The organism is Nitrospirota bacterium, from assembly GCA_030645475.1.
Classification (GTDB): Bacteria; Nitrospirota; Nitrospiria; order Nitrospirales; family Nitrospiraceae; genus Palsa-1315.
On the sequence record JAUSMA010000016.1, the window covers coordinates 1 to 115,343 of the forward strand.

Annotated in this window: 105 protein-coding genes and 1 tRNA gene (1 of these 106 running past the window's edge); 69 read left to right on the forward strand and 37 right to left on the reverse strand. The window is 58.3% G+C overall.

Going from position 1 to position 115,343, the window contains the following annotated elements:
* Positions 1-298 (forward strand): hypothetical protein (locus tag Q7U76_04240; GenBank protein MDO8355579.1); only part of this gene is annotated, 298 nt, incomplete at its 5' end.
* Positions 299-553: 255 nt separating this feature from the next.
* On the forward strand, positions 554-739 hold the full coding sequence (locus tag Q7U76_04245) for a hypothetical protein (GenBank protein ID MDO8355580.1): 186 nt from the start codon (positions 554-556) through the stop codon (positions 737-739).
* 10 nt (positions 740-749) lie between these two features.
* Here Q7U76_04245 and Q7U76_04250 read toward each other — a convergent pair whose 3' ends face one another.
* The 6 genes from Q7U76_04250 to Q7U76_04275 all read right to left on the reverse strand — a co-directional run bounded on the left by Q7U76_04250 (position 750) and on the right by Q7U76_04275 (position 5,836).
* Positions 750-1,898 carry a DNA polymerase IV gene (locus Q7U76_04250; GenBank protein MDO8355581.1) on the reverse strand — a complete coding sequence of 383 codons (1,149 nt, stop codon included), beginning with the start codon at positions 1,896-1,898 and terminating at the stop codon, positions 750-752.
* A 256-nt stretch (positions 1,899-2,154) separates the two neighbouring features.
* On the reverse strand, positions 2,155-2,757 hold the full coding sequence (locus tag Q7U76_04255; GenBank protein ID MDO8355582.1) for a SprT-like domain-containing protein: 603 nt from the start codon (positions 2,755-2,757) through the stop codon (positions 2,155-2,157).
* 58 nt (positions 2,758-2,815) lie between these two features.
* A complete protein-coding gene (locus tag Q7U76_04260) occupies positions 2,816-3,808 on the reverse strand; it encodes a hypothetical protein (GenBank protein ID MDO8355583.1) in 993 nt (330 codons plus the stop codon).
* Positions 3,792-4,370 (reverse strand): SIS domain-containing protein, encoded by a 579-nt coding sequence (locus Q7U76_04265; GenBank protein MDO8355584.1) that lies wholly within the window; start codon positions 4,368-4,370, stop codon positions 3,792-3,794. Before Q7U76_04265 ends, Q7U76_04260 begins: the two co-directional genes overlap by 17 nt.
* Before the next feature lie 55 nt (positions 4,371-4,425).
* Positions 4,426-5,364: a stomatin-like protein gene (locus Q7U76_04270; GenBank protein MDO8355585.1), complete on the reverse strand. Its 939-nt coding sequence runs from the start codon at positions 5,362-5,364 to the stop codon at positions 4,426-4,428.
* A gap of 37 nt (positions 5,365-5,401) precedes the next feature.
* Positions 5,402-5,836: an NfeD family protein gene (locus tag Q7U76_04275; protein MDO8355586.1), complete on the reverse strand. Its 435-nt coding sequence runs from the start codon at positions 5,834-5,836 to the stop codon at positions 5,402-5,404.
* A 271-nt stretch (positions 5,837-6,107) separates the two neighbouring features.
* On the opposite strand from Q7U76_04275, the gene Q7U76_04280 reads away from it, so the two are divergent.
* Both Q7U76_04280 and Q7U76_04285 read left to right on the forward strand, forming a co-directional pair.
* A complete protein-coding gene (locus Q7U76_04280) occupies positions 6,108-7,364 on the forward strand; it encodes a TIGR02710 family CRISPR-associated CARF protein (GenBank protein MDO8355587.1) in 1,257 nt (418 codons plus the stop codon).
* Positions 7,365-7,859: 495 nt separating this feature from the next.
* Positions 7,860-8,258 carry a YbgC/FadM family acyl-CoA thioesterase gene (locus Q7U76_04285; GenBank protein MDO8355588.1) on the forward strand — a complete coding sequence of 133 codons (399 nt, stop codon included), beginning with the start codon at positions 7,860-7,862 and terminating at the stop codon, positions 8,256-8,258.
* Positions 8,259-8,615: 357 nt separating this feature from the next.
* Here the strand turns inward: Q7U76_04285 and Q7U76_04290 are convergent, their stop codons facing one another.
* Both Q7U76_04290 and Q7U76_04295 read right to left on the reverse strand, forming a co-directional pair.
* A complete protein-coding gene (locus tag Q7U76_04290; GenBank protein ID MDO8355589.1) occupies positions 8,616-9,410 on the reverse strand; it encodes a hypothetical protein in 795 nt (264 codons plus the stop codon).
* Between the two features lie 134 nt (positions 9,411-9,544).
* Positions 9,545-10,195 (reverse strand): thermonuclease family protein, encoded by a 651-nt coding sequence (locus Q7U76_04295; GenBank protein MDO8355590.1) that lies wholly within the window; start codon positions 10,193-10,195, stop codon positions 9,545-9,547.
* A 134-nt stretch (positions 10,196-10,329) separates the two neighbouring features.
* Here Q7U76_04295 and Q7U76_04300 point away from each other — a divergent pair, with 134 nt between their 5' ends.
* Entirely contained in the window at positions 10,330-10,563 is a 234-nt protein-coding gene (locus tag Q7U76_04300; GenBank protein ID MDO8355591.1) for a hypothetical protein, read from the forward strand.
* 309 nt (positions 10,564-10,872) lie between these two features.
* Here the strand turns inward: Q7U76_04300 and hemL are convergent, their stop codons facing one another.
* The 3 genes from hemL to Q7U76_04315 all read right to left on the reverse strand — a co-directional run bounded on the left by hemL (position 10,873) and on the right by Q7U76_04315 (position 13,873).
* Positions 10,873-12,156 carry a glutamate-1-semialdehyde 2,1-aminomutase gene (hemL, locus tag Q7U76_04305; GenBank protein ID MDO8355592.1) on the reverse strand — a complete coding sequence of 428 codons (1,284 nt, stop codon included), beginning with the start codon at positions 12,154-12,156 and terminating at the stop codon, positions 10,873-10,875.
* A 743-nt stretch (positions 12,157-12,899) separates the two neighbouring features.
* The gene (locus tag Q7U76_04310; protein MDO8355593.1) at positions 12,900-13,415 is read right to left on the reverse strand and encodes a barstar family protein; all 516 of its coding nucleotides are present in this window, start codon (positions 13,413-13,415) and stop codon (positions 12,900-12,902) included.
* The gene (locus Q7U76_04315; protein ID MDO8355594.1) at positions 13,412-13,873 is read right to left on the reverse strand and encodes a ribonuclease domain-containing protein; all 462 of its coding nucleotides are present in this window, start codon (positions 13,871-13,873) and stop codon (positions 13,412-13,414) included. Before Q7U76_04315 ends, Q7U76_04310 begins: the two co-directional genes overlap by 4 nt.
* A gap of 403 nt (positions 13,874-14,276) precedes the next feature.
* Here Q7U76_04315 and Q7U76_04320 point away from each other — a divergent pair, with 403 nt between their 5' ends.
* From Q7U76_04320 to smbP, 20 genes are all read left to right on the forward strand, one after another.
* Positions 14,277-16,601 carry a 6-phosphofructokinase gene (locus Q7U76_04320; protein MDO8355595.1) on the forward strand — a complete coding sequence of 775 codons (2,325 nt, stop codon included), beginning with the start codon at positions 14,277-14,279 and terminating at the stop codon, positions 16,599-16,601.
* A gap of 163 nt (positions 16,602-16,764) precedes the next feature.
* The gene (gene pyk / locus Q7U76_04325) at positions 16,765-18,216 is read left to right on the forward strand and encodes a pyruvate kinase (GenBank protein ID MDO8355596.1); all 1,452 of its coding nucleotides are present in this window, start codon (positions 16,765-16,767) and stop codon (positions 18,214-18,216) included.
* 66 nt (positions 18,217-18,282) lie between these two features.
* The gene (locus Q7U76_04330) at positions 18,283-18,843 is read left to right on the forward strand and encodes a hypothetical protein (protein MDO8355597.1); all 561 of its coding nucleotides are present in this window, start codon (positions 18,283-18,285) and stop codon (positions 18,841-18,843) included.
* Positions 18,840-19,490, forward strand: a complete 651-nt coding sequence (locus Q7U76_04335) for an HAD-IA family hydrolase (GenBank protein MDO8355598.1) — start codon at positions 18,840-18,842, stop codon at positions 19,488-19,490. Before Q7U76_04330 ends, Q7U76_04335 begins: the two co-directional genes overlap by 4 nt.
* Positions 19,487-21,052 (forward strand): pitrilysin family protein, encoded by a 1,566-nt coding sequence (locus Q7U76_04340; protein ID MDO8355599.1) that lies wholly within the window; start codon positions 19,487-19,489, stop codon positions 21,050-21,052. The genes Q7U76_04335 and Q7U76_04340 overlap by 4 nt, the downstream gene beginning before the upstream one ends.
* A 14-nt stretch (positions 21,053-21,066) precedes the next feature.
* Positions 21,067-22,524 (forward strand): pitrilysin family protein, encoded by a 1,458-nt coding sequence (locus Q7U76_04345; protein ID MDO8355600.1) that lies wholly within the window; start codon positions 21,067-21,069, stop codon positions 22,522-22,524.
* A gap of 307 nt (positions 22,525-22,831) precedes the next feature.
* Positions 22,832-23,629, forward strand: a complete 798-nt coding sequence (locus Q7U76_04350) for a hypothetical protein (protein ID MDO8355601.1) — start codon at positions 22,832-22,834, stop codon at positions 23,627-23,629.
* Between the two features lie 57 nt (positions 23,630-23,686).
* Complete coding sequence (locus Q7U76_04355; GenBank protein MDO8355602.1) at positions 23,687-24,529, forward strand: MBL fold metallo-hydrolase; 843 nt, start codon at positions 23,687-23,689, stop codon at positions 24,527-24,529.
* A gap of 213 nt (positions 24,530-24,742) precedes the next feature.
* The gene (locus Q7U76_04360; protein ID MDO8355603.1) at positions 24,743-25,717 is read left to right on the forward strand and encodes a site-2 protease family protein; all 975 of its coding nucleotides are present in this window, start codon (positions 24,743-24,745) and stop codon (positions 25,715-25,717) included.
* A gap of 219 nt (positions 25,718-25,936) precedes the next feature.
* Positions 25,937-27,054 (forward strand): IS3 family transposase gene (locus Q7U76_04365; GenBank protein MDO8355604.1). Its coding sequence is split into 2 segments (ribosomal slippage): positions 25,937-26,189 and positions 26,189-27,054, totalling 1,119 coding nucleotides; the frame shifts between segments, so codons are not numbered across the junction.
* Positions 27,055-27,133: 79 nt separating this feature from the next.
* Complete coding sequence (locus Q7U76_04370) at positions 27,134-27,877, forward strand: zinc ribbon domain-containing protein (GenBank protein MDO8355605.1); 744 nt, start codon at positions 27,134-27,136, stop codon at positions 27,875-27,877.
* 58 nt (positions 27,878-27,935) lie between these two features.
* The gene (locus Q7U76_04375) at positions 27,936-28,415 is read left to right on the forward strand and encodes a DUF1566 domain-containing protein (protein ID MDO8355606.1); all 480 of its coding nucleotides are present in this window, start codon (positions 27,936-27,938) and stop codon (positions 28,413-28,415) included.
* Positions 28,416-28,619: 204 nt separating this feature from the next.
* Positions 28,620-30,650, forward strand: coding sequence for a cache domain-containing protein (locus tag Q7U76_04380; protein MDO8355607.1), 2,031 nt, complete (start codon positions 28,620-28,622; stop codon positions 30,648-30,650).
* Positions 30,629-32,044 (forward strand): sigma-54 dependent transcriptional regulator, encoded by a 1,416-nt coding sequence (locus Q7U76_04385; GenBank protein ID MDO8355608.1) that lies wholly within the window; start codon positions 30,629-30,631, stop codon positions 32,042-32,044. The genes Q7U76_04380 and Q7U76_04385 overlap by 22 nt, the downstream gene beginning before the upstream one ends.
* A 175-nt stretch (positions 32,045-32,219) precedes the next feature.
* Entirely contained in the window at positions 32,220-33,434 is a 1,215-nt protein-coding gene (locus Q7U76_04390) for a sigma-54 dependent transcriptional regulator (GenBank protein MDO8355609.1), read from the forward strand.
* A 527-nt stretch (positions 33,435-33,961) separates the two neighbouring features.
* Positions 33,962-38,713, forward strand: coding sequence for a multicopper oxidase domain-containing protein (locus Q7U76_04395; GenBank protein MDO8355610.1), 4,752 nt, complete (start codon positions 33,962-33,964; stop codon positions 38,711-38,713).
* 130 nt (positions 38,714-38,843) lie between these two features.
* On the forward strand, positions 38,844-39,440 hold the full coding sequence (locus Q7U76_04400) for a hypothetical protein (GenBank protein ID MDO8355611.1): 597 nt from the start codon (positions 38,844-38,846) through the stop codon (positions 39,438-39,440).
* Positions 39,441-39,469: 29 nt separating this feature from the next.
* Positions 39,470-40,243: a carboxypeptidase regulatory-like domain-containing protein gene (locus Q7U76_04405; protein ID MDO8355612.1), complete on the forward strand. Its 774-nt coding sequence runs from the start codon at positions 39,470-39,472 to the stop codon at positions 40,241-40,243.
* Between the two features lie 10 nt (positions 40,244-40,253).
* Complete coding sequence (locus Q7U76_04410) at positions 40,254-40,760, forward strand: hypothetical protein (protein MDO8355613.1); 507 nt, start codon at positions 40,254-40,256, stop codon at positions 40,758-40,760.
* Positions 40,761-40,789: 29 nt separating this feature from the next.
* The gene (gene smbP / locus Q7U76_04415; protein ID MDO8355614.1) at positions 40,790-41,167 is read left to right on the forward strand and encodes a small metal-binding protein SmbP; all 378 of its coding nucleotides are present in this window, start codon (positions 40,790-40,792) and stop codon (positions 41,165-41,167) included.
* 155 nt (positions 41,168-41,322) lie between these two features.
* Here smbP and Q7U76_04420 read toward each other — a convergent pair whose 3' ends face one another.
* Together Q7U76_04420 and Q7U76_04425 are read right to left on the reverse strand one after the other, a co-directional pair.
* Positions 41,323-41,943: a hypothetical protein gene (locus Q7U76_04420; GenBank protein ID MDO8355615.1), complete on the reverse strand. Its 621-nt coding sequence runs from the start codon at positions 41,941-41,943 to the stop codon at positions 41,323-41,325.
* A 43-nt stretch (positions 41,944-41,986) separates the two neighbouring features.
* The gene (locus Q7U76_04425) at positions 41,987-42,904 is read right to left on the reverse strand and encodes an SUMF1/EgtB/PvdO family nonheme iron enzyme (protein ID MDO8355616.1); all 918 of its coding nucleotides are present in this window, start codon (positions 42,902-42,904) and stop codon (positions 41,987-41,989) included.
* Positions 42,905-43,444: 540 nt separating this feature from the next.
* Between Q7U76_04425 and Q7U76_04430 the strand changes: the two genes are divergently transcribed.
* The 4 genes from Q7U76_04430 (at position 43,445) to Q7U76_04445 (ending at position 50,041) form a co-directional block, all read left to right on the forward strand.
* Positions 43,445-48,163: a multicopper oxidase domain-containing protein gene (locus tag Q7U76_04430; protein MDO8355617.1), complete on the forward strand. Its 4,719-nt coding sequence runs from the start codon at positions 43,445-43,447 to the stop codon at positions 48,161-48,163.
* A 128-nt stretch (positions 48,164-48,291) separates the two neighbouring features.
* Positions 48,292-49,068: a carboxypeptidase-like regulatory domain-containing protein gene (locus tag Q7U76_04435; protein MDO8355618.1), complete on the forward strand. Its 777-nt coding sequence runs from the start codon at positions 48,292-48,294 to the stop codon at positions 49,066-49,068.
* A gap of 3 nt (positions 49,069-49,071) precedes the next feature.
* Positions 49,072-49,578 (forward strand): hypothetical protein, encoded by a 507-nt coding sequence (locus Q7U76_04440; protein MDO8355619.1) that lies wholly within the window; start codon positions 49,072-49,074, stop codon positions 49,576-49,578.
* Position 49,579: 1 nt separating this feature from the next.
* Positions 49,580-50,041, forward strand: a complete 462-nt coding sequence (locus tag Q7U76_04445; protein MDO8355620.1) for a hypothetical protein — start codon at positions 49,580-49,582, stop codon at positions 50,039-50,041.
* An 87-nt stretch (positions 50,042-50,128) separates the two neighbouring features.
* Here the strand turns inward: Q7U76_04445 and Q7U76_04450 are convergent, their stop codons facing one another.
* The 3 genes from Q7U76_04450 to Q7U76_04460 are packed head-to-tail and all read right to left on the reverse strand — an operon-like array spanning position 50,129 to position 52,244.
* On the reverse strand, positions 50,129-50,830 hold the full coding sequence (locus Q7U76_04450) for a hypothetical protein (GenBank protein ID MDO8355621.1): 702 nt from the start codon (positions 50,828-50,830) through the stop codon (positions 50,129-50,131).
* Positions 50,827-51,756: an NAD(P)-dependent oxidoreductase gene (locus tag Q7U76_04455; GenBank protein ID MDO8355622.1), complete on the reverse strand. Its 930-nt coding sequence runs from the start codon at positions 51,754-51,756 to the stop codon at positions 50,827-50,829. Before Q7U76_04455 ends, Q7U76_04450 begins: the two co-directional genes overlap by 4 nt.
* On the reverse strand, positions 51,753-52,244 hold the full coding sequence (locus Q7U76_04460) for a hypothetical protein (protein ID MDO8355623.1): 492 nt from the start codon (positions 52,242-52,244) through the stop codon (positions 51,753-51,755). Before Q7U76_04460 ends, Q7U76_04455 begins: the two co-directional genes overlap by 4 nt.
* Positions 52,245-52,361: 117 nt before the next feature.
* Here Q7U76_04460 and Q7U76_04465 point away from each other — a divergent pair, with 117 nt between their 5' ends.
* Both Q7U76_04465 and Q7U76_04470 read left to right on the forward strand, forming a co-directional pair.
* Positions 52,362-53,732, forward strand: a complete 1,371-nt coding sequence (locus Q7U76_04465) for a M20/M25/M40 family metallo-hydrolase (GenBank protein MDO8355624.1) — start codon at positions 52,362-52,364, stop codon at positions 53,730-53,732.
* A gap of 716 nt (positions 53,733-54,448) precedes the next feature.
* The gene (locus Q7U76_04470; GenBank protein ID MDO8355625.1) at positions 54,449-55,165 is read left to right on the forward strand and encodes a hypothetical protein; all 717 of its coding nucleotides are present in this window, start codon (positions 54,449-54,451) and stop codon (positions 55,163-55,165) included.
* Between the two features lie 36 nt (positions 55,166-55,201).
* On the opposite strand, the gene aat is transcribed toward Q7U76_04470, so the two are convergent.
* The 7 genes from aat to der all read right to left on the reverse strand — a co-directional run bounded on the left by aat (position 55,202) and on the right by der (position 62,102).
* Complete coding sequence (gene aat, locus Q7U76_04475; GenBank protein MDO8355626.1) at positions 55,202-55,897, reverse strand: leucyl/phenylalanyl-tRNA--protein transferase; 696 nt, start codon at positions 55,895-55,897, stop codon at positions 55,202-55,204.
* Between the two features lie 242 nt (positions 55,898-56,139).
* Positions 56,140-57,855, reverse strand: a complete 1,716-nt coding sequence (locus tag Q7U76_04480) for a hypothetical protein (GenBank protein ID MDO8355627.1) — start codon at positions 57,853-57,855, stop codon at positions 56,140-56,142.
* 124 nt (positions 57,856-57,979) lie between these two features.
* Positions 57,980-58,285, reverse strand: a complete 306-nt coding sequence (locus tag Q7U76_04485; GenBank protein MDO8355628.1) for a zf-HC2 domain-containing protein — start codon at positions 58,283-58,285, stop codon at positions 57,980-57,982.
* Complete coding sequence (locus tag Q7U76_04490; protein ID MDO8355629.1) at positions 58,282-58,902, reverse strand: RNA polymerase sigma factor; 621 nt, start codon at positions 58,900-58,902, stop codon at positions 58,282-58,284. Before Q7U76_04490 ends, Q7U76_04485 begins: the two co-directional genes overlap by 4 nt.
* 179 nt (positions 58,903-59,081) lie before the next feature.
* Positions 59,082-59,915: a hypothetical protein gene (locus tag Q7U76_04495; protein MDO8355630.1), complete on the reverse strand. Its 834-nt coding sequence runs from the start codon at positions 59,913-59,915 to the stop codon at positions 59,082-59,084.
* A 107-nt stretch (positions 59,916-60,022) separates the two neighbouring features.
* A complete protein-coding gene (locus tag Q7U76_04500) occupies positions 60,023-60,544 on the reverse strand; it encodes a hypothetical protein (protein ID MDO8355631.1) in 522 nt (173 codons plus the stop codon).
* A gap of 157 nt (positions 60,545-60,701) precedes the next feature.
* A complete protein-coding gene (gene der, locus Q7U76_04505) occupies positions 60,702-62,102 on the reverse strand; it encodes a ribosome biogenesis GTPase Der (protein MDO8355632.1) in 1,401 nt (466 codons plus the stop codon).
* Between the two features lie 71 nt (positions 62,103-62,173).
* Between der and Q7U76_04510 the strand changes: the two genes are divergently transcribed.
* Positions 62,174-62,869: an HAD hydrolase-like protein gene (locus tag Q7U76_04510; GenBank protein ID MDO8355633.1), complete on the forward strand. Its 696-nt coding sequence runs from the start codon at positions 62,174-62,176 to the stop codon at positions 62,867-62,869.
* Here the strand turns inward: Q7U76_04510 and Q7U76_04515 are convergent.
* Positions 62,864-63,487: a class I SAM-dependent methyltransferase gene (locus tag Q7U76_04515; protein MDO8355634.1), complete on the reverse strand. Its 624-nt coding sequence runs from the start codon at positions 63,485-63,487 to the stop codon at positions 62,864-62,866. The two genes, Q7U76_04510 and Q7U76_04515, sit on opposite strands and share 6 nt — an antisense overlap.
* A gap of 195 nt (positions 63,488-63,682) precedes the next feature.
* On the opposite strand from Q7U76_04515, the gene leuS reads away from it, so the two are divergent.
* Genes leuS through holA form a run of 3 tightly spaced genes read left to right on the forward strand, consistent with a single transcriptional unit; the run spans position 63,683 to position 67,942 of the window.
* A complete protein-coding gene (gene leuS / locus Q7U76_04520; protein ID MDO8355635.1) occupies positions 63,683-66,118 on the forward strand; it encodes a leucine--tRNA ligase in 2,436 nt (811 codons plus the stop codon).
* A gap of 55 nt (positions 66,119-66,173) precedes the next feature.
* On the forward strand, positions 66,174-66,812 hold the full coding sequence (gene lptE / locus Q7U76_04525; protein MDO8355636.1) for an LPS assembly lipoprotein LptE: 639 nt from the start codon (positions 66,174-66,176) through the stop codon (positions 66,810-66,812).
* 14 nt (positions 66,813-66,826) lie between these two features.
* Positions 66,827-67,942 carry a DNA polymerase III subunit delta gene (gene holA, locus Q7U76_04530; GenBank protein ID MDO8355637.1) on the forward strand — a complete coding sequence of 372 codons (1,116 nt, stop codon included), beginning with the start codon at positions 66,827-66,829 and terminating at the stop codon, positions 67,940-67,942.
* Here the strand turns inward: holA and rpsT are convergent.
* Positions 67,914-68,192 carry a 30S ribosomal protein S20 gene (gene rpsT / locus Q7U76_04535; protein MDO8355638.1) on the reverse strand — a complete coding sequence of 93 codons (279 nt, stop codon included), beginning with the start codon at positions 68,190-68,192 and terminating at the stop codon, positions 67,914-67,916. The genes holA and rpsT overlap by 29 nt on opposite strands.
* 82 nt (positions 68,193-68,274) lie before the next feature.
* On the opposite strand from rpsT, the gene pyrF reads away from it, so the two are divergent.
* Both pyrF and Q7U76_04545 read left to right on the forward strand, forming a co-directional pair.
* Complete coding sequence (gene pyrF, locus Q7U76_04540; GenBank protein ID MDO8355639.1) at positions 68,275-68,994, forward strand: orotidine-5'-phosphate decarboxylase; 720 nt, start codon at positions 68,275-68,277, stop codon at positions 68,992-68,994.
* 67 nt (positions 68,995-69,061) lie between these two features.
* Positions 69,062-69,138 (forward strand) — tRNA-His (locus tag Q7U76_04545).
* 155 nt (positions 69,139-69,293) lie between these two features.
* On the opposite strand, the gene Q7U76_04550 is transcribed toward Q7U76_04545, so the two are convergent.
* Positions 69,294-70,892: a secretin N-terminal domain-containing protein gene (locus tag Q7U76_04550; protein ID MDO8355640.1), complete on the reverse strand. Its 1,599-nt coding sequence runs from the start codon at positions 70,890-70,892 to the stop codon at positions 69,294-69,296.
* A gap of 486 nt (positions 70,893-71,378) precedes the next feature.
* On the opposite strand from Q7U76_04550, the gene Q7U76_04555 reads away from it, so the two are divergent.
* The 19 genes from Q7U76_04555 to Q7U76_04645 all read left to right on the forward strand — a co-directional run bounded on the left by Q7U76_04555 (position 71,379) and on the right by Q7U76_04645 (position 92,506).
* On the forward strand, positions 71,379-75,653 hold the full coding sequence (locus tag Q7U76_04555) for a hypothetical protein (GenBank protein MDO8355641.1): 4,275 nt from the start codon (positions 71,379-71,381) through the stop codon (positions 75,651-75,653).
* Positions 75,654-75,808: 155 nt separating this feature from the next.
* A complete protein-coding gene (locus Q7U76_04560; protein MDO8355642.1) occupies positions 75,809-76,492 on the forward strand; it encodes a TIGR00266 family protein in 684 nt (227 codons plus the stop codon).
* A gap of 165 nt (positions 76,493-76,657) precedes the next feature.
* Positions 76,658-77,800: a M48 family metallopeptidase gene (locus tag Q7U76_04565; protein MDO8355643.1), complete on the forward strand. Its 1,143-nt coding sequence runs from the start codon at positions 76,658-76,660 to the stop codon at positions 77,798-77,800.
* Positions 77,801-77,996: 196 nt separating this feature from the next.
* A complete protein-coding gene (locus tag Q7U76_04570; protein ID MDO8355644.1) occupies positions 77,997-78,338 on the forward strand; it encodes a TRL domain-containing protein in 342 nt (113 codons plus the stop codon).
* A gap of 172 nt (positions 78,339-78,510) precedes the next feature.
* On the forward strand, positions 78,511-79,182 hold the full coding sequence (locus Q7U76_04575; protein ID MDO8355645.1) for an outer membrane beta-barrel protein: 672 nt from the start codon (positions 78,511-78,513) through the stop codon (positions 79,180-79,182).
* A 234-nt stretch (positions 79,183-79,416) separates the two neighbouring features.
* On the forward strand, positions 79,417-79,935 hold the full coding sequence (locus tag Q7U76_04580; GenBank protein ID MDO8355646.1) for a DUF3015 family protein: 519 nt from the start codon (positions 79,417-79,419) through the stop codon (positions 79,933-79,935).
* Positions 79,935-81,899, forward strand: a complete 1,965-nt coding sequence (locus tag Q7U76_04585) for a DUF4105 domain-containing protein (protein MDO8355647.1) — start codon at positions 79,935-79,937, stop codon at positions 81,897-81,899. Before Q7U76_04580 ends, Q7U76_04585 begins: the two co-directional genes overlap by 1 nt.
* Before the next feature lie 74 nt (positions 81,900-81,973).
* Positions 81,974-82,765 carry a class I SAM-dependent methyltransferase gene (locus tag Q7U76_04590; GenBank protein MDO8355648.1) on the forward strand — a complete coding sequence of 264 codons (792 nt, stop codon included), beginning with the start codon at positions 81,974-81,976 and terminating at the stop codon, positions 82,763-82,765.
* Positions 82,766-82,772: 7 nt separating this feature from the next.
* Entirely contained in the window at positions 82,773-83,045 is a 273-nt protein-coding gene (locus Q7U76_04595; GenBank protein MDO8355649.1) for a phosphopantetheine-binding protein, read from the forward strand.
* Positions 83,046-83,059: 14 nt separating this feature from the next.
* Positions 83,060-84,406 carry an AMP-binding protein gene (locus Q7U76_04600; protein MDO8355650.1) on the forward strand — a complete coding sequence of 449 codons (1,347 nt, stop codon included), beginning with the start codon at positions 83,060-83,062 and terminating at the stop codon, positions 84,404-84,406.
* Entirely contained in the window at positions 84,396-84,722 is a 327-nt protein-coding gene (locus Q7U76_04605; protein ID MDO8355651.1) for a hypothetical protein, read from the forward strand. The genes Q7U76_04600 and Q7U76_04605 overlap by 11 nt, the downstream gene beginning before the upstream one ends.
* The gene (locus Q7U76_04610; protein MDO8355652.1) at positions 84,719-85,615 is read left to right on the forward strand and encodes a lipid A biosynthesis acyltransferase; all 897 of its coding nucleotides are present in this window, start codon (positions 84,719-84,721) and stop codon (positions 85,613-85,615) included. Before Q7U76_04605 ends, Q7U76_04610 begins: the two co-directional genes overlap by 4 nt.
* A complete protein-coding gene (locus Q7U76_04615) occupies positions 85,590-86,225 on the forward strand; it encodes a LolA-related protein (protein MDO8355653.1) in 636 nt (211 codons plus the stop codon). Before Q7U76_04610 ends, Q7U76_04615 begins: the two co-directional genes overlap by 26 nt.
* Positions 86,222-88,543, forward strand: coding sequence for an MMPL family transporter (locus Q7U76_04620; protein MDO8355654.1), 2,322 nt, complete (start codon positions 86,222-86,224; stop codon positions 88,541-88,543). Before Q7U76_04615 ends, Q7U76_04620 begins: the two co-directional genes overlap by 4 nt.
* Positions 88,533-89,747: a beta-ketoacyl-[acyl-carrier-protein] synthase family protein gene (locus Q7U76_04625; protein MDO8355655.1), complete on the forward strand. Its 1,215-nt coding sequence runs from the start codon at positions 88,533-88,535 to the stop codon at positions 89,745-89,747. Before Q7U76_04620 ends, Q7U76_04625 begins: the two co-directional genes overlap by 11 nt.
* A complete protein-coding gene (locus Q7U76_04630) occupies positions 89,747-90,547 on the forward strand; it encodes a beta-ketoacyl synthase chain length factor (protein MDO8355656.1) in 801 nt (266 codons plus the stop codon). Before Q7U76_04625 ends, Q7U76_04630 begins: the two co-directional genes overlap by 1 nt.
* Complete coding sequence (locus Q7U76_04635; GenBank protein ID MDO8355657.1) at positions 90,535-90,978, forward strand: 3-hydroxylacyl-ACP dehydratase; 444 nt, start codon at positions 90,535-90,537, stop codon at positions 90,976-90,978. The genes Q7U76_04630 and Q7U76_04635 overlap by 13 nt, the downstream gene beginning before the upstream one ends.
* Entirely contained in the window at positions 90,978-91,700 is a 723-nt protein-coding gene (fabG, locus tag Q7U76_04640; protein ID MDO8355658.1) for a 3-oxoacyl-ACP reductase FabG, read from the forward strand. The genes Q7U76_04635 and fabG overlap by 1 nt, the downstream gene beginning before the upstream one ends.
* Positions 91,697-92,506 (forward strand): glycosyltransferase family 2 protein, encoded by an 810-nt coding sequence (locus tag Q7U76_04645; GenBank protein ID MDO8355659.1) that lies wholly within the window; start codon positions 91,697-91,699, stop codon positions 92,504-92,506. Before fabG ends, Q7U76_04645 begins: the two co-directional genes overlap by 4 nt.
* A gap of 72 nt (positions 92,507-92,578) precedes the next feature.
* On the opposite strand, the gene Q7U76_04650 is transcribed toward Q7U76_04645, so the two are convergent.
* From Q7U76_04650 to Q7U76_04665, 4 genes are all read right to left on the reverse strand, one after another.
* Positions 92,579-92,989: a hypothetical protein gene (locus Q7U76_04650; GenBank protein MDO8355660.1), complete on the reverse strand. Its 411-nt coding sequence runs from the start codon at positions 92,987-92,989 to the stop codon at positions 92,579-92,581.
* Positions 92,986-93,945, reverse strand: coding sequence for a polysaccharide deacetylase family protein (locus Q7U76_04655; protein ID MDO8355661.1), 960 nt, complete (start codon positions 93,943-93,945; stop codon positions 92,986-92,988). The genes Q7U76_04650 and Q7U76_04655 overlap by 4 nt, the downstream gene beginning before the upstream one ends.
* 76 nt (positions 93,946-94,021) lie before the next feature.
* Positions 94,022-95,068 (reverse strand): hypothetical protein, encoded by a 1,047-nt coding sequence (locus tag Q7U76_04660; GenBank protein ID MDO8355662.1) that lies wholly within the window; start codon positions 95,066-95,068, stop codon positions 94,022-94,024.
* A 25-nt stretch (positions 95,069-95,093) separates the two neighbouring features.
* Complete coding sequence (locus Q7U76_04665) at positions 95,094-96,449, reverse strand: NAD(P)/FAD-dependent oxidoreductase (protein ID MDO8355663.1); 1,356 nt, start codon at positions 96,447-96,449, stop codon at positions 95,094-95,096.
* Positions 96,450-96,635: 186 nt separating this feature from the next.
* Between Q7U76_04665 and Q7U76_04670 the strand changes: the two genes are divergently transcribed.
* From Q7U76_04670 to Q7U76_04685, 4 genes are all read left to right on the forward strand, one after another.
* Positions 96,636-97,373, forward strand: a complete 738-nt coding sequence (locus Q7U76_04670; protein ID MDO8355664.1) for an outer membrane beta-barrel protein — start codon at positions 96,636-96,638, stop codon at positions 97,371-97,373.
* Between the two features lie 33 nt (positions 97,374-97,406).
* A complete protein-coding gene (locus Q7U76_04675; GenBank protein MDO8355665.1) occupies positions 97,407-97,850 on the forward strand; it encodes a hypothetical protein in 444 nt (147 codons plus the stop codon).
* Between the two features lie 11 nt (positions 97,851-97,861).
* Positions 97,862-98,167 carry an alpha/beta hydrolase gene (locus tag Q7U76_04680; GenBank protein MDO8355666.1) on the forward strand — a complete coding sequence of 102 codons (306 nt, stop codon included), beginning with the start codon at positions 97,862-97,864 and terminating at the stop codon, positions 98,165-98,167.
* A 234-nt stretch (positions 98,168-98,401) separates the two neighbouring features.
* Positions 98,402-99,277 carry a VacJ family lipoprotein gene (locus tag Q7U76_04685; GenBank protein MDO8355667.1) on the forward strand — a complete coding sequence of 292 codons (876 nt, stop codon included), beginning with the start codon at positions 98,402-98,404 and terminating at the stop codon, positions 99,275-99,277.
* 98 nt (positions 99,278-99,375) lie between these two features.
* Here Q7U76_04685 and Q7U76_04690 read toward each other — a convergent pair whose 3' ends face one another.
* Positions 99,376-100,566: a glycine C-acetyltransferase gene (locus Q7U76_04690; protein ID MDO8355668.1), complete on the reverse strand. Its 1,191-nt coding sequence runs from the start codon at positions 100,564-100,566 to the stop codon at positions 99,376-99,378.
* Between the two features lie 86 nt (positions 100,567-100,652).
* Positions 100,653-101,687 (reverse strand): L-threonine 3-dehydrogenase, encoded by a 1,035-nt coding sequence (tdh, locus tag Q7U76_04695; protein MDO8355669.1) that lies wholly within the window; start codon positions 101,685-101,687, stop codon positions 100,653-100,655.
* Between the two features lie 91 nt (positions 101,688-101,778).
* On the opposite strand from tdh, the gene Q7U76_04700 reads away from it, so the two are divergent.
* The 5 genes from Q7U76_04700 to Q7U76_04720 all read left to right on the forward strand — a co-directional run bounded on the left by Q7U76_04700 (position 101,779) and on the right by Q7U76_04720 (position 106,303).
* Positions 101,779-102,774, forward strand: coding sequence for an energy transducer TonB (locus Q7U76_04700; GenBank protein MDO8355670.1), 996 nt, complete (start codon positions 101,779-101,781; stop codon positions 102,772-102,774).
* 61 nt (positions 102,775-102,835) lie between these two features.
* Positions 102,836-103,447 (forward strand): YceI family protein, encoded by a 612-nt coding sequence (locus Q7U76_04705; protein MDO8355671.1) that lies wholly within the window; start codon positions 102,836-102,838, stop codon positions 103,445-103,447.
* Between the two features lie 268 nt (positions 103,448-103,715).
* Positions 103,716-104,717: a zinc-dependent alcohol dehydrogenase family protein gene (locus tag Q7U76_04710; protein MDO8355672.1), complete on the forward strand. Its 1,002-nt coding sequence runs from the start codon at positions 103,716-103,718 to the stop codon at positions 104,715-104,717.
* A gap of 45 nt (positions 104,718-104,762) precedes the next feature.
* A complete protein-coding gene (locus Q7U76_04715) occupies positions 104,763-105,356 on the forward strand; it encodes a hypothetical protein (protein ID MDO8355673.1) in 594 nt (197 codons plus the stop codon).
* A 20-nt stretch (positions 105,357-105,376) separates the two neighbouring features.
* Complete coding sequence (locus tag Q7U76_04720) at positions 105,377-106,303, forward strand: SUMF1/EgtB/PvdO family nonheme iron enzyme (GenBank protein MDO8355674.1); 927 nt, start codon at positions 105,377-105,379, stop codon at positions 106,301-106,303.
* A gap of 1 nt (position 106,304) precedes the next feature.
* On the opposite strand, the gene Q7U76_04725 is transcribed toward Q7U76_04720, so the two are convergent.
* Together Q7U76_04725 and Q7U76_04730 are read right to left on the reverse strand one after the other, a co-directional pair.
* Complete coding sequence (locus Q7U76_04725) at positions 106,305-107,147, reverse strand: uroporphyrinogen-III synthase (protein MDO8355675.1); 843 nt, start codon at positions 107,145-107,147, stop codon at positions 106,305-106,307.
* Positions 107,148-107,155: 8 nt separating this feature from the next.
* Positions 107,156-108,001 (reverse strand): SUMF1/EgtB/PvdO family nonheme iron enzyme, encoded by an 846-nt coding sequence (locus Q7U76_04730; GenBank protein ID MDO8355676.1) that lies wholly within the window; start codon positions 107,999-108,001, stop codon positions 107,156-107,158.
* Positions 108,002-108,159: 158 nt separating this feature from the next.
* Between Q7U76_04730 and Q7U76_04735 the strand changes: the two genes are divergently transcribed.
* The 3 genes from Q7U76_04735 to Q7U76_04745 all read left to right on the forward strand — a co-directional run bounded on the left by Q7U76_04735 (position 108,160) and on the right by Q7U76_04745 (position 111,363).
* Positions 108,160-108,603 (forward strand): VOC family protein, encoded by a 444-nt coding sequence (locus Q7U76_04735; GenBank protein ID MDO8355677.1) that lies wholly within the window; start codon positions 108,160-108,162, stop codon positions 108,601-108,603.
* A gap of 73 nt (positions 108,604-108,676) precedes the next feature.
* Positions 108,677-110,314 carry an MBL fold metallo-hydrolase gene (locus Q7U76_04740; protein MDO8355678.1) on the forward strand — a complete coding sequence of 546 codons (1,638 nt, stop codon included), beginning with the start codon at positions 108,677-108,679 and terminating at the stop codon, positions 110,312-110,314.
* 17 nt (positions 110,315-110,331) lie between these two features.
* Positions 110,332-111,363: an NAD-dependent epimerase gene (locus tag Q7U76_04745; protein MDO8355679.1), complete on the forward strand. Its 1,032-nt coding sequence runs from the start codon at positions 110,332-110,334 to the stop codon at positions 111,361-111,363.
* A 58-nt stretch (positions 111,364-111,421) separates the two neighbouring features.
* On the opposite strand, the gene Q7U76_04750 is transcribed toward Q7U76_04745, so the two are convergent.
* Positions 111,422-111,994 (reverse strand): hypothetical protein, encoded by a 573-nt coding sequence (locus Q7U76_04750; protein ID MDO8355680.1) that lies wholly within the window; start codon positions 111,992-111,994, stop codon positions 111,422-111,424.
* Between the two features lie 137 nt (positions 111,995-112,131).
* Positions 112,132-112,860, reverse strand: a complete 729-nt coding sequence (locus tag Q7U76_04755; protein ID MDO8355681.1) for an HAD family phosphatase — start codon at positions 112,858-112,860, stop codon at positions 112,132-112,134.
* A 164-nt stretch (positions 112,861-113,024) separates the two neighbouring features.
* Here Q7U76_04755 and Q7U76_04760 point away from each other — a divergent pair, with 164 nt between their 5' ends.
* The gene (locus Q7U76_04760) at positions 113,025-115,031 is read left to right on the forward strand and encodes a cation:proton antiporter (protein ID MDO8355682.1); all 2,007 of its coding nucleotides are present in this window, start codon (positions 113,025-113,027) and stop codon (positions 115,029-115,031) included.
* A gap of 4 nt (positions 115,032-115,035) precedes the next feature.
* Here the strand turns inward: Q7U76_04760 and Q7U76_04765 are convergent, their stop codons facing one another.
* On the reverse strand, positions 115,036-115,343 hold the final stretch of the coding sequence (locus Q7U76_04765) for a S16 family serine protease (protein ID MDO8355683.1). The gene runs 337 nt beyond the window's last position; 308 of the gene's 645 nt are visible here — the last part of the coding sequence; its start codon lies beyond the right edge, outside the window — the gene reads right to left on this strand; it ends in the stop codon at positions 115,036-115,038.

Here is a 115,343-nt window from a genome sequence, read left to right on the forward strand (position 1 = left end):
ACAGGATTTTCTCCGCAAGATGACCGAGATGAATCGAGATGGGACCCTGGCGATCACCATCTACCATTCGTTGCAGAAGGAAGTTCTCGCGCTGACGCGATTCGCCTGGCGCTGCCGGCAATGCGGCAGACTGTACCAACGACAACGACGGACGATTCAGCCGCGGCGGCACCATTGCGGTATCTGCCGCGGAGCGCTACAAGAATTGCGGTCGGTAGGTCAGACCCAGCTCGAGACACCGCCACCAACACCAGCCCCCACTCTGTTGCAGCGGATTCAATTATCGTTTAGGTTCTAAGCAGGATGCTGAAACAATTCGCCAGCATCGTTCTCGCATCGTTCAGACCCTCAACGTACCCTGCGGGTACGCCTCGGCCCTTCACTCGCTACGGCCTTGCTGGACGAACTGTTTGAGCATCCTGCATGCTGTTGTCATGAATATTTTTCGGTGACTGTTAGAGCTGTGGGTGCGAGATTTACCTATGCCCTTGTCTGCCAAGGGCAGAATTGACTAGACTGCTGGCCTATTAGAAGACGTGAAAGGACGAGAACCATGGCAGACAGTCAGGATGAGCGAAACGGGAAAGCCTATAGCCTCTATACCTCCATCAGGCGATACTTTGAACCGCTCCGGCAACATTGGGATAAGCTGTCGGCTGAGGAGCAGGGGGTGGTGATTCAGGAAGTGGAAGCCTTCTTGAACTCGGTTCGTCCGTCCGACAATCAACGTCCAAGCTGAGCCTTCCCGGTTACTCTTCCGGAATCCCGCCCAGTCGAACCATACGACTGCCATATCGTTCGATCAGTCCATCTAGAGCTTCGATCGCCTGAGTTTGGCGTTGTGTAAAGAGCGAGTCTGTCGCTGGTACGAGGCCGGACAGCGACAAGCCCACCAATCGATAGCGGGTCTGCGGTCTGGCCAGGCTCTGGAGTGCAGACTGGACGGCCGTCCACATGGCAGGATCGTAGTTGAGCGGATGCCCAAATTGCTGCTGTCGCGTGGTGATTTGGAACGTGGCATCTTTGAGTTTGACGGTGAACGATCCCGCCGCCAGTCCTTGCACGCGCAGGTCGTGCGCCAAGGTCCCGAGAAAACTTTTGATCGTCAGTTCCAGGAAGGCCAGATCGCTGGTGTCCTGTTCGAACGTCGTTTCATGCCCGAGGCTTTTGGAGGCTCGATCGACTACCACCGGGTCGCGATCGATTCCTTGTGCCACTTCCTGCCACGCGAGAAGGCGGGTGCCCCATTGTTGTCGAAGAAACGGCTCATGTTGTGGATCGAGCAGGTCGCCGACGCAGTGGATGCCGAGCCCATTCAACATGACCGCAGACTTCGGTCCGATGCCCGGCAGGTCGCGCACCGGACGCGCCGCCAGAAACGCCGCTTCCGTTCCCGGCTCGATCACCGCCAGTCCGTCCGGCTTATGGGCATCCGCAGCCACCTTGGCCACAGTCTTTCCGGTGGCAAGCGCCACCGTGCAACGGAGCCCCGTGGCGTCGAAGATCGCGTCCTTCACACATTGGCCCAGGCTGGACGGATCTGGATAGAGCGACTGCATGTCCGTCGTTTCCGCGTAAAACTCATCGATGCTCGTCCATTCGGTGACGGGGAGCAGGCGGTTGATGACGGCCTGCATCTGTTCATGCAGCCGTTGATAGAGCGGCCGATCCGGGGGGACAAGAATGAGGTCTGGGCAGAGGCGCCGTGCTTCGCCGGTCGGCATGGCCGAGCGGACGCCGAACGAACGGGCGGCATAACTGGCGGCGGCGATGATGCCTCGCGGAGAGGATCCACCGACGGCGACTGGTTTGCCCGCAAGACTTGGGTCTGCCAGGACGGCGGCTGAGGCGAACATGGCATCCACGTCTCCGAAGAGAATCTGACGAGACCAGCGCATGGATCATCTCCGGTACGTCGTTCGTGAAGCGTCGTTCGTCTCTCGTCCGAAGAAAAGAGCGTATAGCCTATAGCGTATGGCTAGGAGTCAGAGCTGGAGCTGCCGAAACCAATGATCAACTTCTCTTCCAACAGACGGTGATTTTTCCGAGCCATCAGCTATAAGCCATACGCTATCAGCTCCGTCCTCACACGAGATACGTTTCACGAGGAACGCTTCACGGTCTTTGTGTTGGCGAATTGTTTGAGCATCCTGCTTAGAACCTAAACGATAGTTGAATCCGCTGCAACAGAGTGAGAGTGGGGGCTGGTGTTGGCGGCGGTGCCTCAATCTGGGTCTGACCTACTGGCCGCAATTCTTGTAGCGCTCCGCGGCAGATACCGCAATGGTGCCGCCGCGGTTGAATCGACCGTCGTTGTCGTTGGTATAGCCTGCCGCATTGCCGGCAGCGCCAGGCGAATCGCGTCAGCGCGAGAACTTCCTTCTGCAACGAATGGTAGATGGTGATCGCCAGAGCCCCATCCCTGTTCATCTCGGTCATCTTGCGGAGAAAATCCTGTCGATGATTTGGCCGCCGCTTGAGGATGTCGAACTGCCATTGATGAATCATTTCGTGCGCGAGTGTATTCACGATCTCCTGCTCCCCATACTCGGTTGCCTGGACGACCTGGTGGAGCAAGGGAAGCGAGAGGCGAATCTCACGCTTGGTTGGCGGGCGAAGACCCTCCTGATCCAGCCGTGGTTTCGGCCCTCGACGACTCACGAACATACCGACCGAGGAGGTCAATCGGCGGCTCCAGACGAGATCGATCGGAGGGAGCAGACCTTCGAAATAGCGGCCGTTCAGTTCGACCCACATCCGGGTCAGCTGCTGTGAGGTTACTGGAGGGGCTTGGCGTGGGGCCATAGGACGGGGGTTACCCCAATTCTTCGTGCACGGCCGCGGCGAGCAACGGCACCATGATTTCGTGGTGGCCGATGAGGGAGTAACCCTTCCCGCCCTTCTGGGTCGGTCGCCGTACCACGTTGGTAAGCGGGCGGTAGTGAGCGAGGAAGTCCATGTTCACGGTCGTAATGTTGGTCAGATCATGGCCCAAATTGCGTCCCAGCGACACCGCCTTGAGGAAGACTTCCGGCAAAATGACGGCAGAGCCGATATTGAGGTAGACGCCGCCCTCCATGCCAGACACGACGGCAGCAAGCCGGCGAAAGTCCAGGAGCGACGTTGCGCCAATGGCGGCTCCGTCCGCGGAAGGATGCATATGGATGATGTCGGTCCCGATCGCCACATGCACAGTCACAGGAATGCCAAGCCGTGCTCCGGTCGCGAGGATGCTCGTCTCGCGGTTGGGAAACTGTCCCTGGCGCCGGTTGATGTAGTGGCCGACCGATTCGCCGAGCCCCTCGCGATCGTGGGCCCCGCGGACGATCGCTTCGTTCAGCATGCGGCCGGTTTCTTCCGCCATACCGAAGCGTCCCGCGTCGATCTCTGCGTCGACTTCCTCGGAGGTGTGGCCCATGAGCGCTAATTCGAAATCGTGAATGATCCCGGCGCCGTTCATGGCCACGGCCGATACGATTCCTTGCTGCATCAGGTCCACGAGAATCGGATTCAATCCGACCTTGACGACGTGGGCGCCGATGCCCACGATGACCGGCCGGCCCTTGCGATGGGCCTTAGCGATAGCTTTGGCGACCGCGCGCAACGTTTTCACGCCGAGGATATCCGGCAGCGAGCGATAGAACTGGCTGAAGCTGCCTCCACGGTGCCAGGGGCGGGCAAAGTCGGAGACACGAACCTTACTGTGCCGCTTTTTGAGCGGATAGGTCGTGAGATCCGTCACATTGATCGGCGCGATCAGCTTCGGGGTCGTAATGGGGGGCCGTTGCCGGTCAGGAGGCTTTGCCAAGGAGCTGTTCCTCAATGAGTTCACACAGGACGTGGCCGAGCGTGATGTGACTTTCTTGAATGCGGGCCGTCACGGTCGAAGGTACGACGAAGGGGTATTCCACCAGCCCGGCCAGTTTTCCACCGGTTCCACCGGTCCACCCGATGGTCGTGAGGCCGCAAGCCCGCGCGGCCTCCACACCCTTTAAGACGTTCGGCGAATTGCCGCTGGTGCTGATGGCAATGGCGATGTCGCCTTTCTGGCCATGGGCGCGCACCTGCCGGGCAAAGAGTTCCTCGAAGCCGTAGTCGTTGGCGATGCAGGTGATGGCGGCAATATCGGTGGCCAGCGCGATGGCCGGGAGCGGGGCCCGCTCGCGTTTATAACGGCCGACGAATTCGGCTGCGAGATGGGCCGCATCCGTGGCGCTGCCACCGTTGCCGAACAATAAGACTTTGCGTCCTTGGCGAAAGGCCTCGACCATTAAGGTTGCGACCTGCGCGATGCGATCGACATGGTCGCGCGCGAACTGTTGCTTGACGGATGCGCTGTCGGCAAAGGCACTGAGTATAAGATCTTTCATGGGACGCGATTCTAGGCAACCCTCCGTCACCTGTCAAACGTGACGTGACGACCAATCACGACTTGATGGTGGTGAGGGGACCGGTCTGCCGGATGGCGCTCATCGCCAAGGCGATCATGGAGCCGACATCGGAGACCGTCGCAGGCAGGATCAACGTGTTGGTCGTCTTCGCCAACTCGCCGAACTTGGTGATGTACTGTTCTGCCACGCGTAGCTGGACGGCTTCCTGACCGCCCGGAATCTGGATCGTTTCTGCGACCTTGCGAAGTCCCTCAGCCGTGGCCTGCGCAATGGCGAGGATGGCCGATGCCGCTCCCTCTGCCTCGTTGATCTGCTGCTGTTTCTTGGCCTCGGAGGCTTTGATCACTTGTTGCTTCTCGCCCTCGGCCTGGTTGATGGCTGCGTCGCGCTCGCCTTCCGACGTGAGAATCACCGCCCGCTTCTCCCGCTCTGCCCGCATCTGCTTTTCCATGGCGTCCAACACGCCCTTCGGGGGGGTGATGTTCTTGATTTCGTAGCGGAGGACTTTGACGCCCCAGGGATCTGAGGCCTTGTCGAGTTCGTTGACGACCTGGATATTGATGTTCGTCCGCTCTTCGAATGTCCGGTCGAGCTCAATCTTGCCCATCTCGCTTCGCAACGTGGTCTGCGCCAGTTGGATCAGCGCAAAATTGTAGTCGCTGATGCCGTACGACGCGCGCTGAGGGTTCAAGACCTTGAGGTACAAGATGCCGTCCACCGACACCTGCACGTTATCGCGCGTGATACAGACTTGCTCGGGGATGTCGATGGCCGTTTCCTTGAGCGAATGTTTATAGCGAATACGGTCGATGAAGGGGAGGAGGATATGAAACCCTGCATCCAGTGAGGCGGCGTATTTGCCGAGTCGCTCGACCACATAGGCGCTTTGCTGCGGCACGACCACGGCGGTTTTGCCAATGACGATCAACACCAGCAAGGCTAAGACCAGCATGACAAAGAGTCCTTCGCTCATCGTGCACTCCTTCGTGTTCGTTCCGGGTTTCCCCTGCCTATTCCGCTGATATCCAGATGGTGAGTCCCTCGACCCGCTCGACTGTGCATCGTTGACCCTTTGTCAAAGGGACCGTCCCGGCATTGTGGGCAGTCCAGGAGGTGCCGCGCAGCTCAGCTTTGCCGGTGGCGCCTGGCAGCAAGTCTTCAATTGGGATCGCGCTTTCTCCCGCGAGTGAATCCACGGCAGGCAGGTCCTTGTCCTGTCTGTTGATCCAGGCCAATAACGGTCCGCGGAAAACCAGCAAGGATAGGATCGCGAGTCCTGAGAACAAGAGCCACTGGAGCCATTCTGCTTGGGCGAATCCCAGCCAGGTGAGACTGCCGACGATCAGAGCCGCTAACCCAAAGAAGAGAATGTAGAAGCCCCCCGGCGTGATCATTTCGACGCCGAGCAAGACGAGGCCGAGGAACATCCAATACCACCAGATCATCGGGGGACCTCATTGAGTATTCGAAAGAGTTGCGAGGGATGTCGCGCGTCAGGAAAGTCTAAGCGCGTTTCCGGAGACCGTCAAGCAGAACGCACGTTGCTTGACCATGAATCGATGGCTCAGAGTGGCGAAGACTCATGGGGCGGTCGAGCGGCCGATGCGGAGGTTGGGGCCTTGAGCGACGCGACCTGTCTGCGCGAAGCCGCTTCGGCGAAGGCAGGGTATGAAGCCGGAAGGAATTTGCGCCGTCCTATGGTATAGTCCGCGCCCAATGGCGCATGACCAACCAGTGAAAGCATTAGTGATCGCCCTCACCGGCCATACGGCGGCGGCGGTCTATTCGATTAATCGTCTGCAGCCGGACTCGCTTTGCTTTGTGTTGCCGGAAGGGGCGAAGGCGCTCGTTGAAGCCGATGTGCAACCGAAGATTGAACATATGCCCAGACGGTGGGATTGGGTGGTACTGGCGGAGACCGACGAATTTGTCGGCTGTTATCGGGCGCTTGCGCAGGCGCTCCCGGAGATGTTGCATACGTGGGATGTGCAGCCAGGCGAGCTCGTCGTCGATGTGACCGGGGCGACTCCGGCCATGGCGGGTGCGCTCACGCTGGCCACCTTGTCTCTCAGTTCGCGGATCGTCTCGCTCGTGCCGGCGAGAGAGGGACAGGAAGAGGACCGGATCGATATCGCCGGACTGCCGTTCCTCTGGACGCAGGGCAATCCCTGGGATGAAGCGGCCTCGGTCTCGCGCCGCGAGGGCTGTGAGCTGTTCAATCGGGGATTGTTTGCCGCATCGGCAAAGCTGTTTCGCGAGCTCGAAGCCAGGGTGAGCGGGGGGCAGAAGCCGCTCTATCGCGCCTTTGCAGATCTGGCAGATGGCTACGATCTCTGGGAGCGATTTCAGTACCGTCAGGCCTGGGAGAAATTAAAGCACGCCGTGAAGGCTTTCGAGATGGCGGCATTGTGGGGCGGACCGCCAGGACTCAAAGCTGTCCTTCCCCCGATCAAAGCGAATGCGGGATTCCTCGAAAAGCTCGTGCTCGATCCTGCTCCGGTCAAAGACATGCAGCCTATCGATTTGCTGGCCCATGCCGGTCGGCGACTGCGTGGCGCGCATGATCCGGAGACCGCGATGGTCTCGTTGGTTCGTGCGCTCGAAGCCTTTGCCCAACGACAACTGTTCAAGCAACACCAGATTAAAACCTGGGACGTGCTGCCGGAGCAATTGCCGGAGGCGCTACGAGAAACCTGCCGGACTTGCTGGCTGGAAGACCTCGACGGCAAGTACAAATTGCCCCTGCAGGCGCAGTTTCGGGTATTGGCCGGATTGGGCGACCAGATGGGCCAAGCCTTTCTGCGTGAGTGGCCGACGATGAAACCTCTGCTCGACGCGGCCAGTCATGCCGTCCTCGGCCATGGCTTCGAGCCGGTCAAGGCCGAGCGGGTCCAGCAGTTGTACGACGTCGTGTTGAGACTCACGGGTGTGCATGAGGCGTCGCTCCCGAAGTTTCCGACGCTGAACGTCTAAAGAGCTTATGGCGTATGGCTGGTAGCGTATAGCACGAACAAAGACAAAATTAAAAATGGCATTCAGATTTGAAACGTTGGAAATTTGGCAGTTAGCCAAGGAGTACGCGACAAGGATCTATGCCGTAACCGCTAAGTTTCCTAGACATGAAGACTATGGATTAAAATCCCAGCTGAATCGGGCAGTGAATTCAATCGCGCTCAATATCGCGGAGGGGACGGCCAAAAACAGTAACAAAGCATTCGACTATCAGTTGGAGATTGCCCTGGGGTCAACTTTTGAAGTGGTTGCCGGGGCGTTCTTGCAAGGATCGAGCGTACATCACAGAGATAGAACATCGTGCCTTATATGAGGATGGACAGCGGCTTGCGAAAAGTATCAACGCTTTTAGAAACACGCTGTTGATATCGTAATGTTCGACTCTTTCCCGTGGTTCGGATTATTGTCCAGGCCATTAGCCATACGCCATAAACTCTTATTCGGCCATTCGCTCTTATGGAAATTAGGATCTACTACGAAGACACCGACTGTGGCGGGGTCGTGTACTACGCCAACTATCTGAAGTATTTCGAGCGGGCTCGTACCGAGTATCTTGAATCGCGCGGCCAGTCGGTTGCGGCGTTAATGGAGCAGGGTACCGTCTTTGTTGTGGTGCATGCCGAAGCTGACTACCGCTCACCAGGCCGGTATGGAGAAACATTGGTGATAGAAACCAGCGTGACCGATGTGACTCCGGCCTCGTTCACTTTTTCCCATGTGCTGCGCGAGAAGGCGAGCGGGCGGGTTGTGGTGGAAGGCTCAGCCCGCCTCGCGGCAACGGATGGCAATGGTAAAGTACAGCGCCTCGATAAGGCGATGGTCGCCGCACTACAGTCTGAGCCGCGTTCGGCTTGAAGTCGTCGTTCGTGAAGCGTGAAGCGCAAGACGGAAGTGGTCGTCATGCTTTGCGAGATACGAGTGACGCTTCACGAGAGACGTGTGAAGCGAAGGAGTCACTAAATGGACAAGCTCGGAACCTGGCTCGCCATCACCGGCGTCGCGATAGGATTTATGGTACTCGGTTGGCTGCTGTTTTCTGATAATCCGTCGGATAAGAACAAGAAGAAGCCGTAGCTCACTCGCAAGCAGTCCGTCCCCGCTCAGTCTTCACCATCGCCAGAGCTACCTAACAAGGTTGTGGTTCAGCGGCGGGCCGCCCAGCGGGCCGTCCGCTGCAAGCGCTTGTTAGGTGGGGCTCGGGATAGCGTTTCATCACAGCGTCCTCCCTTTGCGATCGCGCCTATCGAGAGTTGCCTGCGCGTCAATCGTGGTTACGTGCGTTGTGGCGACAGGCACCTCAAACCCAACGATCTCTGCGGCGGGGTACTTATGCTGCAGGTGCGCGAGCAAGGCAGCGTCCTCCCGACGGTCGATTGGGCCTTCGACAATTAGCCAGCCGCCCTTCGTCGAGGCTTCCAGGACGTCAAGAACGCAGCGCGGGGGAAGCGAGGCCCACATTGCACTCTTGGCGAACCTGCTGTACCTGGGTGAGAAGTGGTTCGGAAGTAGATTGATCCCCTCGTCCACTTCGATCATCACTCCGTCTAGCGACGCACAGCGGTAGAAGTCGCCGAGTCCAGCATATGCGCACTTGCGCAGCGTCCCCGACGCGGTGCGCACACATCGGGTACCCAGCAGGGTCGATGTGATCTGTTCGAAGACACCATGGACAAATGGTCCGAGGTCAGCGCGATACCAGAGGAGGCGATAGTCGTCAGTGCCGGCAAGAGCCTCAAGCTGTACAACCGCGCCCGTAATCTCGGCTGACAGGGTGTTGTGCTTCTCAAGCGTCGTTTCAATCGTCTGTTGGTCACCCGGTCGCACCGACTTCATGGCCTTACGGAGCGACGCATCGAGGCGCCTCGACTTCACTTCTACGAACAGACGCTCGCCGTCCCTCTGAGCGAGCAGGTCCGGCCTCTTGTCAGTTGACACGGTCAGCTGCTCGACTACGAACCCGAGTCGCTGCAGCATGTCACGAACATGCTCTTGGTCGTGATCGCGCATTCCCTCTACCTAACTATGTATTATCTGGTTCCGTATAAGATGCCACACGTTTTAAGGCAGCGGATAAGGCCCGTACGGTATCCTGCCAGGATTGGCGCTCTAAGTCCAAGGGTGTTCTTGTCGGTTTTGCGACGTTAGGAGTGGGGCTTCGCGAAGCCGTCTATCCGGAGACTCTCTGCTACGTTCCGTCCATCGACGTACACATCGGCTACGGTACGGTCGTAGACATCTCGTCCATGCGGGACGATGCGGATTGGTCCGCTGCGAAGCAATTCTTCCAGCCGCAGCCTGGCTGCCTGTCCGCCCGGCTCGTTCAGTTCCGGGGTGTCGATGCCTCGGAGTCTGACGCGCTCGGTCCCATAGCGAAAGGTGTCACCGTCGACCACGTAGACCTGCCGACCGTCCACTGTGCGCTCAATGCCACCGAGTGGTGCGGCAGCTTGTCGACGGAGCATCGATCGGAGACTTTTACTGCTGGATCGTCGCAGCCCTTTGGGCTTCTTGTGAGGATGGAGTCCCTTTTCACGGTGAGGCCGGTGGGGACGGACGGTGCTCCCGGCTCGTGGTTCGGGCTTCCAACAAAGATCGCAGGAGGAACGTGGGTCGGTGATGGCGGCATCGGGCGATAACGGAGCGGTGGGTAAGGAGGAGGGCGGCGCGGTGGTTGGCTGAGTCAGCCCCTCATGAGGCATGGCGAACAAGCAGAGGATGGTCCAGAGGGCGATCAGAAGACAGCTGCAGGGGGCATGTCTCACGACGCGCAATATGTGTCGGAATCGTTCCATACGATAAGTTGCTCAGCAGGGTTTGTGCCAGAAGAAGGGGGCCGCTCCCGTTTTGTTGACAATGCAGAAATTCGCATGCTGAAATGTCCGCATGTCGATTGGAAAGATGTAACGAAATAGAAGGGGGCCGGACTATGGATATGATGGGACGTGTGGGGCTGATCGAGATTCCGATCTTGATCGCGCCTGACCAAAAGATCTGGATGGATCGCATGATTAAGGAAGGCAAGATTGCCATTCCTCCAGGCGGGACGCTGGAAAAAGGTTCGCTCTATTCGATGTTTGTCCGCATGCTCCTGCATAACGCGATGGAAGAGCAGAAGCGGCAGGAAGTGTTGGATATGGAGGACGAGGACGACGACGAATAGAGAGGTTGCTGAAACCCTTCGTCAGGTTCTGATCGCTTCGCTCAAGGGCTCAACGTATTCAGTATACGTTGGGCCCTTAAGCTATCTGCAGCATTGCTGGCTGGTAGGTTTGACCAGCCTCCCAGGAGCCTGCGGCTGTATCGAAACCGGTTCGGCTAGTATCTCGGGCGATACATCCGTAAAGAGCCTATACCTATAGCTGATAGCGTATAGCCAGAGCTAACAACTGACCGCTCATTCTTTTCCTGCCATATGCTATCAGCCATAAGCTCTTTGCTCTCTGGCCATACGCCATCAGCCATCAGCTCTTCAAAGTTCTTTGAAGGCGGAATGCGCGGCTTTGATCGTGTAATCGATATCGCGGCTTGAATGGGCGGTTGAGAGGAAGGCGGCCTCGAATTGAGAGGGAGCCAAGTAGACTCCCTGCTCCAGCATCGCGTGAAAGAATTGTCCGTATCGCTTTGTGTCTGACAGTTTAGCGGTATTCCAGTTCACCACCGGTCCTGAGGTAAAGAAGGCGCCCAGCATTGAACCGACTCTGGTTTGTGTGAGAGGTACACCCGCTTTTTTCGCGGCCGCTCCAATCCCGTTGGCCAGCGCGGCCGATTGTTCGTTCAACTTCTTATAGACCCCGCGGCGCTTGAGCTGCTTGAGTGTTTCAATGCCGGCGGACACGGCTAACGGATTTCCCGACAAGGTTCCTGCCTGATAGACCGGCCCGGATGGCGCGATCAGATCCATGATCTCTTTCCGTCCTCCGTAGGCGCCGACCGGCAAGCCTCCGCCGATGATTTTCCCCAATACCGTCAGATCCGGCGTAATGCCATAGAGCGTTTGGGCTCCGCCGTACGCGACTCGAAAGCCGGAAATCACTTCGTCGAAAATCAGGAGGATGTCGTTTTCTGCGGTGAGTCGTCTGAGAGACGAAAGAAACTCAGGGGTCGGCGGCACGACGCCCATGTTCCCTGCAATGGGCTCCAAAATAATGCAGGCCAACGTATTCCGATGTTCTTTGATGATCTGTTGCACCGCTTGGATGTCGTTATACGGCACGGTCAAGGTGTGTTTGGCAAAGTCAGCCGGGACTCCCAGCGAATCCGGTATTCCCAGCGTGGCCAGACCCGAGCCGGCTTTCGCCAGCAAATAATCGCTGTGGCCGTGATAGCAGCCTTCGAACTTGAGGATGTTGTCTCGCTTCGTAAAGCCACGGGCGACTCGAATGGCGCTCATGACCGCTTCGGTACCGGAACTGACCAGCCGGACCTTCTCCATCGAGGGGAAAGCTTGATTGATCATGCGGGCGAGCGTGACTTCCAGCTCGGTCGGTGCGCCGTAGCTGGTGCCGTTTGCGGCGGCCTTTTTGATCGTGCTGATCACCGATGGGGCGGCATGGCCCAAAATCATCGGGCCCCATGACAGTACGTAGTCGATGTAGGTGTTCCCATCGACGTCGTAGAGGCGGGCGCCTTTGGCGCGTTTGATAAACCGGGGTTGGCCTCCGACCGAGCGAAAGGCCCGCACCGGACTATTCACGCCACCGGGAATCAACAGTTGTGCGTCGGCAAACAGTTTGGCTGAACGAGTCGTTTTCATAATGGGGGCGCACAGTACCATGTGGCAGAGCCTCGGTCAAGAAAGAGCAGGTCCTCGTGGCGTGGTCGAGCGACTGGGGCCAAAAAGTGTCTGAAGAGATACGCCTCTCAGCATTTTTGATACAGGATCATAAATCCAAGGGATAGGGACTTTTCGTAATCCCTTGCAAATATGTCGATTCATGTTACGAATCGAGTGCGGCCTGAGTCTTGCCTAACTAGACAAGCATGAGACAGAGCTCTAGATAGTAATTTGCTAAAGGATGAGTGATGAGAATTGTGTGTTCGTGGTGCCGGCAAGAAGGAGTTACTTCACTGGTGGGGGAGAAGGCGCCTCTCGACGATGCGCGTGAAACGCACGGGATTTGCGTCTTTCATCGCCATGACGTGCAAGCTCGCTGGCAGGCATCGGCTCGCACCGTCTCGTACTCTGGAACAGCGACCGGATTGTCTTCTGTGCTCTTCCGCTGGACAGGCCTTCTGAACGTGGCCAAGAGGCTGCGCCCCTAGCAGGCTGCGGAATAACTCGGTGTATGCGAAAAATTGGCCCAAATACTTCGAGTGGCACCTCGGCTTGAACAACCACAGGATGCTCAAAAAGGCCGTCCAGCAAGGCCGCAACGAGCGAAGAGGCGAGACGTACTGGTTGGTACGTTGAGCCTCTTCGTGAAGCGAGAACGCCGCTGGCGGACTTTTTCAGCATCCTGCTAGGATCGTGCATTTCTCCGTCGATAGTATGAGGGCTTAGGTTTCCGGCTTCCGAGTCGGTTGCGTCGTGACGTCTGTCATGCCCCAATGAGCCCGCTTGTTTTTCTCCCGTTCCGATACAGCGAACAACACGTGAAACGGCGTCGCTTGTTGCCGGCCCATTCCCGCCTGTCCGTTTCCCCAGGCCTCTCCCGCGTCTCGCAATACCTCAAGCAAGGTTGTGTACTCTTCTTCATCGTCTGGCAACACCTGTGCCGCATCGGTGATGAGGAGGATATAGCCCTTGGCCGGCAGCCATTCCAGGTCAGCCAGACATTCCTCAAGAGCATCCCAGTTCTGTCCAAAGTAGTCCGGGAAATCCAAGGCTCTGGCACATTCGCGCAACAGGCCGTCGGTGGTCTGACACTTGGCGCCCTTGATGACTTTCAAGGCAAATCCGGGTGGTGGATGCACCAGCGATTCAGCGCGCTGTCCTGTTTTTACGATGAGCAATGAGGTCCAGGGAGCTTTCGTCGACTGAAGATAAGTGGATAATGTGAGCTTCGATATCATGGTGTCTCATTCATCGGAGTGAACGTTCGATAATGGTCGCCGCTATAGTAGGCTCTTCCTGTGGCTTGCTCGATGACGATTCGCTCCGCATCCCGCGAGCGGCCGCGTATCTTGGGATTCACATCGTACTCACGATAGTGGCCGCGAGGCAGTCGTCGTTCACGATTCTGAAATACCCCGCCTCCGATATATCCGGGGAGGGCCTTGTCCTCATGTTGCCGAATGGCCTCTAGGAGGTCTCGGGCTTTTTGTGGGAAGGCCTGTTCGGCTCGATGCAGTCGATCGAGAGGTGGTGTGGCATCGTGAAGAGCCGGCCCTGGGGATTGAACGGATGAGACGGAGGCAGATGGTACAGTCGGCTCAGGCGACGAGTCGACGTTGGGGCAACCGGTGAGGCCACAGAGCAGCAGCCCAGCAAGGACGACGACTATTCCATAGACCTTCCAGATTCGATCCATAGTGTCACGTTCGTATCACGAGGCACGGCAATAGAGGACGAACCCTAGCATGCAGGATCTTGGAGGATCAACGAACCAGCGAGCAGGATGCTGAAACAGGCTGCCAGCAGCGTTCTCGCCTCGAAAGCATCCTCAACGTAGCCAGGGGCTACGCCTCCGGTGCTTCCATCGGCTGCGGCCTTGCTGGACAACCTGTTTGAGCATCCTGCGGAGTGTGCTCGTGCTGTGCCGGAAGGGTTTTTCCGCAGCCTGTGAGCCAGGAATTGTTGCTATCGTCCATTTGCCAGCGTAGCATCCGATCTGTTCATTTTGTAGAGAATGTTCCCCTGTCAGGCATCTCCCGGCTAGCTATACGGGCAGGCATGATGGTTGGTTACGTCAGGACGAGTTAACGAGGTATAGAGTGGAATCCACAGTGGACCGGCTTGAGTTTGTGACAGTCGAAGGACTTCTGGCCTACGGGGAGATGTTGGCGCGTCGCCTTTCCGGTGAGGGAGTGACGCTCCCACCCCTTTCGACGTCCTCAGTCGATCGACCACAACGAACTCGTGACGCCATGGAGAAGATCCGGGCCTTTGTGCAGTCTGCGCAAGGGGGCTTCGCCGGGGCAGAGGAATATCGAGCGGCCCGTCGCGCACTGATCGATGAGGGTTGCCGGGGGGATGAACTGGTGTTCTTTGCCGCCTGGAATGCGCTCCTTGCAGCAGGCGAGTTGGCCCCGCTCTTTCGCGTGCCGATCAAGTCCGTGCAGAAACCGGCCCATCGCCGGCCGGTGGCGATTGTGCCGCGCGCGCAACTGACACCGCAGTTGGTCGAGGATCGTATCGTACTGGATCTTGGTGAGGATCGGTTTTGGCTCTTGCCGCGCGACTTAACCGGCCGCACGCTCCTCTTCACGATGCGTCATGGTGTCTCCCGCGTGGAGAGCAGTACCTATCGAGTTGGACGTCGTCTCGCGAACGTGCTGGATCCTGAGCGAGGCGTCCCCAAAGCCGACGCAGTGGGTGCAGCCCTGGCCAAGATGTTGGGCTTGGTCGGGCAACAACTGGACTTCCTGCACATCCACAACTACCTCGATCCGCGCACCTTCGTTCATCTGGTGAGCCACAGCCCCAATACGCGGCAACTGTACGAGCGGGTCATCGCGGCGCTGATGCAGGGGCAGGCACAACAGGCTGATGCGCTCCCTCCAGTCTGCGATCCCGCCTTGGACTCTCAGGATTTCGGATGGGTCACGGGTCTGGAGAAAAAGGTAGAAGCCGAGGAGGCCGCACAGGCATTCGGCGTGGATGTGCAGACAGCCAAGCGCCTGATCAAACATCCCCTTTACAGCTACCCGGGCGGACATTCCTTCTTCGATGTCTATGTGGATATCGTGGATGGGTTCCGCCGGTTGGGGCAGTCCCACGAGGGGAAGGCCGTCTGTCTGTACAGCCATAGCTCCACGCTGCGGGCGCTCATGATTTATCTCGATCCTCGTCCCTTTCGCGAAGCCTTCACTGAGTTTGGCGAATATAAAGAGGGACAGGATAACGTCGTCCTGCTGACCTATGAACAGGGACTCTTATCCGGCTATTCCACTGCGGTGGGTCTGTCGGCGCGTGAGCGGGCGGCGCGGGAAACCTGGGTGAAGGTCGAGCGCGAACGCAGAGACCGGATCACGCTCAAGCCCCGACAGATCAAGCGGATCGTGGCATTGGTCTCGGGCGGCGACTTCGCCGGGGCCGGCGCCGCGTTAAAAGAGCTGCGCGTGACAGGACATCGGTTTGGCCTGGAGGTCTATTTCGTTCGTCACGGGTTCTTGGGTTTGGCCAATAACTGGATCGAAGCGGTGACGGAAGACGATACCCGCGGTATGGGCAGTCATGCGAGCAGTCCCATCGGGAGCAGCCGCTTCGAAGATTTCAAGAGCGAGCAGGTGCAGCAGGTCACGATGCGGCATCTACGGCCTTACATGGAAGACGGCGCCTTGGTCGTCATTGGCGGGGATGGGAGTCTTCGAGGCGCGCGGGCGCTCTATGAAGGATTTGGAGTTCAGGCAGTCGGAATTCCCGGCACGATCGATAATAATCTTGCGGGGACGACCTCCCTGGGTTTTCATTCGGCTGTGTCGCTGGCGAATCAATCCATCGAGTCGTTGAAAGCTACCAGTTCCGCGATGGGCAGCGTCTTTTTCGTCGAGATTATGGGGGCCGGGTCCGGCCATCTCGCCCTCGCTTGTGCCTATCAGGCCAGGGCGGAAGGCATCCTGGTCAACGAGCATCCCGACCCAGACGCCTATATCGACGACATCATCATGGGTACGCTCAAACGTACGTTAGGAGTCCCGAACAAGAGCCATCTGTTTGTGGTGGCGGAACAGACGCCCCATCGCCATCACCAGGATGGCGGTGTGCGCGGTCTTGTCGAATATGTCGCAGGCACACTCACGACGTGGCCGCAGTTTCAGGCGCGTGCCGGTGAATATCGCCTTGCCCCAGCGACCAAAGCCACAATCCTCGGCCACACGTTACGGGGAGCGCCCCCGACCCCGGAGGACAAAACCATCGGACAAGATCTGGCCTACGAAGCCATTCGCCGCCTCGTCAAGGAGCCGGAGCGGGTGGTCGGGTGCATGTTGGCCTATCGCGGGCCCGGCACCATCGAGGCCATCCCACTTCACGCGGTCGCACCGAAGCAGTTCGATTGGGAGATCTTCGCCCGCATGCATGGAAGCGAACTGCCGTAGCGCCTCGATCATCAATGAGAGAGGCGGCCCGCGTCTGAAACGGCGGTTGCGTTGTGGGGATGGAGGTCGTTTGTTAGAATGGCATCCCTGAATATCATGGTGAGAGGAACGGGGAACGAGGGCCGCTCATTCCGTTCGACCAATGAAAGCAACCGTATCGTCTATGCGTAAAGCTAAAATCGTCTGTACCATCGGCCCCGCCAGTGATTCGCCCGCCGTGCTGGATCAATTAATTGAAAGCGGCATGGATGCGGCGCGCCTCAACTTTTCTCACGGGACTCACGAATCGCATGCGCGTGCGATCAAGGCCATTCGCGAAGCCGCGAATCGCCGGCAGGCGGCGGTGGCGATCATCCAGGACCTGCAAGGACCGAGGATCCGTATCGGAGACGTCGATCCGGGCGGGATCGATCTGGTGGCCGGCCAGACGGTGAGACTCGTGACGACTCTGCTCCGGTCCGGCGGTCAACTCGGCGCACAGTCTCTCGCGTCATCCGGCATGCGAGAGATTTCGGTGGCGTACCAATACCTGGTGCGGGATGTCCAGCCAGGCGCCCGCATCCTGATTGACGATGGACTCATCGAGCTGGTCGCACATCGCATTATCGGCAGCACCGTCGAATGTGGAGTCGTAACCGGGGGACGACTGACCTCGCACAAGGGCATGAATCTGCCGGATACGCGCATCAGCGCTCCGACTCTCACCGACAAAGATCGGGACGATCTCCGGTTCGGCATCGCCCAAGGAGTGGACTATGTGGCCCTCTCGTTTGTCAGAGGCCCCGATGATGTGGTGGCAGCAAGGCAGTTAATGGCCGACTGGGGCGGCGATGTGCCGATTATTGCGAAGATCGAACGGCCGGAAGCGGTGGAATGCTTGGACGCGATTCTCGATCAGGCGGACGGCGTGATGGTGGCGCGGGGCGATTTGGGCGTAGAGATGGGGCCGGAGGCGGTTCCGCTCCTCCAGAAGCGGATTATCGCCGAAGCGAACCGCCGGCGCCGACTCGTGATCACGGCCACTCAGATGTTGGAGTCGATGACGCACCACTCACGCCCGACAAGGGCTGAAGCGTCGGATGTGGCCAATGCCGTGTTCGACGGGACCGATGCCGTCATGCTGTCCGGAGAAACGGCGGTCGGGCAACATCCGGTTGAAACCGTCCGTGTCATGAACCGCATCGTTCGCGCCGCAGAAGAGGGGGCACGATCCTGGTATGTGCGCTCGTCCATCGCGCCACAAGAGGAAGGGTCCTTCCCTGAAGCCATTTGCCACTCGGCCTTTTCCGCAGCCTCAGTCATCGGGGCGAGCGTCATCGTGGCTTTTAGCGAACGGGGTACGACCGCGCGCTTGTTGTCGAAGCAGCGACCTGCCGCGTCGATTGTGGGATTGACTCCCTTTGAGGCTGTCCGGCAGCGGATGGCGCTGTACTGGGGTGTGATTCCTCATACGATGCGCCAGATCGCGCAAACCGATGAGCGGATCGAGGAAGCGGAACGCCGCCTGAAGACCGAGGGCTTAGCCGTCACGGGACAGCGGATCGTGATCCTCTCGGGGACCAGGATCGGTCAGCCCGGGGAAACCAATTTGATGAAGTTACACAAAATCGGGTGAGTCGAACAGTTGGGTGGTGCACCCGGTTTCTTTGGCGGGGTATAGATTGAAAGTGAAGCGCACACGATGACAGCCAATAGAGTCGGCCGGTTCATATTGTTTCTCTATCCGTTACTGGCGCTGCTGTTGTCGGCCGGGGAGGGGCTTGCGCAGAGCGGATCCCTCGACCATTCACCGTCAGAGGTGGTGAAGCGGTATCTGTCGCTCGATTATAAGGGGGCGCGGCTCGACGCCCTGTCGGTCGAAACGGTCGCATCGTACACGGGTTGGCATGAAGAGCCCACGTGGGGACATGTCGTCGTGACGCAGGGTTTTGTGGTGGCGGAGCATTATCGCCAATGGGAGGTGATCGATCGGCTGGAAGTCGTGATTCCGGTCACCTTTCAGGTCATCGGCTCGGTGTACTTGGAAACCGCCGGTTTTGTGCAGGGGGCCGTGACAGAAGAGGTCCGGTTTCGCGTGAAAGCGGTCAACAATCGATGGAGGATTGTCGAGCCGATGTTGCCCCCCCATATCGGGCAGAAGCGGATGGTGAACGTCGTGCGCGAAGCCTGGATCAAGGAAACCGACCAGGCGAAGCGAGCCCGACTTGCGTCGTTGCAGGAGGAGTTACGAAAGGTAAAATGATGGGAAAGACCTCAGTCGAATTGTTGATTTTTGATTTGGATGGGACGCTCATCGAGTCCAAGTGGGATATTGCCACGTCGGTCAACCTAACCTTGGGCGAGCTGGGACTGCCGCAGCGGCCACTCGAAGAAATCTTCGGGTTTGTGGGGGATGGGGTGAAACAATTGCTGCGTCTGTCGGTGGGCGACAACAGCCGTGTCACCTTCGAGGAAGCCTTGCGGGTGTTCAGAGGCCAGTACCTGGCCCATTGCCTCGATCGGACGACCTTCTATCCCGGCATTGGGGAGATGCTGACGCATTTTGCCGGCAAGCGGAAGGCTGTGGCGACCAACAAAGCGATCGAGTATACGAATGTGATTCTTCAAGGGTTAGGAGCCGACCATTTTCAATATGTCGTCGGAGGCGATCACGGGTTCGGCTTGAAGCCGGAACCGGGTATGCTGTTGCATGTCATGAAAGAACTGAATGTATTGCCCGAGCAGACCGTGCTCATCGGAGATAGCACCAACGATATCAACGGCGGGCATAACGCCGGAATTCGCGTCTGTGCCGTCGGATACGGGATGGGGAATCGCGCCAAGATGGAAGCCTGTCAGCCGGACTGGTTTATCGAACGACCGGAACAACTCATGGAGCTATTCATATGATGACTCACGTTTCACGTTTCACGATGCTGCTGCTCGCGCTCGCTGTCAGCTTCGACCTGTCGCATGCCGCTTCGCCCGGTCTGGCGGATCGTGTGGTGGAGCAGAAGTTGGCGAACGGATTGACGGTGCTCATGGTCGAACGGCATCAAACGCCGGTGGTGTCGCTCAACATGACATTCAGAGTCGGGGGGGTGAACGAGCAGGTGGGGCAAACAGGCCTGGCGCACCTCTATGAACATATGGCCTTCAAGGGCACGAGGACGGTCGGGACGAAAGACTACGAGAAAGAGCGGCCGATTCTCGAGGAGTTGTTTCGGGTGGGAACCGAGTTGGAACAGCGGCAACGTGAATTTGCACGGAAGAATGTCGGGAAATCAGCCAGCCCCGAGGAGCGAACAGCGATCGAGGGGTTGCAGAAGCGATTCACCGAGCTGCAAGAAAAAGCGGGGCAGTTCGTCGCAGGGAATGAGATGGCCCTGCTCTACCAACGTCATGGAGGGGTTGGGCTCAATGCCGCGACCGGCAAAGACATGACTCGTTATACGATCAGTCTCCCTGCTAATCGTCTGCCCCTCTGGGCGGCGCTCGAAGCCGATCGCATGGCGCATCCCGTCCTCCGTGAATTCTACAAGGAACGCGGCGTAGTCATGGAGGAGCGGCGGTTACGGAACGACGATAGTGCGAACGGACTGTTGTTCGAAACCTTCACCTCGGCAGCCTTCCGAGCCCATCAATATGGGATTCCGACGATCGGCTGGGAGTCCGACATCCTGTCCCTGACGCCCGCCGACACCGAAGCCTTTTTCAAGGCCCACTACGGCCCCGATAACGCGACGATTGCGATCGTGGGCGATATCAATCCGAAAGAAGTCATGGCCCTGATCGAGCAGACGTTCGGGAAGATACCGGCCGCGCCTCCGCAGCCTCCCATGGTCACTGCCGAGCCGCCTCAACGGGGGGAGCGCCGCGTGGAGGTGGAGTTCGATGCCGAACCCTCTCTGGCCATCGGATTTCACAAGCCGGCGTTAGGCCATCCCGATGACTATGTCTTCGACGTGATCGACGCGGTGCTGACCGACGGACTTACGTCCCGGCTCTATGCCAATCTGGTCCGCGAGAAGCGGATCGCCGCCTCGGTGAACTCCGATGCGAATTATCCGGGGGTCCGTTCCCCGAACCTGTTCGTTCTCAATGCCACACCGCTGGCGCCCCATACGACGGCAGAAATCGAGGCGGCCATCTATGCCGAACTCGAACGGCTCAAGACGGAGCCGGTCTCCGCCAGGGAACTCGAAAAGGTGCTGAATAACCTCGATGCGGATTTAGTGCGGGCGCTTCGATCCAACGGAGGGCTGGCGTCTCAGCTGGCGCTCTATCAGACGGTGGCAGAAGACTGGCGCTATGCGCTGAAGGCCCGGGATAAAATTGCCGCAGTGACGACGGCGGATATCCAGCGTGTAGCCGTTGAGTACTTCACGAAGTCGAACCGTACGGTGGCCACATTGGTGAAGAAAGCCGGCGGAAAAAACGTCGCGGCGGCGCAGCATGAGGTGGCGCGATGAGGGGGATGAGGGACGTGAAACGTGAAACGCGAAATGTAAAACGGGGATGCTTTATTCTGACCGCGATGGTCATCGCCCTCATCGTTCCGGTGTTGACCGCCTGTGCCGAAAATCTGGCGTTGGGCGATCCTCGGCAGATGACGTTCAAGCCGGTTGAGTTCACTCCTCCCGAACCGGATCGCGTGGTGCTTGAAAACGGCATGGTGGTCTATCTCCTGGAGGACCATGAGCTGCCGTTGGTCAGCATCACCGCGACCATGCGGACGGGCGGCTGGCTCGATCCGGCGGATAAAGTCGGCCTGGCGTCGCTCACCGGTTCCATCATGCGGACCGGAGGGGGTGGCGGTCTCTCGGCGGAGCAAGTGGACGAGGAGTTGGAGCAGTTCGCCGGAGACGTCGGTATTTCCATTGGACGGCAATCCGGTTCTGCGTCGCTCGATGTCCTGAGCAAAGACTTGAAGCGGGGGCTTCAGATTTTTGCCGGGCTGATTCGGACGCCGGCTTTTGAGCCGGCGAAGGTTGAACTGGCCAAGCTGCAGTCCATCGAAGGGATTCGCCGCAGGCAAGACAATCCCGGCTCCATCGTCGGCCGCGAGTTCGTGAAGCTGCTGTATGGGGCAGATCATCCGACTGCGCGTGAAAGCAGCATCGAGTCCGTCACCCGCATCACCAGAGAGGACTTGATCGCCTTTCACAAGAAGACCGTCCATCCGAACGGCATGATGGTGGGGGTGACGGGAGATTTTGAGAAGACCGCGATGCTGGCCCTGCTCCGAGAGATATTCGGCGATTGGAAGAAAGGCGAGGTGCCGGTGCTGACGATTGCCGAGGTGCCCCAGAGCCAGACGCCAAAGCCCGTCGTCCGGTTCGTCAACAAGGATACGTCGCAAACGCATCTGCGCGTCGGCCATCTGTCGATCAAGGAGCAGGATCCTGACTATGTGTCCTTGGCGATTGCCAACGACATTCTGGGGGGCAGTTCCTTCCGCAGCCGGCTCTTCAACGACGTGCGGACCAAGCGGGGCTTGGCCTATTCGGTCGGCAGCCGGTTGAACACCGGAGTGCACGATCAAGGGGTCTGGTTGATGCGCGCCGAGACGAAGCTGCCATCGACGCAAGAGGTCATCGCGCGGTTTATTGCGAACATGGAGCGGATGAGGACCGAGTTGGTGACGGACAGCGAATTGGCGGAAGCGAAAGAGGCCTATGTGAACTCGTTTGTATTCTCCTTTGCCAGTTCGTCGGCGATCGTCGGGCGGTTGGTTGAGCTGGAATACGATGGGCTCCCCAAGGATTTTCTGCAGCAGTTGCGGGCCCGCGTGGTGGCCTTGACGAAAGAGGAAATCCTGGCTGCCTCAAAGAAGCATTTCCACCCAGAACGATTGACGATTGTCGCAGTCGGGGCAGGCGAGGCCCTGCCGAAGCTGCTGTCGGGATTCGGGGAAGTCAAAGAAGTGAAGGTGGCTCCGTAGGCTGAGAGAAGAGTGGCGGGTGGCCCGCTGATCTCCTGTGCTCGCGCAACGCGCGGCCTGAGAAGGCCCTCGTTGGACGCGCGCAGTGGGAGATCAACAGGCCACTCGCCCTGGGGAATAACGCCTTCGGAGCTTTGGTGGAGAGGAGAAGGAGTAGCGGATGGTTTAGTCGAGGCTTGTGTCGCGCAGCTCGCCCTTTAAAAATGGCTTGCTAGACGTCCACAGGGATGTTTGACCAGACCCTCTATCCGGAGAAGTAGTGATCAAGAGTTAAGGAAGCGGTTCCACACTTCGGAAAGCCTACAGCATGACGCTCAGTTGCAAGTATATAAGCGAGGAGAAGTCTCTTCTTGCCTATCTTGATTTGACCGGAACGACGCGCTTTTATGAAAACAGTGAATTAACGGAACAAATAGAGAGGATTTCGCGAGTTGTTGGTGTAGTACGTGCGGAAATTGAGAATACCTTTGGGGCAGACAAAACGAATCTATTCGTCCATATGTACGCAGACTCCCTCGTGATCGCCCAGAAGAATGAATTGATCGAAAATTGTGCAGGAAAATTTGTTGAGCTGATGCTGAAGGTCCAGTATCAAGTTCTTAATGGTAGCCAATTTAATAAGGTCAAGGCGAAGGCTTCCGAGGGTTACAAATTGATGCCAACTCTAAGTCGAGCCCTGGTAAGAAGAGGCTCTTATTACGGGATGATCTGCAGTGAGATACAGCAATCGATAGACAACACTTTCTCTAACTTCAGCTTGGTCGGCGGTTTGGCGATCGTTGAAATGGACAAGGCTCTCAAAGGTTTACCCATGGGGACGTACATTGACGCATCTCTTATCACGGAGGCAGGGGTTGAAAAGGAAAGACTGATCGACGTTACTAATGAGAGGGGATTAAAGTTTGTTAAGCCTCAAAAGGATTTTGATCGCTTGCGCAGTATCTTTTCTTTTAATCAGAATGCCCCTGCAGACATTAAGGATTGGGTAGACCACTTGATCAAGTTGTCGGGGAATGACGAGCACTTTAGAAATAAAATAACTCCATGGGTAGATGCAGTAAGAGGAGCTCGCCCATCGATATGTCGAAGATGTGTCGGAACGTGAAGGACTCGCTGAAGCTGATGGCTGAGAGCTGACTGCTGATAGCTAAGGATTTATCGCATGCCGCTTGAGGACGAATTTTCAGACATCATTAAGAAGGCGCGGATGGGGCAGGGGCTGTCGGTCGCCGAGATCTCCCGGACTACTGGATTGCCTGGCGGAGACATCACTGCGCTGGAGCGCGGCGATCCTCCGCGCGATCGCGCCGAGGTGCGGGCCCTGGCGAAGGCGTTGGGACTTCGTCCCGGGCCGTTGGAGCAGATTGCGATTGACCAATGGGAGCCGTCGGTTGCGTCTCCGATCTCTTGGGTGGAGGCCGTACGGGGCTCGATCAACGGGTATGGTGTGCAGGGTTATGTGGTCTATGACGGCGGAGAGGCGCTGTTGATCGACACCGCCTACAATGCGTCGGCGATGATCGATGTATTATCAAAGCACCATCTGCGTCTGGTCGGGATCTGTCTGACGCATGGTCATGCAGACCATGCCGATGGGATCGATCAGATTTTGAAGTATCGTGAGGCGCCGGTGTATCTCGGATCGGAGGATGTCGAACTCCTGAGTTGGCGTCCGCCCGCCGATCAGCTCAAAGCGCCGGAGGATGGCCAAACAATTGCCGTTGGACGTTTGCGTGTGCAATGTCTGGCGACGCCTGGCCATACCCCTGGCGGGATCTGTTATCGAGTGGAGGCTGAGTCCCTGCACGTCTGTTTCGTCGGCGATACCCTGTTTGCGGGATCCATTGGCCGTTCGAATCCCAGTGCACTGTACCAGACCCATCTGGGGTCGGTCAGGACCAAGGTCCTCGGGTTACCGCCTGAATATCGATTGCTGCCTGGCCACGGACCGGGGACGACGGTTCGGGAAGAGCTTGATCATAATCCCTTCGCATTGGATCACTAGCAGGATGCTGAAACAGCCCGCCAGCTGCGTTCTCGCATCGCTCAGAGGCTCAACGTACCGCAAGGGTACGCCTCGCCTCTTCGCTTGCTGCGGCCTTGCTGGACGGACTGTTTGAGCATCCTGACACGGTTCTCCTATTGTCCTAAACGTACGGGTCACGGAATTTTCACCGTGTTGTGATAGCTTCGCGACAACCTGTGAGAAGAATATCTTATGAGCCTCGATGAGCGGAGCGACGACCAACCGATCCGCGTCGGACCACTGCCGGCTGCGGCGGTAGATTCTGAAGATCTCAATGATCATTCCGCGGACGACGAATTCGAGGAGACGTCCTTCTCGAAATGGATCCTGCCCCTCAGCCTCCTTGTTGCGACGATTTTTACCACGCTCTGGGCCGGAGCCTATCAGGCCTATAAGGGGCCGATCCATGGGCCTGTAGACTTTCTCCTCGAACATTTCGAGACGCTTTGGCGCGGAATTCCCTTTGCCGCCACGTTGTTGGGGATTCTGGTGACCCATGAATGCGGTCACTATGTGCTCTCCCGCATCCACGGCGTGCCGGCTTCATTGCCGCTGTTCATTCCCGGTCCTCCCCATTTCATCGGGACATTTGGCGCCATCATCCGTCTTCGCGGGCCGATCATGAATCGGCGTGCATTGTTCGACATCGGTGTGGCTGGCCCGCTGGCCGGCTTTGTTGTTGCAGTCGTGGCGTTGGTCATCGGCCTGAACCTGTCGACGGTGGTGGATCGAACGGCGACCTACGGATTGCAGTTGGGCGAACCCCTGCTCTTGCAGTTCATCTCCTGGCTGGTCGTCGGATCGCTTCCTCCTCAGGCCGACATCGTCTTGCACCCGATTGGTTTTGCCGCTTGGTTCGGTCTATTTGTGACATCGCTGAATCTGATTCCCATCGGCCAACTCGACGGCGGGCATGTGGCGTACGCCCTATGGGGCTCCCGCCAACGCACGATCGCCTTTGCCATGGTGCCGCTGTTGATCATGCTGGGATTCGTGGGCTGGCCTGGCTGGTGGCTCTGGGCGTTCATGTCGGGAATCTGGGGTCTTGGCCATCCGCCGGTGCTCGACCCTCACGTGCCGCTCGGCCGTGGGCGGGTTGTGGTTGGATGGATCGCGCTTGCCGTGTTTATCCTCACCTTTGCCCCCATCCCATTTTCTTTTCATTAGCAGGATGCTGAAACCGGTCGCCAGCTTCGTTCTCGCCTCGAAAGCATCCTCAACGTAGCCAGGGGCTACGCCTCCGGTGCTTCCATCGGCTGCGGCCTTGCTGACGGCCGGTTTGAGCATCCTGCGTCCAGACGCCAGCCAGCGTAAGCTCCCCCTAATCTGAGACGGTTTCAAAGGAGAACTTTCTGGCACAATAGCCACGCTAGCCAGGAGGTTCCCATGCGTCAGTCGAAGTTCACCGAGACCCAAATTGTGTCGATTCTGAAGGAGGCCGATGCCGGCCGACCCGTCAATGAGATCTGGCGGAGCTACGGCATCAGTTCGGCCACCTACTACAAGTGGAAAGCCAAATATGGGGGACTGGAGGCCTCGGACATCCAGCGGCTCAAGGAGCTGGAGCAGGAGAACAGCAAGCTGAAACGTCTCTATGCGGACATGGCGTTGGAGAATGCCGCGCTGAAAGATGTTATCGCAAAAAAACTCTAACGCCTGCTGCACGGCGGGAGGTCGCCACCCATCTGGTGACTCAATCCGGCCTTCCGGTTCAGCGGGCGTGTCAGGCCGTCGGCCTCAGTCGAGCCACGTACTATCGGCCGATCGTCAATTGGGTCCAGCGCGACGCCCCGGTTATTGCGGCGCTGACGATGCTGGGTGAGACGCAGCCCCGCTGGGGGTTCTGGAAATATGTGGATCGGTTGCGGAACACGGGCCATCGGTGGAATCACAAACGGCTCTGGCGCGTGTATTGCCATCTGCGGCTGAATCTGCCCCGCCGGACGAAGCGACGGTTCCCCGTTCGGCCGCGGCAGCCCCTGGAAGTGGTCCCGGCACCGAACGTGGTCTGGGCGCTGGATTTCATGAGTGATAGCTTGTACGGCGGTCGACGGTTTCGGACCCTCAATATTCTAGATGAAGGCGTGCGAGAGGCCTTGGCCATCGAAGTGGATACGTCTTTGCCGGCGGAGCGCGTAATCCGTGTGCTGGAGCAAGTGGTGGCCTGGCGCGGCCAGCCGAAGGCCATTCGGCTCGACAATGGTCCGGAGTTCATCGCCGAGCGCTTCATGGCCTGGTGTGCCGAACGCACGATTGAGGTGCGACATATTCAGCCGGGGAAGCCCGATCAGAATGCCTTGATCGAGCGCGACAATCGAACCTATCGCACCGAAGTGCTCAATGCCTATGTGTTTGAGTCGTTGGAGCAGGTACGGGAGATCACTGCCGAATGGTTGCAGCAGTATAACGAAGAGCGGCCCCATGAGTCGTTGGCGGGCGTACCGCCCGCCCTCTATCGGGCCCAACTTAAAGCCAGAAATTCTCCTTTACCACTGTCTCCTTGACGGGGGAGCTTACGCCAGTGGCTTGGATGAATCCTGAGATTTTCTTGTCCGAATACCTGGGCGGTCCTACAGTGTGCCTATGGCATTCATAGAGACCTCCATGCTGTCTTGTCCCAAGTGTCAGGCTGATCGGCCAGATGGAGCGACAGAATGTGTGAAGTGCGGAATCATCTTTGCGAAGTATCGTCCGCTTGCCCCATTACAGCGACAGCCTCTGCTGAGGGACCGCTCTCGCTGGGTGGCCTTTGCCAAAGAATGGCTTATTGAATCGGATACACCGACCGACTCGATCACGTTCGCTGGACGAATTGCGGTATTTCTGTTGTTGCTCTGGTGGGGGCGAGCCTTCATCGTCACGCCGCTCGAAACCAACTACACAGGGGAGTCGTTCCTCCATCTGATCAATCTGCCGTTCCACGAAGCAGGCCATCTTCTGTTTATCCCTCTGGGGCGGTTCATGATGATTCTGGGAGGAAGTCTCGGCCAGATCCTGATGCCGCTCGTTTGTCTTGGTACCTTTCTCATCAAGACGCGCGATCCCTTCGGCGGGGTAGTGGCGCTGTGGTGGATGGCGGAAAGCTTCATGGATATCGCCCCCTACATCAACGATGCGCGGGCCCTGGATCTCATGCTCCTTGGCGGCGTGACGGGAAAAGAAACGGACGGGCACGACTGGAACAATATCCTGACGATGTTGGGCTGGTTGGAGTATGACCATCGTCTGGCTCACCTCGCCTACCACGTCGGCATTCTCCTGATGCTGGTCTCGTTCGCATGGGGCGGGCTGCTTCTTCTGAAGCATTACCGCAGGCTCTCACCGTAACCAGCTTGCGCGCCCGCAGAAACTCTCTTACCATAGACCTCGATCAGGAGGTACGAACATGCAAAGCCTGAGAGCCATTCGAGCTTGTCTCATCGTATTGGGCATGATGCTGTTGGCCAGTTACGTCATCGCAGCCGACTCCACTGTTTCTTCTCGATTCACGTTGGTCTTACATGGTGCCGCCGTGAAGGACAACAGTACGGGTTTAATCTGGGAGCAGGAGCCAGATCGGGAGCACGATGTGTGGGGGGCGTCGGTGGCTCGTTGTGCAACGAAAGAAGTCGGAGGGCAGAAGGGCTGGCGCGCACCGTCTGTGGACGAACTCAAGACCTTGATCGATGCCTCTCAACATGACCCGGCGTTGCCGGCCGGCCATCCCTTCTCCAACATCAAGTCGGAGATCTATTGGACGGCGACGCCGCACCCCACCGACGACATGGTGTCCTGGCAGATCAGCTTTTTTAGCGGTGAACCGGTGACCGATCAGAAATCAGGAACCAGGCGTTTGTGGTGCCTGCTGGGTGAGCCACGCAAGTAAACAGTCCTCAGCCGACCCTCTTTAATAAACAGAGTCCTGTGCAGGCTCGACATTTGACTCTGTTCGGTAAGTCTCTTCTCTCTTATCTCCCCTCATTTCCTAATTATTTCTGGCCCAGTTCTATGATCGTGGGCCCTGCTTTTGAGAGGCTAGCGATTTCCGTCCGCCGTTGCGTAGAATGTGTTCCTTGCCGAAAGGAGCCGAGTGAGGATTCATACAATCAGAGGCCGCATCGTACTGGCCATTGTTGTGGTCGGCTGCATTCCGCTGCTGACCTGCCTTATTCTCGCCTATGTATCGGGCATGCGATCGCTTCGCGACGTGATCGGTGGGAACTTTCAAACGATTGCGGCGCAGGCGGCGGATCGCGTCACGATGTTGGTGCAAGGGGAAATCCAGCGGGTTCGCCTCTTGGCCTCGGCGCCGTTGCGGGTTCGTCAGCCGGTAGAGCTCGCCAATCGTTCCTATCCCGGAGAGCATTCTAAGGCCATCGCTCAAATCCAAGATCGTGCCCGAGCCTGGGAGCAAGGCACGAACGTGGCCGCCCGTCTCTTGAACACCGAGCTCTCACGATTTTTGTTGGAGACGAAAGTGCGAGATGGGGACAAGATGGTCGGGATTCTCATTACGGATCAGCATGGCGCGCTTGTCGCAGCTACATCGGAGCCAGACCACTATTTCTTTGGGGAGGAGCCTTGGTGGAAGGCGATTCAGGATGGAGGCGGTGAACAGGTCTATCTGAGCGGACTCACGCCGGGACGTGCCGGTTCCTTTCGTTCTCCTGAAGAGACGATCGATGTAGCTGTGCCAATTTTCGACGACCACCAACGTATCGTGATCGGTGCGATCAAGATTTCGTACCGGTTCGATACGCTCTTCGGGATGATCAATCAAATCCGCATCGGCCAGACCGGCCATGCGATGCTGTTCAGCGCCGATGGCCAGCCGCTCATCTGTCCGATCCTTCCCCGTCAGGCCCATCGCATTCCTGCGCCCCTTATGGCCATGATCGTGTCCGATGACCCCGGGTGGGGGATCGCCGAAGACGATGGGCATGGCGCTCATGACACCGTAGTCGGCTTCGCGCCAGTCCGGGGTCTGGGTATGCCTGGCGATACCTGGCACGTCTTTGTCCGGCAACAGCCCGCTGAAAGTTACGCGCCGATCAGGGATCAGCTCCGCAATCTTGCCATCATCGGCTTCGTCATGATCGGACTCTTGTGGGCCATCGGCCGCTATGTGGCGGCCAGAATTGCCCGCCCGATCCAAACTCTGCAGGCAGGGGTCGAGGCGATCAGCCGTGGAACCTATGGGGGACCGCTCGACATTCGGACGGGAGACGAGTTCGAAGAATTGGCAACCGCCGTGCATCGGATGGCGGACAAGCTCAACGCGTCCCATGCCGAGATGGAATCGTTGAACAACGATTTGACCAGGCGGGTCGAGGAAAAGACCACCGAGATCACTCGTCATATGAAACAGCTCCATCTTTCCGAACGCCTGGCGACGCTGGGCAAGGTGGCGAGCGGGATTGCCCATGAGATTAACAATCCCTTGGGCATCATGCTCAACCGGATTGAATGTATCGAAGCGGAAGCGGTTGACCTGGAGCTGCCTGGAGAGGTGCAGCGGGATCTCCTGGCGATCCGGTCTCAAGCAGAACGGATCAGCCGGATCACCAGGAGCATGTTGGCCCTCTCACATGGTTCCGCCACGACGCTGAAGCCGATCGATCTGAACTGCGTGCTCCGTTCCTGTGTGGACATGGCACGGGAACGGGCTGCCGCCCAGGGGGTCCGCCTTGAATCTGCCTTGTGCCCCGATGTGCCGGCGATCATGGGTGATCGGGATCGGCTGGAAACGGTCGTCCTCAATCTCCTCAACAATGCGATTGATGCCGTGCGGGGATGCAACCGTGAAGGGGTGGTGAGGGTTCAGTCGGATCGGCTGCGACGCGATGGGGAAGAGTGGGTCAGGGTCAAAGTGATCGACAATGGACCTGGTATCCCGGAGGAAATTCTCGGTCACATCTTCGATCCGTTCTTTACGACGAAGGATGTCGGCCAAGGGACGGGGCTGGGGCTGTTTTTGAGCTATGGTATTGTGTCTGATCATCGGGGGCGCTTGGAAGTTGCGAACGGCGAGGTCGGCGCCGTGGCGTCGGTAATCCTCCCTGCGCTACAGACCGCGTCCGATGTACCTCAGGAGGCCGGATGGGGACAGGAAAAATATTGATCGTCGATGACGAAGTCGACGCGCTGGATAATTGCCGTCGCATTCTGAGCCGGTTGGGATATGAGTGTTTGACGGAGCACGATCCGATTCGCGCGGTACAGCGGATTCAACAGGAACGGCCCGGACTGGTCCTCACCGACCTGCGCATGCCGGGGCTCGACGGGATCGGCGTGCTGGCGGAAGCGAAACGAGTCGATCCCACCATCAAAGTGGTTCTGCTGACCGCATACGCCACCGTGCAGACAGCCGTGGCTGCGATGCGGCAAGGGGCGATGGATTACATTCTGAAACCCTATACCAGTATAGATCTGGAGGACGTAGCCCGACGGGCTTTTAGAGGGAAGGAGCAGGCAGGAGCGCACGTTCCATCTTGGAACGATCTCGATCGACGGCCAGACCTATCCGACGGCGTCGGGAAACAGACACTCAGGCTCATGCTGGGGCAAAGCGAAGCCATCCGGGAGGTGAAAGACCTCATCAAAAAAGTGGCTCATACGGACGCCAACATTTTGATTTACGGCGAGAGCGGAACAGGAAAAGAATTGGCGGCTCGCGCGATTCACGACCAAAGTAGCCGGGCGGCCGAGCCTTTTGTGCCGGTGGACTGTGTGGCGTTACCCGATGCCTTGTTGGAATCGGAACTGTTCGGGCACGAGAAAGGGGCCTTCACGGGGGCGCATGCGGCGAAGGCCGGTCTCTTTGAAGTGGCGAACGGCGGCACGGTGTTTCTCGACGAAGTCAGCGAGATGAGCCCGATGCTGCAGTCGAGACTCCTTCGGGTCCTTCAGGAGCGCCATGTCCGGAGGGTCGGCGGGACGCGCTATGCCGATATCGATGTGCGGGTAATCGCGGCGTCTAATCGAGATCTCGAAGAAGCGTGGCGGAAGGGCCTGTTTAGGGAAGATTTATTTTATCGCCTCAACGTCATCCCGATCGTGCTCCCGCCGCTTCGAGAGCGCAAGGGCGATGTGGAAGTCTTGGCGCAGGCATTTCTGCGGCGCTTTATGGAGCGGAAAATGTGCGCCTCGGACGACACGGTGGAATTCGGTCCGATCGCGTTATCGCTGTTACGAGCGTACACATGGCCGGGCAATGTGAGGGAGTTGCAGAACGTCGTGGAGCGGGCGGCGGCGCTGTCTGATGGTCCCGTGATCGGCGTGGAGCATTTGCCGGACCGACTGTGCGCGGCTTTCCGGGAAGACGTGGCTGACCAAGATGTCGCCTCGTTCAAAGAGGCCAAGCAAGCCGTCGTTCGCACCTTCGAACGCAGTTTTCTGGTCGACCTGCTGAAGCGGCATGGAGGTCAGCAGGGACGCGCGGCCCAGGAGGCCGGAGTGGATCGGAAAACTATTGAGCGCATGATCAAGAAACACGGGCTCGGGGAATCGCGGTAACCGCGATTATTCTTGTCGGAAGCAGTAAATCCTCTCTCCCCTTCTAGATTTCCAATCCATCTCGGCACCGAACTTGCTCTATTCGATGAGCGGACAACGTGACTCACCCTCACGATCATCGTCCTCCTTTTGCCTGCCGACTAGAGGCTAGGGGAGAATCGGAAGGCAAAATAGTATGGCAGCACCGGACAAAATTCTCATCGTGGACGATGAGCCTGACGCACTTGAAAATTGCCGCCGGATACTGAGCGGGCATCGGTACGATTGCCTTGTGGAAACCGACCCAAGCCAAGCACTGGCGGCCATTGAGCGCGAACATCCCAAGGTGCTGCTGACCGATTTTCGGATGCCGGGACTTGACGGGATCGGTCTCCTCAAAGCGGCTAAACGTATCGATCCGGCAATCCAGGTTGTGCTGTTGACCGCCTATGCGTCTATCAAGACCGCTGTCGCCTCGATGCGCCATGGCGCATTCGATTACCTCACCAAACCCTTTACAGGGGAGGAACTCCGGACCGTGATCCGGCGCGCATTGGGCGAAGAATCGGGCGACTCGACAAAGTATGAGGACGAATCGGCATCCCCATCGAGGGGCAAGGCTAAGAGATCAACCGTTCGGATCGAAGAGGAGGTCCTTGCCGGAATCAGTGCCGCGATGCAGGCGGTGCGGGAGCTCATCCAACGAGTGGCGGCGACCGAGGCCACGGTGCTGATTGTCGGGGAACAGGGCACGAGCAAGGAGTGCGTCGCGCGAACGATCCATGCCAGGAGTGCTTGTCAGTCGAAACCGTTCGTGCCGGTCGACTGTCTGACTTCCGATGACTCTGCATTGGAGGTGCAGCTATTCGGGACTCAGCAGTCGGCATCCCGCATCGGTGTCGGATCGCAGCCGGGGCTCTTGGAGCTGGCGCATGGAGGCACCCTGTTTCTGGACGAAGTTGGCGGCCTCAGTTTGCAACTCCAGGCGAAACTGTTGCGCGCCTTGAAAGAGCGACGGGGTCGCCGGGTGGGCGGCGACCGCTTTGTCGAGATTGACACGCGCGTGATCGCCGGGTCGTCCCAGGATCTTCAACGCGCCTGCAGCCGGGGCGAGTTCCGTGACGATTTCTATCAATTTCTCAACATCGTTCCGATCGTGCTGCCGCCGCTGCGCGGTCGCGTCGAGGATATCGAGGCGCTCGCGCGATCGTATCTGCAGACCACCTTACGCGAGCGGGGCAGGCCACTTCTGCAGGCCGGCTTCACGTCCGACGCGCTCGCGCTGCTTCGCCGCTATGCCTGGCCCGGCAATGTGCGCGAACTGCAGAACGTCATCGAGCGAGCGGTCGTGCTTGCCGACGGCCCCCTCATTGATCTCACGCACCTTCCTGACCGGCTACGCTCGTCGTGACGATAGCCGAGTCTCCACGCATTGTTCCGCCGATCCGAAATCCCGCGGCTTGTCTTTCTTCCTTTTCCCAACTGTCCCAACCCGCCACATTCCGCGCGAGTCTGTGTCTAAGTCGATAGACAGGTCTATCTGCTTGATTCTTCGCGCTTTCGCGCTTGCATCTCTGCGGAGATGAGACAGCAAAGTCGCATTCTCCGAAAAGCCTCTTCAAACAGTGAAGCGTGGCCGAGAACCTGGAAACCAGCATGGACAGCGGTATTTCGCTGGCCGTCCTGTCCCTATGTGAATGGCACTGTTTTTGCGCAAGAGTTTCACTGCTGGTGAAGGAACAGTTGTTTGGACCGGCCTCTGAATAACCGGCATCTCAGGGAGATGCCCTTCACCAGCCCTTATTGTTTTTGGAACGAAAAATGTTCGCCGGCAGCGGCGAGGCTGCCGAATAGAACAGTGGACGATCACAGCGGGGCAGGGTCAATCTCAGCCCGCCGTCCGGAAGAGGGGCGGCGGTAGAAGAAGGAGGCTGCAGTATGAAAAAGGTATCGGGTTCGCACAGCTGCCGGGCTTACCGCGCGGCGGCAAGTCTGCCGGCAGCGCTGCTCGTCAGCAGTTTGCTGGCATCCCCGATGGGGCTGGCCGCAGAGCAGCATGGTCACCACGGCGACGTGGGGGAGGCATCAGCAGACAAGGTAATTTATCGCGAGGGCGGATCGGTCCTGCACGACCGTATGATGGAGGAGGTGAAGCGTCAACAGGAATCGATCGGTCAGAAAGGCGGGTATAGTACGGGCGCCAACAGCCATATGTTACAGCAAGGCGTTCTCCTGGTGACGGAGGATCCGACGAAAGTCTCCGTCAACAACGGGCAGCGCTGTCCGGCCACCGCCCCGGTGAAAGACTATCACGTCTCGGCGATCAACATCGAAATTACGCTGAGCCGGTTCCTCGACTATTTCCCGGGCTACATGTACGTGCTCACAGAGAATGTCGAGAAAGTCCGCGGCGAAGAAGCCGCGAACAAGGCGGCGCGGGAAAAGGAAAACGATCCCGGCGCCGTGTCGAACGGGTTGCAGGGCGATGTCATTCAGCCCCTCGTGATCCGGGCCAACCAGGGCGATTGCCTCAAGCTCACCTTGCACAACGATATCAAGGATGAAGTTTCCAGCCTGATCATCAATGGGTCCTCCATGGTGGTGTCGGCCTCAGGAAAACCCGCCACTCCGTCCGATCCCGATGCAACGGTCCCGTCCGGCGGCAAGCAGAGCTTCGAATGGTACATCAAGCCGGATACCCAGGAGGGGGCGAGGTTTTTCCGATCGCATGCGTCGCGCGACCAGTTCAACCAGGGCTTGATCGGCATGCTGGTGGTGGAGCCGCGCGGCTCACGCTATCTCAGCCCGTTCGACGGCAAGCCGATGGCCAGCGGCTGGGAGGCCATGATCGAAGATCCCAAGGGCGCGGACTTCCGGGAATTCGCGATTTTCTATCATGAGGCCGGCGACGAAGCGTTCCGTCTCTTGAACAAGAAGGGCGAAATGCTGCCCCAGCGCGATCCGCATACCGATTCCTATCGGCCGGGCGCGCGGTTACTGAACTACCGCAGTGAACCGCACGGCACGCGCATCGAGCTTCAGGCCCACATGGGCTTCTATGGCGATGAGTCCATGGCGTACGGGTCCTATACCTTCGGCGATCCCGCCACGACCATTCCCCGGTCCTACCTCGGCGATCCGGCCAAGTTCCGGATGGCGGGCGGCTCGGAAATCGTGCACTCGCATCACCTCCACGGCGGCTCCATCCGCTGGGCGCGCCAGCCGGGGAATAGCAACCTGGACTTCGCGGTGTCGAAGAACGGGCCGGTGAAGTTCCCTCCGATCAGCGATCCCTCAGACCGTTTGGACGTGCAGTCCATCGGGCCGACAGAGGTCTACGATCAGGTGATTGAGGGTGGGTCGGGGGGCCTGCAAGCCCTGGCCGGTGAGTTCGTGTTCCATTGCCACATCCCGCAGCATTATGTGACGGGCATGTGGGGCTTCTGGCGCGTGTACAACACGCTGCAGCAGCCGGGCTCCCAGACCGACGTGATGAAGCCGCTGGTCGAGCTGCCGGATCGCATCGGCAAGATCAAGACGGGCACTTCGTCGGACAAGCTTGTCGGCACGACGGTGGACTGGTACGGCGGCAAGAAGTACGAGATCACCAAGGACAAGACCGATTGGAAAGCCAACCCGGTCAAGGTCTCCATCAAGGATTGGGTGGAGATGATGCTCACGCCGCAAGGCAAGCCGGGCAAGAAGAGCACCGAGAAAGAGCAGACGCTGGCCTACGATGCGACGGTCAACGATTGGGCGTGGGATGGGAGCAAGGCGCTCAGCGAGCCAGAGACCTCGTACGAATGGGTCAACTACAAGTCGGCGACGCCGGGCAAGCGGCAGGAGATTCTCTTCGATTCGCAATCCGGCAAGATCGCCTGGCCGTGGTTACGGCCGCACCTGGGCCGGCGCGTGCCGTTCTCTCCGAGCCACAGCGGCGCGCCGTGGCTGGAGCCGATCCATCGCCGCGAGGACGGCAGCAACTCCACCGAACCGCCGAAGCCGGGCGAGCAAGGGCCCTGGAGTCTGTGCCCGGAAGGGGCGCCGCTGAAGTCCTTCAATATCCACGCGATCGGGTTGCCGATCACGCTGAAGACGGCGACGGCCAAGACGCCGGCGATCGTAGATCCGGGTGGATTGCTCTATGTACTGCATGAAGAAGAGCAGGAAGTCCGGAAGAATCCCGCCAAGCAGATGCCGCTGGTGATCCGCGGCAACGTACAGGATTGCATCGACGTCGTGTACAAGAGCGAGTTGAAAGATGATGAGCGGCAAGGGTTCTCCAGCAAGACGAACCTGCATCCGCACATGTTCCAGTTCGACACGCAGGCGTCGGACGGCCCGATCATCGGTTTCTCGTACGAGATGTCGCTGCGACCGTTCACGATCCTGAAGGACGAGCATCCCGGCAAGGGCATGCCCGTGCCGATGAACACGACGATGGAGGCCGATGCCGCGAAGGGGACGGCCAGCATCAAAGTGAAGGATGCCTCCCGGTACCACGTCAAGACCGAGTTGGGCGTGGGGATGGACGAAGTGAATGGGTTCGAGTCGGCGCGCATCAGCAAGATCGAGGGCAACACGATCACGTTCGAGCGGCCGCTGAAGTATAGCCATAAGAAGGGCGAGATCGTGTCGGTGGAGTGGATCCGTGAACGGTGGTATGTGGACGCCGATTTCGGGACCACTTTCTGGCACGACCATGTGTTTGGATTGGACGGGTGGGGCCATGGTTTCTACTCCACCTTCATCGCCGAACCGCCGCGGTCCACGTATCATGACCCGGTGACCGGCAAAGAAATCCGCAGCGGGCCGGTGGCGGACATTCATACCCTCGAACCGGTGTCCGCGCATATCCGGGGCTCCTTCCGTGAAATCGTGACCCAGGTCATGGATTCCAATCCCCGGACCGCGGAACTCATCACGGCCGACAATCCACAGGCGAGAGTGGGGGCCATCTCGGTGGACGGCACGCCGTCTGCGGTCTATCCGGCCAAACTCAACCTGTCGCCGATGAAGTTTTTGAACGGCGGCGAAGCGACGACGGGCGGCGGCTACAACATGCGCGTCGAGCCCTTGTCAGTGCGGCTCGCGAACAATCCGGATCCGTCGCAACTGTTCAGCAGTCTGATCCACGGCGATCCCGGGACCCCGATGTTGCGGGCGTACTTGGGCGATCCGATCGTGGTCCGGTTGATCGAAGGATCGGCCAACGAAGTGCATTCCTGGCACATCAGCGGCCACTGGTTCCCGATGGAGCGGTACAGCAAGAACTCCATTCCCAGAAGTTCGCTGCACGTGGTGATCGGAGAGCGGTACGATGCGGCCATTCCGGCCGCAGGAGGACCGCAACAGATGGCGGGCGACTACCCCTACTACAGCGGTCGCGCGTCGCACTTCGTGGAAGGCAGCTGGGGCCTCTTCCGGGTATTGGACAAAGCGGATGCGACGCTGAAGCCGCTGCCGGGACGGGAAGAGATCCCGCAGTCGGCCAAGTCCGTCTGCCCGGCCGATGCGCCGGTGAAGACCTTCAATGTTGCAGCTATCGACAAGGCGATTCGCTATAACAAGGGCACGCCCGGTGTGATGGAAGTGGACATGGAGCGGAAGATGGTGTTGGGGAACGAGACCGGCAAGATGTACGTGCTCGAAGGCGAGAAGACCAAGGTCGCCGCGGGCAGCATTGAACCGAGCCCGTTGACCCTGCACGTGAACGTGGGTGATTGCATCAAGGTCAATCTCAAGAACGAGATGGCCAAGGAGCGGGCCGGGTTCCACGTCGACCATGTGGCGTACGATCCCAAGGAGTCGATGGGAATCAACGCCGGGAACAACCCCGGCGACCAGACGGTGGCGCCGGGGCAGAGCCGGACCTACACGTTCTTCGCGCATCCGGAGTTCGGGGAGAACGCCGCCCTGATTCAGGATTGGGGGAATGTGATCGAGAATCCGCGGAACGGGCTCTTCGGAGCGATCGTCATCGGTCCGAAGGGATCGCAGTATCGCGATCCGGCGACCGGCGAAGATCTGGCCCAGAAGAGTTCCTGGCGAGCGGACGTGATTGTGGACCGGAGCCTGTCGGGCAACGAGACTCGACAGAACTATCGATCTTTCGCGCTCCTGTTCCAGGATGAAGACAACATCATCGGCACCAGCTTCATGCCCTACATCCAAAAGGTGGCAGGCGTGACGGCGGTGAATTACCGGTCCGAGCCGACCGATTATCGGGTCGAGAAGGGTTGTGCGTACAGCGAAGTGTTTGCCTGCGTCAAGACGGGCGACACTCCGGTGACGCCGGCCATCGCGGCGCATGTGGGCGACCCGGTCGTGATTCATGTCCTCGGCGCGTTCAGTGAACAGGTGCAACTGTTTAGCGTGTCGGGCCATGAGTGGAAGCACGAGCCCTACATGAGCGGGGCGGACCTCGTGAGCACCATGGAGTTCGGCGGCACCGAGGTGATCAATGCCTGGCTGCATGGTGGGGCCGGAGGTCCGAACGGGATCCCTGGCAACTATCTGTGGCTGAACCAGAGACCGGGGTATCTCGACGCCGGTCACTGGGGGACGTTGACGGTGCTCGACCGCGACAGCCGGGCGATCCTGCCGCTGAGCGGGCAGGCGCCGGCCACGCAACAGGCTGAAGAGCAGACTCCAGTGCAGTCTGTGCCGGTGTCCATGAAGGCCAACTAGGCCGGAATAGACATCAGGAAACGGTGCGGGGGAATCCGACAGGTGTATGTCCGGGTTCCCCCGTTCCTTTTCGCGGATGGGAGGGGAGCGCGTCTTGAAGCGGGGCTCAGCCGTGAGGTAGAACCACCACATGGGACAGAGGGGGCACAGGGAACAGTTTCAGTGGCTCTTGGGATCTCTGGCGGCGTTTTTGTTCGTCGTCATGGCTGACGACGTCACGGCGCTCGATTTTTCCGCCGAGCGGATCGTCACGAGTGGGAAGAAGGTGGTGACCGCCCACGTCAATGCCAAGGACGATCGCTGGCGGTTCGAGTTCGCCCAACCGCAAGGGGGCGCCAGCATCATTATCGTGCGGATGGACCGCCACAGCTCCTGGCTCATTTTGTCCAAGCGGCGGCAGTATCTTGAGGTGCCGATTGCGAGAGACCATCAGTTGGCGGTGAGCGAAACGATGGAAGGAGAACTCTCGCGCGAATTCGTCGGCGAGCAAACGCTGAACGGCTATCCCACCGAGCTGTTCGAAGTCACCGTTGCGGAGAGTGGGGGATCCAGACAATATTATCAATGGGTGACCAAGGTTCAGCGGTTTCCGGTGCAGACGGTGAGCAAGCAGGGCAAGTGGTCGGAGGAGTTTCGCCATGTGATCTTCACCGAGCAATCTCCGTTCTTATTCGAACTCCCGCAACGATTGGATCGGGCGAATCCGCCTGCGGAGACGCGACAGTAGCTGACGCAAGACGTGGAGGAGGGACACCAGTGAAAAGATCAATCAGGATGGGCCTGTGTCTTGGTGTAATTGTTCACATGAGCATGGGGTTCGGAGTCCTGTGGCAGGCCAGCGCGTATGACACCGTTGCTGTGACGGACGGGGCGGTGGTGCGGGGCACGGTGACGTTTAAAGGGACTGCACCGGAGCCCAAAGAGTTCGAGTTGCGCCGATACCCGGATCGCGTCTTTTGCGGCGCCCTGTCAGAGGGGGACGGACGCCGGTTTCTCAAGGAAGTGAATGTCGGACAGGGCGGCGGTCTCAAGGATGTGGTGGTCGTCGTGGAAGGGGTGCAGAGCGGGAAGCCGTTCACCTTTACGAATGCCCAGGTCGAAGCCAATGTGTGCCAGTTTCTTCCCTTCGTCACTGTCGTGAGCGACAAGCGGCAACTGACCGTGACCAATCGAGATCCGGTGTCGCACGATATTCAGGGCTACAGCTACGACCAGTCCGGCGTGGACATTGTCCTCCACCGGCCTTCGCTCATGGCGACCGGGACCACGGATGTCGTGCATCTGGTCAAAGGGCGGAAAATTTTCACCATGCAGTGCGGGATGCATCCCTACATGCAGAACTGGGGGTATGCGATCGACAACCCCTATTATGCTGTGACAGACTTGGACGGCTCATTTTCCATCGGTGACCTTCCTCCCGGCACCTACCGTGTGAAAGCCTGGCATCCGATTCTGGGCGTCCAAGAACGGGAGCTGACAGTCGAACCGAAGGGCACCGCCACGCTCGATGTACTGTTTGACGCGAACTGACCGGAGGCCAATGATGAACAACCGAGCCGTCGTTCTTGTCATGCTCCTTGGAATGCTGCCGGTCGGCTCGGCTCTGGCTGCGGAGCAGGAGCCCCCTTCAGCGGGACGGGTTGAAGTGGTGTTGGCAGATGAGCATCGCAAGAATGTGAACGAGATTAAGCAGGAATTTGCTGAGGCCGGCCTTACGAACATCCATATTCAATTCATGAAAGTGGGCCGTCCGCCGACCAATATCGGTGTTGGGCCGCAGGTGACGGCGGAGCGCGCGCGAGCTGCCATCCGGCTGGCGAAGCACTACAATCGGGGCATCACGATCCTCTTGCCGGAGAGGCTCTTCCCAGACCACTATGTGACGATCGCCTCCTCCAGCTTCGACGACACCGTGGAATATCCCGTGAACGAGGAGGCCATGAAGGAATTGGAGAATCCAGTGCTCACGACGGAGCAGTTTCACGCGTTGTACCGCCGACTGACGCCGGCCAATCAATTGCCAGTGAAGAAAGGCCGGGTGTTCTAATGGGACTCAAACAAGTTTTCATAATTGTCGTGCTGTCTTTCTCTGTCGGGACGTCTTTCGTTCAGGCGGGGTCGCCGAAAGACATTCAGGATCGCGGGAAGGCGATGCTCCGAGATGCCGAGGAAATGGTCATGCATGGAGGGATGGGTGATGGGAAGGCCATCGTGCATCACTGCGGTGAAGTGGCGAAACATGCGGAAGCGATTCTCAAGGCGTTGCCGCCCATAGACGAGCATGGCAAGGAAGCCGTGCCCCATTTACAGGAAGCCATCAAGCAGTGTAAGCGGGTGGCTGAGATGGGCGACAAGGTCGATCCCGGCGCCAGCTTAAACCCCGCCACGAAAGCTCGCGCAGCGGCCAGGGAGGCGATGAAGCATCTGAATGCGCTGCGGGATGGTGGCGCATAGAAACGGGCTGCGCGCGACAAGCGCAATCCGAAGGCTGAAGTCCGAAGGCTGAAGGTCGGGGTTCGAAGTTCCGAACACTTTAGTCTTCAGTCTGCTTCACCCGTTGCGCATTTCCAGACAATCTCACCCGTCTCGTTTTATGAGTGCGGCGCAGTCTATGGAGCATCGGGCTTCGGCGCCAGAGGGCTGACCGCATTTTGATCTCGCCCCGCCTGATAGCTCTCCAGCATTCTGGTGATCGCCGGCATCAATCGTTCTTGTGCCGAGACCGGCACTTTGATTCGTATCCCGCGGCCCTCGTTGCGACCGAGTGAAAAGATGTGGAGTTCGATCATTTCGCCGTGCGTGGCATCCTGATACGTGAATGCCAATTGTTTCGCGGGGAATCCGGCCAGCGACATCTCCTGATCCTGCCGCCACTTCACCGTGATCGCTTTCTTGCCGTAGAGTTCCGTGATAATGCGGCGATGGGCTGCGGCAAATTCAGCGAGCGTCTGCCGTCCATCCTGGCTCTTGCCCTCCAAGACATTCATGTGGCCGGATAGCGCGACGAGGCTGCTGTCGATAGGGGGGTAGAGCGTTACGCCAATTCCGTCCGGTATCGGATTTCCAAGACGCCAATGTTCCGGGTAACGGACGGAGAAGCCGAAGCGGGCATTGGTATAGAGCTTCCACGCGGTGGCGTCGATTGTTCCAGCAGCAGCGGGGGCGCCGTCTTGCACGCCGAACGCGTGGATCAATAAGAGGGCGATGATGAGCAAGCTTGGCCGTGTCATGTCATGTTTCTCCTTGGCCTGCCAGGCCACGCAATTACTGTACTCATCGCGCGCAGCGGAAACCGATGGTCGCGGCGCGCTGATCCAGCGATGCCCCGCTTCTGGTGGCCGTTCGCAACAACACGGGCGTGCTTTTCCACGAGCCTCCGCGCACCACCTTGTAGCGTCCGTTGGCCGGACCGCGCGGATTGCGGTCCGGCATGGTCATATAGTAGTCGATTCCGAACCAGTCTTCGACCCACTCGGCGGCATTGCCCGCCATGTGGTGCAGGCCATAGGGGCTTCGCCCCTCCTCCCCACGATCAACGGGCGCCACGATGGGAATTTCGTGCACGTGATACTGCCCGAACATCGCGAGCGCAGGCGTGGGAGGTTTTTGTCCCCAAGGAAACAGATTGCCGCTGTCCCCGCGAGCGGCTTTCTCCCACTCGGCTTCCGTCGGGAGCCGCTTGCCGTGCGCGTGACAGAAATCCGAGGCCTCAGACCAGGTGACGTAGAGTGCCGGCCACCGTGCCAATGTTTCGGGCGATAGGGCATGGATGGTCGTGACGTGATCGATCAGTTTTCCCACTTCCTCGGGGGGGAGGCGTTGTTGCTGCCTCAGCCATAGTAAGTATTCTCCCAGACTCACCTCGTCTCGATCGATTTCATACCGATTGAGCCAGACGCGTCGCTGCGGCTGCTCAGTGTCGTCATATTGAAGATCCAAGCTGAATGGTTTGTCGGTGTAGCGGGCGGTGCCCATGATGAACGTGCCCTCGGGGACAGGCAGCATTGGAGATTCGTCCGAACGTGCGACGATTGCATCGAGAGGGCTTCGCACATCGCCTCTCGTTTCGGCAGAGCCGGATGAGAGTGATGCCCCTAGGAGTATGATGACGACGACGAAGATGCAACTGCCGACGTAGAGACAAGCCGGAATGCGGCGCGTGCATGTGATCGTGCGAGTGCTGTTCTGCATGAGGCTCCGATGCCAGGACGAAAAGGGTGTCACTATAATACGAGGATATTATCGGCACAAGGATGAAGGGGAAGGTCATCGTGCGGTGTTTCATCATTCGGCATGAATGGGACATCTGCGCCCCATTGGGCGGAATCTTCAGACAATTCACAATCCACTTCTCCCATCAGCTGTTTATCGTAATCTCGTCGCGAAGAGTGGGGCGTTGATGTCCCATGACGTGACGTGAGTCGCCATCGGCAGAATCGAAATCTGCCTGAATCGTTGAGGAAACCCCTCTCAGGTTCCACCAGCTTTGGATGGAACGGTATTTGCTCATCCATCGTCCGATTTACTGTGTGCTTGAGTATTGAACACCTGTCCGGTGAAGGCTGCGTAATTTATGGACTGGCCTCCTGAAATCGCAACCGCGCAGAGCGGAACCTTCACCGGACTATATTTATGACAGGACGCGAATGCGCCTCACCGCGCCAGCGTCGAGTGTATGGAGTTGCTGTGGATGGACGGTATTCAACGGTTGTTGTTCAGGAGGGGAAAAGGATGACCAGTAGAAAGATCATGAGTCAGGCAGGAGTCGCGTTGCTTGCCGCCGTCTTAGGCGTCACGCAGACATGGGCAGAAGCGACGCCGCATCAACATACGGCCGCGGAGGCGACGGTCGTCCATCAGGCTGCCGGCCCGATGATGCAGGACAAGATGTCGAAGGCTGTCCTGCAGATCGAGCGGGAGGTCAAGACCAAGGGACCGTTCCAGGGGGCCGGCGCCCACGCGATGCAGCAGGGTGTGCTGCTCGTGGCTGAGGACCCGGACAAGGTGCAAGTGACGCAGGGTGCTCGTTGTCCGGTGACCGCCCCTGTCCGTGCCTATGATGTCACGGCGATGAATGTCGAAATCACCGTCAATCGGTTCGGCGATTTCTATCCGGGGTACATGTATGCGTTGACCGAGAACGTGGCCGGGGTGCGCGAGGAAGAAACGAAGAATAAGGCGGCGCGGGAGAGTGAGGATCCGACCTTTGCCGGCGGCGCCGTTTCAAATGGCCTGCAGGGCGATCTCATTCAGCCGCTCGTGATCCGGGCGAATCAGGGCGATTGTCTGCGGTTAACCTTGCGCAATCAGATTGCGGACGAGCCGACGAACATGATCATCAACGGTTCCCAGATGCTCGTGGCGAGCACGGGGAAGCCGGCGACGGGCAATAATCCTGACGCGCTGGTTCCAACCGGTAAGAGCGGGGAATTCGAATGGTACATCCCCATCGATTTGCAGGAAGGCGGCCGCGCGTTCCATAGCCATGCGAGTCGGGATCAGTACTCCCTGGGCCTCTTGGGATCGCTCGTGGTCGAGCCTCGCGGCTCCCGTTTCCTCAGCCCGTTCACGGCGGAGGAGATGAAGAGCGGCTGGGAAGCCATCATCGATGTGGCGAACAGCTCAGACTTCCGTGAATTCGTCATTTTCTATCATGAGGCGGGCGACGAGACGTTCCGTCTCTTGAATCGAAAGGGCGACATGCTGCCGCAGCGCGATGCCCACACGGACACCTATCGTCCATCCGCGCGTTTGCTCAACTATCGTAGCGAACCACACGGTGAACGTCTGGAAATCCAGGCGCATCTGGTCGGGTTTGCCGATGAATCGCAGGGCTATGGGTCCTATACCTTCGGCGATCCGGCGACGACGGTTCCGCGATCCTATCTGGGTGATCCGGCCAAGTTCCGGATGGTCGGCGGTTCGGAAATCGTGCATTCGCACCATATGCATGGTGGATCCATCCGTTGGGCCAGACAGCCTGGCACCAGCAAACTCGATCCGACCCTGTCCAAGAATGGTCCGGTGAAGTTCCCGCCGATCAGCGACACCTCTGACCGGCTCGATGTGCAATCCATCGGTCCGTCGGAGATTTATGACGAAGTGATCGAAGGTGGATCGGGCGGCTTGCAGGCCCTGGCCGGCGAGTTCGTGTTCCATTGCCATATCCCGCAGCATTATGTGACGGGCATGTGGGGTTTCTGGCGCGTGTACAACACGCTGCAAACGCCGGGCGTGCAAACCGACGTGATGAAGCCGCTCGTCGAGTTGCCAGACCGGAAGGGCAAGAATAAGCAGGCGGTCAACTCAGACAAGTTGGTCGGCACCACGGTGGACTGGTACGGCGGGAAGAAGTACGAGATTACCAAGGACAAAACGGATTGGAAGTCCAATCCCGTGAAAGTCTCGATCAAGGATTGGGTCGAGTACATGCTGCCGCCGCAAGGATTGCCCGGCAAGACGGAAGACCAGGTCAAGCAGGCGCAGGCGCACGATGCGACGGTCGTGAACTGGAAGTGGGACGGCGCACTGGCGCTCAACGAGCCGGAGACGCCGCACAAGTGGGCGGACTATGTGTCGCCGACTCCGTTGAAGCGTCCGGCGATCACGTTCGATCCGCAGACCGGCAAACTGGCCTTCCCTTGGCTGCGTCCGCATCTCGGGAAGCGGCCTCCGTTTGCGCCGAATCACGGAGGCGCGCCTTGGTTGGAGCCCTTCCGCGTACGGGAAGATGGAACGAGAAGTACCGAACAGGCCAAGCCTGGCGAGCAGGGGCCCTGGAGCCTCTGTCCGGAACATTCTCCACGCAAGTTCTTTACGATCCATTCCATCACGCTGCCGATTACCCTCAAGCCGGCGACTCCGAAAACCGCCGCGATTGTGGACCCAATCGGTATGATCTACGTCCTGCATGAAGAAGAGGAAGAGGTTCGCAAGAATCCCAAGAAGCAGCTGCCCTTGGTGATTCGAGGCAATGTCTACGATTGCGTCGATGTCATCTTCAAGAACGAAATTCCAGACGATGCACGGACGGGATGGGCGAATAAGATCAACCTCCATCCGCATTTCTTCCAGTTCGACACGAGCGCATCGGACGGACCCACCATCGGGTTCTCGTACGACATGTCGCTGCGGGCCTTCACGATGTTGGAAGATCCGCAACCGGACAAGGGTATGCCATTGCCCGGCAATACGGTGCTGACGGCGGATACCAAAGCCGGTGTGCGCAGCATTACGGTGAAGAATTCGGAGAAGTTCCATGTCAATACCGAACTCGGCGTCGGCATGGATGACCCGAAGTATTTCGAAGTCGCGCGGATCAAGGACATCAAGGGCAATACGATCACCTTCGATGCTCCGTTGAAGTACGGACATAAGAAAAACGACATCGCCAGCGTGGAATTCATTCGTGAGCGCTGGTATGTAGACGCGGATCTCGGGACGGTGTATTGGCACGACCATGTGTTCGGTACCGATACCTGGGGCCATGGGCTGTTCTCGGCCTTCATCACCGAGCCTCCGCGCTCGACCTATCACGATCCGGTGACCGGGAAGGAACTCCGGAGCGGTCCCATCGCGGACATTCATACCCTGGAACCGGTGTCGGCCCATATCCGGGGCAGCTTCCGCGAAGTCATGATGCATATCATGGACAGCAATGCGCGATCGGCAGAACTGATCACCACCGACAATCCGCAAGCCAGGATGGGGGCGACGACCGTCGATGGGCCTCCGTCGCATCAGTTCCCTGAGCGGATCAACAAGTCCGCCATGACGTTCCTGAACGGCGGCGAAGCCACGACGGGCAGCGGCTACAGCATGCGTGTGGAGCCGTTGAGCGTGCGCCTCGCCAACAATCCGGACCCGTCGAAGTTGTTTGTGTCCGGTATTCATGGCGATCCGGGCACACCGTTGCTCCGGGCCTATCTCGGCGATCCGATTATGGTTCGTGCACTTGTCGGTTCCGCCAATGAAGTCCATACGTGGCACGTGACGGGGCACTGGTTCCCGATGGAGCGCTACGGGATCATGGCGATGCCGCGGAGCACGATTCACTTGGCGATCGGAGAGCGCTACGACCCGGCCATTCCAGCTGCGGGCGGACCGCAGAAACAAGCGGGCGACTACATGTATTACAGTGGCCGTGCCTCGCACTTTGCGGAAGGCAGTTGGGGCCTCTTCCGTGTCTTCGATGAACTGCAAGGGGATCTGAAGCCCTTGCCGAGCCGTGAGCAGATTCAAAAGTCGGCCTCGTCGGTTTGTCCGGCGGAGGCGCCCCTGAAGACGTTCGACGTGTCGGCGATCGATCAGCGTATCCGGTTCCACGAAGGAACGCCCGGTACGATGGAAGTGGACCTTGAACGCAAGATGGTCTTCGAGAACGAGCAGGGCAAGATGTACATCCTTGCTGCAGATCGTGCGAAGGTCACGTCCGGCGAATTGAAGCCGAGCCCTCTGACCTTGCATGTGAACGTCGGCGATTGCGTGAAGATCAATCTGAAGAACGAGATGGCCAAAGAACGAGCCGGGTTCCACGTCGATATGATGGCGTTCGATCCGAAAGATTCGTTCGGCGCCAATGTCGGCAACAATCCCGGCGATCAAACGATCGCGCCGGGCCAGAGCAAAACGTACACCTACTATGCACATCCGGAGTACGGTGAACTGGCGGCCCTCATCCAGGATTGGGGCAACGTGGTGGAGAATCCACGGAACGGTCTGTTCGGGTCCATCATCGTCGGTCCGAAGGGGTCGCGCTATCGTGACCCTATGACCGGCGACGACATCACGATGAAGAGCAGCTGGCGTGCCGACGTGCTGGTGGATCGGACGATCCCCGGCAACGATACTCGGAAGAACTACCGCGACTTCTCCTTGATGTTCCAGGACGAGGATAATATCGTGGGCGTCAGCTTCATGCCCTACATCCAGCAGGTGGCTGGTATCTCAGCGGTCAACTATCGCTCGGAACCGGCTGCATGGCGGATCGAAAAGGGCTGTGACCTCTTCCAGGTCTTCAGTTGTGTGAAGGCCGGTGAGGAGCCAGTGACGCCGCTGCTGCAGGCGCATCTCGGCGACCCGGTGGCGATTCACGTACTCGGCGCCTTCAGCGAGCAAGTGCAGTTGTTCACCGTGGACGGCCATGAATGGCCACATGAGCCCTACATGCAGGGTGCCGACCAGGTCAGCACCATGGAGTTCGGCGGTTCCGAGGTCATCAACGCCTATCTCACGGGCGGCGCCGGTGGACCGAATAAAATCGCCGGCGACTATATGTGGAAGAACCAGCGTCCGGCCTATGCAAATGCCGGGCAATGGGGACTCTTCAAAGTCCTTCCCGTCGGTGACCAGCACATTCTCTCACTGGCCTCACAGCTTCCTGCCGGCAAGACGGCGGAGCGTGAGACGGACGGCGGGAGTCTCGTGCGGACATCGATGGGCGGACGATAGCCAGCATCCGGTGGCCTGCGTGCCTCAGGGCGCGCAGGCCACAAACACAGGTGCTAAGCCGGTCCCAAATCACTCAGCCCATGGGGGAGCCTGCGGGCTCCCCCATGAACATTTGTAGGGTGGAGAATATGCCTGGATCTGTGCGCCGATTCGCAACGAACATGATGATAGTGGTGACGCTGACGGTTGGGCTGGGCGGCATGGCGCAAGCCGGAGCCTATGAGGAAACAACCGTCGCCAATGGCGGGACGGTCACGGGGACGGTGAAATTTTCCGGTGAGCTGCCGGAGCCGACACGATTCGAGCTGCGCCGGTACTACGATCGTGCCTATTGCGGCGCCCTCTCGGATGGTTCCGGCTATCGGCTCCTTCGCGAAGTGGCCGTTGGTGAACAGCAGGGATTGAAAGATGTGATCGTCACCATCGAGGGAGTCGTAAAGGGGAAGCCCTTCGAATTTCAGGAGACAAAACTCGAAGCGAACATCTGTCAATTCGTACCCTTTGTCTCTGTCATGAGAAATGAGCATCCGCTGAGCGTGGTCAACCTGGATTCAGTTGCGCATGATCTGCAGTTTTATGAACGGGAACGGGAACACATTTTTATCATGTTTCACCGGCCGGCCCTGACCAAGGCAGGGACCAGCGACATCGTTCGGCTCACAGGGAATCGGCACGGGGTCACCATGCAATGCGGGATGCACCCCTATATGCAGGGGCATGGGCTTGCCGTGGAGAACCCCTACTATGCCATCACCGGGATGGAAGGGACCTTTGCCATCAAGGATCTTCCGCCTGGGACCTATCGCATCAAGGCCTGGCATCCGACTCTTGGCGAGAAGGAACAGGCAATCACGGTGACTGACAATGGGGCTGCGTCGGTTAGTTTTACCTTTGAGGCAAAGTAGGTCATGAAACTGCACCGATATGTGAGTGCCAGCATGATCGCTGTCTGTATCTTGGCGATCGGTGTGCCCGCCCTCTTTGCCGAGGGAACGGAGGCTCCCTCGGTGAGCCGGGTCGAGGTGGTACTCGCCGATCGCTTGAAGAGTCAGGTGGCGGCGGTACGCGAGGAGTTCGTCCAAGCAGGGTTGACGAACGTTCACTTTCAATTCGCCAAACTGGGCCAGCCACCGCAGAACATCGGCTTCGGCCGGGATGTGCCGGCCGAGAGGGCTCGGGACGCGATCCGCTTGGCGCTGAAATACAATCTTGGCGTCGGGATTTTGTTGCCTGAACGGCTCTTTCCTCCTCGGTTCGTGACCATCGCCTCGTCGAATTACGACGATACAGTCGAGTTTCCGATCGGCCAGGCTGCTCTTGCGCAACTTCAGAACCCCGATCTCACGACAGACGAGTTTCATCGGCTCTATCGTACATTGACCTCATCCTCGGCAGAACCGAAGGGACGGTATTAGGATGGGGTACGTGCGGCCGACTCCGATTCTCAATGTGGGGATGATCGCCACCATGCTGTTGGGGGCTGTCACGCTCACGTGGCTTCAACCGGCGTTGGCCGTGGAGATCTCCCTGGCGTCTGAAATTTCAGGATCGAAGCTCCGGGAAGAGGCGGATGATTTGATGAAGAATGCCGAAGAGATGGTGGCGCATGGGGGAATGGGGGATACCAAAGCGATCGTCCATCACTGCGGTCAGGTCAGTACACAGGCAGAAGCGATTCTAAAATCTCTTCCTCCGACCGATCCGCATGGCACGGAAGCCCAGCCCTACCTATTGGAGGCGATCAAGCAATGCCGGCGGGTTGCGGACTTGGGGGACTGGGTCGATCCGGGGGCGAGTTTGAATCCGGCGATCAAAGCCAGAGCAGCTGTGCGCGAAGCCGTGAAGCATTTGGCTGCTGTCAGAGAGAGCGGAGCGTAATTCCTTCTCGGCGCGACGTGGAGAGAGGGCCACACCAGTTCCCGCCGGCAACGGGTTGCCGATACGCGGCAGTCATATCCCTCATGGTCAATGTCCGCTGCCGGTCCTTGCAAAATATTCCCGCAGTCTGTTCATGAGTTTAGTCAGTGCCTGTCGGCGTGCTGCGGTGATCCCATCACGATCATCCACGCGTGCGGCGGGTCCGACGATCTTCGACGATCCCTGCGCTTCTTCCTGCGCCAGCTTGGTTTCTCCACGGACATCCCAGAAGGCCGCTCGCACGAGACAGAGGGCATCGCTGTGGGTGCCGTCGGCGAAATAGGCCCCGAGGATCGTCCAGTAGAGCAGGGCCCCCTTGTAGTTGTTATAGCGATCGACGGTCGCGGCGCCATCCACGATGAGCAGGAGGTCTATGCCCTGTCGTATAGCGGATTCGCGTAACTGTACCAGTTGATTCCCCTTGATCGACGCGATGTGGATGAAGGAGGCGCCGCTGATGAGGTGGTCTCGTTGCAATTCGTTGGTCCAGGCCAGCAGGGATTCCCGATCGGCATCGGTCCACTCGAACTCATGGTGAAGGAATCCCGTTGGCATGACATAAAGCCCCAATTTTGGAGGGCCTTGTCTGGTCGGGGAGCTTACCGCCGATGTTGATGGCTGAGCACCGACAAAGCGAGTCTCTTCATCTTGCAGCGTGAGTTTGAGTGAGTCCAGATGCAGGCCCTGACTGCTCGCACAGCCAGTGAGGAGCAACGAAAGGGCCAGCGCGATGTATGATGGAACATTCATGTCGGCGTCATATTCCCGTGGACGTTGGAGAGGTTTTCCAGTGCGATGATGAGCGCGTGGGTTCCGCTCCTGCCATGCCCGAGCTGTTGGACGGTCCGGTAGAGCTGATGTACCAAGGTGAGACCTGGCAGGGCAAGTCCCATCCGTTTCGATTCCTCCAGCGCGAGGCCCATATCTTTGACGAAATGTTCCACGAAAAATCCCGGGTCGAAGTTGCGTTGCAGAATACGAGGCGCGAGATGATCCAGCGTCCAACAGGCGGCGGCTCCGCCACGGATGGAGTCCAGCATCTTGTTCAGATCGAGCCCCGCCTGGTGGCCATAGAGCAGACTCTCGCAGACACCGATCATTGTGCCGGCGATCACGATCTGGTTACAGAGCTTTGCCTGTTGCCCGGTGCCGGGCCCTCCCTGATGTACGATCTTTTTCCCTAATAGCTCGAAGAGCGGCATCACGGCTTGCACGGTTTCGCTGCCGCCTCCGACCATGATCGAGAGGGTGGCGTTGCGCGCGCCCACATCGCCACCGGATACAGGAGCATCAATCGCTGAGAGCCCCTTGGCCGTTGCACGTTCGGCGATCTCGCGGCTGAGGGCCGGGTCCGTCGTCGTCATATCGACGAGCACCGTGCCTGGTTGTGCGCCGGCGAGGATTCCATCTTCGCCGAAATAGACGGTCCGCACGTCCTGGGGAAAACCCACCATCGTGAACAGCAGATCCGATTCAGCGGCGACTGCGCTTGGATTCCCGGCCCACGTTGCGCCGAGGTCCAGCAGCGCTGTGGCTTTGGATTTTGTGCGGCTGTGGAGGGTGACAGGATATCCCGCTCGGAGTAGATGACCACACATCGACGATCCCATCACGCCTGTGCCGATCCATCCGATTCTGGTTTGTGCCGGGGTGGCCCTCTGTAAAGTTCTCATCATTGGGGCCTTGCCTCATCGAGTAGCGGAGTGATGCGGTCGGCCACCGCCTGAATCACACCCTCTCGTTCTCCTGCCACCGTGACTCCCTGGAAACTGAGATAGTAGCCGCCGTGGCTTGGCGCTTGGACTGTCGCCTGAAGTTCGATGCGTGCGCCGTCTTCCACGTCGGGATCTTTGACCGTCGGGAGACCGCAGCGGCCAAACGACGCCACATTGATCGAGGCCGTCTCGTCTTCTAAATAGAAAAGGTAGGCGCCGTAACAGGTGGTGCCAGCCGGCAGCGTATAGGGATCGAGGGGCTGCACGTTTCGAACGGTGCCTTGTAGGATCACCTGTCGAAGGTGAAAACGGCTGGGTTCCTCCAGGATCTCGCGAATCGTGATGGGGTCAGCGGCGTGAGTAGCGGATGGCAGCGCAGTCCAGCTCAACCAGAGGGCGATGAAGACCAAAACCGCTCGCATGTGTGTGTCGAACCATTCGATGGTCATAGGCCGTGCATTCTACCATTCTTGCACTCGCGGTTCGCACTGTTGCGGAAGGACAATCTCTTTCGTAGTTGGGATACAAGTCGGTATAATCCGCGGCATCTTTCAGGAGGACGAATCATGAGTATAAACGACCGACATCTCGCGGCCTATATCACGGAGACCCGCCCAGGGTTTGAAGATCTGCTTGGCCAGATGGTGGAGATTCCTTCGATCAGTATGGATCCGGCGAAAGCCCCCGACATCCGGCGCATGGCGGAATTTGCGAGGCAGGTGCTGACGGGCCTGGGGGCTGAGGCCCAGATTGTGGAGACCGGCGGTTATCCGATCCTGTCGGGAGGATGGATGACCGGCGCCCAGCATCCGACGGTCACCATCTATAACCATATGGATGTGCAGCCGGCCCAGGAGCCGGAATGGAAGCAAGCGCCCTTTGCGTTCAAGAACGAGAACGGCCTGTATCACGGCCGTGGCGCGACGGACGACAAGGGGCCAGCGCTCGCAGCCCTGTTCGGCGCACGGTACGCGATTGAGCAGGGAGTGCCGATCAATATTCGATTTCTTTGGGAGCTGGAAGAGGAAATCGGCAGTCCCCATTTCGCAGCGGGGATGAAGAACCGCGCGGCAATTCCTCGGCCGGACTCCGTCGTCGTGTCGGACACCATTTGGCTGGCCAAAGGAAAGCCCGCCATGCCCTATGGCCTGCGCGGCCTCTTGGGCGCTCGCCTCACGCTACGGACGGGAACGAAAGACGCCCATTCCGGTGTAACGGGAGGTGCGGCGCGTAATCCGCTCACGGAACTGATGGAAGTGGCCCATGCCTGCGTCGATGCCAAGAGCGGCAAGGTGAAGATTCCAGGTTTCTATAACGATGTGATTGAGCCGACCAAAGCGGAGATCAAGAGTTTCCTCGCATCAGGTTTTCAGGTGAAGAGCTTCAAGCAGGCCTACGGATTTCAGACGTTACGTACAGACGATCCCGCCGAGATCATGCGACGCATTTGGGCCGCGCCGACGTTCGAGGTGCATGGATTGACCGGCGGCTATCACGGGCCGGGAGTGAAGACGATCGTGCCGGGCCATGGTGAACTCAAAGTCAGCATGCGGCTGGTGCCGAATCAAACTCCGGAAAAGGCCTTTGCTCTGCTGAAGCGCCACGTGGCCAAGATCAATCCGAACGTGAAGGTCGAGCGGGAGGGCATGCTGCACCCGTTCAAGGGCAGCTTCGACGGGCCCTATGTCGATTGTGTGAAGCGGGCGGCGAAAGCTGGGTTCGGCAAAGAACCGGCTTTTATACGCGAAGGCGGATCGATCGGCGCCGTGGTGACGATGCAGAAGGCCTGGAAGGTGCCGATCCTGTTTATGGGCTTGAGCCTGCCCGAGCACGGCTACCATGCGCCGAACGAATACTTCGACTGGGGCCAAGCCTCCAGCGGGATGAAGGCCTTCGCGCATTATTTTGACGAGCTGGCGAAGATGGGAAAGGGATAGGGCAACCTGGTCGTCCTCCTGCTCGCGGAACGCGCACGATAGGAATGTGCTCGTTCGACGCGCGCAATCGAGGATCGACCAGGCTGCCCTTGAAAACGAAGTAGTGAGGGATCGCTTGCGCAGAAGAGGGGATGGAGACTGATGATCTTCTGTGCTCGCGCAACGCGCGGTCGCGGACTCCCCTCGTTGGCCGCGCGCAGTAAAGGGCAGCCTTGGCCACTCCTCCTAGGGTGGGTGAATGGAGTGAGGATGTGGACCTGGGCTGAGGGTCTCCTGTGCTTGTGCAACGCGCGGCCTCAGAAGGATAGGAGGGGAGCAGCCAGACCATCCTTCTTGCTCGCTGAGGCCCCACGATGAAGCAGTGGTCCCTCAATGCGCGCAGTGAAGGCCAGTCTGGCTGCTCCCCTTAGGGCAAAGTCGGGAAAGACAGAAGGCCCTCGCCAGGGCTAATGGCACGTCTCGGCGTCCCAGTAGGTAGGCGGGTGGAAAAGCCGTTTGCAGGGGAGACCAATCAGGTTGCCCACACTTGGGAGAACGCGTGTACGTTGTTGCTGGAGGCGACCACAACTGTTTGGCAGGTGCCCAGCTTTCCCCTCCCAGGTCGCATCATGGCTTCCCCTTCTCCTGCTCTGATCCTAGTGATTGAAGTGGACTGTCGAAGCTTGTAAAGGAATTGATAACTACAACTGTGTCCGAACGTTGCTGGGGTAAAGGCGATGACAATACGAGAGATAGAAAATGTTATCAGGATCGCCTTTGGTTTTGGAGACCTCCGAGCGCCTTACTGGTTTATCGGTTTAGAGCCAGGGTTGAGCAGGACCGAACCCAAGAAGCGCAAGAAGATCATAGCGAACAGAATTTCTGCGTGGCAGGGACATGAAATTGACGACCTTTATGAATATCATTCTAGAATCAACGTTAATCAATGGTTTGGCCCAGAGGCCAAACTGCAAAGAACATGGGCAAAGCTGATCCGAATGTTATTAGTGCTAAATGGGAAACCAGCCGACGTGGAATCGATCAGGAAATTTCAAAGCGATGAGTGGGGCAGGACAAAGAGTAAGACATGCCTTTTGGAATTGTTCCCTCTGCCTTGCCCATCCACCAAGGAAGAGGCCTGGAAAGCCTGTTATCCATTTGAACGCCATGATTATGAAATACGATGTAGGAAATTAAGAGTGCCTCGTTTGAAAGAATTGATACGAGAATACCGACCCAAAGCCGTAATATTCTATGGGATGATGAGGAGGAGAATGGAGGATTGGAAGCTAATCTCTGATGCTGGCTTCGACAATTCACGAGACGGATTTTTCATTGAGGGCAAGCAAGGAACCCTTTTCGTAGTGATACAGCACCCTGCTTCTTACGGGCCAACTAACGAGTACTTTGAGAAGATCGCAATAAAGATTCATCGACAGCTTAGAAAGGCCTGATCAAGCTTTGAGTAGGAACCTACCCATGGCTAAACGCTATGCGCAGTCAAACAGCCAGGGACCGCGTCTGTCTGGTAGTGCGAGTGCTGCGTTGAGGTGATCAAGAAACTCCCGGCGGGAAATTTCCTCTGCGCCGAGCGCGATTACATGGGGTGAGGATTGCTGGCAGTCCATGAGGCTGAATCCCCAGGCATGCAGTTGGAGGATGAGTGAGACCAGCGCCACTTTCGATGCATCGGAGGTTCGTGTGAACATCGACTCTGCGAAAAACGCTCCACCGATCGCGACGCCATAGACCCCGCCGACCAGGTGTCCTTCCTGCCAGGCTTCCACAGAATGGGCGTAGCCGAGTTCGTGTAGGCGCGTGTAAGCGTCGAGCATGTCCGCTGTGATCCATGTGCCCCCGTCAGGATATTGCGGTCTCGGTCCTGCACAGTGAGTCATCACCTCGCGAAAGCAGGTATCGAATGTGACGCGGAAGATGTCGGGGCGGAGACTTTTCTTGAGGCTGCGCGAGATGTGGAGCTTGGGGGGAAAGAGGACGGTCCTGGGATCGGGCGACCACCACAAGATCGGCTGATCGTCGTCGTACCAGGGAAAGATGCCGTGACGGTAGGCTTCGAGCAACCGTTCCGGCCGCAGGTCGCCTCCGACAGCGAGCAGTCCTTCTGGCGTTGCTGAATCAACGGGCGGAAAGCGCAGATCGGATGGGTTTGCGCTGAGCCTGAACATGACACACCAGTTATGCGACGCGACGGTAAAAGGCTACGGTCTTACAGGATGCTGAAAAAGTCCGCCAGCGGCGTTCTCGCCTCAAAAGCATCCTCAACGTAGCCAGAGGCTACGCCGCCGGTGCTTCCATCGGTTGCGGCCTTGCTGGACGGCCTTTTTGAGCATCCTGTGGTTGCTCAGACTACTGCGCCACTCGGAGTATTTCAGCCGTGTTGTTCGCATGCCCGTTATGGGCGAGACCTTCAGCCTTTTTTGTCTTCTGCCTGAGCCAGGATCGGCTGGAAGATGGGATCTGCGTCTAGGACCGCTTTCAAGGACTCCGCTCCGATGAAGAAATTCCAGATGTCTGGATTCTGCCCTGGAATTTCGGCAAACCATTTCTTGGCTTCCGTCAGCCGCTCCAAGAGCGCCCGATTGTCCCGGTCCGGGGTGAACAGCAAGCTGTAAGCCTTGGTGTATTCAGCCATGAATTTATCGAGCGGAAGGTCGGCGGTTGCGAGCGCTGCGTCGGCGTCCTGATAGGCGGTCCGAATATCCGAGTCGTCGAAGATGCGGTTCCAGGCTACTTTGTTGATGCGGGACCAGGCCAGTTGGAGCAGGGCTTCGGCTCTGCCGGCTCGTCGCTCGGGCGGAATGGCTTTCACCAGGGATTGATGGGTTTCGATCGAGGCTTCTTGGTCGAGATTCCAGCGCAGGGCCACGCCTAACCGGAACAGGTTATCGAGTTGTTCCGGATGGACATCCGCCAGGGTCCTCATGGCCGAGAGCATGCGGTAGAGATAGTCGGCAGTCGTCGGTTTGTCGAACCCGCCCATCTCCATCCCCAGCGAGAGGTCTATGCGCACAGCCTGGGCGTAGATGTTCCAGAAATGTTCATTGACCACCAAGGCTAGCGCCGGATCCTTCACCATGAGTTTGTGAAAGGGGATGGCCTCGCGCAGGATCACGGCATAGAGGTGCCGGCTCAGCACCATGAGGGCTTCGGTGTGGTTCGGGTCGATGATCAGCACACGATTCAACATGGCGACGCGGTCGCGCAGTTCAGGAAAGGTCGCGGCGCGAGCCGCTGCGGCGGTCAAGAGACCGGGAAGATCCGTCGGCCCCCACCAGACTTGCGAGTCCGGAAGGGCGCGGCTCGTTTCGGTGAGGAACGGAATTTTTTCCCGGATGCCGCTCCCGGCGATGGCGCCGCTGGTTACGGGAAGGTTCACGACCGCCATGTCGCCTGCGAAGCCATGTTTCTTCAGGCCGGAGAGGACGACCCATTGGAGCGTGATGTCTTTCAGCCCGCGTCTGGTCCGCTTGATCGTATTCGTCCATTTGACCGAACCGGCTGCGTAGGTCAACGGAGCGGTCAGAGGATCCTGATAGCTGATGGCTAACTTAACCAAGGTGGTCGGCACCGCCACGACCGGGCCATTCAGCCGAAGGCGGAACGAGGCCGATGGGATTGGTGTACTGCCGACAATGCGAGTATGGAACCCGGTTCCCGGAGGCGTCAGGCCCAGTGAGTCGGTCACGAAGGCCGAGGCAGGGTAGCGGTTGAGCTCTTCACTGAAAAATGTCAGGTCGCCATTACTGGGCCACAAGACCTCCATGCCTACATCGCTTCGGACCAAGGTGGGCGCATGGGCGGTTTTCAGACCTTGCCAGCAGGAGTCGTAGAGGGGGTCGGAGTCAGCCGGATAGGTCTTGATGCCCTTGGGAGACGCGGTCACGAGGGGATACTGACAGGCGAAGTCCAGTTGGCCCACGACGACGGTATTGCCCGCGCCCATGGCTTCGGCGTAACGCTGAGCCGTCGTTTCAGCAGCAGTGGCAGCCTGCTTCGATTTTTTCGCAGTTGCAGCGGATGCCGATGGGGTCTCGATCATGCTCATGGCCGTGACGATCGACAGGGTTCCAGCAAGAAACAGGATCGCGAACCGGCGACGTTGGAGAATCTGCAGGCGCATCATGTCGTACGCTCCCCCTAGGATAAAGGTCGAGAAGAAGTCGGTACTGTACCATGCAGCTGGAAGGATCTGAAAGGGGCCAGGGAGGCCGATTCACCGTTGGCAGGCTGTTAAAAAGTCGTTGTTCTTACTGTGCCTTGGCGGCGTCGAGGATCGCCCGGCGCATGCTCACACGGTCGCTGGACTTTAACGGCGGGACCGGGCGATGTCGGCAGAGTGTGACGGTTTGCCGAAGCGAGGCGATGAAGACTTCGCAGTTCGGACAGGCGCCCAGATGTTTGCGTATTTCCCGGCAAATGTCGGACGGGAGTTCGTCGTCGATAAAGGCGGATAACTGCCGGAGAAGATCCACGCAATGGCCTTGGCCTGGCGTATGGCGGTGAGACGATGGCTTGGATCGTTTTTTTTGCGCCGCTGTTTTTTTCTTAGTCATGAGCCCAAGCCTCCCGACTTGTGGTCATCGTGGTTGGTGATGCCGCGGGCGCTGAGTTCTCGCCGCACAAATAAGCGGGCCCGGTGTAATCGTGATTTGACGGCTCGTTCGTTCAAACCCATGATGGATCCCACCTCTTTGGCACTCAGGCCCTCCATATCGCGGAGCACGAGGGCCATCCGATATTTTTTAGGCAATTTGTCGATCGCCTGGTCGAGGGCCTGCCGGAGCTCTTTGTTCTGCAGCGCTTCTTCCGGACTGAGCCCTTCCATGGGGATCTGAAGGCGAAATTCCCCTTCCGATGTGGGCACGAAATCTTCAAGCGACAGCTCGTGCTGGGGCTCCCCTTTACGCTTGCGCCGCATCCGTATGCAGGCCCGTGAGGCGATGGTATAGAGCCAGGTGGAAACCCGTGCCTCGCCGCGAAAATCTTTGAGTCCCCGGTAGGCATTGAGAAAGGTCTCTTGCACGAGATCCTTGGCCGACTCCGTTTCGCCGCATAACCGGTGTGCATATCGATAGATGAGGTCGACATGGTCTCGATAGAGCTTATCAAATCCGTCAGGCTCTTGCGTGGCAGGGTGTTGAAGCGACGTTTTTGGAGCGGGAGTGCGCATGGTTGGCGCGGAGTCTAGGGGCTTGGCTGAGGCCTGTCAAGCCAACTTGGCAGGATACTGAAAAGGCCGGCAACCGGGAAACGCTGAACGGTGCACAAAAAATACTCACGTCAGCGCTCATCGCTCAGAGCTCAGCGTTCAGATATTCGGGCAAGGCCGAATGGTACAAAGGCCGAGGGTCAGCGGATGGTTGCCGCGCTGGGTCGTGGAGTTGTGGGTTTTGTCGAGAGGAGCGTGACGGTGACATGCTCATGGTCGATACGAAGGGTCAAGGGCTGCCCCACCTTCACGTGAGGAATTCCGATCTTTGAATTGAGCATGACCAGGCCGATGGGAGTACGAATAAAGACGAAGTTGGATTTGAGCTTGGTCACAGTTCCCGAGAGGAGAAGCTGCACATCGGCGCCGGTCGGTGGGGTTTGGCTGATCTGCAGATCGAACTGCAGGTCGTGGACTCCTCGGAGGCTATTGGCGTCGTCGACCTCGATGGTCAGCAGATCTCCCTCGTGATAGCTCGAAAGCCGCTCGTCCTCTGTGCCGAGCTGGATGGTCAGGTCACCGTCGGGCCCCCACCATTGGAAGGATTTTGGACCACCAGTTCCAGGTGTCACGGGCCCGCTGAGATAGCGATGGACTAACGATCCGTCAGCCCTTTTTCGGATCTCGACGACGGTATGGCGCCCATGCACCCAAAAGGTCACGACTTGTGAGGCCTTGAGATCCTTCAATGTTGTCGTGGAGCTGAGGGTCAGCAGTCCGATCGGGGTCTTGAGAAAGACGATTCCGGCTTTGGTTCGCCAGACGGAGCCGCGCAACGTGACCGAGGGGTCGATTGTGGCTGGTTCACCTGCAGCTGGGGCCTCAGCGACCGGGGCGGAGATTATTCCGGTAGTGGCCGGTGACTCCTCGGCATGGACGGAGCTCAGGAGGGTGCCAACGATTACACCGGCGTAGAACGTGTCACGGATACAGTGCTGAATCCTGCGAAGAGATGGATGGCAGATTCCAATCATCTGAGGTTTGTCCTTCTGCGATGCATCGTCACCTGGTGCGAATACCATGATGCCTGCGGGGAGTCAAGGTGAATGCCGATATCTCAGATGCCGGACCGGTGCGGTCCTCATGCTTGTGTGCGTGCGAGATCGGCAGGCATCGGGGCAAGGGGTTGGAGATGTACGGGACTGTTGCCAGGATGAGGGGGGGAGAGCAAGGGGTCGAGGGTCAGGATAATCCGGAGTTCATGACCGGCTGAGTGTGGGACCCCGAATCCTCTGAGCAGGAGCGATGGCGTGACCATGTGACAAATGCGGCGCATCTCGAACTGTGCCCAGTCCTCAGTCTCGACTCGGCGGTGGAGTTGTGCCAGTACGTCGCGACAGAATTCCGTGAGGAAGGACGGCATGGATTCAGGCGCCATTTGCGGCCAGAGTTCATGGGAGTCACCGAACAGGGCCATCAGTGCACGAGCCGGTCCATTCATATGCAGGATGCGAGCGGATGAGGAAAACACGATCATGCCCGAGTCCGGGGAAGAGAGGAGGGATTGTGGCGTCGTATCTGTTCCCTGTAAGACGGCCTCGTTTGCCGTCAAGACATCATCTGCTAGGCACTGAAGCGGGCTCTCCGGAAAAAGTGGTGACACAGGCATCCTTTCGGGGAAATGCTTCAGGACTGTGCAAGAGTTGAACCTATGGCTGGGCTCTAGGAAGCGTGACTATCCTACGAATACCGATCACAACGTGATGTTCAGAGTCGGGTGGCGCACAAAGAGGGTGTGGCGGTGGCGGAAATTGAACCAGCTATTTTTTGCGAACCAATAGGCGAATCGGGGTTCCCTCGAATCCATATTCCTCGCGGACTTGGTTCTCGAGAAAGCGGAGGTAGGAGGGCGTGATGTTGTCCGGGTGGCCGACAAACAACGCGAAGACGGGTGGTTGTATCGCGACCTGGGTCATGAAGGCAGACTTCGTGATTTTCGTCGGTTTGCCTTTCCGCACCGGGAGGGGGTGGGTGGTGAGAATCTCCTGGAGGAACTTGTTCAAGGCTCCGGTCGGGATCCGTTTCGAGAAAGCTGCGAATACCCGATCGATGGTGGGAAAGAGCTGGCCAAGCGAATCGGGATGCGCGGCGGAGGCGAATAGGACCGGCGCCCATGTCAGGAAGGGAAAGCGCCGATGCAGTTCCTGTTCGACTTCCTGCCGGGCCTGGCTGTCGCCTTCCCGGAGGTCCCATTTATTGACGAGGAGGAAACAGGCTCTTCCTTGCTTGATGATGATCCCTGCAATCTTGGTGTCCTGTTCCGTGACGCCTTCCGTGGCGTCGAGGAGCAAGACTCCGAGGTCGGATCGTCCGATAGCCAGGTGGGACCGGACCACGCTATAACCTTCGATGCCCCGGTCGATTTTTCCTCGACGACGAATGCCGGCGGTATCGGTGAAGAGATAATTCCGTCCTTGATGGAGGGCGATGGAGTCGATCGAATCTCTGGTGGTCCCCGGCACATCGCTGACGACCACCCGGTCTTCCCCGAGCACGGCGTTCACCAGCGTGGATTTTCCGACATTCGGTCGCCCCACGACGGCAATGCGGGGCATCGTCGTTTTCTCAGGGTTTTCATCGGGGACCGGGAGGAGCGGATAGAGCGCGTCCAGGAGGTCGGATACGCCGATGCCGTGCTCTGCCGAGATAGGATAGAGCGTGTCCGTGCCCAATTGATAGAAATCCGCCACGAGGGGTTCGACTTTGGGCGTGTCGATCTTATTCACCACAATAAACAAGGGCTTCGTTGTGCCGCGTAAGAGACGGACGACTGCGAGATCCGGGGTTGTGAGCCCGGTCCGGCCGTCCATCAGCAGAATCAAAATATCCGCTTCCGCAATGGCGAGTTCCGATTGACGCTTGATGAGGATCAACATGCTTTCCGAGGCGGTCGGGTCCAGGCCCCCTGTATCGACCAGGCGAAACGGCCTGTTCCGATAGGTGCCGTCGGCGTAGTTACGATCTCGCGTGACACCGGGGACGTCGTCCACAATCGCCGTTCGTTTGCCGAGCATGCGATTAAAGAGCGTCGATTTGCCGACGTTGGGGCGACCGATAATGGCCACAATAGGCGGGTGAGCCGCTGTGGCTTGCCGTACCGGTGCTGTTTCTTCGGCTGCGGTCTCTTCGGGGATGTTTTTGGGTTTTTTCGTGCGTGGCATAGAAATTTCTGTACCGACCGTAACATAAGATTTTTGGCAAACACAACCATCGTCGGGTACACTCCAATGAAATGACGTCATTTCACTTGAATTGGGACGAGATCGATGACGTGCTGCTCGACATGGACGGCACGTTGCTGGATCGGCATTTCGACAACTTCTTTTTTGAGGAAGAGTTGCCGCGCCGGTATGCCCTATTACATGGACTGACTTGTGAGGGGTCCCGCGAGCGATTGATGGCCATGTATCGGTCGGTCGAAGGGGAGCTGGCCTGGACCGATTTAGACTACTGGACCGAGCGAGTGGGCATCGATGTGGTGGCCATGCACAAGGAACTGGACCACATGATCGGGTTTTTGCCGAGCACAGAATCGTTCCTCCGGGAACTCAAGACCCTGGGGCGGCGGGTGACAATCCTCACCAACGCGCATCAATCGGGCGTGGAGGTGAAAATCGCCAAGACCGGCCTCGATCGGCATGTAGAGCGTATCGTGACGGCCTCCGAGGTGGGTTACTTGAAAATGCGGCCTGCGTATTGGCCGACCTGCCAGCGGTTGGTGGGCTTCGATCCTACACGTGCGCTGTTTATCGACGATGATGAGGGTTGTCTGGCGGCCGCCCGGCAGTTCGGCATCGCGCATCTCGTCCACAGCGCGAAGTCCAGCTCGCAGCTGCCGCCGGCATTTTCTGCATCCTTTCGATCGGTTGAGAGTTTGTCGACCTTGATGAAGGGGCCTCTCCCGCCGCATCCTTCTCAAGCGTTATAGCGGCGCAGGCCTTGCCGATCCTCGATACATTTCCCCGCCCAATCGCGGGACCTGTTGCATCTGGAACCGGTCCAGCTTAGTGATGGCGAGTCCCGCCTGTTCGATGAGCTGATCGATCTTCCGGTTCAGGTTGCATCCACAGCCGATTATTCGTTGAAGCGGGTTCACGCGGTCTTGCCAGGCCGCAATCTTGGCATCGTCGCTCCGGCCATGCTCTAGAAACAGAAATACTCCGTCATGTTTGAGGACTCGACAAACTTCCCGGAGTGCCTTCACCGGATCGGGAATCGTGCAGAGCGTCCAGGTACTGACAACGCAGTCGAAGGTTCGAGCGTCGAAGGGGAGCGTTTCCGCGCTGATCGGCTTGATTTGAAGGGGAAAAGCAACGGATTTACTTCGCTGCGCGACTCGGTTGGGGAGGAGCGGCGCCGGGTCTACGGCATGCAACCTGGACACGTCTCCCGTGTAGTGGGGCAGGTTGAGCCCGGTGCCCAGTCCGATTTCCAAAATCTCCCCGCGAGTGCCTTGCAACAACAACGTTCGGAGCTGCTGGAATTCGTCGCCGCTCATGACCCAGTCCATGAGGCGGGGAAAGATCTGTGTCGCGTAGAGTCCCATGATGTCCTTATTTGGATATTCCTTCGCGGGGTCGTGACGTGCGAACTCCGGGTGCTATTGTACTAGAAGACCGCTTCGTCGGTGTGCGAAGACTCGCCCATGTTCCGTGCCCTGCCCCACGTCGATTCTTGTTGCTCCCGCAGGTCTATGTTAGAGTCCTTCCTCTTTTTCTATACAGTTGCGGATTATCACGGCATGAGCAAAACCTACGATCATCAGTCCCTTGAAGTGAAGTGGCAGGCCTATTGGGAGGAGCACCGGACCTTCCGTGTAGCTGACGACCGGACCAAGCCGAAATTTTACTGCCTCGACATGTTTCCCTACCCTTCCGGATCGGGCCTCCATGTCGGCCATCTTGAAGGTTATACCGCGACGGATATTGTGTCCCGCTACAAGCGGATGCGGGGCTTCAATGTGCTGCATCCGATGGGGTGGGATGCATTTGGGCTTCCTGCCGAGCAGTACGCGGTGAAGACCGGTATTCACCCGGTCGTCACCACAGCTCAGAACATCGCCACGTTTAAGCGTCAGATGAAACGGGTCGGTCTGTCCTACGACTGGGAACGCGAGCTCAGCACGATCGATCCTGAGTATTATCGCTGGACCCAGTGGATCTTCTTGAAACTGTTCGAGCGAGGGCTGGCCTATGTGGCGGAAGTGCCGGTGAATTGGTGCCCTGCACTGGGGACGGTGCTCGCCAATGAAGAAATTATCGATGGGAAGAGTGAGGTCGGCGGGTTCGATGTGATCCGCAAACCGATGCGTCAATGGGTGTTGAAGATTACCGCCTATGCCGATCGACTCCTCGAAGATTTGAAACTGGTCGAGTGGCCGGCCAGTACCTTGGAGATGCAAAAGAATTGGATCGGCCGATCGGTTGGCGCGGAAGTCGAGTTCGATATGGCCGGCCTTCCAGGCAGGGTTCGGATCTTTACGACGAGGCCGGATACCCTGTTCGGCGCAACGTATATGGTGCTATCTCCCGAACATCCGTTAGTGGAAGTCGTCACGACTGCCAATCGCCGTACGGCGGTCACAGCCTATCGCGAGGCATCGGCCAGAAAAAGCGATCTCCAGCGGCAGGAACTCGAAAAGGACAAAACCGGGGTCTTCACCGGCGGCTATGCGGTCAACCCGGTGAATCAGGAGCGGCTGCCTATTTGGATTGCGGACTACGTGTTGATGGGCTACGGAACCGGGGCCATTATGGCTGTGCCGGCGCATGACGAGCGCGACTGGGCTTTTGCGAAGACCTATGCCTTGCCGATCCGCGAAGTGATTGCGGGCGGTCAGGTTGAACAAGAGGCGTTCGTCACAACCGACAAGGGAACCGTCGTCAACTCCACAACGCCGGACGGAAGTTTTACGATTAACGGATTGACGCCGGACGATGCGATTCCGAAAATCACGGCCTGGATAGAGTCTCGCGGCAAGGGCCGCAAGGCCGTGAACTATAAGTTGCGGGACTGGCTGTTTGCCCGTCAGCGGTATTGGGGCGAGCCTTTTCCGATTGTGTGGGTGGATGGCCAGGCCCTTTCACTTCCGGAAGAGCAGCTGCCACTGTTGTTGCCGGAGACGAACAACTTCAAACCGTCAGGGGGCGGCGAGAGTCCTCTCGCGAATCTTACCGACTGGCTCACGACGACCGATCCGATCAGCGGAGCGCCGGCACGCCGTGAAACCAACACGATGCCGCAATGGGCCGGTTCCTGTTGGTATTATCTGCGATTCATTGACCCGAAAAATCAGGACCAGCTCGTCGACCCTGACAAAGAGCGCTATTGGATGCCCGTGGATCTCTACATCGGCGGCAGCGAACATGCCGTGTTGCATTTGCTCTATGCGCGTTTTTGGCACAAGGTGCTGTACGACATCGGCGTGGTCAGTACTCCGGAGCCGTTTAAGAAGCTCGTGCATCAGGGAATGGTGCTGGGCGAAGATAACCAGAAGATGTCGAAGTCCCGTGGCAATGTCGTCAATCCTGACGAGATCATGGACCAGTTCGGGGCCGATGCGGTGCGGCTCTATGAAATGTTCATGGGCCCGTTGGAGGCGGTGAAGCCCTGGAGCACGAGGGGCGTGGAAGGGGTGACGCGGTTTCTCGAACGTTCTTGGCGACTGATGGCGAATGAAGAGGGCCGTCTGTCGAACACCGTGGTGGAGACCGTTCCGACGCTCGAGTACCAGCGCTTGCTTCACCTGACGATTAAGAAAGTCACCGAAGATATCGAGGCGTTGCGGTTCAATACGGCGATCTCTCAGATGATGGTGTTTACAAACGAGATGACGAAGGCCGAGCAGCGCCCCCGGGCCTTACTGGAACCCTTCGTCCTGATCCTGGCACCGTTCGCCCCCCATCTGGCGGAGGAATTGTGGGAAGTGCTGGGGCACAAGCCGAGCGTGTCTCAGCAGCCCTGGCCGATCTTCAATCCAGCCATGACCGTCAGCGATCGGTTGACCATTCCGATCCAGGTGAATGGAAAGCTACGAACCAAACTCGAAGTCGGAGTCGACGCAACTCGTGAACAGGTTGAAGGGCTGGCTCGTGCGCAGATTGGGGAGTGGCTGCAGGGCAAAGAGCCCAAGAAGATTGTGTATGTTGAAAAAAAGCTGATGAACTTTGTGGTATAGCGGACGAAGTAGGGGGCGAGGGGCGATGGGCGAGAGGCAATGGGGCGGACGTGTAATGTGGATCAAAGGTTTATCAGGCTCTGTGCCCCTTGCCCCTTGCTTCTTGTCCCTCGCCTGCTGTCTTTTCCTGTTCGGCTGCGGTTATCAGTTCCGTGTCGAGGGAGCAGGGCCGACGATTGGAGGGGCGGCAGCAACCGCTTCTCCCACGTCTCCGCCGCCGAGGTTGGTGGTCCGGACCTTGGAGAATAAGAGTTTCGAGCCGAATCTTGAGGCCCGCTACACCAACTATTTGCGCCACGAGTTTTCGTCGGGCAGCGGAGCGCAGATCGTTCCAGATACTGAGGCTGCCGACCTCGTGCTGTCCGGGCAAATTCTCTCGGTCAGTCTTCCCACGCTCAGTTTCAGCCAGACGACCACACTCGAAAGCCGCGCAGAAGTGGTGGTGATGATCAAAGTGGAGGAGAGCCGGACGAAACGTGTGGTATGGGCACAAACGGCCAAGGGTTCCTCGGAGTTCTACGTGACACCCGATCTGCAATTTAACCGCGTTCTGCAGAACCGGGCCTTAGAGCAAGCCGGTCGTTTTATCGCCGAGGACTTGGCGTCTCGCTTTTTGCTCCAATTGGAATCGGGGCAGCTGGCAAAGCCGATCGTGCGTCCGGCATCAACTGGCGCGGACACAAGCAGTAAATAGATCGCATCGCAACTATGGCTTCAGCTATTTCTCATGCGCAACTTAAGGCGCAGCTTGCGCAAGGAACGGTGGCACCGCTGTACGTAGTCGTCGGCGAGGAAGATTTGCTTCGCGATGTCGCCTTGGGGGTGCTGAAGGCCGCGATATTGGGCGAGGGCGAAAGCGACTTCAATTGCGATCTGTTTTATGGAGATGACGTGAGCGGATCCGAGATTGTCACCTGCGCGTCGGAAGTGGCTGTATTCGCGCCTCGGCGCCTGGTGGTGGTGAAATCGGCCGATAAACTTCCGGCCAGGGAGTGCGACGCGATCCTGCCCTATTTGAAAGAGCCGAACGATTCCACGACGGTGATCTTTGTTGCCACAAAGCTAGATGGGAGACTGAAGTTCACACAGGCCTTGACGCAGACTGCGGTCACGATTGATTGCTCCCCGCTCAGAGAGGCGCATTGGCTTCCCTGGCTCAAGCAGGATGCAGAACGGGTGGGAATTCAGCTCAACGAGGAGGCCGTCGAGCTGCTGAAGGAGGCCTGTGGCGGCTCGCTCTATTCGGTCCGGCGTGAATTGGAAAAGCTGGCGGCCTATGTCTCGCCAGGCCTGGCTGTGACCGCTGGCGATGTGGCGACGCTGCGTGGCACGGAGCCTGGCGCCTCGGTCTTTGATCTTACGTTGGCAATCGGTGCGAGAAACCGTGGACGGGTGTTGGCTATCTTGGCAAGGAATCTTGAAGCAGGAGAGGCTCCACTGAGAATTCTTGGCTCACTGGCCTGGCAATACCGGAGACTCTGGAAGGTGAAGGAAGTAGTGCGACAGGGAGGCCGTGAGGGGGAAGCCGCTCGGACGTTGCGAATGGACCCCGCCAAGGTGCGAGTCTTTCTCGAGCAGTTTCCCGACGCCCATTTGCAGGAGGCGCTAGGGTTGCTCTTGGATGCCGATGCCAAGCTGAAGGGTGGAAGTGGTGGCCGCCCTGTCCGAGTGCTTGAATGGCTGTTGCTGCGGTTGTGTGATCGGACGCAGACACAGACACGTCCACCCTCACCGAGTCGTGGCGCCGAAGTGCCGCAACCGGTGAGAGCCAGAACTATTTCGAACGTGCGAACGATTACGAGCGTGAAGCGGACAAGGAGTTGACGTGGAGCGTGAGGCGAGCAATCCGGCGCGAGGCCGTGTTGGGTTTCATCACACCCTTTGTCACAGCCTTGCCAAGGGCTGACGTGGCGAGACGGAGGGACGACGTGGCATCCTCAACCTTCTTGTCGGCCACGGCGGCTTGGACCTTCTTGACCAAGGTCTTGAGCGTACCCAGCGTCGCACGGTTACGGTCGTGCCGCTTCACGGCTTGGCGGGCTCGGCGAATCGTCGATTTATGTACAACCGGCATAGTAGACTCCTCTGGTAGAAAAGAAGCGCACTTGTACCATACGGCTCAGTAAAGCGTCAAGGTGAGCCATTTTCAAAAGGATATGCCTGTGTCAACCATCATTGCCCGTGACCGTCTCATCTTCGCGCTCGACGTGCCTTCAAGCGACGCGGCCGAGCGTCTGCTCGATCGAGTCGAGGATCAGGTTGTGTTCGTGAAAATTGGACTCGAGCTCTACACTGCCGCCGGACCCCAGATGGTTCAACGCCTGATTGCACGAGGCAAGCGGGTCTTCCTCGATCTCAAGTTCCTCGATATTGAGGAAACGGTGCGTCGCGCGACCGCATTGGTCGCCTCGATGGGCGTGGAGTTTTTGACGGTTCATGCGAACAGGAAAGCGCTGGCCGCAGCCGTCCAGGGTCGTGGCGATTCCTCGCTGAAATTGTTGGCGGTGACCGTATTGACCAATTTCGACAGCCACGATCTCCGGGAGATGGGCATTCAGCGGACCGTGCAGGAGTTAGTCACCGCGCGGGCGCTGTTGGCGTCCGAAGTGGGCTGTGACGGGGTTGTGGCGTCAGGCGAAGAACCGGCGATTCTTCGCCCCAAGGTCGGTCCACGGTTTCTGATCGTCACGCCCGGTGTGCGCCCGGCCGGCAAGGGCGTCGATGATCATGCGCGGGCGACCACGCCGACCCAGGCGATTTCGGCTGGGGCTGACTATTTAGTGATCGGCCGACCCATCAGAGATGCCTCGGATCCCGCCGCCGCTGCCGCTGCAATTCTTGCCGAAATGCAGACGGCTTTCGATACACGAGGCTGAGCAGGCCAACCGTGAGTTGCGGGTCTCCTGCTCCCTTTGCTAGAATCCCCTTTGTCTTCTCCGTATGGTGGGTGTAGCTCAGTTGGTTAGAGCGCCGGATTGTGGATCCGGAGGTCGCGGGTTCGAAACCCGTCACTCACCCCATACCCCTGACCGACCAATTCCGCACAATCATGACATTCATCCGTTGACGCTAGGGCGCGTTCACGCGTTCTGCGAAACTCCTGACTGCTTTTACGAAGATGAATTTCGAAGGTGGCGCGGTCGGATTGTTGTGTGCCTGTACCGGCGACCGGAGCTTATTCAGGGCGCGGCAGAGGTTGAGGGGGGACGGGCGTTTGGCTAGGGGAGGACTGATGGGATGATCCATTCGGGCGTTCAAGCTTTTCTAGGACATCCTGCTTGAGTCTCGTGGGTTCCTCGATTCGATTTTCACGCTGCAGGGTTCCCAGCTCCGCTGCTTTACGGGCGTTCAACTCCACCATGTCCGCTTCATCCCTGACCAAGGTCGGGGTTAGAAACACCAGCAGACTGAGTTTCTCGGTCGCCCGGCTTTGGAAGCGGAAGAGCCAGCCTAAGAGCGGAATATCTCCAAGGAACGGAACTTTCCGTTCGCTGAGGACGAGATTGTCCCGTACGAGTCCGCCAATGACGATGGTCTGTTGATCCTTCGCAATGGTGGTGGTTTCCATCGACCGCTTGGTCGTCGTGGGGCCTACAGGGACGGATGAGGTGCCTGTTCCGATCGTTTGAGCCACATTTTCAGCGATGGCGGAAATCTCCTGCTTAATTTCCAAGCGGATCAGGTCGTTCTCTAAGACTTGGGGCGTGAACTCCAATGTGACGCCCACGTCTTTTCGTTCGATCGTGACGAGCGTGCCGCCCGTGATTCCTTGGGCCTGGCCGGTTGGGAAGGGACGATTTTCACCCACGACGATTTTGGCCTTTTGATTGTCCGCGGCAAGTACTTGAGGTGTTGAGAGGACGTTGGTGTCCGTGAGGCTCAGCAACAGCTGAAGAAATGCCCGCACATTGACCGTGTTGAGTATCGTGACTGCTCCCCCTGTTGCCCCACCTGCAGCCACCCCGCTAATGGCCTGCGCGATGGTGGCTAAATTTTCCGGTGCACTATTGAGTCCAGCAATGCCTTGCAGTGAACCGCTCTTGCCCGAACCGATGACCTGAATAGGGTCGCTCCCGATTTGTCGGAGCCGATCAACCTGTACCTCCAAGATGACGGCTTCGACAAAGACCTGCTTCCGGCGCGTATCCAGGTCTCGAATGACAGATTGTAACTTGGTATAGGCGCTTTTGGTCGCGCTGATGATGATCGAATTCGTGGCTTTGTCCGCAAAGACTTGAACAGGGGCTTCGAATTCGCTCAAGGGCCTGAATAGCGGTCTCGTGCCCGGTGAGGTTTGTGCCACGGTCTGAGATCGGGCGACGAGATTGGTCAGGATGGCGGCCAGGTCGGTCGCATTGGCATGTTTGAGTTTGTAGACGAATGCGCCTCGTTCCGGAGGAAGGTCCCCCATCGCGACGATTTGATTGACGTTGCCTTTCTGGACGACAGCCAGACGGCTCACTTCGAGCGCTGCCACGAACATGCTGTAGGCTTGGTCGTGCGTGACCTTGGTCGGGGAATACACGCTGATTTTCCCACCGGCTTTTTTGACGACATCATCCAAGACAAAGTTTTTGCCGGTTAACTCGCTGATGAAACGAACAAAAACAGAGAGTTCAACGTCATTGAAGTCGAGAGAGACGCGGCCGGGTGAGCTTGCGCCGGATTCGGCCCGTAGGGTGAGAGGAAGCAGAGACACGGTCAGCACTACCAGTACACAGACGAGAGAGGCCGGCCTGATCCACCTAAATTGTCCGAAAGAGAGAAAAGTCATGATTCACAAACATTGTATGCGTATAGAGTGGGATCAATAATCCCCCGGATCACGTTGAGCATGAAAATGGGAATAGCGAACGGTACCATAAGCTTGCCATCGACACAACAAAACTGCAGCGATGCCTTTGTGCTCAAGCATGGTATCGGGCTTCTTCGTCTATTAGGTTACCGATCATTCATTGTGTCTCGTTCATCTTCGTCTGAGCGTCGAAACTACCCGGGGGCATAGTCCATGTTGCTGATTCCTGACAGTCTTGTTCATTTTTGACGACCGGACAGGAAATGAAGGAATAGCGGTATCGACTAACTCCTCAATAACATAGGGGCGCTCAAATTAAATATGAAAGCTGTGATGGCATTGGGATTGCAGTTCTCTGCTTGGTTTGCCCCTCTGCGAGCGTGAGCCTCCACACGGATGTGAGATTTTGGCAAAGTGGCTTGGGGAGCCACATTGCACCTTTTAATGATCTGCTAAGGTTGAAGCGTGCGGACGGATAAAACTCCCCCTCAAAAAACTGACAAAAAGACTCCCTCCCGGGCACCGAAGCGGGGTCTTGTCGGCTATAGCAAGAAGAGCGCACTGCTCGAAGAAGCCATCACGCACATGAACACCGGCAAATATGGCCGGTCGTCTGCTGCGTTGAAAGAATTACTCACCCTTGATCCTCACAATACGGAAGCTCGCCGGCTCTTTGCCACATTGCATCTGCGCCTCGGCAGTCTCGTCACGGCTCGGCAGGCATTTGAATCTCTCGCCAATGAAGCGATCGGCAGGCAAGACTTTTGGTTGGCGGAATCCCTATTGCGTGAATACTTAGCTGCCGGACCTCGGTGCGTACCGTTTCTTGAGCAATTGGCTCATGTGTATGAGGAAAAGGGCGATGCCATGGCCGCGGTGGCCGAATTGGGCAAGGCGATCGATATTCTCATCGAGAGTCCCGACTCTGATAATCCCAAGAAGCCGTCTCAGCTCTACGCCAAGGTGAGGGCGCTTGCACCGGCCAGCTCTGTGGCGTTCCAGTTTGCCTCACTTTTCGACATACAAACCGGTGATTATTTAGGGACTGCCCCGGTAGTCGCTGAAGCCGCGACGTTACCAGCAGTCGATACTGCCCAACTCCAGGATGTAACTCTTGCCCCCACTGAAGAGACGAGTCCTACTGGTGCGATGTCGTGGGAGCAGGGTGATCGTGCTCCGGGCAATCAAGAAGAGGTACCGCTATCCCCGGCATTGAGTCCCGTCATTGACTCGATCGAGGCTCCGGAGGTGCTGATAGACCCGGCACCTATCTCTTCTGTCCCTCAGGAACAGCTGGTTCCATTGTCCGAATTGACGGAACCAAGGCTGCCAGCCGATCCTTCCGGGCAGGATCATGTACCGGAGATGTCGTGCTTGCCCAGTTCTGGGGAGATCCCACCTGCCCCTTCGATGGTATCGGCCGAGCCGCTGCTATCGCCTTCCGAACATCGAGATATTGGGATTGGGCAGCCGATGTTCGAATTGCCTCCCTCTGTTGTGGGAGAAGTGTCTACTCCTGACTCTTTAGAGGAGCGTGCAACGGAGGCTGGGATATCCATCCCCTCCTCTCCCGTCGAATCGTCGGTGTTGTCCGCTCCCATGCCTTGGGAGCAGATCGAACATTCCAATATCAGAATTGAAGCTGCGGCGCCGTCGATCGCTCTTCCCGCTCAATCGGATGAGGCACCACTCTTTGGCGCCGAATCGTTTCCTGCCTCGCCCAGCATGTTACAGCCTGGACCTGTATCCGATCAGTCGGCCAGTCTGAATCTTTCTCAGGAATTGCCAGAGCCGATTCAGGCGCCCGGGGTGGATTTGGCGGTGAGCCCTGCGGTGGTATCAGAGCCGGAGGTGCCGACGCTCTCCTTCATGGCTCAACCAGAATCGGAGATCGCGCTGCCGGTGAGTTCTGTGTTTGTGCCAGAGCCGACGGTGTCGAGTGAGATGCGCGATGCGGTGGATTTGGCGGTGAGCCCTGCGGTGATATCAGAGCCGGAGGTGCCGACGTTCTCCTTTATCGCTCAGCCAGAATCGGCGGAAGCGCCGCCGGTGCCGAGTGAGTTGAGTCATGTGGTGGACTCACCGGTGGTTCCAGAGCCTGAAGCCCCGGCCCTTTCCGTCTCAGATTTTTCCGCACATGTTCCATTTTCATGGAACTCCGTTTTTGATGGCGCATGGAAATTTGGTGCGGGAACGTCGGCACCGAGTTCTCCTAGTTCATTCTCGACGCCGAATGCGATTTCACAGGTTGCGAGGGAGGCGGAATCGGTTCAGCCTGAATCAGTGCCAGAGCTCGCCGATCCCGTCAGTACAGCGACACCAGCACCGCCATTTTCTGTCACGGAACCAGACACAGTGCCATCGGCTCAGGCTTCAGGCTTGGAAGAAGAGCGTGACTCGATCCCAGAAGCAGCTGTAATCAGAGTGCCCGATCTTTCCGAATCCGTAGCGGCTTTTCTGGAGGAAAAGTCTTCGCGTCAAGAAGAGCCATCGACTCTTTCGGTCGAGATCCCACATGCTCTTGAGGTGGACCTTCCAGCGCAGACGATGTCGGAGCCCATCGAACTCGCTCGTGAGACTGAACCCGCACCGTCCTCATTTTTCATGGATCCACAGCCCGTGGCATTATTCGAGGACGCCGCTGTCCCGGAGACGTCACCCTCAGCGGTGATTCCAGAAGCATCACCAGCTCCGGAGGCTTTCTCAATAGTCAGCAAAGAAGTAACCAGTACACCGGTCCAGATTGCCGAGGTTCCACCGTTCTCCGAAATAGCCAGTACTGAGCCAGCGGTGCCAGTGGCCCCGATAGAGACCCCCTCACATTGGAGCACTGGCGAAGTCGAGGTGCAACCACATCGCCCGACTGATAAGAAGCGAAACTGGGACAAGGAAAAAGGGGAAGCGACAGTCGTCCCCCCGGCTCCCGAGCCGGTGGTAGAGCAATATGAGCCGATTGCTGCGCCGCGAGCTGATTGGGAATCGGCTCCCTCTGAGGCCGCGCCTCCTGTCGTTGAAGCCGTAGCTCCCGTCGTAGAGGAAGTGGTTCATGAAGTGGATACGAGACCGGAATGGGTGCGGGCAAGTGAGTCGATTACATTTGTGACTCCTAGTCCCTCCTCTCCGGCAACGTGGCAGGATTCCGGCATTGAGTCTGTCCAGTCCAATCCGGAACCGACGCTCTCAGTGGCAGCGTCGGCGGTGGATGTCCTGTTTGACTCAACGGGACAGAGAAATCAGGCTCCCGCGCAGGATCGTACGGCACGGCCACGACCTTCCCCATCGTTTGCGACGAGAGTGGCTCGAATCCGCAGCGGCTTCTCATCGATGATCGGGTCCTGTTTTTCGACGACGCAATCGATGGTCGTATTTTGCTTGGTGTTGGCGTTTGCCTGTGCGGCTCTGGTCGCGATCGGTATCGGAGGGGTGGGAATGGCCTGGCTGGTCATGGAAGAGCCCCCGACCCCGGTCTATCGCAACCTGACGGCGAGTTCCCCCCAGGCGCATACAGACCAGCGGAAGAACGGGTACTTTATGCTGCTTGGTTTCGGCTCGCTTGCGGAGCGGGACCCACTCCAAGCTGGTTATGAGAAGAAGGCTGAGGGGCAGGAACTCCAGGCGGCACAGGCCTGTATGGCCGGTGATGAAGGGGCAGGGAGGACGACCACTGGGGCCTCTGCCAATGTGCTGAGAGGGTGGTTCAGCGGTACTGACCCCGTTGCGCAGATGAAGCCGCAGGCTGCAGCCGTACGATCCTGGACGGCTCAAGAAGCGGTTGGCCTCAAGCGGTACCAACAATGGTTGTCGATGCCGTTTGAAGATGTGGGGTACGGACAAATCGTGAGCCCAAACTGTGCTCAAGTTCTGCTAGCCCATCGGCTGTATCTGGCAGAAGGATTTGCGCAGGACCTCAACACCGGACTTGGACGGCTTGAAAGCGATATGGGGTCCTGGCGCGTCGCACTGGGACAGTCGAAGACGTTGATGGTCAAGATGTTGGCTGCGACGGCCGTCCAGGACGATGTGGCCATCGTATCCGGACTCTTGACCCGTCAGGACCTCGATGCGGCAGCCATCGGTCGGCTTGGCAAGATCGTTCGCCCCCTCGATCAGGTAGAGCTATCCCTCCGGTGGCCGATGCAGAGCCATTTCGTCTGGGCCACGAAGACGGTGCCGGGCAGCCTGAAGAACGACAAGACCGATGAGCGTCCGCTGTACGTGTCCCTTGCGGCGGCGATGCCTCTTCCCGTGCAGCGTCGGGCCAACGCCTATGCGGACTATTACGAGGCGGCGAGCAAAGCCGTGGCCGAAGGGCGTTACACCAACTTGCCGAAACCATCCAGCTTCATCCGGACTCCCGCGGTCAGCGCGTTGGACTATGTGGCGAATCCGGTCGAGCACATCATCGGTATCGAGCCGCTCCCATCATGGGATCCTTACGTCGGACGGATTGTGGAGACCGAAGCGCGACTTCGCCTGGCGGGCCTGCAAGTCTGGATTAGACGAGGGCCACAAGAGGGGAATGTCCTCACGCGTCTCGCAAAGGCCGGACAAGCCTACTACGATCCCTTTACCGGTCTTCCCATGCTGGTCAACCAGCAGAGGGGCGTGATGTATAGCGTCGGGCGAGACGGCAAGGATCAAGATGGCGATCTCCATTTTGATGTTGCAGCGACCATTCCCACGATTCAAACGGTTGCGGTTGAGAATAGCCGCTCCGTCGCTCCATCCCGATCCAAGTAACCCACGCCTCCTCGCTGCCGTAATCAAACAATTCTGATCCTTTCGTTCGCTCTGGCTGCTTGACACTGCCTGTGGTATTCCAGAGAATCATCGACGCAACAAACGGAGACTAGTTCGAAAGACTCAAAAGACTCACATGTGATGGAGAGACAAAGATGAAGAGCGAGATCTTATATCCAGGGGCCTTTCCGATGGTGCGGGTGGATTTGGCAGCGGGCGAGTCGATCAAGGCCGAGTCCGGTGCGATGGTGGCCTGTTCGCCGACCATCGACATCGAAAGCAAAATGGAAGGTGGGTTTCTTGGAGCCCTGTCGCGAAAGTTCCTGACAGGCGAGAAGTTTTTCTTCCAAACGCTGCGTGCCAGCCGCGGCCCCGGTGAAGTCTTGCTGGCGCCGACTGTTCCAGGTGAAATTGTCATCTTGGAACTTGATGGTGTCAACGAGTACATGGTGCAGAAAGACGGCTTTCTCGCAGGCGCAGACGCGATCGTGATTGAAAGTAAAATGCAGAGCCTGAGCCGTGGTTTATTGGGCGGAGAAGGCTTCTTCATCCTCAAAATCAGCGGGAAGGGGACGCTCGTCCTGAACAGCTTTGGAGCTATTCACAAGATCGAGTTGAAGCCAGATCAGGAATACATCGTGGACAACAGCCACTTGGTAGCCTGGTCTGCCACCACGTCTTACAACATTGAAAAGGCCACGTCTGGATGGGTCGCCAGCTTCACGTCTGGCGAAGGCTTTGTCTGCCGTTTCCGAGGGCCTGGCCTGGTGTACATTCAAAGTCGGAATCCTGGAAGTTTCGGAGCCTGGATCAGGCAATTCATCCCCGTCTCCGAGTAGCGGATGCTGAAAACGCCGGCCAACGTCGTTCTCGGCTCGAAACAATCCTCAACGTACCCCGAAGGGTACGCCTCCGGTTGTCTCTCGCCTGCGGCCTTGTTGGTCGCCGTTTTGAGCATCCGCCTGCGAGATTTTTATCATCAATAGGTCAGTCCTCAATTAACCATGACTCAATTTCTCCCCAACGCCCTTTGTTTCGGTAGCGAGTTCCCCGCCAGCGGTGCCCCTTGTGTTGTCCAGGTCGAGGGAGACGGTCTCACGATCATCTTCGAGTCTGAGGGGGCCGAGGGCGCGCGCGAGGTGATCCTGTTTTCTGCACTCACTGTCTCAGCCGGTGGGCTCGACCATGACCATCTTGTAGTGAAGTGGGCTCACGCACAGGGGGAGCGGACGCTCTATCTCAAAAACCACGACGTGATACGTGCCTTTCGCCAAGCTGCGCCGGATCATTTGAACGCTCCGTTTGAACAAGCGGCCGAGCGGGTGCGGCAGGCGCGGCAGCGCCATCGTGTCATGTGGGCTGTCGTTGTCGGTTCGATTCTCGCTCTGGTACTGGGCCTCTGGTTCGGAGCCGATCTGCTGGTCGAGGTTGCCGTGAGCCGGATTCCGGTTGAGTGGGAGCAAAAGCTGGGGGACTCGGCCTATCGGGACTTCCTTGTCCATCAAGAGGTGATGAAAGAAGGTCCGGGAGTCACTGCGCTGGGAGAGATGACGCAGCGGCTGACCGAACAGATTCCCAACAATCCCTATAAGTTTGAAGTGACCGTGGTGAAGAGTGACGTCGTCAATGCCTTCGCGCTCCCAGGCGGGCATGTGGTGGTGTTCACCGGGCTCATGAAAAAAGCGGACAGTGGCGAAGAAGTGGCGGGCGTGATGAGCCATGAGTTGAACCATGTGCTGCAACGGCATGGGCTTGAGCGGATGGTGAAGAGTCTTGGGTTGATGACTGCGGTGGCGATTGTGCTCGGCGACCAACAGGGCCTTGTTGGCATGATGAAACAAGTGGGCGTTGAACTCCTCACCCTCAAGTTCGGCCGGGAGCAGGAGACCGAAGCGGACGTGAAGGGACTGCAACTGCTTCAACGGGCAAAGATCGATCCCTCCGGCATGATCAAGTTTTTCGAACGACTGTCGGAAAAAGACGAAGGTCGGATGGAATGGCTCTCCACGCATCCGATGAGCACCGCCAGGGCCGAACGATTGAAAGCGGAGCTGGCCGCTTTGCCGAAGAAATCCCCGGAGCCCTTTACGTTCGAATGGAAACAGGTGCAGGCGTCACTCGGGTCTCAGCCGGTTGTCGCTCCCTGAGCCAGGGGAGCGCCCTGCGAAGCAGTTACCGTAAGGCATAGGCCTTGATTCAGCTGCCTGCGGCAGTTGATCGAAACGTTGACAATTCTGGATCCGCCACATAAACTCGTTTCAGCCATACTAAGTATTTTCTCTAGTCGTTGTTCGCTCCACGTAGCAAGGCAGTGAGTCATTATTCCACATATAGGGGGTACTTATGAAAAGAGCATTCATCTCGTTGGGCGTGGTTGCATTTGCAGCGGTTGTTTCCGGATGTGGAATCGGAGGGTACACGCAACCTGGCGGTCTGACTCCGACGGCTGGGATCTACATGGACACGGTCTCAGGCGGTATTCTGCATGACAATGGCACGGCACCAACCAAGACCGGAAAATCCTGCGGAACGAGCATCATGGGGATTGTGGCGACCGGCGATACGTCCGTTGAAGCGGCGATGATCAATGGCGGAATCAAGAAAGCGGTTTATACCCAAGAGCATATCAGGGGATTTGTCTGGGGCGCGTTCGTTGAATTGTGCACGATTGTCAAAGGCAACTAGTTGTTAGCACAGTAGGCCCTTGTTGCGAAGGAGCCAGAGCGTGGATGGCGGGTTGCCATCCACGCTTTTTTATTTCTGTTGTAGCTCCGCGCCGTTCGCTCAGGGTACGTTGTGGAGATACGACAGTAACATTTTAAGCTGACTCGCTCGAACACTGAGGTTGCGACTTTTCATGAAGCGGTTTGGAATCACCATGCCGATTTTGCTCAGGCTTATGATGGCAGGAGCTGTGGTGGGCGTGCTCACGTTTCATGGGTACGGAGCAGAGCTTGCTGGGGCAGAGGCGGCGGAGTCGGCGGATGTCTACATGAGTCTGTCGGTGGTGGGTGGATTTCCCGAGGCACAGGGGATGAACCTTGCCGGACAAGAGGTTAGTAAGAGCAATGCTCATAGGAGCCTGGGGGCGGGGTTTAAAGTTGGCGTATTCCCCGAAGCCACGTCTCGAGTGCTCGGAATCGAACTGGAGTACTTCGGTACGACGGGCAGATTATCAGCAGCGAATCGTAACAGCGCAGAGGGTGCGGCTGGCCTGACCGTCCTCAACAGTATGGTGAATGTCATGGTTAGGCAGCCCTCCGGGTCGGTTCGCCCCTATGGAGGCGTTGGTGTCGGATATTCTGGAGGAATTCTGCACGGTGCGGACTTTCCCGGCCGGTCGAATCGAGCATTTGATTCGACGTCGAACTTCGCCTATCAGTTTATGGGAGGAGTGCAGTGGGAGGTGAGGGGCCAGACGTTTCTGTTTGCCGAGTACAAACATCTGATGACGACGTTCCATTGGAAGGCCGTCTCCTTCGACTATCGAGCAAATTATGTGCTTGGTGGAATCGGGCTGAACTTTTAAATTCTGTTCACGAGCAATTCACGGCGTCCTGTCGGAGCCTGTTCTTGGGTAAGGCCAACGCGGGTTGCATCTCAGCGTAGACTAAGCGGTAACAGTTGAATATCGTTGCTTGCTGTTGTCGCAGAGAAGCCATAGGTAATTTTATCTCAACAGAACGTTATGTTTCGGCTATAATCAGACCGTTATATCCTGTGCCTAGCAGTGAGTGATCCACTGATATAAGGAGGAGGACCTATGCTGAAGAAAATGCTTATGGCGACAATGGCAGTAGCATTCGTGGGAATGCAGGCGGGATTCGTATTGGCGGCTGGTACGCCTGATACGGGACCTGGTTGCGGACTTGGCAAGATTGCATTTGCAAACTATCCGAACGCCAAGACGAAGGGCGCACAAGTTTTGATGGCCACTCTCAATGGGACAGGGGCCAACACCTTTGCAATTAGCAGCGGAACTTCAGGCTGCACGGATGACGGTAAGTGGTGGGCGGCAGGAGAGAAGACGACCATGTTTGCCGAGTTGAACTCGGATGCCTTGGCTCAAGAAATGGCGCAAGGCCGCGGTGAGCATTTGGCTTCGTTGGCCGCGCTGTTGGGCTTGCCGCAAGACCAGCATGCTGCGTTCTTTGCGATGGCTCAAGAGCGCTATACGACGTTGACGAATGCAGGAGAGCTTTCGTCTGTGGCGATGGTCAAATCATTGAATGATGCGATCTCAGCCAATCCGGTCTTGGCGAAGGTGTCGTTGAATAAGTAGTGCAGGTATTCTTGGCTCCCGCCGTCAGGCGGGAGCCGTTCTATTCCGTATTCGCTGTGGCTCTCATTCATGCTCTCCTTCTCATCATTTTCTTTTCTCTGCCGATTTGTGGCTGGGCAGACCAGGGGCCCAATCACTATCGCGATGAACTGATTGAACAAGCAAAACGCGCTCGGCTGGCAGACGCACGCGAATGGCGCTTGTTGCTGCATTACCAAGACAATCTGTTTGGAGGGGTGACCAGTGAACAGGATGACGAGGGATTTTTCCTATCGCCTCAAGGGAAACAGAACCCAGAAGCCGAACTCAGGGCGACGATCGAGGCATTTTTTTCTCCCGCTATTATCGGACGTTCGAAGCAGCCGGCCCAATGTGCCTTCATCGCCCGGTATCATTGGCTGAAAGAGCGGCTGCGGTTCGACGACAGTCAGCTTGTGCCCGTTGTCTGTGATCGTTTCGAGGGGTGGCGGGCCGAGTTGAACCCCCAGGGCGTCAGTCTCATTTTCCCTGCGGCCTTCCTGAACAATCCCGCGTCCATGTTCGGTCATACGTTTTTACGGATTGATCAGAAGGGCCAGACTGAACAAACGAGAATCCTGGCCTACACCATCGACTACGCGGCTGAATTGCCTCCTGACGTCGGGCTTGAATATGCGTATAAGGGCATCTTCGGAGGCTACAAGGGCTTCTTCTCCACCCCTCCCTATTACCTCAAGGTCCAAGCCTATCGCGACATGGAAAATCGCGATATGTGGGAGTATCAACTGAACCTGACTCCGTCCCAGATCGAGCGGCTGATCATGCATGCCTGGGAAATGGGGAGCGCGTATTTCGACTATTTCTTTTTCAAGGAAAATTGTTCGTATCACATTCTCTCCCTTTTGGAGTATGCCAATCCTGATCTACATTTGAGAGAACAGTTCTATCTCTGGACGATTCCGGCGGATACCGTACGTATCATCGTCGCTCAGCCTGGAATGGTGGGCACCACGACCTATCGCCCTTCCCGGAGCACACTCATCAGACGAAAACGGACATTCCTGACACCGGAGGAGCAGGTCCTCTCAGGGCAGATCGTGCTGTCGTCAGACGTGATACGGGATGCGGCTTTTGCCACGCTGTCTGTCCTGCGCCGGGCTCTTGTTCTTGATGTCGCCTCAGATTATCTGCGGTACAAGTCCGAGAGCGACGATCCAGAGGTGAAGGTATACAAGGAGCGTAATCGGCACGTGCTGACGGAGCGGAGTCGTTTGTTGGTGCCATCGGAGGAGATCGCAATTCTTCCCTATACAAAACAGCCTGACGCAGGGCATCACACCTCCCGTGCAGCGATCGGCGCCGGGTGGCGCAATCGCGACAGCTTTGAAGAAGTGTCGTTGCGGGCTGCATACCATGACCTGCTGGATCCTGAATCCGGATACACGCCGAATGCCCAAATCGAGATAGTGGGAGTCGCTGTTCGTCAATATAATCGGCAGGAACAAACCAGGTTTGAGCGAGCGACCCTGCTGAACATCCTTTCGCTCTCCCCTATGGATGACCTCTTCCGCGCCCCTTCCTGGAAGGTGAATGTCGGGATGCAGACGATCCGGCACAATGGCTGTACACTCTGCAGCAACGGAGTGGCCAACGTCGGTCTCGGGGCTGCGGCAGAAACGGCGCTGTTCAAGCGCGAAGTCTATTTTGCATTTGCCGAGGCAGAAGCCAACTACAGCAGAGCCTACGAAGAGCGTCATCGGGTCGGCGGAGGCGGGACGGTGGGGATGTTGGTCGACGCCACCGATCGCTGGAAGTTGATGCTGTCTGGCTCCTACCTGCGTTATGCGCTCGGAGACAAGTCCGACGATATCCGCTGGTATGCCGGATCGCGCTATACGCTTTCGCAGAATTGGGCATTGCGGCTGGAATATAACCATCGCGACCGGGACAATGACCTGGTCTTCTCCGTCCAAGCCTTCTTCTAATCGGTTGCGCCCCCTTGCCCGTACCGGAGAGTCCTGCTACAAGAGTGCCAACCACGGGTTTCCAGAGGCCCATCATGAGCGTCGGTACAGATCCATCCGGTGAGCGTCCCCTGTCCCAGGTGCCGATGGTGCCTGTCGCGCCCCATCCCCCCTTGCGCCGATACTATTCCGAGGACGAGAAACGGCAAGCGTTTCTGAATGAGCTGTTCGATCGGACGGCCTATCAGTACCGCAATATCGATGTCGCAACCGGATTCGGTTCCGGGCTCTGGTATCGGAAAAAGGCGCTCCGTGAAGCAGGACTGAAGCCAGGGATGCATGTGCTCGATGTCGCCTGCGGCCCCGGTTTAGTTTCGCAATGTGCCCGTGAATTGGTTGGCCCGTCTGGTAGAGTCGTTGGGCTGGACCCGAGTATCGGCATGTTGCGGGAGGCACAAAAGGGCCCTTGCCGGAATTTCGTTCGAGGGATAGGCGAGCAGTTGCCCTTTCCCGATCAGAGCTTCGATTTTTTGAGCATGGGTTATGCCATGCGGCATGTCTCCGATCTGAAAACCGCGTTTGCTGAGTATCGGCGCGTGCTCAAGCCTGGAGGGATTGTGCTGCTGTTAGATATCTGTCGGCCTCGCTCTCCGCTGCTGCTGTCGCTGTCGCGCTTTTACATCAAGACGGTCATGGGTCTTGCCTTTACCGCCTCGACCGGGAATCGGGACATGAAAACATTGATGGCCTATTGGTGGGATACGACCGAGTTCTGTGTTTCGCCGGAGACGATCCTCGGCGCGTTACGGGAAGTCGGGTTGACCGATTGTTCGTTGCACGAGTTATTTAACGGACTCTTGCGGGATTACCGAGCCGTGAGAATTTAGGATGACCATGGAACATTCAGAATCAAAGCCGCTCGAACAAGAGCTGTCGAAGCTGATCGTCCAGACGCTCAAGCTGAAGATCGATCCGGCTACGATCCAGCCTGACGCAGCATTGTTCGGAGACGGGCTCGGCCTCGACTCGATCGACGCGTTGGAGCTTTCGCTGGCTATTTCACAAACCTACGGCTATCAGCTCAAGTCGAGCGATCCAGACATCAAAGCCATCTTTTCCTCCCTGCGGGCGTTGGCCAATGCGATTGTGAAGAACCGCACGAAGTGACCGCAGGTGGGGCCATGCACGATACCCCTTTGATCGGCCCCTATAGTCCGGACGATGTGCTGGCCTTGGAGTCGGATGGTTCACGCACGGCGCGGCAGTTTGTATCCGACGTCGTTCGACTCGCAGAATCCTTGCCCGATCGGCTCACGGTCATCAATCTCGCAACGAGCCGCTACGAGTTTCTGGTGGGATTTGCCGCGGCCATTCTCCGGCGGCAGTTGACGTTGCTGCCTCAAAGCCGGGCGGTCCAGACCCTTCGCCGCATCGCCGGCGATTACCCCGAGAGTTACGCCCTGACCGATCGTGATGATGCGATCGACGGGATCGAGTCTGTTGCGATGCAACAGTTACAGGGCATGGCCCCCTGGCCGGACGAGATTCCGTTGGTCCCCTTGAATCAAGTCGTGGCGATCGCGTTTACCTCCGGGAGTACAGGTCAGCCGATGCCCAACAAGAAAACGTGGGGGGCGTTGACGGCCGTAGCTCACGCAACCGGATCCAGGCTTGGTATCAAAAGCGGCGATTGCGCCTCGGTGGTGGCCACCGTTCCGCATCAACATATGTTCGGCCTCGAAGCCTCCGTCATGTTGCCCATCATGCATGGATTGGTCATGCATGCCGGGCGGCCGCTCTTCCCGGCCGACATCCTGAGCGCCTTGGCCGACGTGGAGGGGCGAAGGATTCTCGTGACCACGCCTTTACATCTTCGCGCCTGCATGACCGAAGGCGTGAGAATGCCGCCGGTCGGGTTGATCCTCTCCGCCACCGCTCCCCTTTCTCAGGGTTTGGCTCAAGAAGCTGAACGACACTTTCACACCGAGGTGCACGAAATTTTCGGATTTGCCGAAGCCGGCAGTGTCGCGGAGCGGCGGACGACGGCGGGGGATTCCTGGCGGCCCTTAGATGGAGTGCGGCTTCAATCCGGCGAGATGGGGTGGACCGTAGAGACGGACTACCTTCCCGCTCCGGTTCGGGTGCCGGATCGCATGACTGTCGATGCGCAGGGGCTGTTCGTCGTCCATGGCCGGGAAGCGGACCAGATCAACGTCGCAGGCCATAGGGTATCGCTCGGCGACTTGAATCAAAAACTGCTGGAGGTCGAGGGGGTGCAGGACGGTGTGTTCTTCTTGCCCGAGGAGGGCTCCGACTTCGTCACCAGGCTGATGGCCTTTGTCGTGGCTCCGGGAAAAACCAGCGAGGAGATTCAGCGCGCGTTACGAACCCACATCGATCCGGTGTTTCTCCCGCGTCCCTTGGTCTGTGTGCCCAGTCTTCCTCGCAATGCCACAGGAAAGTTACCACAGGAATCGGTACGTGAGCTGGCCCGGCAATGGCTGGCAGGGCAGGGCCATGGTACATGAGCGGGTGCTCTCCATCAGCCATGATCATCCGTCGCTGGCGGGGCATTTCCCCGGCTATCCCGTCGTGCCTGGCGTGGTGCTGCTGAACGAAGTGCTCGACACCCTGCGCCGGGGATCGGCTGTTTCCCGGGTGGTGAAGGGCCTGCCGATGGTGAAATTTTCTTCTCCGCTCCGACCGGGCGAGGCTGTGACTATTCGTGTGGAGGAAGCGGGAGCCGGGCAGGCCACATTTTCTTGCCGAGTGGATGCACGCCTCGTGGCGTCCGGCACCATCGAGTTCATGCCTGGTGCAACGGCGCACATGGAACGGACGTGAGCCTCGCTTGGCGACAGCAGCAGGAGCGCGGGAGCCGGACGGCCATCCGGTTGATGGCCTGGGTTGCGCAATCGCTCGGCCGTCCGACCGCTCGGATCCTGCTCCATCCGATCTGTCTCTACTTTCTACTGGCGTCAGGGTCTGCCCGCAAGGCGATCACGCAATTTCGCGAGCGGTTGTTTGGTCGGCCGGTCGGGTGGTGCGATCTCTATCGCCACTACCTTGCCTTCGCCTCAACGATCCTTGACCGGGTCTATTTTCTGCGCGGCCGGTTTGATCTGTTCGATATTCAGATCCATGGGTTGGAGGTGCTAGACCAGGAGTTGGCGAAAGGCCGTGGCTGTGTGCTCCTGGGGTCGCACCTTGGAAGCTTTGAAGTGGTGCGGGCCGTAGGACTGTCCCGTCAGCACATCGAGATCCGCGTCCTGATGGATGAGCAGAACGCGCCCTTGATTCGTCACCTGATTCAGGAGTTGAATCCCGCCGTCGCTGAGACGGTCATTCAGGTCGGCGGGCCCGGCACCATGCTGCAAGTAAAAGAATGTCTGGATAGGGGTGGTGTCGTCGGGATCATGGGCGATCGTGTGATGCAGCACGATCAGTCGCTTGCCTGTACCTTCTTGGGGGGGCAGGCCAGGTTTCCAACCGGAGCGATGCGATTGGCCCGCGTCGTCCATGCTCCGGTGGTCCTGTTCTTCGGGCTGTACCGGGGGGGGGACCGCTATGAGGTGTATCTGGAGTCCTTTAGCGAAGGGATGCAGCTGTCGTCCGATCAGCGTCCCATCGATCTGCAACAGTGGACGCAACGGTATGCCGATCGCCTTGAGGCCGTCTGCCGCCGTGCCCCCGATAATTGGTTTAACTTTTATGAATTTTGGAACGACTCAAACTAGGTGGATCTTTGTCCTCAGCGTCCTGCTGTTGGCTGGAAATGTCGCCGAGGTAACCGCGGAGAGTTCCCTTTCTCTCGGCGATCGTTCGGGTAACGTCTGGACGGTCGAGCAGGTTGTGGCCTCGCTGAAAGAGGGTCGGGAGCCCTCGGTATCGTTTGAAGAAGCGACCTACTCCTCATTGCTCACCGAGCCCTTGATCGTGCGCGGCCTGTTGCGTTTCACGCCTCCGTCGACGCTGGAGAAGGAAGTGCTGGAGCCGTACCGCGAACGGTACCTCATTGAGGGAGACCGGGTGACCTTCGAGAGTGAACGCAAGCATGTGAAAAAAACTATTTCACTGGAAGACTATCCGGCGTTACGCAGCTTTGTCGAAGCCTTTCGGGCGACGCTCACGGGCGATGTGGCACAGCTGAAGAAAGTGTACGAAACCACCGTCGACGGCACCAGTCGACAATGGACATTGCTGCTCCGTCCCTACGATCCGGCCGGAAAATCCATGGTCGACTATCTGCTGTTGTCCGGGTCGGAAGGGCGCCTGACGACCATCGCCATTCGAGCGCCAGATGGCGACCGCTCGGTGATGACGCTTCGCCGGGGACCATCCAAATGAAAGCCGCCTGGTGGCCAGTTCTCGTCTGGGTCGCCCTCATCACCGGCGCCGTCTGGTTCACCGGGACCCGTCTGTCTGTCCATAGCGAACTGGGTGATCTGCTCCCCGAAGGCACCACGGCGACGCAACGGTTGTTGCTGACGCAAGTGCGCTCGGGCCTGGCCGGCCGGATGCTGCTGCTGGCCATCGAGGGGGCGCCGCCGGATGAATTGGCCAGGCTCAGCAAGACGTTGGGTGAAGGGCTGCGAGAGCATGCCCAGATCGATTTCGTGGGCAACGGCATGCAGGTCTTGTCGTCCGAAGAACGGCAGGTCTTGTTTCGCGCGCGCTATCTCCTGAGCCGGACGGTGAGGGCCGAGACCTTTTCTGCCGATTCGCTGCATGCCGCTCTTGAGCAACGGCTCGATGAACTACGCTCTCCTCTGGCTTCGATGATCAAGGCCTATATTCCGACCGATCCAACCGGAGAATTTCTCGGGATCCTCCAGTCCTGGTCTGGGTGGGAATCGTCGGCCACACATCGCGGAGTCTGGATGTCGGGTGATCACCAGCGCGCCTTGTTGGTCGTTGAAACCAAAGCCGCGGGGTTCGATGCCGATGCGCAGGAAGCGATTCAACGGGATATTCGGGCGTCGTTTCATCGGGTGGCCGATGGGCCATCACCATCGGCCCGGTTGTTGATGAGCGGCCCCGGGGTCTTTACGGTCGAGATCCAGCGGACGATAGAGCGTGAAGTCTGGTGGCTCTCGACCCTGGCTGCTACGCTGGTCTTTCTCTTTCTCTACGCCAGCTATCGATCCTGGATGCTGGTGCTGCTGAGTCTGATTCCGCTTTCGAGCGGGATTTTGGCCGGCATGGTCGCGGTGCATAGTTGGTTCGGGTTTGTGCACGGCATTACGCTGGGATTCGGCATCACGCTGTTAGGCGTAGCCGACGATTACCCCATCCATTTATTCAGCCATCTGAACAAGCAGGCTTCTGCTCGTGCGACCATGCGGGCGATCTGGCCGACGATGCGGCTCGGGGTGCTCACGACCGCGATCGGATTTTCCTCCCTGCTGCTGGCTGGCTTTCCGGCATTGGCGCAACTGGGGCTTTTCGCTCTGGCAGGCCTGGGCACTGCAGTCTTGGTGACTCGATGGGTATTGCCGGTCTGTATCCCAGCCGGTTTTGTCCCACGAGAGATCCGGACCGATCTGCTTGGCACGATGGCGTATTTGTCGAAGGCGAAAGTGGTGGTGCCGGTGGCCGTCGTCCTTGCGACAATCGTGATGATATGGTCAGATACGCCATTGTGGGAAGAGGATCTGGCGAAGATTAGTCCTGTCTCGGAGGAGAAGAAGCAACTCGACCAGCAGTTGCGTCGTGCGCTCGGTGCACCGGATATGCGGGATCTCCTGGTGGTCGAAGCGGCGACGCAAGAAGACCTGTTAGAACGGAGTGAAGCGGTGATGCCACAACTGGATCGTCTTCGAGAAGCCGGCGCGTTGGAGGGATATGATCTGGTGTCGCGCTACTTGCCCAGCCATCATGTGCAGCAAGAGCGGCAGCAGTCCTTGCCCAATTCTGTTGATTTGAAGGATTGGCTGGGCGAGGCGGTGAAGGGATTGCCGTTTGCGCCAGGGCTGTTCGTGCCATTCCTGGACGAGGTCGAGGTGGCTCGGAGGCAACCCTTGGTCGATCGGGACCTGTTCCGGGGCACGCCGTTAGGCCTGAAGATCGAGGCATTGATGCTGGAAGATCACGGACGATGGGTGGCCGTTGCCCCGCTGCGCGGCGTCGTCGATCGACAGGGATTGAAGGCGGCAGTGGCAGGCTGGGGAGAGTCTGCGGTCACCTACGTGGATATCAAGGAAGAGTCCAACCGGTTGATGAGGGACTATCGCAACAGAACGGTGCAGTTGCTCGGGTGGGGAACGATCGCCATTGCGGGGGCCTTAGCCATCGGATTGAAATCGCTTTCCCAGCTCTGGCGTGTGCTTGTCCCGATTATCGCCGGGCTCATCGTCGTGGTGGGTATTCTCAATCTGTCTGGTGAATCGCTCTCCCTGTTTCATGTCGCGACGTTACTCCTGGTGGTCGGCTTGGGACTCGATTACGCGCTGTTCTTCAATCGTGTGGAGGACCAAGGTGAGGAACGGCAGAGGACCGTCTTTGGGTTGCTGGTCTGTAGCACCACGACCGTTCTGGTGTTCGGCGTACTCGCCTGTTCGAGTATTCCTGTGCTGCATGCGATCGGCCTGACGGCAGCCTGTGGGTCGTTGACCTGTTTACTCTTTGCAGGATTCTTAGCCGGGCAGGATTCCCATGTCAGCTAACGTGCAACCGATCACGCCATTGACCCTGACCGCCTATACCCTCGTCACAGCCAACGGCCGTGGGGTGGGACCGGTCCTTCAAGCTTTGCGCGGGCGGCGGTCGGGATTGAAACCCTGCGACTTCGAAGACGTCACGCTCAAGACCTACATCGGACGCGTCGAGGGCCTTGAGGATTTTTCGCTCGGCAATGAACTGGAGCGATTCGATTGCCGCAACAATCGGCTGGCCTGGCTCGGCCTGCAGCAGGATGGGTTCATGGTCGCGGTGGCGGAAGCGAAGCAACGCTATGGCGCTCATCGTGTCGCTGTCGTCATGGGGACCAGTACCTCAGGCATTCTGGAGACGGAACATGCTTATCAGGCGAGGAACCAAGCCGGTTCGCTCCCGGACTGGTATACCTCGCGCTATCGCTATACCCACAACATGTTTTCGCTGGGCCACTTCGTGCAGGTCTGTCTCGGATTGCGCGGGCCTGCCGTGGTGGTGTCGACTGCCTGTTCCTCCAGCGCGAAGGTGTTTGCGACGGCCGATCGTTTGTTGCGAGCAGGTCTCTGCGATGCCGCCATCGTCGGCGGCGTCGATAGCCTCTGCTTGACCACCCTGTATGGGTTCTCGGCGCTGCAGCTGCTCTCGGCTGCTCCCTGCCGTCCCTGCGACGAAGATCGCGATGGGTTGTCTCTGGGCGAGGCCGCAGGGTTTGCCTTGTTGGAATCCAGCGAGCGGGTCGGCAGACGTGGAGCGGTGGCGCTCCTCGGTTACGGCGAGAGCACGGATGGCTATCACATGTCGCATCCCCATCCGGAAGGCGCCGGCGCCATTCGCGCGATTCGGGATGCGCTGGCCCGGGCAGGGCGTCGCCCTGAAGACATCGAATACGTGAATTTGCATGGGACGGCCACAAGGGCCAACGACTCAGTCGAGGATAAAGCCGTCTACAGCATTTTTGGCGCGCGGCCGGCCTGCAGTTCAACCAAAGGCTGGACCGGCCATACGTTGGGTGCCGCCGGCATCACTGAGGCGGTCATTTCCGCCCTGTGCCTCACAGAGGGATTGATCCCTGGCACGCTCAATTGTGCGCGCGTCGACCCCTCGTTGAAGAGTCGAATCCTTCGTGAGAACCAGATCGGCTCGCTCTCCTGCGTGGCGAGCAATATTTTCGGGTTCGGCGGGAACAACTGCAGCCTAATCTTGGGAAAGTTGTGATGAAGGTTGCGATTCAGGGCATCGGCCTTCTTGCTCCCGGTCTCGCCGGTTGGGAGACAGGCCGTGCCGTGCTGGCCGGTCATGGTTCGTTTCAACCGGGTGAGATGCCCGACCCTGAAGCGGCGCTGTTGCCTCCGAACGAACGGCGGCGGAGCAGCGATTGTGTCCGGTGGGCGGTGCAGGTCGCACAAGAAGCGATGGTCCAATCGGGTCTGGATCCGCGTGAGGTGCCCACGGTCTTTGCGTCCTCGGGCGGCGAAATGGGGGTGCTCGATACACTCTGCCGCACCTTGGCGACTCCAGAGCGGGTGATTTCGCCCACGCTCTTTCATCAATCGGTCCACAACACGCCGTCCGGCTATTGGGGAATCGCCACAACTTGTCAGCAGTCGTCGACGGCGCTGTCTTGCTATGACGACTCGTTCGCGGCCGGTCTACTCGAAGCTGTGACCTTCGTCTACGTGGAGCAACGTCCGCTGTTGCTGGTCGCCTATGATCTGGCCGTGCCTGCCCCGCTCAACGAAGCGCGTCCGATCGCGGCTGGTTTTGCCGTGGCTCTCGTACTCGCTCCGCCGTCGGACGTTGCGCTCGCCACCATGCAACTGCATCTCAACGAAACAGATCAAGAGCCGGCGAGCCATCTGCAAGACCTTGCATTGGAGCGAGTGCGTCTGGACAATCCTGCGGCCCGATCGCTGCCGCTCTTGAAAGCGCTTGCCACCGGCGGTTCGGAGAGGGTGATCGTGAGTCTGCTCGAGAGTCAGCAGCTCGTGTTGGAAATCGATCGATGCCGCAATTGAGCAAAGAAGAACTGAGCACGTTCCTTCCCCATACCGGGGCGATGCGGCTGATCGATCTCGTGGAGTCGTGGGATGCCACGGCGATTCGGTGCTTCACGAAATCGCATCTCGATGTGGCGAATCCGCTGCGGCAGGGGGGGCGCCTCGACGCGGTGACCGGGCTGGAATATGCGGCACAGGCGATGGGGGTCCATGTGGGGCTTCTGAATCGAGAGCGGTCTACGGAGGGGCTGATCGGCTATGTCGGCGGGGTGAAGGATGTGGTGTTGTCGGTAGACCGTCTCGACGACTGTCCAGGGGAACTCACGATTGCGGCCTCGCGCTTGTTCGAAGGCGGCGATAGTTTCATGTATCAGTTTGCGATTTCATCCGGAGGCCACAACATGATGACGGGACGGGCCTCGATATTTTTAAAGCGCGAGCCATCATGATGCGGAAACGCGCCCTCGTGACCGGAGGCAGTGGTGTCATCGGTTCGGCCATCGCCGAGCGACTGGCGGCAGATGGCTATGCCGTCATCGTGCATGCCCATCGGCATCCTGAGTCGGCTGAGCAGGTGGCAGAGAAGATTCGGAATAAAAACGGGTCGGCGTCGGTTGTCTGTTTCGATATTACCGATGAGTCTGCCACGAGGCAGGCCCTCGATGCGCTGCTGAAGGATGGACCGATCCAAGTTGTCGTCAACAATGCCGGAGCTCACGACGATGCGCCGATGGCAGGGATGTCTCACGAGCAATGGACAAGGGTCATCGATCTCTCGCTGAACGGATTCTTTCATGTCACGCAGCCGCTGTTGCTGCCGATGATCGGGACCCGCTGGGGGCGGATCGTCTCGATTTCGTCGCTGGCCGGGGTGACAGGCAACCGCGGACAAAGCAACTATGCCGCCGCGAAAGCCGGCCTGCATGGAGCCAGCAAGTCGTTGGCGATCGAGGTGGCGTCACGGGGCATCACGGTCAATGTGGTGGCTCCCGGTTTGATCGAATCGCCCGCGACAAGAGATTCCTTCAAGGCGGAGCAGGTCGCCACGTTGGTGCCGATGAAACGAGTGGGTACGCCGGATGACGTTGCGGCGCTCGTGTCGTTCCTCGCGTCCGAGGGCGCCGGTTATATTACCGGCCAGATCATCGGTGTGAACGGAGGCATGGCATGACTGCGCCGCGCGACCTCGCCCGTTCATGCTGGGTCGTGATCCCGGCCTACAATGAGGCGGAAACGGTGCGCGATGTGGCGATGCGCGCGCGGCAACAATGTCCGAACGTCATCGTCGTGGACGACGGCTCAACCGACGGCACGGCCCGTGCCCTGGCCGGTCTGGATATCACCCTGATACATAATGAAGAGAACAGAGGAAAGGCCGGCAGCCTCCAGCGCGGATTCGAGCATGCCTTGGCCCACGGAGCCCTCGGCATCATCACGCTCGATGCAGACGGGCAACATGCGCCGGAAGAGATTCCGATCTTTCTTACGGCTTCCGTGAATGCTCCCGATGCGTTTCTTGTCGGAATCCGCCCGCGAGACAAGCGGAAGACGTCATTCTGGCGATATGGCGCGAATCGCGTTGCAGATTTTTGGATTTCATGGGCCGCCGGTCAACTCATCGACGATACGCAATCCGGGTTCCGGTTGTATCCCGCGACATTGTTGAGACGCATTGATCTCGCAGAGGGAAAAGAGCGGAGCTTCGTATTTGAAAGCGAAGTCCTGATTGAAGCCAGTCATGTGGGTACTTCGATCGGGATGGTTACCGTCGGGGTTGCGCCTCGGATGGGTTCAAGGCTCAGCCATTTTAGGCCGGTATATGACATCGCGAAGATTACGCTTATGGTCGCCGCGAGATTGCTCTCGCGAGGGATGTATCCGGCAGGCTTGTATCGCGTTGTCAGGGAGTGGATCGGTCCTTCGTCCGCGGAAGGCCTTTCGCGGACCGATAAGCTTGCCAAGTCTTCACGTAAGTAACGGATTGTCGGGGATGGAAAGGGAGCGGGAAGATTCCCTCTGCCGCAGATCTGCGGCAGAGGGTGATAAGTCTTACATGCCTGCTGCAGCGAGCCGACCCTTGATGGCGTTATCAAGATTGCGAATCCAGCCGCTGTATGCCTCGTGGATGGTTTGTTTCTCGGCGTTGTAGTTCAAGTTGACGCTATCTTTATAGGTCATGCTGTACGTTTTGGTGTCGTATGCAATATCGACGATGGCGGTGTGGCTTCGGGCATTTTGCGTGGCGACGATCTGGCCCGGCTTGGTGATCACCATGATCCATCTGAGCCCGATCCCCGCATCCACGATCGCCTTGCCAACCTGATCCAATGTCAGCTCTTTACCGGTCGACGAAGCAATCGGCGCTTCTTTGACATTGTAGATTTGTCCTGCACCTCGGCAGCCTGTCACGATCACGACAGCCAGACATGCCACAAGAATTCCAGATAGCAACTGTTTCATCGCTGTCCCTCCTTTGGATAGGCCCGGTTCGACTGAAAGTTCTTTGCTCTTAATCCCATTCGCGGTCTCAAGTCAAGTTCACGCGCCGGCGCCTCCATCATATGCGTGGGGGCATAGCCGCGCTCGAGGACATGGTCGATCAAATCTTCGACCAGCGAGAGGTTGGCCGGACACATGCCCTTCTGGTTCCACTTGGACATGGCGTCCGGAAAGACCTGATGCTTCGCGAGTACGAATTCCGAGGGATGGCAGTAGAAGACCAGATGGCGCGAACTGCGCCCGATCCAGCGAATCATGCGTTGAATCATCGGCAGGCCGAGTGTGCGTAGTGTCGCCAGGTTGATCGGAAACAGGCACGAGGAGGGAGGGACTTCGGTCAAGGGACCCTCGCCGGGTGTCGTCAAATTTTCCCGCGATGGCCGATAGGGATCTCGTGGCGCCCAGAAGTATTTCAGATAGTGGACTCGTCCAAGCCCCATGTCGAATCGCCTGGCAGGAACGGAAGAGTCGTATCGATAACCTTCGTGTTCGAGGGCGCGGAGCGTGGTTTCACCGATCGAGAGGTTGGGCGCGCGGAATACGACCGGACGAATACCGGCGGCTTGTTCGACAGCCTCGGTGGCGCGGCTGATCCATTCCCGTTGCTGCTCGTAACTGGCCGTGCGGAAATCTTCGTCCTCCTCCAGCCCGCCGTGGGCCCACCCATGTGTGCCTAACTGGTGTCCGCGGTCGTGACAGTCTCTGACCAAATGCGGATAGGCTTCCGCGAAGCGTCCCGCGAAGAAGATCGTGCCCTTGAGCTGGTAGCGATCGCAGAGGCTGAGGAGCAGTTCGAGTCCCGAGTGAGAGCCGGGCACCCAATCGCAGTCGATCGTAAAGTAAAACTGCGGGGGAGCGATCGCACCATGTCCGTTTCTATCGACGGCATGGAGATGTGTGGCACGACCCCTGAACATTATAAATGGCTCCCGAGCATGATGGGGAGCTGGGATGGTTGTTGAACAGACGATGCAGGATATCGCATGGATGGAATCAGTCCGAGGTGATGAGCCCTTCGATTTCAATCAACAGTTCCTTGCGACAGAGTTCTCCTTGAAGGAATAGAACCTGATTCGAGGATAACGGGAAGCTGCGGAGGGCCTCGCGGACCTCGGATAGATGGGCTGCATCCCGCACATAGACTTTATACAGGGATTCGCTCTGTGGCCCTGTGAAATGCCTGTGGGCTGCGTTTTCAGCATGAGGGAGCAAGACCTTGAGGTTCTGGATCGTTTCGAGCGTCTGTTCCTTGGGAAGGCCCACATGCTGGCTGGTATGTCCGACCACGCTTGCCGTCCCGGCAATATAGAGTTGCGAGCGGGTCTCAGATCGAGACAGGGTCGCCCGCGCGAAGGACGGACTCCGGGGTCCGTAATCTTGGGGGTATTCGTAGGCATGGACTTGCCGGGGATTCCCGAGGTGCGTCGCGGGAAGGGTTCCCGCCATGAAGTAGATTTGCAAGGGACCAGACCTGGTGCCCACGGCGGTGCCTGCGGGAAGTGAGTGAGGGAAGCCAGGCAGCATGTCTGCAAGGGCACGGTGCCGCCCCAGGCAAAATCCCTGATAGCGCTCAAGCCCGTTGGCGAAGCCATTGATGTCGGGGAAATAGTTCCAGATCCGCCAAATGTGTTGATAGGACAAGTCGTGCAAGCAAGAGAACAGCCGGCGGTAGGCGCGCTCCGTCACGGTTTCGATCGGTTGGCCCGGCTGTTCAGTGAGGGTCACCGTTCCAAAGAGAACGTTTCCACTGGCCGAGGCTGAAAATCCCTCGTCACGATAGGACTTGATCTGGTCCGTTGTGCTCCACACTTCGAGGCGAGAGGGTCCGGCGAGCTCCGGGAGGTCGAGGTGAATGACGGGACAAGGAAAGCTATCGGGCACGTGGCTGCCAAAGGAGACGATGGCAAGCGGGTTCACGTGATGTGTCTTCAGCCAGGAGCTCACCTGTGCCGTCTCAAGAAATACACAGTGGGGCAGCGCCGGTGAGGCCGAGAGTGAAGGGTCTTTTCGGGAGGCCATCTGAGTCTGACTCTGTCCCACGTGGCGGCTCCTGCTGATTGACCGGTTAAGATTGTTGCTTGACGGCGTAATCCTGCAGCTCGGTGACCGTCGTCGACGTACCGAGCTTTCTGCGCCGGGAGACGGCCCAATTTTCTTTCCAATTCAACATGAAAACCGTGTAATAGCAAACCTTAAAGAGGAAAAGAGGGAACCGTGCCTGACGTTGTTCGTACACGTCCCCGGCTAACAACGACAAGACGGCCCGCTCGATTTTCGGCGGCCGGTTGGTCGAGACGAAGAGCGATTGAAAGGCCGGCTGGGTAAAGCGGTGGATAAACCACGAAAACGTGTTGATGGCCCGCCGTACCATCCGCTCGAACTCCCGGAGCCGTTGCGCGTAGTCCGGTGAATGGCGCAGGTGGGCTTCGACGACTTTCGCGCCGAGCACGGCACTGTTCAGCGCCAAATGGACGCCGCTGGAGAAGACCGGGTCGATGAAGGCGAAGGCATCGCCGACCATGAGGTAGCCGTCCCCCGACATGGTCTCTCGCCGATAGGAAAAGTTCGCCGCCGCATAGACGGGCGTGAGGAGTTTTGCCTGACTCATCCGCTTAGCAATCGGGGGGGATTGCCTCAGGGTGTCCAGGAGGAATTGATCGAGGGGAGTCGTGCGCGATTTGATGTAGTCAGGCCAGCAGACAACTCCGACGCTGGTGGTTCCGTCCTTGAAAGGGATCAACCAGCACCAGCCGTGATCGAGCCAGCCCGCTGTGATATTTCCCTCGTCTTTGCCTGGCAACCTGCCGACACCCTCAAAGTGACCGAAGATGGCGGCGCTGTTATGGGTCTGGCTGCGTTGCTTTCCTCCCAGTTGTGCGGAAAGAAATGTATCGCGCCCGCTCGCATCGACTACGAATCTGGTCTCCCAGGCCATGGGATTTCCGGTCTTGTCTTGCGCATGCACAATTGACGTCGTCCCTGGACGAAACTCGACGCGCTCGGCCCGAACACCTTCGTGGACCTGCGCGCCCTTGGCGACGGCATTCTTCAGGAGGATGGCGTCGAATTCGGATCGTTTGACTTCAAAGGCATAGGGCTGGGATTCATCGAAGGCTTTGGAAAAGTAGAACATCTGCGTCCGGCCATAACGATGCGAGACCATCTCTGCACCGTATTTCACGATTCCGATCTTCTCGACGTCGGCCAACACACCCAATTGCTTGAGGATCGGGAGGGTTTGGGGGAGCAGCGATTCGCCGATATGGAAGCGAGGATGCGGATCCTTCTCCAAGACCTGGACATTCCAGCCCTGTTCAGCCAGCAACGCTGAAATGGTCGAGCCGGCAGGACCGCCTCCGACCACGAGGACGTCGCATGGAGTCGGAGTCGTATGTGAGTCTGCGGAAGGGACGGAAGACATGGACAACCTCATGACATGGTAATCGAGTGGGGCGGAGTATACCCAAGAAGCGACAACGTTGCTAGGTCAAGGCCCGATTGGAAAGGCAACGCCGGGAATGTCTCGTCGTTGCCTCTGTGAGTAGATCGTGCTAGCTTCCGAGAGAATATTTCCCTACTGCGCAATTGTGTGGATGTGGTTGCGGCTATGAGCGAAACGACTTGGACGGCCAGGCTTGTCGGGGCTTTTCCCCTGTTTCTATTCGGATTTGTAGGCATTCTGTCAATGTGGGCAGGTGTGGCGTTAGCACAGGAGGTGCCTCCGACGCCGGTTCCGTCGTCTCCACCAGCCAAGAAATTCGATCTCTACTTAAGCGGCCATGTCATGGGCCTCTTCCCCCAGGATAAAGATCTTTCCGTCGGCGGGAGTCGAATTCCTCATACCGATGTGCGTGGCACGATCGGCGCCGGGATCAAGTTCGACGCCTATCCCTGGTTCACGAAGAAAATTCTCGGCGCTGAGATTGAAGCCTTCGGGCTCGGCGGAAGCGTCCGGGCTCCCCGGACCACGTCCGGCACCGGCACGACTCAGGCGCAGGGCAGTCTGATTGCCGTCAATACGATGTACAACTTGATATTGCGTTATCCAGGCGAGACCGTCCAGCCCTACATCGGCGTCGGGGGCGGTACGTCGACCGGCATCCTCTATAACGTGAACATCACGAGCGGCAACGTGGGACTCACTGGCAGTTCAGGAGATTTCGCCTTCGCGTATCAGTTTCTCGGCGGCGTCCGCACCTTCGTGACGCAGAAACTATTTCTGTTCGGCGAGTACAAGTATTTTGCGACCAAATATAGTTGGGACAGTGACGGCGCCGGCAATCAGCGGATCAAGCTGGATTTCCAGACCCATATCGTATCCGGCGGCATCGGATGGTCGTTCTGAGCTGACAGCGAAGCCAACCTGTCCGAAGCTGCTATGAGCATCCTCGATCAATTTTTCGTCTATCATCCTGAGCCCTGGCAAGATCGCGACTGGGCGCGGCTTACCGGCTTGCCGCTTGAAGAGGTGTGGTTTCAGTCCACCGATGGAGTGCGCCTGTTCGGGTGGTATGTCGAAGCGCAAGCCGATCGTCCGGTCATACTCTGGTGCCATGGCAATGCCGGTAATGTGATCCATCGACTGGAGAATCTGAAGTTGCTCTATCAGTTAGGCCTGTCGGTGTTTCTGTTCGACTATCGCGGCTATGGTCGGAGCCAAGGACGGCCTTCGGAGGAAGGGCTCTATCAGGATGCGCTGGGTGCTTACGACTATCTGACTCGTACGAGAATGATCCGTTCCGAACGCATCATCATTTCGGGCGTTCGCTCGGTGGGGCTGTGGCGGGGGAACTGGCCTCTCAGAAGCCTGCTGCGGGGCTGATACTCGAATCGGTGTTTCCGTCCATCGAAGCGGTGGCCAAGTTCCATTACGGTGGGTTGCCGGTTCATTGGCTGTTGGGGGCAAATTTCAAACTCATCGATCGCCTTCCGCAGCTCTCGCTGCCGAAGCTCGTTATTCACGGTGATAGAGACGACATCATTCCGCTCGAATTGGGTCGGCAAGTTTTTGAAGCAGCGAAGCCACCCAAGTCCTTTTATCTCATTGAGGGCGCCGATCATAACAACACCTATCAGGTCGGTGGCGCAGCCTATTTCCGGCGGTGGGTAGAGTTTGTTCAAGCCGCCATCCGATCCTAGCAGCCTGCTAGTCCGTACTCGCATCAGATTGGTAAGACTTGAGGAAATGGGCCGACAGACCGAGATAGAGTAGGCCTATCGCGTCCCATGCCAGAATTTCGTAAGAAGTGATTGGAGATCGCGCCGGCATTTGGTAGAGTGCCGTCGGTTGACCAGAATGCCTGCTCAGAGGGGCAGGGGGATGGCGGCCGAAAGAGACCTGTTCCTGCAATGTGGGTGAAGGAGGCCGGGCTGATGAGTTCTTTTCGTGTGCTGACGTTGAGTCTGCTGACGGTTGGGATGATGCTGGTTACTGGCTGTGCGGGGAAGTCCGGCGCAGTGCAGACCCAGGGGGCGAGCGACGCGAGGCCGGCCGTTGACCAGTCTTCGGTGCTGGTTCTTACGGCACAGCAAGATACGGCGCCGGACGAACTCCTCGATCCATTTGCCAGAGCCGACGAAGCAGCCGGCGAGGAGTACGATCCCTGGGAATCGTTCAACGGCAATATCTTCGAGTTCAACCGTCAGGTCGACCGATTTGTGCTCAAGCCGGCCGCGAAGGGGTATAACTTTCTCTTGCCGGACTGGGTCCAGATCGGTATCAGTAACATCTATTATAATCTGCGTTTTCCGCCGCGCCTCTTGAACAATATGTTTCAGGGCAAGTTCAAGGGGGCCGGCATCGAAGTCGGACGGTTCTTGGTAAACAGCACGATCGGTGGGGCGGGGCTCATCGACGTGGCCAAAGACATGGGCTTAGAGACGCCTGAAGAAGATATGGGCCAAACACTCGGACATTACGGCGTGAAGCCGGGCCCCTATTTGGTGTTGCCGTTGTTGCCTCCCTTTACTGTCAGAGATTTCACCGGCTACGTTGGCGACGTGTTTTTAAACCCGATCAACTGGCTGGTTGCCCCGCTCATCGAGGTCAAGAATGTTCCCTCGATCATCGCGCATAAGAATCGGACGACGACCAGCGTGATCCAATTCGGCGCCCGCGTAGAAGAGATTGTGAATGAGCGCTCGCGAAATCTTGAAAAATACCAGGGAGTCGAGGAGGCGACGCTCGATCTCTATACGGCTGTCCGTAATGCCTATCTGCAGAAGCGGGCGAAGGCAGTCCGAGAATGATGCTACTGGCTAGGGGTGCGTGGCAAGAGGCTAGAGGGGGGAGTAAGATTTCCGGCCCATCGTTCCCCTTGCCACGCGCCTCTGGCCCCTTGCCTGTGTCATAAGATGACACCCAGTTCACGTCCAACTGTGGCAAAGGCAGCGCTGGCCCGTTCCAGTTGTTGTCTGGTATGGGCTGCCGACATCTGGACTCGAATCCGCGCTTGCCCTTCCGGCACAACCGGATAACTGAATCCCACGACATAGATCCCTTCTTCCAACAGCCGCTCTGCCATTCTGGTCGCGAGCGAGGCGTCGCCCAACATGACCGGGATGATGGGATGCTCGCCGGGAATGAGCCGGAACCCGAAGGCGGTGAGTTGCGCACGGAAGAAGGCGGCGTTCTCGCGCAGCCTGGTTCGCAACTGGTCGCCTTGGGCTACCAGGATGACGGCCCGTCGAGCCGCTGCGGCGATGACCGGGGGAAGTGAATTCGAAAACAAGTAGGGTCGCGACCGCTGGCGCAACAGCTCGACGATTTCTTTTCGTCCGGATGTAAACCCGCCTGCTGCGCCGCCCAAGGTCTTGCCCAATGTGCTGGTGACGATCTCGATCCGGTCCGCCACGCCGAAATGGTCCGGCGTGCCGCGGCCATTGTGTCCGAGCACACCGGTTGCATGACTGTCGTCGACGATCACGGCTGCATCGTACCGTTCCGCCAGCTCGACGATCCGATCGAGTTTCGCGAGATCGCCATCCATGGAGAAGACCCCGTCCGTCGCGATTAGGCGAAGGCTGCAGGCTGTCGCGTCATGCAGCTTGGTTTCCAGGTCCGCCATATCGGAATGCGCATAGCGAAGCTTGGTGGCCTTGCAGAGACGGATACCATCGATCAGGCTGGCATGGTTCAGGGCATCGCTGATGACGGCGTCTTGCTCGCCGAGCAGCACCTCGAAGAGTCCGCCGTTGGCATCGAAGCAGGAACTATAGAGGATGGTGTCCTCGGTACCCAGGAAGGTGCTGAGTGTCTGTTCGAGCTGTAGATGGAGATCCTGCGTGCCGCAGATGAACCGGACGGAGGCCATGCCGTAGCCATGTTCGTGCAGCCCTTCCATAGCGGCCTGTCTGATGTCAGGGTGGTTGGCGAGCCCCAGATAGTTGTTGGCGCAGAGATTGAGGACCTCACCTTGCGCCACGCGAATCTCGGCCCCCTGCGGACTGAGGATCTGCCGCTCGGATTTGTAGAGGCCCGCCACGCGGATGTCTGCGAGCCGGGCTGAGACTGATTTCTTGAGTGAGTGGTAGGCCATAACATAGTTCAGGCGAGCGGCGTGGGGCGAGCGGCTAGAGGGTTCCCTCTCGAACCTCTTGCCCTTAGCCCCTGGCCTCTAGCCTTTCACGGAATCAGCACCACTTTCCCGCATTGTCCTGAGTTGATCAACTCGAACCCCTGCGCAAAGTCTTTCATGGGAAAAGTATGGGTAATGATCGGCTTGATATTCAGCCCAGCCTGGAAGAGTCCGGCCAAGCGGTACCAGGTCTTGAAGAGTCGGCGGCCTGTCACGCCGTACACACGGATGCCTTTGAAGATAATTTCGTTCGGCAGATCGAACGACACAGATCCGGTTGGAATGCCGAAGAGCGTCACACGTCCGCCGTTCTTCACGGCACTGAAGGCTTGATGTAATGCGATCGGGTTTCCGGACATTTCGAGGGAGGCATCGACCCCTTCCCCGGCGGTGATGTCACGAATGGCGGCGGCGATGCGATCGGCGGTTTCAGTTTTAGCGTTGAGCACATGATCGACACCGACCTGTTTGGCAAGGTCCAGGCGGTAGGCACTGACGTCCGATGCAATGATGATGGCGGCACCGGCCGTTCGTGCGACAGCGGCTGCGAAGAGTCCGGTCGGACCACAGCCGGTGATCAGCACCGTCTGTCCCGTGAGATCTTCGACTAAGGCGGCATCCACGGCGTTGCCGAGCGGTTCTTGCGCGCAGGCGAGTTCCGGTGGAATGGCGGGTGAAGTCTTCCAGAGCACGGCTTCAGGCAAGACGATGTATTCTGCAAACGACCCATCGAGGTCGACTCCCAGGATGCGGTAGTTCTTGCATACATGCGCCTGTCCGGTACGACATTGGAAACAGTGACCACATGTGAGGTGCGACTCGGCTGCAACATAGTCCCCTCTCTTGACCAAGGTGACCTCGGACCCGACTTCCACGACCTCGCCGCACATTTCATGACCGATAATCCGTGGCGGGTGGATGCGGCTATGGGCCCAAGGGTCCCAATTGTAAATATGGGCATCTGTTCCGCAGAGCGACGTGGCTTTAACGCGGATGACCGCATCGGTGTGGCCCGGCTGTGGATCGGGGCAGGTGCTGAGGGTCAATCCCGGTTGCGCCGATGTTTTGACAAGAGCCTGCATGGGTCTATTGTATACCAGCGATTGGACCCCGCCTACCCCTACTGGGAACACCGAGTTGCACAGGTGCGGCGAGATCGGTAGGATGCAGCCTATGAAGGCGCTGTACCACCGAAGCCTTGTGATCGTGGCGGGGATCTGTTGCGCCGCATGCTTGGCTCCCGGCTCTCCCTCACCCGCCTATTCCGCATCATCCCCACAGACAGCTCCCTCGCCGGGTCCCACGAAGCGTTGGGCGCAGTTCGAATTAAGCCAAGCAGAGTCGATGGGCGATCCGCAAACCGGCAAGCCCGTGACATTGACGATCGTGCTTGGGGGTGTCACCTCCGGGACGACTCCGGTAGTGGCGATCTGTGAATCGATGGCGTTTCAAGCTCAAACGGTCACGTTGGAGCCGGATGCAGAGTCGATGGGACTGAAGGGGACGGTGACGCTCGAGCCCATCCCGATGAGTCGGACCTCTGTGCCACCCAGGGCGGCGCGAGTCCAAGTGACCTTTGCTCGATCCCGCCAGGACAAACTCGAACGGCTGATGCGTCGGGTCGTGTATGTGACGATGGATCGGTCAGAACCGGTCGATGAGACGAGTGAGTTGCTCCCTGTCCGCTCCGAGGAATCACGGGGCGATGATGTGGTTCTGGATGAAGTGCAAACTGCTGTGGAGCCGATCTCGACGAGTGTCTTAGCCGAGGAAGATTTGGTCCCGTTTGCTTCTCCCGGGGAGGGCAAGGCCTACTGGCAGCATGTCAGTCAGCTGATCAGCAAGAGTTGGGCTCGCCAGGTCCGCGGAATCCGGCATGCGGCGAGCAGCGAAACCGTGAAGGTCCGTTTCAAGATGTTTCCCAACGGCCGCGCTCAGTTGATTGAAATTGAGAAGGGTTCCGGCGCCCGTGAAATCGACGAAGCAGGAATTTATGCCGTGGTCCATGCGCAACCGTTTCTGCCGTTTCCTAGTGAGCTGGGGGAGGCCGCGGTGGACGTGCATATCCGGATGCGAACCGGTAGCCGGGTACGGTCTCGCGATGTACAGGCGGTGGGGAATCCGTCAGCCAGCAAACCTGATGTGTCCGGCCAGCCTTCGAAGAAGTAGCGGTTATTCCATTCAGGCCTTGTCGGTCATACCGATCGATGTGATCCCAAAGGAGTGTCGTATGTTGAAGCGAAGAATGCAGAGTTGGCGACTATGTGTCCTGTTCGGAGTGGTGGTCTGGTTTCCGTTGGAGAGTCATGCAGAACCGGCTCGTTGGAATGTGGATCCTGAACATTCGTCGATCGAGTTTCGCGTCGCGCACATGCTGGTATCGAAGACGACGGGGCGGTTCATGGACTATACCGGGTTTATCGACATGGATGCCGAAGCCGGCACGGTGAAGGCGATTGAGGCCACGATCAAGACCGGGTCGGTGAATACGAATCACGAAAAACGGGATGCCCATTTGCGGAATACCGATTTTTTCGATGTGGAACATGCACCGACGATGACCTTCAAGATGAGGAGCTATAAAAAAACCGCAGAGGGTTATACGGCGGTGGGCGATCTCACGTTGCGGGGCGTGACCAAGGAAATTACCCTGGTGGGCCACTATAACGGGGCGGCGAAAGACCCTTGGGGCAATACCAGGGTCGGCTTCAATGCGGAGGGAAAGCTGAATCGTAAAGACTTCGGGATGGTCTGGAACAAGACGTTGGATAGCGGCGGGCTCGTGGTCGGCGATGAGGTTCAGATCAGGCTGGATATTGAATGTATCAAGGCGAAACCCTAGCAGGCTGTTGAAAAAGCCCGCCGGCTTCGTTCTCGCTTCGCTCAGAGGCTCAACGGGGACCCGGCCGCCTCACCACTCGGCGGCGCGCACAAACTTGGTGCTCCTTACTCGTCGCACCGTGCGCCCCGAGGGTACGCCTCGCTACTTCGCTTGCTGCGGCCTTGCCGGACGGTCATTTTGAACAGCCTGCAAGAGTGTTTCCCTGTTGTGCTATACGCGTGACCAATAATCGGCGCATCGAGTCTCATCTTCCTGAGAGCAATCAATCATGAAGGCGATGGTTCTGGCGCGCACGGCGGATGTGGAGACCGCTCCGCTGCGGCTGTGCGAGTGTCCGATACCACAGCCAGGTCCTGGGGAGGTCTTGGTTCGCCTCACCGTCTGCGGGATCTGCCGGACGGATCTGCACGTCATCGAAGGCGAGTTGGCCAATCCCACGCTTCCGCTCATTCCCGGCCACCAGGCCGTGGGGATCATCAGTCAGGTTGGCGTCGGCGTGAGTGAGCGGACGGTCGGCGAGCGAATCGGCATCGCCTGGCTGCAGCGCACGTGCGGCATTTGTGAATTTTGCGCGAGCGGTCGCGAGAACCTGTGCGAGCGTGCCAGGTTTACCGGCTATCAGGTCGATGGCGGATATGCGGAGTATGCGCTCGTTCCGGCAGCCTTTGCTTATCCGATTCCACCGATCTTCAGCGATGAGGAAGCGGCTCCGCTTCTCTGTGCCGGGATCATCGGCTATCGCGCCTTGCGTTTGAGCGGCATCAAGCCGGGGCAACGGCTCGGTCTCTATGGGTTTGGCGCGTCCGCTCATATCGCCATCCAGATTGCCCGTCATTGGGGCTGTCAGGTCTATGTCAGCTCGTTGAAACCGGAACATCAACGTCTCGCACATGACTTGGGCGCCGTCTGGGTGGGCGGGGCGATCGACCGGCCGCCGGATAAACTCCACGGCTCGATTATCTTTGCGCCGGCCGGTGAATTAGTCCCGCCGGCTCTGCGTGCATTGGAACGCGGCGGCACGCTTACTCTCGCCGGTATTCACATGACGACGATTCCCTCGCTCGACTACGATCGCGAGGTCTTTGGAGAGAGGGTCATTCGAAGTGTGACGGCTAATACGAGGCAGGACGGGCTCGATCTCCTGCGCGAAGCGGCTGCGATTCCGATTAAACCCAAAACCCTATCATTCCCTCTCGCTGACGCCAATCGTGCGCTGCAAGAGTTGAAAGCCGGACGGTATTCAGGAGCCGGTGTACTCGTCCTCGCGTAACCACCAGAAGAAAGTGAGCATGGGCTTATGGTAGAGTTTTCCGCTATGCGTCAGATCGGTCTCGCCATGTGTATTGCTTGCAGCCTGCTGCTCGTCGGCCTACCGGCCTGGGCGCTGGAGTTTACGGCCGATCAAGTCACGAAGATCGACGGTAAGTCGCACAAAGCGGTCATCTATTACCGCGACCAGATGTGGCGGATCGAGCACCATTCGATGGGACCGGTCAACGTGAGTATCGTGCGCAAGGATAAGCAGGTCGTGTGGTTGCTGCTTTCGAGGATGAAGCATTTCAAAACGATGCCCTATAGTCATGAGCAGGATCTCAGGGTGAGCGAACGGCTGGAGGGGGAAGTGTCGCGGCAGGAGATCGGGACGGAAGTGCGCGAAGGCCACCCGACCGTTCTGTATGAAGTGACGACGAAGCAGGGGGAGCTGGTCGAGGTCTATTATCAGTGGGTCGCGACGGACATGCATTTCCCGATGAAGCTGGCGAAGAAAGACGGGAGTTGGATCGTGGAGTACCAGCATGTGAAGCTGCGCTCGGTCTCGGACTACCTCTTTAACCTGCCGCTCAATTTTCAGCCGTTGGAAGATTTTCAGAAACAGGCAGCCCCGGAGCCGATTGCGCCGGGTATGTAACGCAGCAAGGAGGATGGATCGTGCGAGCATGTGGAATCATCGTTGGTGTTGTGATCTCAGGGTTGATTGGCGTGGGTGGGGCGGTGTATGCGTTGGATGTGTCCGACGTCGTCCGGGAATGGACTCCTGAAGGAAAGAAGCTTGCTGCCGAGCGGGCGAAGCTGCCGGCTCACGACGACATGGTCATGATTCCCGCGGGGCCTTTCCTGATGGGAAGCGATCGGAAGATCGATCGCAATGCGTACCCGGCGGAGTTTCCCCAGCGGAAAGTCTATCTGGATGCCTACGAGATCGATAAATTCGAAGTGACCACCGTACAATATCTGAAGTACACCCTCGCCAAAGGTTTTGCGCCGCTGATCGACTGGCAATATGACGGCGGTAACTTTCAGGACACCATGGTCAACCATCCGGTGATGCACGTATCGTGGGATGATGCCGCTGCCTACTGCGCGTGGGCTGGCAAGCGCCTCCCCACCGAGGCCGAGTGGGAGAAGGCGGCGCGTGGGGAAGATGGGCGGATTTATCCTTGGGGCAACCAGCCAGCGGGTCTGTCGCGTGCGAACTTCGGTCGGACCGGCTTGTCGGGCCCGGTGCGCGATCGCCCCGAGCGGCTACTGCTCTATCCGCCGATCATTTCTGTGGACAAGTACGACAATGCGGTCGGTCCCTACGGCACGTTCCAGATGGCGGGTAATGTGGCCGAGTGGGTGGAAGATTGGTTCGACCCCAAGTACTACGCGACTGCGCCGGATAAGAATCCCAAGGGGCCAGAGAAGGGAACGCAGCGGAGCTTCCGTGGCGGCGGCTGGATCGATAGCACACCCAGCGTACGGACTACGCAACGCAACGGGACCGACCCGAACACCAAGATGAACTGGATGGGTTTTCGCTGCGCAAGAGATGTACAAGGTGACGGGCAAGCGCAGGAGGCGAAGCCGAACTAGTCTACGCTGATGGCTTCTGTTGAAGCAGCGAGCGAGTCTGCTCGCTGCATTCCTTGACCAGGATTCCCATCTTCGGGTGAGAGGGTTCGAAGTCGATGGGGAGATCGTAATGGTGGAGGCGTTCGCTGGCGGTCGGACCGATGGATGCCACCACCATCTTTTTGCAGGCCTCTTTGAAATGCGCGGTGGTGCCTTCCTCTTCGAGTAACTGCATGACATGATCGATCTGCGCGGCGTTGGTGATCAACATCACTTGAACGGTACCAGCGATGATCTCGCCCAGCACCTGTTTTAAGGGACCCCTGTCTTCCGGGAGCGCCCAACGGTAGACAGGTACGGGAAAGACGTCTGCGCCACGTTGTCTCAGGGCTTCCAAGAGTTCAGGATTGGACGTGCCATATTCTTGCACGGCGACACGAAGGCCTTTGACGGGACGGTACTCGTCGAGTGTGGAGACCACCTCAATCCAGGTGTTCGGTTCCGGTACGGTAAGAGTCGGTGTGAGGCCAAGGGCCTTGAGGGCCCCGACGGGCTTGGGGCCACGAGCGACGATGGCCGTGTGCGTGAGCCCCGCGATGATCGAGGCCATGGGATGGCGCGATTGGAGAATGTCGAAGAGGGTCGTGGTGCCGATGCCCGTCATCAGGATGAGGATATCGACCGATCCATCGACCAGTTTGGCGCCGAAGCGCAACGCCGCGGGGTTGTCCTGGATGGGGATTTCCTGGAGGGCTGGAACCACGCGAGCCTGCCCGCCATGATGCTCGATCAGCCGGGTCATCTCCCTGGCCATACGGCTTTCGAATGCTGTGACCGTCAGGCCAGAGAATCCCTGTCCGCTCATGACGATCTCTATTGGACGGGCGGCGTGATGGCGCAGCGGAAACCGGTCGATTCGTTCCGAATCGTCAGATCGCTGTCCACGCGCGTGAAGATGCGGACCGTGGGGGTCTCATTTTGCCATCCGGCACCCCGAATGACTTTCTTGATGCCGCTTTCAGGGCCTTGCGGATTCTTCGCCGGGCTCTTCTCGTAGTAGCGAGCGTCGTACCAGTCGTTGACCCATTCCCAGACGTTGCCGGCCATATCGTAGGCGCCGAAGGGGCTCTTGCCCAATTCATAGCTCCCGACGGGCATGAGGGTCTTTTCACCGATCCACTTTTGATTGAAATTGAGATGTTTCACCGTGGGTTCGACATTCCCCCATGGGAATCGTCGATCGGTCGTGCCCTTTGCCGCTTTTTCCCATTCGGCTTCGGTGGGGAGGCGCTTGCCCGCCCAGGCGCAATAGGCTTCCGCATCGAACCAATCCACATTGATCACGGGCCGGTCGGTCAGTGACTCAGCGATCGTGTTGCCTTGCCAGAGGTTTCGCGTCGGGTTCTTGGGATTTTGTGGAACACGATGGCCGGTGGCTTTGACGAATTCCAGATAACGACTGTTCGTCACTTCGAATTTATCGATAAAAAATGTGTCCACAAAGACGTCATGCCGTGGGTATTCATCGCGCCCGCCATCCCGGTCTCCATGTGGGACTCCCATCGGAAAAGAACCGGCCGGGACCACGACCATCGGCGCGCCGTCTTTACCCGTTGGTGGTGTGAAAAGCGCCTGAGGCGGTTGGTCGGCTGCGAAGACCAGAGAGAGGTTGAGCAGCGCACCGAGTACAGTCGAAACAAGCCTTGGTGGAATAGACATCGTGGTGGACTCCTTATTCAAGATCTGAAGGGGCATCGTATCATAGCCGGGTGAGGAAGCGCAGCCGTCAGCTGATCGAATTGTATTCTTGTTCGTTGGGTTTTTCGTTGACGGAGGAGGAAGGGCTCCCTACTATACGGACAGAATTGAGGATGATTATGAGTGCTCCGCTCCATCGAGGATTGCGACATGTGGCGCTACGCGTCACGAATCTTACGCGTTCGCGTACGTTCTATGAACAATTGCTGGGGATGAAGGTCGTCTGGGAACCGGATTCTGACAATGTGTATTTCAGCTCCGGTTCCGATAATTTAGCCCTGCACCAGATCCCGCCATCGGAGCTGTCGGCCTATCAACCGGTGAAGGGGCAATTGTTGGATCACATCGGCGTAATTCTTGAAAACCCTGAGGCGGTCGAACGGATGTATCGAGACGTCGAGCCTCGTCTCGCGCAGTTAGGCGGGCAGGTCGAGAAGCTGCCGAAGCAGCATCGCGATGGGAGTTATTCCTTTTACTTTTCCGATCCCGATGGGAATGTCATTCAAGCCTTGTTCGAACCCACCATCAGCAAGCTCACATGGGAAGTGACGAGTGATCGGTGATGTGTGATCGGTTGAATGACAGGCATAGGCCCGCTCCGCACCCATCACGCATCACGCATCACCCAGCACGACTATGAAGATCTGGGACAGTCTGCCGAAACATCAGTATCTGAGTCTCGCGCCCTGGGCCTGGGTTCAACTGGAAAGCGCCGAGGCTCCGGGGCCCTTTCCCTTTGTCGCAGGGGTCGCGCCGGAAGTCGTGGCCAGTCTCCAAGAAGCCCATAGCCTCCTGGCCAGCGCGATCGATACGGCCATCAGCGATGTGTTTTCCAAGCGGGCTCCGGTCGACGACTCCGATCGCCAGCGACGATTGGAAGATGCCTATGCGGAGGCGGTCAGCGCACGTCCCTATCTGCAGCAACACATTCGCTGTGGACGGAAGCCGGATGGGACGTTTCAATGGGAGTTTCCGACCGACCCCTCCAAGTCCACTACGGTCACCAACGGTGGGCTCAGAATCTTCCACTCTGTGAAGCGGCAAGCCATTCCGATCGGGTTCGACCAGCGGCAGTTGGGGCCGGTGGTCGGCAAAGTTCTCGGGTTGTTGGACGGTACGCATCAGACCGATGAAGTGAGAACGGTGGTGGCAACCTCGGGGCGAGACGGTGAACGCCTGCTCACACGATTGATCGAATCTCTTCACCAGCATGAATGTTTGGTCAGCTCGAGCACTGCCTCTGTCAGATCCCGTTGGTTCGAGACAGTCCAGGATCAAGACATGGTCCATCTCGGTCATGCCGCCTTGCTGTATCGGCAACGGGACCAGGCGCTGTTGTTCGATCCCTGGTTGCTTCCCTGGTTTGCGGAATCCTCCATCCCGTCCTTGTGGGGATCGCTCCTGCCCAAGCCGGCTGCGGTGTTCTTAACGCATGATCACGACGATCATGTAGACCCTCGTACGCTGTTGCACCTGCCCAAAGACACGCCCATCATCGTGCCGAGCCGAAGGAATCGGCGGATGTTCTCCTACGATTACCTGTCGCTCTTGCGAGAACTGGGATTCGGTCGCGTGATCGAATTGGCCCATGGAGAACGTTGGGATTTCGAAGGAGGGGCCGTCTACTCTGTGCCTTTCTATGGAGAAGATCCCTGCGATCTGGAGATGCCGCGCAACTGTTATCTCATCGCCGATCGGGGCTATAACGTGCTCGTCCACGCAGACAGCGGGCCGACGAATAGCGGCAAGTCCGCTCTCAGGGACGGCGTGATCCAGTCACTCGTGCAGCAGCATGGCCCAATTCCATTGGTGTTTGCGTCACAACAGCAGTTGCTCGAAATCCGTGGCCATGCAGCCCATGCTCCCTTGTCGCATCCCGGGAAATGGCTCGATGTGGGAGAGAACGGCTATCTCACGAACGAATATCTTGCCGAGGTGTGCGCGGCGGCTCAGGCCAGGCTTTTTGTGTCTTATGCTACCGGCGGCGCAGATTGGTATCCGGACCATCTCTCGTTTATGTTCAGCCAACGAAATCCCGCCCGCACAGCCCTGTTGACGGCCCACTGGGAACGGCCGGAAATGCTCAAAGATCTTCTTTCCAAGCACGGATGCGGGTATCATCACGGCCATGCATTGGATCTGTTCCGCCGCACGGCCGATGGGCTGGTGGAACCGATGAAGACGGGAGAGGCCTTGACGCCTCTGTCGCTCTACCGTCTCGACCATGGCGATCCGCCGTTTATGAAAGCCGGCCGCACCACACCATCTCGATAACTCAATAAGGACTCACTATGGCCACGCGCAAGACTCAGAAGGCTCCGATCCTCGTGACCGGTGCCGCCGGATTCATCGGGTTTCATACCGCCACCAGATTGCTGGAGCGAGGCGAGCAGGTGATCGGACTCGACAACCTGAACGACTACTACGATGTGCGATTGAAAAAGGCGAGGCTCGCGAAGCTCAAGGCCTTCAAGTCGTTTTCATTCACGAAGCTCGACCTGGCCAATCGGGCCGGCATGAAGAAGCTCTTCGCGAAGCAACCGATCCGGCGCGTGGTCCATCTGGCGGCGCAAGCCGGGGTGCGTTATTCATTGGTCAATCCGCATGCCTATACCGACAGTAACATCGAAGGGTTTTTGAACATTCTGGAAGGCTGCCGGCATACGAAGGTCGAGCATCTGGTCTATGCCTCGTCGAGTTCCGTCTATGGCGGCAATACCCAGATGCCGTTTTCGATTCACGATAACGTCGATCATCCGGTGTCCCTCTATGCAGCCAGCAAGAAGGCCAATGAACTCATGGCCCATTGTTACGCGCATCTCTACCGGATGCCCTGCACGGGTCTGCGGTTTTTTACCGTCTATGGCCCCTGGGGAAGACCCGACATGGCCCTCTTCATCTTCACGAAGGCGATTCTGGAGGGGAAGCCGATCGAGGTCTACAACCATGGAAAGATGCGACGAGACTTTACCTATGTCGATGACATCGTCGAAGGCGTGATCAGAACCCTGGATCATACGGCGACGCCCAATGCTGCCTGGTTCGGAGACAAGCCCGATCCCGGAACCAGCTCGGCGCCGGCCCGGATCTACAATATCGGGAATCATCAGCCGGTGGAGTTGTTACATTTTATCGAGGTCTTGGAGCAGGCGTTAGGCAAGAAGGCGGTGAAGAAACTCTTGCCGATTCAGCCGGGCGATGTGCCTGCAACCTATGCGGATGTCGAAGACCTGACGCGAGATGTTGGATTTGCTCCAGCGACGTCGATCGAGGACGGCATCGGGCGTTTCGTAAAGTGGTATCGGGAGTTCTACAAAAAGTAAGGGGCGCCAGCCCTTCAGAGAAGCCGGCGCCCCTTGGTCTCTCGCGCTCAGTTGACTGTTAGGGGCAGCCGATCGGCACAAATCCTTGCCCGAACAGCTTCGAGAGCGTCACGTATCGCGCGTTGTCGTAGAAGGAATAACTCGCGCCTCGTTGATTCCTGCCCGAAAGATCTCCGCCATACGAGGGATCTGCCCCATAGAAGAACCCGCCACGGGTTTTTTCGGTGAGATGGAGCCATTCCCCGTACTTTGCACAGACCTCAGCCTGAACTGACCCCGTTGACGCGACGCTGGCATGCCAATCTTTGGCCCAGTCGGGGACGGTCTGACCTCCTCCGGCCATACCGGTCTGATTGTGGTCGGAGTACGGTGGGATATCGTAGTGAGGCGCCATCGCCACGGCAGGGCGATAGGTCGGCATGTCGTCAAGGGAGGGCACGACGGAGAGAGGTTTGAGGGTCATCATGGTGCAGCCCGGGAGGTCTTTATTCGTGTAGAGGGTGCTCCCGTCTGCTTGAGGACATTGGCGCATCTGCAAGGGATCGGAGGGGACGGTGGTATCGGAGAATGCCGGCGTGGAGGTCAGGGTGAGGATCACGGAGGCGATCGTGAACACCTGGGCTAATTGCATAGAGCACCTCTCCTGAAACGGTGGAACAGACAGGAATTGCATCTTCGTTCACCTTTGTAAAATTATACTCACCGAAGGTGACGATAAGTTAGTCCACTAGAGCCAAAACCGTCTATTCATCTTTCGAGGGGGTCCTGCTATCGACCTGAATTTTGGCTGAGCGGCTTTGGTGGCCGATTTGCCGAGATGAGACGGAGGACTTCTTCCGGGGTGACGCCCTCGAGGTTCGGCAGGATGTGATCCGCTTCGCCTAGTTTTTCAGCAGGATAAGTCGTAGCGAGGGCCAAGACTCTCATGCCGGCTGCGTGAGCCGATTGAATGCCGGCCAGCGAGTCTTCGATGACCAGGCATTCGCCTGCTGTGATGAGGGGTGGGCGGGGTTCCTGGGCATTCAATAATTTGAGCGTGTGGCGATAGATCGCCGGATCCGGCTTGCCGACCGCGCAGTCGTCTGCCGAGACCAGCACCGGGAAGTCTTGTTCAATAGCCGTATTGTGCAGGGCATGGGCGATTTGCTCCCGTCTGCCTCCTGTGGCAATGGCTAATCGATACTGTGCTGTGGCTCGTTTCACAAACTCAACGACGCCGGGGAAGAGGGCCGGTTTGTGGAGGGCGGTATATTCCCGGAAGAGCGCCGCTTTCCGCTCCATGATGGCCGACAAGACATTCCGGTCACAGATATGGTCGCGTGCAGCGAGGAGCGCAGTGGCACAGGTCCGTTCATTCATACCCAGATACGTGCCGTAGTATTCTTCTTTCGTGAGCGAGAGACCGGTCTCGGCCAATGCCTGCTGAAAGCAATGCAGATGCGGCGTTTCGTCGTCGGCGATCACGCCATTGAAGTCGAAAATGATTGCACGGATCATGTTGTGGCCTCGCCCATCCGTTCGGTGAAGCCACTGTAGCGAAAGAGCTTCCGTTGAACAAGCAGCTTTGCCTTGTTCCCTCATCGCGGCTAGGGTATTCTCCGGCCTAACCCGGTGAAACCTGAGGTATTCGAAGCGTCTCACATGTCCAACCGATTTTCCCTATGACCGACTACGGCGTGCTCGCAAATCTGCTCGTGATCTTTTCGGTGTCGATTGCCGTCGTCTTCGTCTTCCATCAGTTCCGGCTTCCCTCGATCGCAGGATTCTTGGTCGCAGGCGCAATCATCGGCCCTCATGGGTTGAATCTGATCTCGGACATCGGCACGGTCCAAGTGCTGGCGGAGATCGGAGTGGTTCTGCTCCTCTTCACCATCGGCATTGAATTCTCGTTGGTGCAATTGGCCTCCTTGCGCCGCCTCATGTTTCTGGCCGCGCCGATCCAGGTCGGCGGCGTACTGGTGATTGCCTGGCTCGGGGCCATGCTCGTTGGACTGACCTGGCAGCAGGGACTATTTTGGGGATTTCTTTTCTCTCTGAGCAGTACGGCGATTGTGCTCAAGACCTTGGCCGAACGGGGAGACAGCGACTCGATCCATGGCCGAGCCACGATCGGGATTCTCGTTTTTCAAGACTTGGCCGTCGTCCCCATGATGCTGCTCACGCCGATTTTGGCCAGCCAATCGAATGGAGGCGGGCTGGCGATTCTGCTCACCTTGGGGAAGTCGGTGCTCGTCGTCTTGCTCGTCATTGCCGCCGCCTGGTATCTGGTTCCCAAGTTGTTGGAGCATATCGTCCGCAGCCGCAGCCGCGAGCTGTTCTTGCTGACGATCATCGTTCTCTGTCTCGGCATCGCCTGGCTCACGTCGCTCGGCGGTCTCTCGTTGGCATTGGGCGCGTTTATCGCCGGATTGGTCATCTCTGAGTCGGAGTACAGCCATCAGGCTATGGCTGAAGTGCTCCCGTTTCGCGACAGCTTCAATAGTCTCTTTTTCGTGTCGATCGGCATCCTCCTGGACTGGCGGGTGTTGTTCACCCATCCATTGCCGGTGGCAGGGCTCCTGGTCACGATTCTGTTGTTGAAGTTTATTGCCGGGGCCGGAGCGGTCTTGTTGGCGGAGATCCCTCCGCGTTCGGCGGTGATGGTCGGCATCGCCCTGGCTCAGGTCGGAGAGTTTAGTTTCTTGCTGGCCCAGCAGGGACAGGAGACCGGCTTTCTGCGCGGGGATCCCTATCAGATCTTTCTGGCCGTTTCGGTGCTCTCCATGATCGTGACGCCGTTTCTTATGCAGTGGTCGCCGCACCTGGCCCGGCGCGTGGAGGCATGGCAACGGCTTCGCCATTGGTTGCCGAGCCGCACCATCGCCCATGTCATGCAGACCGAAGGCAAGCAGATTCGGATGAAAGACCACGTCATTATTGTGGGGTATGGGTTGAACGGACGAAATCTCGCGCGTGTTCTGGGCGAAACGGAGATCCCGTATCTGGCCCTGGATCTCAATGGCGATACCGTCACTCGCGAAGCGAAACATGGTGTGCCGGTCTACTACGGCGATGCCACGAACCCGAACGTCTTGCGGCATATGAAAATCGAAGATGCGAAGGTGTTGGTGGTCGCAATCTCGGATCCGTTTATCACCAGACGAACCGTGCAGGTTGCCAAGGGTCTCAATCCGAAAGTGCATGTCGTCGTGCGGACTCGTTATCTGCGCGAACTGGAAGAATTACATCAGCTCGGTGCGGATGACGTGGTGCCGGAGGAGTTTGAGACCTCCATCGAAATTTTCGCCCTGGTGCTCCGCACCTATAAATTGCCGCAGGACTTTGTCACGCAGAAGGCCGAACAGGTTCGCCGTGAAGGGTATGCCTTGCTTCGGCGCAGCGAATTGCCCGAACTGGCTCATCATCTTCGTGGCGGGACCTTAACCGATGCGGAAGTCGAAACGTGCCGTATTGAGGACGATTCGCCTGCGCGGGGGAAGACCTTGACTGAGATTTCACTCCGTCCTCGTACGGGCGCGTCGGTCATCGCCTGGACCAGAGCGGGGGTGACGCAATCGAATCCATCGGAGAAGACCCGGTTGATGGCGGGCGATATTGTGGTGCTGCTCGGTTCGCGGGCCCAGATCAGGCAGGCGATGGGGCTCTTGGTGGAGACGGGTTCGAAGTGAGCCGTTAACGTCTTGCTGTCGTCATGAGCTGGTAGGCTTCCTCCAGCGTAGCCACTTCAAGGATTGTCATCTGCCATCTCGTTGCCAGCTGGGAGAGATCCCCGTCCGGTGAGTTGAGCTGCCCACGAGGGATCAGCAGGGTCTTAAACTGTGCGCGGGCTGCCGCTTCGATTTTGCTGGGAAGCGCACCGACCGCTTCGATCCGACCATCCTCTATGATTTTCCCGGTCAATGCGACGTCTGACCTGATCTCGTCGCCTCGCCAGGCCGCCACAATGCCCACCGCGATAGCGCTGCTCGCGCTGGCTCCCT

Excerpts from the sequence above, each read along its gene's own strand:
- Q7U76_04245 (MDO8355580.1), top strand. The coding sequence starts at position 554 with ATGGCAGACAGTCAGGATGAGCGAAACGGGAAAGCCTATAGCCTCTAT.
- Q7U76_04250 (MDO8355581.1), bottom strand. The coding sequence starts at position 1,898 with ATGCGCTGGTCTCGTCAGATTCTCTTCGGAGACGTGGATGCCATGTTC.
- Q7U76_04255 (MDO8355582.1), bottom strand. The coding sequence starts at position 2,757 with ATGTGGGTCGAACTGAACGGCCGCTATTTCGAAGGTCTGCTCCCTCCG.
- Q7U76_04265 (MDO8355584.1), bottom strand. The coding sequence starts at position 4,370 with ATGAAAGATCTTATACTCAGTGCCTTTGCCGACAGCGCATCCGTCAAG.
- Q7U76_04270 (MDO8355585.1), bottom strand. The coding sequence starts at position 5,364 with ATGAGCGAAGGACTCTTTGTCATGCTGGTCTTAGCCTTGCTGGTGTTG.
- Q7U76_04275 (MDO8355586.1), bottom strand. The coding sequence starts at position 5,836 with ATGATCTGGTGGTATTGGATGTTCCTCGGCCTCGTCTTGCTCGGCGTC.
- Q7U76_04280 (MDO8355587.1), top strand. The coding sequence starts at position 6,108 with ATGGCGCATGACCAACCAGTGAAAGCATTAGTGATCGCCCTCACCGGC.
- Q7U76_04285 (MDO8355588.1), top strand. The coding sequence starts at position 7,860 with ATGGAAATTAGGATCTACTACGAAGACACCGACTGTGGCGGGGTCGTG.
- Q7U76_04290 (MDO8355589.1), bottom strand. The coding sequence starts at position 9,410 with ATGCGCGATCACGACCAAGAGCATGTTCGTGACATGCTGCAGCGACTC.
- Q7U76_04295 (MDO8355590.1), bottom strand. The coding sequence starts at position 10,195 with ATGGAACGATTCCGACACATATTGCGCGTCGTGAGACATGCCCCCTGC.
- Q7U76_04300 (MDO8355591.1), top strand. The coding sequence starts at position 10,330 with ATGGATATGATGGGACGTGTGGGGCTGATCGAGATTCCGATCTTGATC.
- hemL (MDO8355592.1), bottom strand. The coding sequence starts at position 12,156 with ATGAAAACGACTCGTTCAGCCAAACTGTTTGCCGACGCACAACTGTTG.
- Q7U76_04310 (MDO8355593.1), bottom strand. The coding sequence starts at position 13,415 with ATGATATCGAAGCTCACATTATCCACTTATCTTCAGTCGACGAAAGCT.
- Q7U76_04315 (MDO8355594.1), bottom strand. The coding sequence starts at position 13,873 with ATGGATCGAATCTGGAAGGTCTATGGAATAGTCGTCGTCCTTGCTGGG.
- pyk (MDO8355596.1), top strand. The coding sequence starts at position 16,765 with ATGCGTAAAGCTAAAATCGTCTGTACCATCGGCCCCGCCAGTGATTCG.
- Q7U76_04330 (MDO8355597.1), top strand. The coding sequence starts at position 18,283 with ATGACAGCCAATAGAGTCGGCCGGTTCATATTGTTTCTCTATCCGTTA.
- Q7U76_04335 (MDO8355598.1), top strand. The coding sequence starts at position 18,840 with ATGATGGGAAAGACCTCAGTCGAATTGTTGATTTTTGATTTGGATGGG.
- Q7U76_04340 (MDO8355599.1), top strand. The coding sequence starts at position 19,487 with ATGATGACTCACGTTTCACGTTTCACGATGCTGCTGCTCGCGCTCGCT.
- Q7U76_04350 (MDO8355601.1), top strand. The coding sequence starts at position 22,832 with ATGACGCTCAGTTGCAAGTATATAAGCGAGGAGAAGTCTCTTCTTGCC.
- Q7U76_04355 (MDO8355602.1), top strand. The coding sequence starts at position 23,687 with ATGCCGCTTGAGGACGAATTTTCAGACATCATTAAGAAGGCGCGGATG.
- Q7U76_04360 (MDO8355603.1), top strand. The coding sequence starts at position 24,743 with ATGAGCCTCGATGAGCGGAGCGACGACCAACCGATCCGCGTCGGACCA.
- Q7U76_04370 (MDO8355605.1), top strand. The coding sequence starts at position 27,134 with ATGGCATTCATAGAGACCTCCATGCTGTCTTGTCCCAAGTGTCAGGCT.
- Q7U76_04375 (MDO8355606.1), top strand. The coding sequence starts at position 27,936 with ATGCAAAGCCTGAGAGCCATTCGAGCTTGTCTCATCGTATTGGGCATG.
- Q7U76_04385 (MDO8355608.1), top strand. The coding sequence starts at position 30,629 with ATGGGGACAGGAAAAATATTGATCGTCGATGACGAAGTCGACGCGCTG.
- Q7U76_04390 (MDO8355609.1), top strand. The coding sequence starts at position 32,220 with ATGGCAGCACCGGACAAAATTCTCATCGTGGACGATGAGCCTGACGCA.
- Q7U76_04395 (MDO8355610.1), top strand. The coding sequence starts at position 33,962 with ATGAAAAAGGTATCGGGTTCGCACAGCTGCCGGGCTTACCGCGCGGCG.
- Q7U76_04400 (MDO8355611.1), top strand. The coding sequence starts at position 38,844 with ATGGGACAGAGGGGGCACAGGGAACAGTTTCAGTGGCTCTTGGGATCT.
- Q7U76_04410 (MDO8355613.1), top strand. The coding sequence starts at position 40,254 with ATGATGAACAACCGAGCCGTCGTTCTTGTCATGCTCCTTGGAATGCTG.
- Q7U76_04420 (MDO8355615.1), bottom strand. The coding sequence starts at position 41,943 with ATGACACGGCCAAGCTTGCTCATCATCGCCCTCTTATTGATCCACGCG.
- Q7U76_04425 (MDO8355616.1), bottom strand. The coding sequence starts at position 42,904 with ATGCAGAACAGCACTCGCACGATCACATGCACGCGCCGCATTCCGGCT.
- Q7U76_04430 (MDO8355617.1), top strand. The coding sequence starts at position 43,445 with ATGACCAGTAGAAAGATCATGAGTCAGGCAGGAGTCGCGTTGCTTGCC.
- Q7U76_04435 (MDO8355618.1), top strand. The coding sequence starts at position 48,292 with ATGCCTGGATCTGTGCGCCGATTCGCAACGAACATGATGATAGTGGTG.
- Q7U76_04440 (MDO8355619.1), top strand. The coding sequence starts at position 49,072 with ATGAAACTGCACCGATATGTGAGTGCCAGCATGATCGCTGTCTGTATC.
- Q7U76_04445 (MDO8355620.1), top strand. The coding sequence starts at position 49,580 with ATGGGGTACGTGCGGCCGACTCCGATTCTCAATGTGGGGATGATCGCC.
- Q7U76_04450 (MDO8355621.1), bottom strand. The coding sequence starts at position 50,830 with ATGAATGTTCCATCATACATCGCGCTGGCCCTTTCGTTGCTCCTCACT.
- Q7U76_04455 (MDO8355622.1), bottom strand. The coding sequence starts at position 51,756 with ATGATGAGAACTTTACAGAGGGCCACCCCGGCACAAACCAGAATCGGA.
- Q7U76_04460 (MDO8355623.1), bottom strand. The coding sequence starts at position 52,244 with ATGACCATCGAATGGTTCGACACACACATGCGAGCGGTTTTGGTCTTC.
- Q7U76_04465 (MDO8355624.1), top strand. The coding sequence starts at position 52,362 with ATGAGTATAAACGACCGACATCTCGCGGCCTATATCACGGAGACCCGC.
- Q7U76_04470 (MDO8355625.1), top strand. The coding sequence starts at position 54,449 with ATGACAATACGAGAGATAGAAAATGTTATCAGGATCGCCTTTGGTTTT.
- aat (MDO8355626.1), bottom strand. The coding sequence starts at position 55,897 with ATGTTCAGGCTCAGCGCAAACCCATCCGATCTGCGCTTTCCGCCCGTT.
- Q7U76_04480 (MDO8355627.1), bottom strand. The coding sequence starts at position 57,855 with ATGATGCGCCTGCAGATTCTCCAACGTCGCCGGTTCGCGATCCTGTTT.
- Q7U76_04485 (MDO8355628.1), bottom strand. The coding sequence starts at position 58,285 with ATGACTAAGAAAAAAACAGCGGCGCAAAAAAAACGATCCAAGCCATCG.
- Q7U76_04490 (MDO8355629.1), bottom strand. The coding sequence starts at position 58,902 with ATGCGCACTCCCGCTCCAAAAACGTCGCTTCAACACCCTGCCACGCAA.
- Q7U76_04495 (MDO8355630.1), bottom strand. The coding sequence starts at position 59,915 with ATGATTGGAATCTGCCATCCATCTCTTCGCAGGATTCAGCACTGTATC.
- der (MDO8355632.1), bottom strand. The coding sequence starts at position 62,102 with ATGCCACGCACGAAAAAACCCAAAAACATCCCCGAAGAGACCGCAGCC.
- Q7U76_04510 (MDO8355633.1), top strand. The coding sequence starts at position 62,174 with ATGACGTCATTTCACTTGAATTGGGACGAGATCGATGACGTGCTGCTC.
- Q7U76_04515 (MDO8355634.1), bottom strand. The coding sequence starts at position 63,487 with ATGGGACTCTACGCGACACAGATCTTTCCCCGCCTCATGGACTGGGTC.
- leuS (MDO8355635.1), top strand. The coding sequence starts at position 63,683 with ATGAGCAAAACCTACGATCATCAGTCCCTTGAAGTGAAGTGGCAGGCC.
- lptE (MDO8355636.1), top strand. The coding sequence starts at position 66,174 with ATGTGGATCAAAGGTTTATCAGGCTCTGTGCCCCTTGCCCCTTGCTTC.
- holA (MDO8355637.1), top strand. The coding sequence starts at position 66,827 with ATGGCTTCAGCTATTTCTCATGCGCAACTTAAGGCGCAGCTTGCGCAA.
- rpsT (MDO8355638.1), bottom strand. The coding sequence starts at position 68,192 with ATGCCGGTTGTACATAAATCGACGATTCGCCGAGCCCGCCAAGCCGTG.
- pyrF (MDO8355639.1), top strand. The coding sequence starts at position 68,275 with ATGCCTGTGTCAACCATCATTGCCCGTGACCGTCTCATCTTCGCGCTC.
- Q7U76_04550 (MDO8355640.1), bottom strand. The coding sequence starts at position 70,892 with ATGACTTTTCTCTCTTTCGGACAATTTAGGTGGATCAGGCCGGCCTCT.
- Q7U76_04560 (MDO8355642.1), top strand. The coding sequence starts at position 75,809 with ATGAAGAGCGAGATCTTATATCCAGGGGCCTTTCCGATGGTGCGGGTG.
- Q7U76_04565 (MDO8355643.1), top strand. The coding sequence starts at position 76,658 with ATGACTCAATTTCTCCCCAACGCCCTTTGTTTCGGTAGCGAGTTCCCC.
- Q7U76_04570 (MDO8355644.1), top strand. The coding sequence starts at position 77,997 with ATGAAAAGAGCATTCATCTCGTTGGGCGTGGTTGCATTTGCAGCGGTT.
- Q7U76_04575 (MDO8355645.1), top strand. The coding sequence starts at position 78,511 with ATGAAGCGGTTTGGAATCACCATGCCGATTTTGCTCAGGCTTATGATG.
- Q7U76_04580 (MDO8355646.1), top strand. The coding sequence starts at position 79,417 with ATGCTGAAGAAAATGCTTATGGCGACAATGGCAGTAGCATTCGTGGGA.
- Q7U76_04590 (MDO8355648.1), top strand. The coding sequence starts at position 81,974 with ATGAGCGTCGGTACAGATCCATCCGGTGAGCGTCCCCTGTCCCAGGTG.
- Q7U76_04595 (MDO8355649.1), top strand. The coding sequence starts at position 82,773 with ATGGAACATTCAGAATCAAAGCCGCTCGAACAAGAGCTGTCGAAGCTG.
- Q7U76_04600 (MDO8355650.1), top strand. The coding sequence starts at position 83,060 with ATGCACGATACCCCTTTGATCGGCCCCTATAGTCCGGACGATGTGCTG.
- Q7U76_04605 (MDO8355651.1), top strand. The coding sequence starts at position 84,396 with ATGGTACATGAGCGGGTGCTCTCCATCAGCCATGATCATCCGTCGCTG.
- Q7U76_04615 (MDO8355653.1), top strand. The coding sequence starts at position 85,590 with ATGAATTTTGGAACGACTCAAACTAGGTGGATCTTTGTCCTCAGCGTC.
- Q7U76_04620 (MDO8355654.1), top strand. The coding sequence starts at position 86,222 with ATGAAAGCCGCCTGGTGGCCAGTTCTCGTCTGGGTCGCCCTCATCACC.
- Q7U76_04625 (MDO8355655.1), top strand. The coding sequence starts at position 88,533 with ATGTCAGCTAACGTGCAACCGATCACGCCATTGACCCTGACCGCCTAT.
- Q7U76_04630 (MDO8355656.1), top strand. The coding sequence starts at position 89,747 with ATGAAGGTTGCGATTCAGGGCATCGGCCTTCTTGCTCCCGGTCTCGCC.
- Q7U76_04635 (MDO8355657.1), top strand. The coding sequence starts at position 90,535 with ATGCCGCAATTGAGCAAAGAAGAACTGAGCACGTTCCTTCCCCATACC.
- fabG (MDO8355658.1), top strand. The coding sequence starts at position 90,978 with ATGCGGAAACGCGCCCTCGTGACCGGAGGCAGTGGTGTCATCGGTTCG.
- Q7U76_04645 (MDO8355659.1), top strand. The coding sequence starts at position 91,697 with ATGACTGCGCCGCGCGACCTCGCCCGTTCATGCTGGGTCGTGATCCCG.
- Q7U76_04650 (MDO8355660.1), bottom strand. The coding sequence starts at position 92,989 with ATGAAACAGTTGCTATCTGGAATTCTTGTGGCATGTCTGGCTGTCGTG.
- Q7U76_04655 (MDO8355661.1), bottom strand. The coding sequence starts at position 93,945 with ATGTTCAGGGGTCGTGCCACACATCTCCATGCCGTCGATAGAAACGGA.
- Q7U76_04665 (MDO8355663.1), bottom strand. The coding sequence starts at position 96,449 with ATGTCTTCCGTCCCTTCCGCAGACTCACATACGACTCCGACTCCATGC.
- Q7U76_04670 (MDO8355664.1), top strand. The coding sequence starts at position 96,636 with ATGAGCGAAACGACTTGGACGGCCAGGCTTGTCGGGGCTTTTCCCCTG.
- Q7U76_04675 (MDO8355665.1), top strand. The coding sequence starts at position 97,407 with ATGAGCATCCTCGATCAATTTTTCGTCTATCATCCTGAGCCCTGGCAA.
- Q7U76_04685 (MDO8355667.1), top strand. The coding sequence starts at position 98,402 with ATGAGTTCTTTTCGTGTGCTGACGTTGAGTCTGCTGACGGTTGGGATG.
- Q7U76_04690 (MDO8355668.1), bottom strand. The coding sequence starts at position 100,566 with ATGGCCTACCACTCACTCAAGAAATCAGTCTCAGCCCGGCTCGCAGAC.
- tdh (MDO8355669.1), bottom strand. The coding sequence starts at position 101,687 with ATGCAGGCTCTTGTCAAAACATCGGCGCAACCGGGATTGACCCTCAGC.
- Q7U76_04700 (MDO8355670.1), top strand. The coding sequence starts at position 101,779 with ATGAAGGCGCTGTACCACCGAAGCCTTGTGATCGTGGCGGGGATCTGT.
- Q7U76_04705 (MDO8355671.1), top strand. The coding sequence starts at position 102,836 with ATGTTGAAGCGAAGAATGCAGAGTTGGCGACTATGTGTCCTGTTCGGA.
- Q7U76_04710 (MDO8355672.1), top strand. The coding sequence starts at position 103,716 with ATGAAGGCGATGGTTCTGGCGCGCACGGCGGATGTGGAGACCGCTCCG.
- Q7U76_04715 (MDO8355673.1), top strand. The coding sequence starts at position 104,763 with ATGCGTCAGATCGGTCTCGCCATGTGTATTGCTTGCAGCCTGCTGCTC.
- Q7U76_04725 (MDO8355675.1), bottom strand. The coding sequence starts at position 107,147 with ATGAGCGGACAGGGATTCTCTGGCCTGACGGTCACAGCATTCGAAAGC.
- Q7U76_04730 (MDO8355676.1), bottom strand. The coding sequence starts at position 108,001 with ATGTCTATTCCACCAAGGCTTGTTTCGACTGTACTCGGTGCGCTGCTC.
- Q7U76_04735 (MDO8355677.1), top strand. The coding sequence starts at position 108,160 with ATGAGTGCTCCGCTCCATCGAGGATTGCGACATGTGGCGCTACGCGTC.
- Q7U76_04740 (MDO8355678.1), top strand. The coding sequence starts at position 108,677 with ATGAAGATCTGGGACAGTCTGCCGAAACATCAGTATCTGAGTCTCGCG.
- Q7U76_04745 (MDO8355679.1), top strand. The coding sequence starts at position 110,332 with ATGGCCACGCGCAAGACTCAGAAGGCTCCGATCCTCGTGACCGGTGCC.
- Q7U76_04750 (MDO8355680.1), bottom strand. The coding sequence starts at position 111,994 with ATGCAATTAGCCCAGGTGTTCACGATCGCCTCCGTGATCCTCACCCTG.
- Q7U76_04755 (MDO8355681.1), bottom strand. The coding sequence starts at position 112,860 with ATGATCCGTGCAATCATTTTCGACTTCAATGGCGTGATCGCCGACGAC.
- Q7U76_04760 (MDO8355682.1), top strand. The coding sequence starts at position 113,025 with ATGACCGACTACGGCGTGCTCGCAAATCTGCTCGTGATCTTTTCGGTG.